95 protein-coding genes, 4 tRNA genes, 4 rRNA genes, 1 other RNA gene and 1 pseudogene (2 of these 105 running past the window's edge) are annotated in these 115,343 nt (G+C 57.7%); 42 read left to right on the forward strand and 63 right to left on the reverse strand.

The genetic code is table 11. The features are described 5' to 3' along the window. The 15 genes from BLU25_RS10790 to mrcB all read right to left on the reverse strand — a co-directional run. Window positions 1-725: ribosomal RNA gene (locus tag BLU25_RS10790) — 16S ribosomal RNA — on the reverse strand (it extends 812 nt beyond the left edge of the window). Window positions 726-1,215: 490 nt separating this feature from the next. Beyond that, window positions 1,216-1,331, reverse strand: a 5S ribosomal RNA gene (gene rrf, locus BLU25_RS10795). A gap of 148 nt (window positions 1,332-1,479) precedes the next feature. Continuing rightward, window positions 1,480-4,373: ribosomal RNA gene (locus BLU25_RS10800) — 23S ribosomal RNA — on the reverse strand. Between the two features lie 233 nt (window positions 4,374-4,606). Next, window positions 4,607-4,682 (reverse strand) — tRNA-Ala (locus tag BLU25_RS10805). 29 nt (window positions 4,683-4,711) lie between these two features. After that, window positions 4,712-4,788: transfer RNA gene (locus BLU25_RS10810), tRNA-Ile, on the reverse strand. A gap of 81 nt (window positions 4,789-4,869) precedes the next feature. After that, a 16S ribosomal RNA gene (locus tag BLU25_RS10815) occupies window positions 4,870-6,406 on the reverse strand. Together the 16S, 23S and 5S rRNA genes with 2 tRNA genes alongside form the textbook arrangement of a ribosomal RNA operon. Before the next feature lie 478 nt (window positions 6,407-6,884). Beyond that, window positions 6,885-7,499, reverse strand: a complete 615-nt coding sequence (msrQ, locus tag BLU25_RS10825) for a protein-methionine-sulfoxide reductase heme-binding subunit MsrQ (RefSeq protein ID WP_016783403.1) — start codon at window positions 7,497-7,499, stop codon at window positions 6,885-6,887. After that, the gene (gene msrP, locus BLU25_RS10830) at window positions 7,499-8,512 is read right to left on the reverse strand and encodes a protein-methionine-sulfoxide reductase catalytic subunit MsrP (RefSeq protein WP_016783404.1); all 1,014 of its coding nucleotides are present in this window, start codon (window positions 8,510-8,512) and stop codon (window positions 7,499-7,501) included. The genes msrQ and msrP overlap by 1 nt, the downstream gene beginning before the upstream one ends. A gap of 63 nt (window positions 8,513-8,575) precedes the next feature. After that, window positions 8,576-9,433: a CDP-diacylglycerol--serine O-phosphatidyltransferase gene (pssA, locus tag BLU25_RS10835; RefSeq protein ID WP_016783405.1), complete on the reverse strand. Its 858-nt coding sequence runs from the start codon at window positions 9,431-9,433 to the stop codon at window positions 8,576-8,578. A gap of 144 nt (window positions 9,434-9,577) precedes the next feature. Beyond that, on the reverse strand, window positions 9,578-10,594 hold the full coding sequence (gene ilvC / locus BLU25_RS10840) for a ketol-acid reductoisomerase (protein WP_016783406.1): 1,017 nt from the start codon (window positions 10,592-10,594) through the stop codon (window positions 9,578-9,580). Window positions 10,595-10,643: 49 nt separating this feature from the next. After that, window positions 10,644-11,135 carry an acetolactate synthase small subunit gene (ilvN, locus tag BLU25_RS10845; protein ID WP_016783407.1) on the reverse strand — a complete coding sequence of 164 codons (492 nt, stop codon included), beginning with the start codon at window positions 11,133-11,135 and terminating at the stop codon, window positions 10,644-10,646. 2 nt (window positions 11,136-11,137) lie between these two features. Next, window positions 11,138-12,862 carry an acetolactate synthase 3 large subunit gene (locus BLU25_RS10850; protein ID WP_029611717.1) on the reverse strand — a complete coding sequence of 575 codons (1,725 nt, stop codon included), beginning with the start codon at window positions 12,860-12,862 and terminating at the stop codon, window positions 11,138-11,140. Between the two features lie 409 nt (window positions 12,863-13,271). After that, window positions 13,272-13,601, reverse strand: a complete 330-nt coding sequence (locus tag BLU25_RS10855) for a YqcC family protein (protein ID WP_029611718.1) — start codon at window positions 13,599-13,601, stop codon at window positions 13,272-13,274. Between the two features lie 5 nt (window positions 13,602-13,606). Beyond that, window positions 13,607-14,344 carry a tetratricopeptide repeat protein gene (locus tag BLU25_RS10860; RefSeq protein WP_016783410.1) on the reverse strand — a complete coding sequence of 246 codons (738 nt, stop codon included), beginning with the start codon at window positions 14,342-14,344 and terminating at the stop codon, window positions 13,607-13,609. Between the two features lie 16 nt (window positions 14,345-14,360). Beyond that, complete coding sequence (mrcB, locus tag BLU25_RS10865; RefSeq protein ID WP_016783411.1) at window positions 14,361-16,685, reverse strand: penicillin-binding protein 1B; 2,325 nt, start codon at window positions 16,683-16,685, stop codon at window positions 14,361-14,363. 116 nt (window positions 16,686-16,801) lie between these two features. On the opposite strand from mrcB, the gene BLU25_RS10870 reads away from it, so the two are divergent. Then, the gene (locus tag BLU25_RS10870) at window positions 16,802-18,358 is read left to right on the forward strand and encodes a bifunctional aminoglycoside phosphotransferase/ATP-binding protein (protein WP_016783412.1); all 1,557 of its coding nucleotides are present in this window, start codon (window positions 16,802-16,804) and stop codon (window positions 18,356-18,358) included. 312 nt (window positions 18,359-18,670) lie between these two features. Beyond that, window positions 18,671-18,943, forward strand: coding sequence for a TfoX/Sxy family protein (locus BLU25_RS10875; protein ID WP_016783413.1), 273 nt, complete (start codon window positions 18,671-18,673; stop codon window positions 18,941-18,943). A 233-nt stretch (window positions 18,944-19,176) separates the two neighbouring features. On the opposite strand, the pseudogene BLU25_RS10880 reads toward BLU25_RS10875, so the two are convergent. From BLU25_RS10880 to BLU25_RS10890, 3 genes and pseudogenes are all read right to left on the reverse strand, one after another. Beyond that, window positions 19,177-19,896 (reverse strand): annotated as a pseudogene (locus BLU25_RS10880) (heme ABC transporter ATP-binding protein); the annotation flags it as partial. A gap of 47 nt (window positions 19,897-19,943) precedes the next feature. Beyond that, entirely contained in the window at window positions 19,944-20,927 is a 984-nt protein-coding gene (locus BLU25_RS10885; RefSeq protein ID WP_172832041.1) for a FecCD family ABC transporter permease, read from the reverse strand. A 50-nt stretch (window positions 20,928-20,977) separates the two neighbouring features. Then, a complete protein-coding gene (locus BLU25_RS10890) occupies window positions 20,978-21,853 on the reverse strand; it encodes a heme/hemin ABC transporter substrate-binding protein (RefSeq protein WP_016783415.1) in 876 nt (291 codons plus the stop codon). Window positions 21,854-22,030: 177 nt separating this feature from the next. Here BLU25_RS10890 and BLU25_RS10895 point away from each other — a divergent pair, with 177 nt between their 5' ends. Continuing rightward, complete coding sequence (locus BLU25_RS10895; protein WP_016783416.1) at window positions 22,031-22,369, forward strand: Rieske (2Fe-2S) protein; 339 nt, start codon at window positions 22,031-22,033, stop codon at window positions 22,367-22,369. Here BLU25_RS10895 and sfsA read toward each other — a convergent pair. Together sfsA and BLU25_RS10905 are read right to left on the reverse strand one after the other, a co-directional pair. Continuing rightward, window positions 22,352-23,059 carry a DNA/RNA nuclease SfsA gene (gene sfsA, locus BLU25_RS10900; RefSeq protein WP_016783417.1) on the reverse strand — a complete coding sequence of 236 codons (708 nt, stop codon included), beginning with the start codon at window positions 23,057-23,059 and terminating at the stop codon, window positions 22,352-22,354. The two genes, BLU25_RS10895 and sfsA, sit on opposite strands and share 18 nt — an antisense overlap. After that, window positions 23,059-24,231, reverse strand: coding sequence for a pyridoxal phosphate-dependent aminotransferase (locus BLU25_RS10905; RefSeq protein WP_016783418.1), 1,173 nt, complete (start codon window positions 24,229-24,231; stop codon window positions 23,059-23,061). Before BLU25_RS10905 ends, sfsA begins: the two co-directional genes overlap by 1 nt. Before the next feature lie 322 nt (window positions 24,232-24,553). Between BLU25_RS10905 and dksA the strand changes: the two genes are divergently transcribed. The 13 genes from dksA (at window position 24,554) to BLU25_RS10965 (ending at window position 42,127) form a co-directional block, all read left to right on the forward strand. Beyond that, the gene (gene dksA / locus BLU25_RS10910) at window positions 24,554-24,994 is read left to right on the forward strand and encodes an RNA polymerase-binding protein DksA (RefSeq protein WP_016783419.1); all 441 of its coding nucleotides are present in this window, start codon (window positions 24,554-24,556) and stop codon (window positions 24,992-24,994) included. 169 nt (window positions 24,995-25,163) lie between these two features. Beyond that, window positions 25,164-26,051: a tRNA glutamyl-Q(34) synthetase GluQRS gene (gene gluQRS / locus BLU25_RS10915; protein WP_016783420.1), complete on the forward strand. Its 888-nt coding sequence runs from the start codon at window positions 25,164-25,166 to the stop codon at window positions 26,049-26,051. 6 nt (window positions 26,052-26,057) lie between these two features. Next, on the forward strand, window positions 26,058-26,306 hold the full coding sequence (locus tag BLU25_RS23415; protein ID WP_169716037.1) for an Asp23/Gls24 family envelope stress response protein: 249 nt from the start codon (window positions 26,058-26,060) through the stop codon (window positions 26,304-26,306). Next, window positions 26,290-29,244 (forward strand): sensor histidine kinase, encoded by a 2,955-nt coding sequence (locus BLU25_RS10920; RefSeq protein ID WP_029611719.1) that lies wholly within the window; start codon window positions 26,290-26,292, stop codon window positions 29,242-29,244. Before BLU25_RS23415 ends, BLU25_RS10920 begins: the two co-directional genes overlap by 17 nt. 22 nt (window positions 29,245-29,266) lie before the next feature. Then, the gene (locus BLU25_RS10925; protein ID WP_016783422.1) at window positions 29,267-30,700 is read left to right on the forward strand and encodes a sigma-54-dependent transcriptional regulator; all 1,434 of its coding nucleotides are present in this window, start codon (window positions 29,267-29,269) and stop codon (window positions 30,698-30,700) included. Window positions 30,701-31,427: 727 nt separating this feature from the next. Continuing rightward, window positions 31,428-32,822, forward strand: coding sequence for a polynucleotide adenylyltransferase PcnB (locus tag BLU25_RS10930; RefSeq protein WP_016783423.1), 1,395 nt, complete (start codon window positions 31,428-31,430; stop codon window positions 32,820-32,822). Between the two features lie 3 nt (window positions 32,823-32,825). Continuing rightward, window positions 32,826-33,308, forward strand: coding sequence for a 2-amino-4-hydroxy-6-hydroxymethyldihydropteridine diphosphokinase (gene folK / locus BLU25_RS10935; protein ID WP_016783424.1), 483 nt, complete (start codon window positions 32,826-32,828; stop codon window positions 33,306-33,308). A 222-nt stretch (window positions 33,309-33,530) separates the two neighbouring features. Then, entirely contained in the window at window positions 33,531-34,331 is an 801-nt protein-coding gene (panB, locus tag BLU25_RS10940; RefSeq protein WP_016783425.1) for a 3-methyl-2-oxobutanoate hydroxymethyltransferase, read from the forward strand. After that, on the forward strand, window positions 34,328-35,188 hold the full coding sequence (panC, locus tag BLU25_RS10945; protein ID WP_016783426.1) for a pantoate--beta-alanine ligase: 861 nt from the start codon (window positions 34,328-34,330) through the stop codon (window positions 35,186-35,188). The genes panB and panC overlap by 4 nt, the downstream gene beginning before the upstream one ends. A 265-nt stretch (window positions 35,189-35,453) precedes the next feature. Continuing rightward, entirely contained in the window at window positions 35,454-37,118 is a 1,665-nt protein-coding gene (gene pgi, locus BLU25_RS10950) for a glucose-6-phosphate isomerase (RefSeq protein WP_016783427.1), read from the forward strand. A gap of 52 nt (window positions 37,119-37,170) precedes the next feature. Then, window positions 37,171-38,040, forward strand: coding sequence for an oxygenase MpaB family protein (locus BLU25_RS10955; protein ID WP_016783428.1), 870 nt, complete (start codon window positions 37,171-37,173; stop codon window positions 38,038-38,040). 73 nt (window positions 38,041-38,113) lie between these two features. Then, on the forward strand, window positions 38,114-39,127 hold the full coding sequence (locus tag BLU25_RS10960) for a class I SAM-dependent rRNA methyltransferase (RefSeq protein WP_016783429.1): 1,014 nt from the start codon (window positions 38,114-38,116) through the stop codon (window positions 39,125-39,127). 87 nt (window positions 39,128-39,214) lie between these two features. Continuing rightward, window positions 39,215-42,127, forward strand: a complete 2,913-nt coding sequence (locus BLU25_RS10965) for a DUF748 domain-containing protein (protein WP_016783430.1) — start codon at window positions 39,215-39,217, stop codon at window positions 42,125-42,127. Window positions 42,128-42,466: 339 nt separating this feature from the next. On the opposite strand, the gene BLU25_RS10970 is transcribed toward BLU25_RS10965, so the two are convergent. The 16 genes from BLU25_RS10970 to rlmE all read right to left on the reverse strand — a co-directional run bounded on the left by BLU25_RS10970 (window position 42,467) and on the right by rlmE (window position 58,465). Further along, a complete protein-coding gene (locus BLU25_RS10970; RefSeq protein ID WP_016783431.1) occupies window positions 42,467-42,820 on the reverse strand; it encodes a BON domain-containing protein in 354 nt (117 codons plus the stop codon). A 287-nt stretch (window positions 42,821-43,107) separates the two neighbouring features. Next, entirely contained in the window at window positions 43,108-45,213 is a 2,106-nt protein-coding gene (pnp, locus tag BLU25_RS10975; protein WP_016783432.1) for a polyribonucleotide nucleotidyltransferase, read from the reverse strand. A 222-nt stretch (window positions 45,214-45,435) separates the two neighbouring features. After that, on the reverse strand, window positions 45,436-45,705 hold the full coding sequence (gene rpsO, locus BLU25_RS10980) for a 30S ribosomal protein S15 (protein WP_016783433.1): 270 nt from the start codon (window positions 45,703-45,705) through the stop codon (window positions 45,436-45,438). 162 nt (window positions 45,706-45,867) lie between these two features. Then, entirely contained in the window at window positions 45,868-46,785 is a 918-nt protein-coding gene (truB, locus tag BLU25_RS10985) for a tRNA pseudouridine(55) synthase TruB (RefSeq protein WP_016783434.1), read from the reverse strand. A 3-nt stretch (window positions 46,786-46,788) separates the two neighbouring features. Then, window positions 46,789-47,190 carry a 30S ribosome-binding factor RbfA gene (gene rbfA, locus BLU25_RS10990; RefSeq protein ID WP_016783435.1) on the reverse strand — a complete coding sequence of 134 codons (402 nt, stop codon included), beginning with the start codon at window positions 47,188-47,190 and terminating at the stop codon, window positions 46,789-46,791. Window positions 47,191-47,348: 158 nt separating this feature from the next. Next, window positions 47,349-49,847, reverse strand: coding sequence for a translation initiation factor IF-2 (gene infB, locus BLU25_RS10995; protein WP_016783436.1), 2,499 nt, complete (start codon window positions 49,845-49,847; stop codon window positions 47,349-47,351). 27 nt (window positions 49,848-49,874) lie between these two features. Next, complete coding sequence (nusA, locus tag BLU25_RS11000; protein WP_016783437.1) at window positions 49,875-51,356, reverse strand: transcription termination factor NusA; 1,482 nt, start codon at window positions 51,354-51,356, stop codon at window positions 49,875-49,877. A gap of 47 nt (window positions 51,357-51,403) precedes the next feature. After that, window positions 51,404-51,862, reverse strand: a complete 459-nt coding sequence (gene rimP, locus BLU25_RS11005; RefSeq protein ID WP_016783438.1) for a ribosome maturation factor RimP — start codon at window positions 51,860-51,862, stop codon at window positions 51,404-51,406. A gap of 141 nt (window positions 51,863-52,003) precedes the next feature. Then, window positions 52,004-52,080, reverse strand: a tRNA-Met gene (locus tag BLU25_RS11010). 96 nt (window positions 52,081-52,176) lie between these two features. Continuing rightward, a tRNA-Leu gene (locus BLU25_RS11015) sits at window positions 52,177-52,262 on the reverse strand. A 29-nt stretch (window positions 52,263-52,291) separates the two neighbouring features. Beyond that, the gene (gene secG, locus BLU25_RS11020; protein ID WP_003439612.1) at window positions 52,292-52,675 is read right to left on the reverse strand and encodes a preprotein translocase subunit SecG; all 384 of its coding nucleotides are present in this window, start codon (window positions 52,673-52,675) and stop codon (window positions 52,292-52,294) included. 2 nt (window positions 52,676-52,677) lie between these two features. Next, window positions 52,678-53,433, reverse strand: coding sequence for a triose-phosphate isomerase (tpiA, locus tag BLU25_RS11025; RefSeq protein ID WP_029611720.1), 756 nt, complete (start codon window positions 53,431-53,433; stop codon window positions 52,678-52,680). 66 nt (window positions 53,434-53,499) lie between these two features. Then, a complete protein-coding gene (gene glmM / locus BLU25_RS11030) occupies window positions 53,500-54,837 on the reverse strand; it encodes a phosphoglucosamine mutase (RefSeq protein ID WP_016783440.1) in 1,338 nt (445 codons plus the stop codon). A 16-nt stretch (window positions 54,838-54,853) separates the two neighbouring features. Further along, entirely contained in the window at window positions 54,854-55,705 is an 852-nt protein-coding gene (folP, locus tag BLU25_RS11035) for a dihydropteroate synthase (RefSeq protein WP_029611721.1), read from the reverse strand. 8 nt (window positions 55,706-55,713) lie between these two features. Then, on the reverse strand, window positions 55,714-57,621 hold the full coding sequence (gene ftsH / locus BLU25_RS11040) for an ATP-dependent zinc metalloprotease FtsH (protein ID WP_016783442.1): 1,908 nt from the start codon (window positions 57,619-57,621) through the stop codon (window positions 55,714-55,716). A gap of 193 nt (window positions 57,622-57,814) precedes the next feature. Continuing rightward, complete coding sequence (gene rlmE / locus BLU25_RS11045) at window positions 57,815-58,465, reverse strand: 23S rRNA (uridine(2552)-2'-O)-methyltransferase RlmE (RefSeq protein WP_016783443.1); 651 nt, start codon at window positions 58,463-58,465, stop codon at window positions 57,815-57,817. Between the two features lie 107 nt (window positions 58,466-58,572). Between rlmE and yhbY the strand changes: the two genes are divergently transcribed. Beyond that, entirely contained in the window at window positions 58,573-58,881 is a 309-nt protein-coding gene (gene yhbY, locus BLU25_RS11050) for a ribosome assembly RNA-binding protein YhbY (protein WP_003439595.1), read from the forward strand. 281 nt (window positions 58,882-59,162) lie between these two features. Here yhbY and greA read toward each other — a convergent pair whose 3' ends face one another. From greA to grpE, 7 genes are all read right to left on the reverse strand, one after another. Continuing rightward, the gene (gene greA, locus BLU25_RS11055; RefSeq protein ID WP_016783444.1) at window positions 59,163-59,639 is read right to left on the reverse strand and encodes a transcription elongation factor GreA; all 477 of its coding nucleotides are present in this window, start codon (window positions 59,637-59,639) and stop codon (window positions 59,163-59,165) included. Further along, window positions 59,636-62,857, reverse strand: a complete 3,222-nt coding sequence (gene carB, locus BLU25_RS11060; RefSeq protein WP_016783445.1) for a carbamoyl-phosphate synthase large subunit — start codon at window positions 62,855-62,857, stop codon at window positions 59,636-59,638. The genes greA and carB overlap by 4 nt, the downstream gene beginning before the upstream one ends. 111 nt (window positions 62,858-62,968) lie before the next feature. Then, entirely contained in the window at window positions 62,969-64,105 is a 1,137-nt protein-coding gene (carA, locus tag BLU25_RS11065) for a glutamine-hydrolyzing carbamoyl-phosphate synthase small subunit (RefSeq protein WP_016783446.1), read from the reverse strand. A gap of 259 nt (window positions 64,106-64,364) precedes the next feature. After that, window positions 64,365-65,171 carry a 4-hydroxy-tetrahydrodipicolinate reductase gene (gene dapB, locus BLU25_RS11070; RefSeq protein WP_029611723.1) on the reverse strand — a complete coding sequence of 269 codons (807 nt, stop codon included), beginning with the start codon at window positions 65,169-65,171 and terminating at the stop codon, window positions 64,365-64,367. Window positions 65,172-65,181: 10 nt separating this feature from the next. Next, window positions 65,182-66,306, reverse strand: a complete 1,125-nt coding sequence (dnaJ, locus tag BLU25_RS11075) for a molecular chaperone DnaJ (protein WP_016783448.1) — start codon at window positions 66,304-66,306, stop codon at window positions 65,182-65,184. 319 nt (window positions 66,307-66,625) lie between these two features. Continuing rightward, on the reverse strand, window positions 66,626-68,542 hold the full coding sequence (gene dnaK, locus BLU25_RS11080) for a molecular chaperone DnaK (RefSeq protein ID WP_016783449.1): 1,917 nt from the start codon (window positions 68,540-68,542) through the stop codon (window positions 66,626-66,628). Between the two features lie 100 nt (window positions 68,543-68,642). Further along, complete coding sequence (grpE, locus tag BLU25_RS11085; protein WP_016783450.1) at window positions 68,643-69,197, reverse strand: nucleotide exchange factor GrpE; 555 nt, start codon at window positions 69,195-69,197, stop codon at window positions 68,643-68,645. Window positions 69,198-69,449: 252 nt separating this feature from the next. Between grpE and recN the strand changes: the two genes are divergently transcribed. Next, a complete protein-coding gene (gene recN / locus BLU25_RS11090; RefSeq protein WP_016783451.1) occupies window positions 69,450-71,132 on the forward strand; it encodes a DNA repair protein RecN in 1,683 nt (560 codons plus the stop codon). 98 nt (window positions 71,133-71,230) lie between these two features. Here the strand turns inward: recN and fur are convergent, their stop codons facing one another. Beyond that, window positions 71,231-71,644 carry a ferric iron uptake transcriptional regulator gene (gene fur / locus BLU25_RS11095; protein WP_029611724.1) on the reverse strand — a complete coding sequence of 138 codons (414 nt, stop codon included), beginning with the start codon at window positions 71,642-71,644 and terminating at the stop codon, window positions 71,231-71,233. 98 nt (window positions 71,645-71,742) lie between these two features. Between fur and BLU25_RS11100 the strand changes: the two genes are divergently transcribed. Further along, a complete protein-coding gene (locus BLU25_RS11100; RefSeq protein ID WP_016783453.1) occupies window positions 71,743-72,270 on the forward strand; it encodes an outer membrane protein assembly factor BamE in 528 nt (175 codons plus the stop codon). Window positions 72,271-72,327: 57 nt separating this feature from the next. Here BLU25_RS11100 and BLU25_RS11105 read toward each other — a convergent pair whose 3' ends face one another. Genes BLU25_RS11105 through BLU25_RS11115 form a run of 3 tightly spaced genes read right to left on the reverse strand, consistent with a single transcriptional unit; the run spans window position 72,328 to window position 74,483 of the window. Next, window positions 72,328-72,645, reverse strand: coding sequence for an RnfH family protein (locus BLU25_RS11105; RefSeq protein WP_016783454.1), 318 nt, complete (start codon window positions 72,643-72,645; stop codon window positions 72,328-72,330). After that, on the reverse strand, window positions 72,638-73,072 hold the full coding sequence (locus tag BLU25_RS11110; protein ID WP_016783455.1) for a type II toxin-antitoxin system RatA family toxin: 435 nt from the start codon (window positions 73,070-73,072) through the stop codon (window positions 72,638-72,640). Before BLU25_RS11110 ends, BLU25_RS11105 begins: the two co-directional genes overlap by 8 nt. Window positions 73,073-73,079: 7 nt before the next feature. Then, window positions 73,080-74,483, reverse strand: coding sequence for a sodium-dependent transporter (locus tag BLU25_RS11115; RefSeq protein ID WP_029611725.1), 1,404 nt, complete (start codon window positions 74,481-74,483; stop codon window positions 73,080-73,082). Between the two features lie 117 nt (window positions 74,484-74,600). Between BLU25_RS11115 and smpB the strand changes: the two genes are divergently transcribed. Continuing rightward, window positions 74,601-75,083: an SsrA-binding protein SmpB gene (gene smpB / locus BLU25_RS11120; protein ID WP_016783457.1), complete on the forward strand. Its 483-nt coding sequence runs from the start codon at window positions 74,601-74,603 to the stop codon at window positions 75,081-75,083. A gap of 156 nt (window positions 75,084-75,239) precedes the next feature. Here the strand turns inward: smpB and BLU25_RS11125 are convergent, their stop codons facing one another. Beyond that, the gene (locus BLU25_RS11125; RefSeq protein WP_016783458.1) at window positions 75,240-76,007 is read right to left on the reverse strand and encodes a GntR family transcriptional regulator; all 768 of its coding nucleotides are present in this window, start codon (window positions 76,005-76,007) and stop codon (window positions 75,240-75,242) included. A gap of 261 nt (window positions 76,008-76,268) precedes the next feature. Between BLU25_RS11125 and BLU25_RS11130 the strand changes: the two genes are divergently transcribed. From BLU25_RS11130 to BLU25_RS11170, 9 genes are all read left to right on the forward strand, one after another. Next, window positions 76,269-77,963 (forward strand): lactate permease LctP family transporter, encoded by a 1,695-nt coding sequence (locus tag BLU25_RS11130; RefSeq protein ID WP_083369640.1) that lies wholly within the window; start codon window positions 76,269-76,271, stop codon window positions 77,961-77,963. Between the two features lie 112 nt (window positions 77,964-78,075). Next, window positions 78,076-78,900 (forward strand): (Fe-S)-binding protein, encoded by an 825-nt coding sequence (locus BLU25_RS11135; RefSeq protein WP_016783459.1) that lies wholly within the window; start codon window positions 78,076-78,078, stop codon window positions 78,898-78,900. Continuing rightward, a complete protein-coding gene (locus BLU25_RS11140; protein ID WP_016783460.1) occupies window positions 78,897-80,357 on the forward strand; it encodes a LutB/LldF family L-lactate oxidation iron-sulfur protein in 1,461 nt (486 codons plus the stop codon). The genes BLU25_RS11135 and BLU25_RS11140 overlap by 4 nt, the downstream gene beginning before the upstream one ends. Then, a complete protein-coding gene (locus BLU25_RS11145) occupies window positions 80,354-81,025 on the forward strand; it encodes a LutC/YkgG family protein (protein WP_016783461.1) in 672 nt (223 codons plus the stop codon). The genes BLU25_RS11140 and BLU25_RS11145 overlap by 4 nt, the downstream gene beginning before the upstream one ends. Next, a complete protein-coding gene (locus tag BLU25_RS11150) occupies window positions 81,022-83,832 on the forward strand; it encodes an FAD-binding and (Fe-S)-binding domain-containing protein (RefSeq protein WP_016783462.1) in 2,811 nt (936 codons plus the stop codon). The genes BLU25_RS11145 and BLU25_RS11150 overlap by 4 nt, the downstream gene beginning before the upstream one ends. Window positions 83,833-84,040: 208 nt before the next feature. Beyond that, a complete protein-coding gene (locus BLU25_RS11155) occupies window positions 84,041-84,805 on the forward strand; it encodes an SDR family NAD(P)-dependent oxidoreductase (RefSeq protein ID WP_016783463.1) in 765 nt (254 codons plus the stop codon). Window positions 84,806-85,005: 200 nt separating this feature from the next. Further along, entirely contained in the window at window positions 85,006-85,287 is a 282-nt protein-coding gene (locus BLU25_RS11160; protein WP_016783464.1) for a hypothetical protein, read from the forward strand. A gap of 73 nt (window positions 85,288-85,360) precedes the next feature. Then, window positions 85,361-85,752, forward strand: a transfer-messenger RNA (tmRNA) gene (gene ssrA, locus BLU25_RS11165). Between the two features lie 183 nt (window positions 85,753-85,935). Next, window positions 85,936-87,171 (forward strand): integrase domain-containing protein, encoded by a 1,236-nt coding sequence (locus tag BLU25_RS11170; RefSeq protein ID WP_016783465.1) that lies wholly within the window; start codon window positions 85,936-85,938, stop codon window positions 87,169-87,171. 431 nt (window positions 87,172-87,602) lie between these two features. Here BLU25_RS11170 and BLU25_RS11175 read toward each other — a convergent pair whose 3' ends face one another. The 12 genes from BLU25_RS11175 to BLU25_RS11235 all read right to left on the reverse strand — a co-directional run bounded on the left by BLU25_RS11175 (window position 87,603) and on the right by BLU25_RS11235 (window position 99,079). Next, window positions 87,603-89,924, reverse strand: coding sequence for a tetratricopeptide repeat protein (locus tag BLU25_RS11175; RefSeq protein ID WP_016783466.1), 2,322 nt, complete (start codon window positions 89,922-89,924; stop codon window positions 87,603-87,605). A 643-nt stretch (window positions 89,925-90,567) separates the two neighbouring features. Continuing rightward, window positions 90,568-90,759: a hypothetical protein gene (locus tag BLU25_RS11180; protein ID WP_016783467.1), complete on the reverse strand. Its 192-nt coding sequence runs from the start codon at window positions 90,757-90,759 to the stop codon at window positions 90,568-90,570. Window positions 90,760-90,771: 12 nt separating this feature from the next. Beyond that, complete coding sequence (locus tag BLU25_RS11185; RefSeq protein WP_016783468.1) at window positions 90,772-92,055, reverse strand: hypothetical protein; 1,284 nt, start codon at window positions 92,053-92,055, stop codon at window positions 90,772-90,774. Between the two features lie 151 nt (window positions 92,056-92,206). Then, window positions 92,207-93,034, reverse strand: coding sequence for a hypothetical protein (locus BLU25_RS11190; RefSeq protein WP_016783469.1), 828 nt, complete (start codon window positions 93,032-93,034; stop codon window positions 92,207-92,209). A 116-nt stretch (window positions 93,035-93,150) separates the two neighbouring features. After that, window positions 93,151-93,798 carry a helix-turn-helix domain-containing protein gene (locus BLU25_RS11195; RefSeq protein ID WP_016783470.1) on the reverse strand — a complete coding sequence of 216 codons (648 nt, stop codon included), beginning with the start codon at window positions 93,796-93,798 and terminating at the stop codon, window positions 93,151-93,153. Window positions 93,799-93,800: 2 nt separating this feature from the next. Continuing rightward, window positions 93,801-94,151 (reverse strand): recombinase family protein, encoded by a 351-nt coding sequence (locus tag BLU25_RS11200; RefSeq protein ID WP_255311550.1) that lies wholly within the window; start codon window positions 94,149-94,151, stop codon window positions 93,801-93,803. Next, window positions 94,152-94,556, reverse strand: coding sequence for a recombinase family protein (locus tag BLU25_RS11205; protein WP_016783472.1), 405 nt, complete (start codon window positions 94,554-94,556; stop codon window positions 94,152-94,154). Further along, window positions 94,553-94,798 (reverse strand): helix-turn-helix transcriptional regulator, encoded by a 246-nt coding sequence (locus BLU25_RS11210; RefSeq protein ID WP_016783473.1) that lies wholly within the window; start codon window positions 94,796-94,798, stop codon window positions 94,553-94,555. Before BLU25_RS11210 ends, BLU25_RS11205 begins: the two co-directional genes overlap by 4 nt. 94 nt (window positions 94,799-94,892) lie before the next feature. Next, the gene (locus tag BLU25_RS11215) at window positions 94,893-95,459 is read right to left on the reverse strand and encodes a hypothetical protein (protein ID WP_139803936.1); all 567 of its coding nucleotides are present in this window, start codon (window positions 95,457-95,459) and stop codon (window positions 94,893-94,895) included. 523 nt (window positions 95,460-95,982) lie between these two features. Further along, a complete protein-coding gene (locus BLU25_RS11225; RefSeq protein WP_016783476.1) occupies window positions 95,983-96,624 on the reverse strand; it encodes a glycine zipper domain-containing protein in 642 nt (213 codons plus the stop codon). 32 nt (window positions 96,625-96,656) lie between these two features. Further along, a complete protein-coding gene (locus tag BLU25_RS11230) occupies window positions 96,657-98,306 on the reverse strand; it encodes a hypothetical protein (protein ID WP_016783477.1) in 1,650 nt (549 codons plus the stop codon). Next, a complete protein-coding gene (locus tag BLU25_RS11235; protein WP_016783478.1) occupies window positions 98,303-99,079 on the reverse strand; it encodes a hypothetical protein in 777 nt (258 codons plus the stop codon). Before BLU25_RS11235 ends, BLU25_RS11230 begins: the two co-directional genes overlap by 4 nt. Before the next feature lie 431 nt (window positions 99,080-99,510). On the opposite strand from BLU25_RS11235, the gene BLU25_RS11240 reads away from it, so the two are divergent. Further along, the gene (locus tag BLU25_RS11240) at window positions 99,511-100,719 is read left to right on the forward strand and encodes a pyridoxal phosphate-dependent aminotransferase (RefSeq protein WP_016783479.1); all 1,209 of its coding nucleotides are present in this window, start codon (window positions 99,511-99,513) and stop codon (window positions 100,717-100,719) included. A gap of 219 nt (window positions 100,720-100,938) precedes the next feature. Here BLU25_RS11240 and BLU25_RS11245 read toward each other — a convergent pair whose 3' ends face one another. After that, a complete protein-coding gene (locus tag BLU25_RS11245; protein ID WP_016783480.1) occupies window positions 100,939-101,844 on the reverse strand; it encodes a LysR family transcriptional regulator in 906 nt (301 codons plus the stop codon). A 183-nt stretch (window positions 101,845-102,027) separates the two neighbouring features. Here BLU25_RS11245 and BLU25_RS11250 point away from each other — a divergent pair, with 183 nt between their 5' ends. The 3 genes from BLU25_RS11250 (at window position 102,028) to BLU25_RS11260 (ending at window position 104,111) form a co-directional block, all read left to right on the forward strand. Further along, window positions 102,028-102,699, forward strand: a complete 672-nt coding sequence (locus BLU25_RS11250) for an RraA family protein (protein WP_196884572.1) — start codon at window positions 102,028-102,030, stop codon at window positions 102,697-102,699. Continuing rightward, entirely contained in the window at window positions 102,696-103,646 is a 951-nt protein-coding gene (locus BLU25_RS11255; RefSeq protein ID WP_016783482.1) for a D-2-hydroxyacid dehydrogenase, read from the forward strand. The genes BLU25_RS11250 and BLU25_RS11255 overlap by 4 nt, the downstream gene beginning before the upstream one ends. A gap of 81 nt (window positions 103,647-103,727) precedes the next feature. Further along, window positions 103,728-104,111 carry a VOC family protein gene (locus BLU25_RS11260; RefSeq protein ID WP_016783483.1) on the forward strand — a complete coding sequence of 128 codons (384 nt, stop codon included), beginning with the start codon at window positions 103,728-103,730 and terminating at the stop codon, window positions 104,109-104,111. A gap of 43 nt (window positions 104,112-104,154) precedes the next feature. Here the strand turns inward: BLU25_RS11260 and BLU25_RS11265 are convergent, their stop codons facing one another. Then, window positions 104,155-105,036, reverse strand: a complete 882-nt coding sequence (locus tag BLU25_RS11265; RefSeq protein WP_016783484.1) for an amino acid metabolite efflux pump — start codon at window positions 105,034-105,036, stop codon at window positions 104,155-104,157. Window positions 105,037-105,154: 118 nt separating this feature from the next. On the opposite strand from BLU25_RS11265, the gene BLU25_RS11270 reads away from it, so the two are divergent. After that, window positions 105,155-105,928 (forward strand): AraC family transcriptional regulator, encoded by a 774-nt coding sequence (locus BLU25_RS11270; protein WP_016783485.1) that lies wholly within the window; start codon window positions 105,155-105,157, stop codon window positions 105,926-105,928. A 215-nt stretch (window positions 105,929-106,143) separates the two neighbouring features. Beyond that, window positions 106,144-106,692: a cupin domain-containing protein gene (locus BLU25_RS11275; RefSeq protein WP_016783486.1), complete on the forward strand. Its 549-nt coding sequence runs from the start codon at window positions 106,144-106,146 to the stop codon at window positions 106,690-106,692. Between the two features lie 141 nt (window positions 106,693-106,833). Here BLU25_RS11275 and BLU25_RS11280 read toward each other — a convergent pair whose 3' ends face one another. Next, complete coding sequence (locus BLU25_RS11280) at window positions 106,834-107,856, reverse strand: aldo/keto reductase (RefSeq protein WP_016783487.1); 1,023 nt, start codon at window positions 107,854-107,856, stop codon at window positions 106,834-106,836. A 281-nt stretch (window positions 107,857-108,137) separates the two neighbouring features. On the opposite strand from BLU25_RS11280, the gene BLU25_RS11285 reads away from it, so the two are divergent. The 7 genes in view from BLU25_RS11285 to BLU25_RS11315 are tightly spaced (at most 36 nt apart) and all read left to right on the forward strand, a layout consistent with a single transcriptional unit that may run on beyond the window. Further along, window positions 108,138-108,725, forward strand: a complete 588-nt coding sequence (locus BLU25_RS11285) for a helix-turn-helix domain-containing protein (protein ID WP_016783488.1) — start codon at window positions 108,138-108,140, stop codon at window positions 108,723-108,725. A 36-nt stretch (window positions 108,726-108,761) separates the two neighbouring features. Then, on the forward strand, window positions 108,762-109,901 hold the full coding sequence (locus BLU25_RS11290; protein ID WP_016783489.1) for an LLM class flavin-dependent oxidoreductase: 1,140 nt from the start codon (window positions 108,762-108,764) through the stop codon (window positions 109,899-109,901). A gap of 21 nt (window positions 109,902-109,922) precedes the next feature. Further along, window positions 109,923-111,551, forward strand: coding sequence for an ABC transporter substrate-binding protein (locus BLU25_RS11295; protein WP_083369641.1), 1,629 nt, complete (start codon window positions 109,923-109,925; stop codon window positions 111,549-111,551). Beyond that, a complete protein-coding gene (locus BLU25_RS11300) occupies window positions 111,544-112,530 on the forward strand; it encodes an ABC transporter permease (RefSeq protein ID WP_029611729.1) in 987 nt (328 codons plus the stop codon). The genes BLU25_RS11295 and BLU25_RS11300 overlap by 8 nt, the downstream gene beginning before the upstream one ends. Before the next feature lie 14 nt (window positions 112,531-112,544). Beyond that, on the forward strand, window positions 112,545-113,423 hold the full coding sequence (locus BLU25_RS11305; RefSeq protein WP_016783492.1) for an ABC transporter permease: 879 nt from the start codon (window positions 112,545-112,547) through the stop codon (window positions 113,421-113,423). Further along, window positions 113,420-115,126, forward strand: a complete 1,707-nt coding sequence (locus BLU25_RS11310; RefSeq protein WP_016783493.1) for a dipeptide ABC transporter ATP-binding protein — start codon at window positions 113,420-113,422, stop codon at window positions 115,124-115,126. The genes BLU25_RS11305 and BLU25_RS11310 overlap by 4 nt, the downstream gene beginning before the upstream one ends. 25 nt (window positions 115,127-115,151) lie before the next feature. Continuing rightward, a protein-coding gene (locus BLU25_RS11315; RefSeq protein WP_016783494.1) for an acyl-CoA dehydrogenase family protein crosses the window boundary here: on the forward strand, window positions 115,152-115,343 show its 5' portion. Its footprint extends 1,035 nt past the window's final position; 192 of the gene's 1,227 nt are visible here — the first part of the coding sequence; its start codon is at window positions 115,152-115,154; its stop codon lies beyond the right edge, outside the window.

Consider the following 115,343-nt stretch of genomic DNA (forward strand, 5'->3'; position numbering starts at 1 on the left):
CCTTCGCCACTGGTGTTCCTTCCTATATCTACGCATTTCACCGCTACACAGGAAATTCCACTACCCTCTACCATACTCTAGCTTGCCAGTTTTGGATGCAGTTCCCAGGTTGAGCCCGGGGATTTCACATTCAACTTAACAAACCACCTACGCGCGCTTTACGCCCAGTAATTCCGATTAACGCTTGCACCCTCTGTATTACCGCGGCTGCTGGCACAGAGTTAGCCGGTGCTTATTCTGTCGGTAACGTCAAGACACTAACGTATTAGGTTAATGCCCTTCCTCCCAACTTAAAGTGCTTTACAATCCGAAGACCTTCTTCACACACGCGGCATGGCTGGATCAGGCTTTCGCCCATTGTCCAATATTCCCCACTGCTGCCTCCCGTAGGAGTCTGGACCGTGTCTCAGTTCCAGTGTGACTGATCATCCTCTCAGACCAGTTACGGATCGTAGCCTTGGTGAGCCATTACCTCACCAACTAGCTAATCCGACCTAGGCTCATCTGATAGCGCAAGGCCCGAAGGTCCCCTGCTTTCTCCCGTAGGACGTATGCGGTATTAGCGTCCGTTTCCGAACGTTATCCCCCACTATCAGGCAGATTCCTAGGTATTACTCACCCGTCCGCCGCTCTCAAGAGAAGCAAGCTTCTCTCTACCGCTCGACTTGCATGTGTTAGGCCTGCCGCCAGCGTTCAATCTGAGCCATGATCAAACTCTTCAGTTCAAACATCTTTGGGTTTTTAAGAAACCCTAAACTTGGCTCAGCAATCGTTGGTTACATCTTTGATTTCTCGCGGAGTAACTTGTGATGCTGATAATCTTGTTGACTATCAGTCTGACTCCACAAGCACCCACACGAATTGCTTGATTCAATTGTTAAAGAGCGGTTGGTTTAGCTTTCGCTGTACCGAGGCGCGCATTCTACAGCAGCCTCTGTTGCTGTCAAGCGGTTATTTTTGATGTTTTCAAAGTTTTGCTTAGAGAACTTCAACAACATCAACCACTTGCGCTTTCGATATCTCGTTAGCGGGAGGCGAATTCTACAGTGTTACACACTGCTGTCAACGCTTTATTTCCTGCTTCTTTCGATTGAGATAATCGAGTGGTTAGCCAGGCAAATGGCCTGATTAACCGTACGAGCTTTTTACAAAGCTTGTACTTATATAAAAACAAAAACCCTGTCTGCGTGAGCAGACAGGGTTTTTGGAATTTAATCTTGACGATGACCTACTCTCACATGGGGAAACCCCACACTACCATCGGCGATGCATCGTTTCACTACTGAGTTCGGGATGGGATCAGGTGGTTCCAATGCTCTATGGTCGTCAAGAAATTCGGTAGCCAGGTCGTTTGCCTTACGGCGCACGCTCCAGCGAATGGGTATGTAATAGATTTGGTGTTTTGTGAACCGCAAACTTTCGGTTTGTATCGTCTTCACACACCGCAATTCGCTTCTAAGCAAATTGCTTGGGTGTTATATGGTCAAGCCTCACGGGCAATTAGTATTGGTTAGCTCAACGCCTCACAGCGCTTACACACCCAACCTATCAACGTCGTAGTCTTCGACGGCCCTTTAGGGAACTCAAGGTTCCAGTGAGATCTCATCTTGAGGCAAGTTTCCCGCTTAGATGCTTTCAGCGGTTATCTTTCCCGAACATAGCTACCCGGCAATGCCACTGGCGTGACAACCGGAACACCAGAGGTTCGTCCACTCCGGTCCTCTCGTACTAGGAGCAGCCCCTCTCAAATCTCAAACGTCCACGGCAGATAGGGACCGAACTGTCTCACGACGTTCTAAACCCAGCTCGCGTACCACTTTAAATGGCGAACAGCCATACCCTTGGGACCGGCTTCAGCCCCAGGATGTGATGAGCCGACATCGAGGTGCCAAACACCGCCGTCGATATGAACTCTTGGGCGGTATCAGCCTGTTATCCCCGGAGTACCTTTTATCCGTTGAGCGATGGCCCTTCCATACAGAACCACCGGATCACTAAGACCTACTTTCGTACCTGCTCGACGTGTCTGTCTCGCAGTCAAGCGCGCTTTTGCCTTTATACTCTACGACCGATTTCCGACCGGTCTGAGCGCACCTTCGTACTCCTCCGTTACTCTTTAGGAGGAGACCGCCCCAGTCAAACTACCCACCATACACTGTCCTCGATCCGGATAACGGACCTGAGTTAGAACCTCAAAGTTGCCAGGGTGGTATTTCAAGGTTGGCTCCACGCAAACTGGCGTTCACGCTTCAAAGCCTCCCACCTATCCTACACAAGCAAATTCAAAGTCCAGTGCAAAGCTATAGTAAAGGTTCACGGGGTCTTTCCGTCTAGCCGCGGATACACTGCATCTTCACAGCGATTTCAATTTCACTGAGTCTCGGGTGGAGACAGCGCCGCCATCGTTACGCCATTCGTGCAGGTCGGAACTTACCCGACAAGGAATTTCGCTACCTTAGGACCGTTATAGTTACGGCCGCCGTTTACCGGGGCTTCGATCAAGAGCTTCGCGTTAGCTAACCCCATCAATTAACCTTCCGGCACCGGGCAGGCGTCACACCCTATACGTCCACTTTCGTGTTTGCAGAGTGCTGTGTTTTTAATAAACAGTCGCAGCGGCCTGGTATCTTCGACCGACAGGGGCTTACGCAGTAAATGCTTCACCTCCATCGGCGCACCTTCTCCCGAAGTTACGGTGCCATTTTGCCTAGTTCCTTCACCCGAGTTCTCTCAAGCGCCTTGGTATTCTCTACCCAACCACCTGTGTCGGTTTGGGGTACGGTTCCTGGTTACCTGAAGCTTAGAAGCTTTTCTTGGAAGCATGGCATCAACCACTTCGTGTTCTAAAAGAACACTCGTCATCAGCTCTCGGCCTTAGAATCCCGGATTTACCTAAGATTCCAGCCTACCACCTTAAACTTGGACAACCAACGCCAAGCTGGCCTAGCCTTCTCCGTCCCTCCATCGCAATAACCAGAAGTACAGGAATATTAACCTGTTTTCCATCGACTACGCTTTTCAGCCTCGCCTTAGGGACCGACTAACCCTGCGTCGATTAACGTTGCGCAGGAAACCTTGGTCTTTCGGCGTGGGTGTTTTTCACACCCATTATCGTTACTCATGTCAGCATTCGCACTTCTGATACCTCCAGCAAGCTTCTCAACTCACCTTCACAGGCTTACAGAACGCTCCTCTACCGCATCATCCTAAGATGATACCCGTAGCTTCGGTGTATGGTTTGAGCCCCGTTAAATCTTCCGCGCAGGCCGACTCGACTAGTGAGCTATTACGCTTTCTTTAAAGGGTGGCTGCTTCTAAGCCAACCTCCTAGCTGTCTAAGCCTTCCCACATCGTTTCCCACTTAACCATAACTTTGGGACCTTAGCTGACGGTCTGGGTTGTTTCCCTTTTCACGACGGACGTTAGCACCCGCCGTGTGTCTCCCATGCTCGGCACTTGTAGGTATTCGGAGTTTGCATCGGTTTGGTAAGCCGGGATGGCCCCCTAGCCGAAACAGTGCTCTACCCCCTACAGTGATACATGAGGCGCTACCTAAATAGCTTTCGAGGAGAACCAGCTATCTCCGAGCTTGATTAGCCTTTCACTCCGATCCACAGGTCATCCGCTAACTTTTCAACGGTAGTCGGTTCGGTCCTCCAGTTAGTGTTACCCAACCTTCAACCTGCCCATGGATAGATCGCCCGGTTTCGGGTCTATTCCCAGCGACTAGACGCCCTATTAAGACTCGCTTTCGCTACGCCTCCCCTATTCGGTTAAGCTTGCCACTGAAAATAAGTCGCTGACCCATTATACAAAAGGTACGCAGTCACCCAACAAAGTGGGCTCCCACTGCTTGTACGCATACGGTTTCAGGATCTATTTCACTCCCCTCTCCGGGGTTCTTTTCGCCTTTCCCTCACGGTACTAGTTCACTATCGGTCAGTCAGTAGTATTTAGCCTTGGAGGATGGTCCCCCCATATTCAGACAAAGTTTCTCGTGCTCCGTCCTACTCGATTTCACTGTAAAGATGTTTTCGCGTACAGGGCTATCACCCACTATGGCCGCACTTTCCAGAGCGTTCCGCTAACATCAATACAGCTTAAGGGCTGGTCCCCGTTCGCTCGCCACTACTAAGGGAATCTCGGTTGATTTCTTTTCCTCAGGGTACTTAGATGTTTCAGTTCCCCTGGTTCGCTTCTTAAGCCTATGTATTCAGCTTAAGATACCTAACTTATGTTAGGTGGGTTCCCCCATTCAGACATCTCCGGATCAAAGTCTGTTTGCCGACTCCCCGAAGCTTTTCGCAGGCTACCACGTCTTTCATCGCCTCTGACTGCCAAGGCATCCACCGTATGCGCTTCTTCACTTGACCATATAACCCCAAGCAATCTGGTTATACTATGAAGACGACATTCGCCGAAAATTTGCTTTCAATCACAAATTTTACCTTAGCCTGAATAAACACCAGTGAAAGTGCTATCCAGTCTAACTTTCTATTACATACCCAAATTTTTAAAGAACGATCTAATCAAAAGATCAGAAATCAACATTCACCACCATCTGATGGAATGCTCATTTCTAAGCTTTACGATAAAGAAGCAGTAATGGTGGAGCCAAACGGGATCGAACCGTTGACCTCCTGCGTGCAAGGCAGGCGCTCTCCCAGCTGAGCTATGGCCCCATATTTCTACAGGTGCTTCCAAACAAAATTGGTGGGTCTGGGCAGATTCGAACTGCCGACCTCACCCTTATCAGGGGTGCGCTCTAACCAACTGAGCTACAGACCCAATTTTGGTCTACTTCTATCGTCTTCTTCAATGAATCAAGCAATTCGTGTGGGAACTTATGGAGCAGCTGATGTCGTCGATTAAGGAGGTGATCCAGCCGCAGGTTCCCCTACGGCTACCTTGTTACGACTTCACCCCAGTCATGAATCACACCGTGGTAACCGTCCTCCCGAAGGTTAGACTAGCTACTTCTGGTGCAACCCACTCCCATGGTGTGACGGGCGGTGTGTACAAGGCCCGGGAACGTATTCACCGTGACATTCTGATTCACGATTACTAGCGATTCCGACTTCACGCAGTCGAGTTGCAGACTGCGATCCGGACTACGATCGGTTTTATGGGATTAGCTCCACCTCGCGGCTTGGCAACCCTTTGTACCGACCATTGTAGCACGTGTGTAGCCCAGGCCGTAAGGGCCATGATGACTTGACGTCATCCCCACCTTCCTCCGGTTTGTCACCGGCAGTCTCCTTAGAGTGCCCACCATTACGTGCTGGTAACTAAGGACAAGGGTTGCGCTCGTTACGGGACTTAACCCAACATCTCACGACACGAGCTGACGACAGCCATGCAGCACCTGTCTCAATGTTCCCGAAGGCACCAATCCATCTCTGGAAAGTTCATTGGATGTCAAGGCCTGGTAAGGTTCTTCGCGTTGCTTCGAATTAAACCACATGCTCCACCGCTTGTGCGGGCCCCCGTCAATTCATTTGAGTTTTAACCTTGCGGCCGTACTCCCCAGGCGGTCAACTTAATGCGTTAGCTGCGCCACTAAGAGTTCAAGACTCCCAACGGCTAGTTGACATCGTTTACGGCGTGGACTACCAGGGTATCTAATCCTGTTTGCTCCCCACGCTTTCGCACCTCAGTGTCAGTATCAGTCCAGGTAGTCGCCTTCGCCACTGGTGTTCCTTCCTATATCTACGCATTTCACCGCTACACAGGAAATTCCACTACCCTCTACCATACTCTAGCTTGCCAGTTTTGGATGCAGTTCCCAGGTTGAGCCCGGGGATTTCACATTCAACTTAACAAACCACCTACGCGCGCTTTACGCCCAGTAATTCCGATTAACGCTTGCACCCTCTGTATTACCGCGGCTGCTGGCACAGAGTTAGCCGGTGCTTATTCTGTCGGTAACGTCAAGACACCAACGTATTAGGTTAATGCCCTTCCTCCCAACTTAAAGTGCTTTACAATCCGAAGACCTTCTTCACACACGCGGCATGGCTGGATCAGGCTTTCGCCCATTGTCCAATATTCCCCACTGCTGCCTCCCGTAGGAGTCTGGACCGTGTCTCAGTTCCAGTGTGACTGATCATCCTCTCAGACCAGTTACGGATCGTAGCCTTGGTGAGCCATTACCTCACCAACTAGCTAATCCGACCTAGGCTCATCTGATAGCGCAAGGCCCGAAGGTCCCCTGCTTTCTCCCGTAGGACGTATGCGGTATTAGCGTCCGTTTCCGAACGTTATCCCCCACTATCAGGCAGATTCCTAGGTATTACTCACCCGTCCGCCGCTCTCAAGAGAAGCAAGCTTCTCTCTACCGCTCGACTTGCATGTGTTAGGCCTGCCGCCAGCGTTCAATCTGAGCCATGATCAAACTCTTCAGTTCAAACATCTTTGGGTTTTTAAGAAACCCTAAACTTGGCTCAGCAATCGTTGGTTACATCTTTGATTTCTCGCGGAGCAACTTGTGATGCTGATAATCTTGTTGACTATCAGTCTGACTCCACAAGCACCCACACGAATTGCTTGATTCAGTTGTTAAAGAGCGGTTGGTCAGCTTTCGCTGTACCGAGGCGCGCATTCTACAGCAGCCTCTGTTGCTGTCAAGCGGTTATTTTAAGATGTTTTCAAAGTTTCCTCTGCAACATCAACCACTTGCGCTTTCGATCTCTCGTTAGCGGGAGGCGAATTCTACAGCGTTACACGCTGCTGTCAACACCTCATTTCCTGCTTCGATGACTTGAAGCTGGCACCGCCGAAAACCATCCAACTCATTGAAACTCAAGGAGTTTTCCGTTTCGACTGCGCCGGAAGTGGGACGAATTATAGGCCGTTTGAATCTCGGGTCAAGCACTTATTTGAAGTTAAACCGCAGAAGCTGATTTCTTCTTATATAGACGCGGAATACGGCTCTTCACCAGCGGTATGCGCAAGGCGAGCAGGCCTACACCAATACAGGCATAAATTGCCCATTCCTTGAGGTCGGCGCGCACTATCCAGAGCATATGCAGCAACCCCAACCCGACCACCACATAAACCAGGCGATGGAGTTTCTTCCAGCGTGCGCCCAACCGTCGCTGACTGTATTGATTGGAAGTCACCGCCAGGGCCAGCAAACACAAGAACCCCAGGCTGCCAACAATGATATAGGGGCGCTTACGCAATTCGACCCCCAATTGGGACCAGTCGAACCCCAGCACAAATGTCAAATAGGCGCACAGGTGCAACACCACATAGGCAAAGCACCACAAGCCTATTTGCCGGCGCACGGCAATCCAGCCCGACCAGCCTGTCAGTTTGTGCATCGGTGTCATGCTCAAGGTAACCAACAACAGTATTAGCGTACCCAACCCCAAACGATCGACCAGGACCTTGCCCGGGTCTGGCCCCAAGGCAAAGATCCAGGCTTCATACAGCCAATACAAAGGCCAAATGGCTGCTGCCATAAAAACGCCAATGCGCCAGGGTAGAAATTTCATCAGTAGTTCTTCCGCAAATCGAGGCCGGTATACAGATATGCCACCTGGTCTGCGTAACCATTGAACATCTGGGTATCACGCACATTCGGGCCGAACAGACTGCTCGGCAAACGCCGCTCACGCGCCTGGGTCCAGCGTGGATGGTCAACTGTGGGATTCACGTTGGCATAAAAGCCATACTCATCCGCAGCAATGCTTTGCCAGGTGGTTTTGGGCTGCGTCTCCACCAGACTGATTCGCACAATGGATTTCACGCTTTTAAAGCCATACTTCCAGGGCACTACCAGCCGTAGCGGCGCTCCATTCTGATTCGGCAACTCGCGGCCATACATACCCACCGCCAAAATCGCCAATGGATTCATCGCTTCATCCAGTCGCAACCCTTCGACATAAGGCCAGTCGATCAGTGCAAAACCCGAACGCTGCCCGGGCATCACCTTCGGGTCCTGCAAGGTTTCAAAGCGTATGTATTTGGCCTTGGAGGTCGGTTCCACCTGCTTGAGCAACTGCGAAATGGGAAAACCCATCCACGGAATTACCATTGACCAGGCTTCGACACAACGCAGGCGATAGATCCGTTCTTCCAGTTGATAGGGTTTCATGAAGTCTTCCAGGGCATACCGCCCCGGCTTGCCCACCTCCCCGTCTACCACCACCGTCCAGGGTTCGGTTTTCAAGGCGCCAGCATTTTGCGCCGGATCGCCCTTGTCGGTGCCGAACTCATAGTAGTTGTTGTAGTGGGTTGCATCCTTGAATGGCGTGATGGCCTCCCCCTTGACCGTGACAGCCTGCCATTGGGTCTGCGCGAGCTTGTCGGTAAACCAGGCTGGCGCCTTGCCCGGTTCAACATCCGCATAGCGCGCCGCCTCTTCGGCACTGGCCCAGCGCGGAAGCGCGCCCACAGCCAATCCGGCAAGCGAACTGCCCAGCAATGCACGACGGGATAAATAGAAAGATTCAGGCGTAACGTCCGACTCTTTGCAGTCGGACGCTTCAGGCAGCTTGATGAGCATGACAACTCCGCAGTATTGGAGGACTGATGCACCAATAGACTACGGAGTATGGGAGAAATTACATCACTCGGCGTTTTTGTTACGACGCAAGCGCAGCAAGTACTGGATAGGCCCCGAGGCGGCATATGCCAGGAAGGCCAGCAACAGAATGCGCGGTGGATCACTGAATACAACAGCGAATACCAGCACCACAGCCAGGATGGCCACAAAAGGAACGCGCCCTTTCAGGTCCAACTCCTTGAAGCTGTTGTACTTGATGTTGCTCACCATCAGCATGCCGGCAGCCGCAACGAGCAAGGCAACCAGGAACGACATTTTCGAACCCTGAATACCGTAATCACTGAATGCCCAGACGATACCTGCCACCACACCCGCCGCAGCCGGACTGGCCAGACCGATAAAGTAGCGTTTGTCGGCCGTGCCGACCTGGGTATTGAAGCGCGCCAGACGCAACGCCGCGCCTGCAACATAGATAAAGGCCACCATCCAGCCGACCTTGCCCATGTCCCCCAGTGCCCAGCCAAAAGCCAGCAACGCAGGGGCAACGCCAAAGGCAACCATGTCCGACAGGGAATCGTACTCGGCACCAAAGGCACTTTCGGTATTGGTCATCCGGGCGACACGGCCATCAAGGCCATCGAGCACCATGGCGACAAAAATGGCGATGGCGGCAAATGCAAAGTACTTGCTTGCCCCAGCGGCATCACCCGCACTCATGGCACTTTGAGCACTCATGGAGCTGATGATGGAATAAAAACCGGCGAACAGGTTCGCAGTGGTGAAAAGGTTCGGCAGCAGATAGATACCACGATGCCGGACTTTTCGGCCTTCGGCGTCATGCCCTTCTTCGACATGCTCATCGACAGGCAGCAGGCTATCGGCGTCTGAAGCCGCTTTTGGCTCTTCGGGACGTTCGCTCATGGACATTACCTTGCAACGATATGGAAAGTTTCGATAGAAGCTTGGGGCCTACACGCACCCGCAAACGATCCTGCTTTATACCAGAAGCGGCCGCTTAAACGAAAAAACGCGGCCTGGGCCGCGTTTTCTCTTCACACCAGGAACTTAGTTCTTGGCTTGGTCAACGATTTTGTTCGCGCCGATCCAAGGCATCATCGAGCGCAGTTGCCCGCCGATGACTTCGATACCGTGAGCAGCGTTGTTACGACGCTTGGCGGTCATCGAAGGGTAGCCGGTAGCACCTTCGCTGATGAACATCTTCGCGTATTCACCATCTTGAATGCGCTTCAGAGCGTTACGCATTGCCTGACGGGACTCGGCGTTGATCACTTCAGGGCCAGTCACATACTCGCCGTACTCGGCGTTGTTGGAGATCGAGTAGTTCATGTTGGCGATACCGCCTTCGTACATGAGGTCAACGATCAACTTCAATTCGTGCAAGCACTCGAAGTAAGCCATTTCTGGCGCGTAACCGGCTTCAACCAGTGTTTCAAAGCCTGCCTTGACCAGTTCAACAGTACCGCCACACAGAACAGCCTGCTCGCCGAACAGGTCGGTTTCAGTTTCGTCCTTGAAGGTGGTTTCGATGATACCGGTACGACCGCCGCCTACGCCCGAAGCGTAAGACAGGGCCAGGTTCTTGGCATTGCCCGAGGCATCCTGATAGATAGCGATCAGGTCAGGGATACCGCCGCCGCGAACGAATTCGGAACGTACAGTGTGGCCTGGTGCCTTGGGCGCGATCATGATCACGTCGAGGTCGGCACGCGGCACAACCTGGTTGTAGTGAATAGCGAAACCGTGGGAGAAGGCCAGTGTGGCGCCCTTCTTGATGTTCGGCTCGATTTCGTTCTTGTACAGCGAGGACTGGAACTCGTCCGGGGTCAGAATCATGACCAGGTCAGCAGCGGCAACAGCGCTGGCAACGTCAGTAACTTTCAGGCCGTGAGCTTCTGCCTTGGCGACAGTGGCTGAACCCTTGCGCAGGCCAACGGTTACGTCAACGCCGGAATCTTTCAGGTTGCAGGCTTGAGCGTGACCCTGGGAGCCGTAACCGATAATGGCTACTTTTTTGCCCTGGATGATCGAAAGGTCGCAGTCTTTGTCGTAATAAACTTTCATGATTTTCCCTTATATCCAGGCCATTCAGGCCAATTAGCACTTGTTAGTTTTAGATGCTGAGTACTTTGTCGCCACGGGCAATCCCGGTGACGCCACTGCGAACTGTTTCCAGGATCGAGGCGGTTCCAATCGACTGAATGAAACTGTCGAGCTTCTCGCTGGTGCCTGTCAACTGCACGGTATAAACACTGGCGCTGACATCAACGATCTGCCCACGGAAGATATCCGTGGTGCGTTTGATTTCTGCGCGCTGCGCACCCGTTGCCTTGACCTTGACCAGCATCAGCTCGCGCTCGATGTGAGCGCTTTCCGACAGATCCACCAGCTTGACCACTTCGATCAGCTTGTTCAGGTTTTTAGTGATCTGCTCGATCACTTCATCATGCCCCACCGTGGTCAACGTCAGACGCGACAAGGTCGGGTCTTCGGTGGGTGCCACGGTCAGGCTTTCGATGTTGTAGTTACGTTGCGAAAAAAGCCCGACAACGCGAGACAAGGCGCCCGGTTCGTTTTCAAGAAGCAAGGAAATAATGTGCCGCATGATTAAGTACGCTCCGTCTTGCTCAGCCACATGTCGCGCATGGAGCCATCTTTGATCTGCATCGGATAAACGTGCTCACTGGTATCAACCTGGATATCCAGGAACACCAGGCGATCCTTCATGGCAAAGGCTTCTTCCATTTTCGGCTTGAGGTCTTTCAGATCGGTGATCCGGATACCTACATGGCCATAGGCTTCAGCCAGCTTGACGAAGTCAGGCAGCGATTCCATATACGAGTGCGAGTGACGACTGCCGTAGTTCATGTCCTGCCACTGACGCACCATCCCCAGCACACCATTGTTGAGGCTGACGATTTTTACGGGCAGGCCGTACTGCAAACAAGTCGACAATTCCTGAATGTTCATCTGAATACTGCCCTCGCCTGTCACGCAGGCAACGTCAGCATCAGGGAAGCTCAGTTTTACCCCCATCGCAGCCGGGAAACCAAAGCCCATCGTGCCCAGACCACCGGAGTTGATCCAGCGATTCGGCTTGTTGAAGCGATAGTACTGGGCCGCGAACATCTGGTGCTGACCCACATCGGACGTGACATAAGCATCGCCCTTGGTCACTTCGCAGAGCATCTCGATAACGGCCTGTGGCTTGATCTGGCTGCCGTCGCCCTTGTTGTACGGGAACAGACCGCCGTCACCGCGCCATTCGTCGATTTGCTTCCACCAGCTGGCAACGGCCTGCGGGTCTGGCTTCTCGCCGATTTCCTTGAGGATGGCGACCATTTCGGTCAGCACGCTCTCAACGGGGCCTACGATCGGCACGTCCGCCTTGATGGTTTTGGAGATGGACGCCGGGTCGATATCGATATGGATGATCTTGGCGTTCGGGCAGAACTTGGACGGGCCGTTGATAACACGGTCGTCGAAGCGCGCACCTACTGCCAGGATCACGTCGGCGTTGTGCATGGCCATATTGGCCGTGAAGCTGCCATGCATGCCGAGCATGCCGACAAACTGACGGTCGGTGCCAGGGTAGGCACCCAGGCCCATCAGCGTATTGGTCACCGGCACGTTGAGCATTTTTGCCAGTTCGGTCAACGGTGCCGAACCGCCGCCCAAAATAACCCCGCCGCCGGCATAAAGCACAGGGCGCTTGGCTGCCAGCAGCATCTCGGCCGCCTTGCGGATCTGGCCGGAGTGGCCACGCAAGGCCGGGCTGTAGGAGCGCAGCTTGGCTTTTTTCGGGAAAACGTATTCGAACTTTTCCGCCGGGTTGGTCATGTCTTTCGGGATATCGACCACGACCGGGCCTGGACGGCCGGATTGCGCGAGGTAGAACGCCTTTTTCATGACTTCCGGGATTTCCGAAGCATGCTTGATCATGAAGCTGTGCTTCACGATGGGCCGGGAGATACCGATCATGTCGGTTTCCTGGAAGGCATCGGTTCCGACCATGGTGCTGGGCACCTGACCTGAAATGATCACCATCGGAATGGAGTCCATATAGGCCGTGGCAATACCGGTGATGGCGTTGGTAGCACCCGGCCCGGAAGTCACCAGTACTACACCGGCTTTACCGGTAGCACGGGCGTAGCCGTCAGCCATATGGGTTGCAGCTTGTTCATGGCGAACCAGGATGTGGGTAACTTCCGGCTCTTTGAACAGTGCGTCGTAGACATGCAGGAGAGCACCACCTGGGTACCCGTAGATATATTTGACACCTTCGTCACGCAAAAAGCGGACGAGCATCTCACCACCAGACAAAAGCTCCACGTTGTTCACCTCTAAAACGCCAGAATACCGTCCACAAAAATACGAACGGGTCTTAATAGGTTTACTTTTCAGCAGAGCATGAGCGACGGTGGTCGCCGACTACGTCAGCACTGACTGAGCAAGTATTGGGAACTCCCCAAGTGTTGCGGGGGTTTCCCACCCAGCGCGAGGTAACGCGTTGCGGGTGTTACAGGTCGGCGCGGGTGTGCGCCTCATGATCTGCTGAGAGAGCCTGCTTCTGGCAGTCCCTCTACAGCGGGAGTTCGATTCTTGTCATTAGGCCAGTCCAAGTCAAGCCATCAATTCAATTTATTTGCATAAATCGACAGGAACGCACAAAAAAACGCGCAAAATGACTGAAGCCAACAAGAAAATGGATGGCTGCCAGTAAAAACTGGCAGCCATGACCTCAGGAGGAAGGGCTGATCAGGCGATCAAAGTCCTGAAAATGCTTGAGCAAGGGCTTCCAGTTGCCACGACGCTGGGCAAACACGTGCTCAGCCATGTGCCAGATACCCGAGACGCTGGGCAGAGGCTGACCCTGCTCGACGATGACTTTCATCTTCGGCAGGAAGATCCACTGCACCCACTGCTCAAAATCCAGGCGGTCGACGCTGAACGGCTCCAGGCTGGACAAGTCGTGCTCTGTCGGAGCCTTGTCACTCCACAAGCCCTGGGTGCGCATTTCCTGCTCGATCAGCAGCAAAAAGCCAGCAACTTCAGAGGTGCGTACATCCATGACCATCAGAGGCTCACCTTGGCTTTTTGACGGGCCAGTGCAGCGCCAGCCGCATCACCTTGTTTCTCACGGGCCTGGGCAATCAAGCCCCACAGGCTCGCCTGCAAATCCGGACGACCGTTGGCGAACGTCAAACCGCGGCGAGCAAACTGCTCTGCCTGTGCGGTGTCACCCTGCGCCATGCGCACTTGCGCCAGACGATAAAGCACTTGCGGTTCACGAGGGGCCACGCGCTGGGCACGCTCGAGGCTCGACGAAGCACCGTTCAAGTCACCGCTCGATTGCTGCTGCTGGGCAGTGGTCAGCAGCGCCAGTACCGGGCCGTCCAATTGCTCGTCGGCCGCCAGGCCGCCGCTGTTCGACGGAATGCCGCTGGGCGTAACCGGTGCCGGGGCACTGTAGGTCGCGCTCGGTGTATAGCTACCCGTGCTGATCGGCGCTGCCGCCGGGCCAGGGGTAATCGGCCCCGGCGTGAACGGCTGGGTGCTGATCGGCGTCGACACACTGGCAGCGCCGCCCGGAATCATTACCACAACCCCCGAGTCCTCGGTAATCGTGCGCGCCTGAGCGGCACGCGGCGCAGCGGCCTGTGGATAATTCCCCGCCGTACGCTGGGCCGAAACACGCTCGTTGTTCGACACCGCAACACCAGAGTCGACCACAGGAATTGAACCCTGCGGCACGCTGGCACAACCATTGAGCAAAGCCAGGGCTGAAACAGCCGCAATCCACAACTTATTCACGTCAAACCCTCTGTGCTTAATTCAACCAGCCCTTGACCCAATCCATCACGGCGTCACCGGTGGCAGGCTCCTGCCCACCACAGGTGGCACCGGCTGGCGGCTCACTGCCGCGAATATACGGCATCTGTACCGCACCAGGGCAGTTGGCATCCGAACCCTGCCCGGTATGCGGATCGATCCAGGCCTGCACAATGTTGTCCGGCTGAGGCATGTCCAGCGGCAGCGGATCGGCCTTCTTCATAAAGCTGGTCCATACCTGCAAGGCACCGGTTGCACCGGTAAACGGTGTTTTACCGTTGTCATCACGCCCAAGCCAGACCACGGCCAGCAAATCCTGGCTGAACCCTGCGAACCAACTGTCACGGGAATCGTTACTGGTCCCGGTCTTGCCTGCCAGCGCAAGGCTTTTGGGCAAGACGTTATAGACCGAACGCCCGGTACCTTCGCGCATCACATGCTGCATTGCGTTCTGGATCAGGAAAATCGAACCCGGATCGAAACGCTGCTGGATCTGGAACGGATAACGTTTGAGCGGCTCACCCTCTGCGGTCAACACGCTGCGGATACCGCGCATTGGCGTATTGAAGCCGCCATTGGCCAGGGTTTGATACATCGTCGCCACTTCCATCGGGCTCAATGCACCGGCCCCCAGCAACATGGACGGGAATGCCGGGAACTCGCGCTCCACTCCCAGCCGCGCCAGGGTCTTGAGCACATTCGGTACACCGACTTCCTGCCCCAGCCTTACCGTGCCCAAGTTGTAGGAGTTCATCATCGACTGATAGAGGAAAACCGTACCGTGGGAGCGACGGTCATAGTTCTGCGGCTTCCAGACCTGGCCATCAGCCCCTTTGATCGATAACGGTTCATCCGACAGCCAACTGGTTAACGTGTACTGGCTTGGTCGCTCCAGTGCCGTGAGATAGACCGCCGGCTTGATCAGCGAGCCAATCGGCCGCACTGCATCCAGCGCCCGGTTGAAACCTGCATAGCCCGGCGCACGACTGCCGATCAGCGCCTGAACCTCACCGGTTTCAGGGTTGGTCACCACCATCGCGGCCTCAACCTCATCCGAACCCTTGCGCCCGGCCAGGCGCTTGAAGGTCTCTCCCAGCGCCGCTTCGGACTTCATCTGCAGGATCGGGTCGAAGCTGGTGAAAATCCGTAGCCCTTCTTCGGTCAAGTCTTCGTCGCGATAGTCCTCGCGCAGTTGACGCTTGACCAGGTCGAGGAAGCCGGGGAACGAGCTGTCGGCCAGGCTGCCGCGCTTGGTCACACCCAGTGGCATTTTTTTCGCAGCCGCCACTTGCTCGGCAGTGGCAACGCCTTGTTGTTCGAGCAAGTCGAGCACCAGGTTACGCCGCACCAGCGCACGCTCAGGGTAGCGGCGCGGGTTATAGGCCGACGGACCTTTGACCATGCCCACCAGCAACGCCACTTGATGCAGCTTCAGCTCGGCCAGTGGCTGGCTGAAGAAGAACTGGCTGGCCAGACCAAAGCCGTGCACGGCGCGCTGGCCGTCCTGACCGACGAACACCTCATTGAGGTACGCCTCGAGAATCTCGCGCTTGTCGTAATGGAGCTCCAGCAACAGCGCCATCATGGCTTCGGTCAGCTTGCGGCTGAGGCTGCGCTCATTGGTCAGGTAGAAGTTCTTGACCAGTTGCTGGGTCAACGTACTGCCGCCCTGGCGCATTTGCCCGGCCGAGGTATTGACCCACATGGCCCGCGCAATCGACTTCGGCGACACGCCAAAGTGGTGGTAGAAGTCCCGGTCTTCGACGGTGACCAGCGTCTCAAGCAGAAACGGCGGCACCTGGTCGATATTGATCAGGATCCGGTCTTCAAGGTTTTTCGGGTACATGCCGCCGATCAGCAGCGGCTCAAGGCGCACCACAGGCAGCTTGGCACCGTTGGTCGAAGACAGCTCTGCCACATAGTCGCCAGAAAACCTGACCCGCACCGGCTGCGCCTGCTCGGCGCCTTCGTAAAACTGGAAGCCGCGGGTGTTGAGGTCAACGGTGTTGCCATTAACGGCGGCCGCGCCCGGGCCGTTGGCCACGCTTTCACGGCGGTAGCCCAGCGCATCGAGTTCAGTGAGGAAGTCGTTTTTGCTCAGCTTCTGGCCGACGAACAGCTCCAGCGGCCGGGCATACACCTTGGCCGGGATGGTCCAGCGCTTGCCGGAGAACTTCTCCTGAACGATGGCATCCAGATAGACGGCAAAACCTGCCAGCACCACCAGGCCGACCAGGCTGAGCTTGATTGCCCAGCCCAGCCAGGGCCGAAGGCCGCCAGAGGGACGTTTGGAACGGGAACGAGGAGATCGGGTACGAGTCATGGCGCGAGATTATACGCACTTTATTCATGTTCATCATGCGCAGCCCGGCGGTTTGCACTCCCGCTGTCAGCCGCCATAATGGCGCATCGAATATTCCAGACCTTGAAGGATCAACCGTGAGCCAGAACCTGATTGCCGCCCTGCAAAACCCGGACCTTTACCCCCATGAAGTCGAAGGATTTCAGGTTATCGAGACGCATATCTCCTGGGTCATCCTGACAGGGCCATATGCCTACAAATTGAAGAAACCGGTCAATTTCGGCTTTCTTGACTTCACCGAACTCAGTGGCCGCGAGCACTTCTGCAATGAAGAGCTGCGCCTTAACCAGCGCCTGACCGAAGGCCTGTACCTCGACGTGCTGCCGATCACCGGCACCGCCGACGCGCCAGCATTCGGTGGTGAAGGCCCGGCCATTGAATACGCGTTGAAAATGCGCCAGTTCCCGCAAAGCCAGCTGCTGAGCACACTGCAAGCCAATGGCGAGCTGAATGCCGCCCATATCGACGAAATGGCCCAGCAGATCGCGCGCTTTCACACCCAGGCCCCCCAGGTTCCTGCTGCGCACTACCAGGGCACGCCTGAAGCGGTGATGGATCCGGTCCGTCAGAACTTCGAGCAAATTCGCCCGTTCCTTTCGGACAAAGCCGACCTGCTGCAACTGGATGCCCTCCAGGCCTGGGCAGAAGCCAGCTTCACCCGCCTCAAGCCGCTGTTCGAGCAGCGCAAGGCCCAGGGCTTTATCCGCGAATGCCATGGTGACATTCACCTGGGCAATGCCACCATGATTGACGGCAAGGTGGTGATTTTCGATTGCATCGAATTCAACGAACCGTTCCGTTTCACCGACGTATACGCCGATACCGCCTTCCTGGCGATGGACCTCGAAGACCGTGGCCTGAAATGCCTGGCACGCCGTTTCGTCAGCCAGTACCTGGAACTGACCGGCGACTACCAGGGGCTTGAACTGCTGAACTTCTACAAGGCCTACCGCGCCCTGGTGCGTGCCAAGGTCAGCCTGTTCAGCATGCCGGCCGAAGCCAGCCCGGTTCAGCGGGCAGCCACCCTGCGCCAATACCGCAACTACGCCAACCTGGCGGAAAGCTACAGCACAATTCCTTCACGCTTCCTGACCATCACCCACGGCGTTTCTGCTGTCGGTAAAAGCTCGGTAGCCATGCGACTCGTGGAAGCTCTGGGAGCGATTCGCCTGCGCTCAGACGTCATCCGCAAACAGCTGTTCGGCCAGCAAACGGCTGAAAACGCCGTCGGCGATGGCATCTATAACGCTGACGCCAGCGCTGCCACCTACAGCAAGCTGCATGAACTGGCAGGCATCGTGCTGCGCGCGGGCTTCCCGGTAGTGATTGACGCCACTTACCTCAAGCGCGAGCAGCGCGATGCGGCCGCCCAAGTGGCAGAAGCCACTGGCGTGCCTTGCCTGATCCTCGACTGCACAGCCCCGGACGCCGTGATCGAAGGCTGGCTGGCCCATCGCAAATCCGTGGGCACCGACCCGTCTGACGCCACCCTGGAAGTGGTCAAGGCGCAGCAAGCCAGCCGCGAACCGCTGGGAGCCGATGAAATCCTGCGCAGCAAGCGTGTTGAAACCAACAACAGCAAAAGCCTCGACACCCTGATTGCCGACATTCGTCAGCGTTTGCCGGGCCTGTAAAGCCAATCCACGCCGTGAAACCGCAAGGGTTTCACGGCGCCTGTTTGCGCAAAGCCGCCCTCGATCACAAATACGACATCAGATCCGCCGCCCCCGTTTCGCGGTGGATGACGCCTGCTGAGTGGCCTGGGACGCTCTACCCCCTTGGCTCCAAGGGGCTGATTTGCACTTTGCGACAGCCCATTCGCTCAATTCCAGCCCCGCCTTGTTCCAAAACCGACTAACGGACTGCGACTTTCCTGCTGAGCGCTACACTCAATAGAGTCACCACACCCCGTAAACGCTGAGCTCACGCCGTCGCAAGGAGAGCTGATGAACGATGAACTCCAGCATTTGAAGAACCTTGGCAAGACCTCTGCGCAATGGCTGCACGCCGTTGGCATTCACAGTGCCGCGGACTTGAGGCGCCTGGGCGCAGTGGATGCTTACAGGGCGGTCAAGGCCCGCGGTTTCAGAGCCTCCAAAGTACTTTTATATGCGATTGAAGGGGCCCTGCTGGATGTTCACTGGAACGATATTCCTGCCGCGCGCAAAGAGGCGCTCAACCAGCAAGTCGAGCATCTGGCCGCATTGAAAAAAGCCTGACAGGGCGAATTGGCAACGAACACGATGAACGGTAAAAATCAGCTGTTGACATGGAAATGAGAATTGTTATGATTACGCCATCTGGTCGCGAGACCAGTCGATCTTCTGAAAGGCCCTTGGTTCGGACTCTCAGAAAATCTCCTCATCAGGCTAATCACGGTTATTTGACCCGGCTCTTGCCGGGTCTTTTTTTGCCTGTGGAAAAGTGCCAGCCGGGCGACCGGCACTGTTGCTCAGCGAGCAATCACCATCGGGCAGCCCAGCTCGGGGTGCGGCTGCACCAATACATCAAGACCAAACACGGCCTTGAGCTCATCCGGCTGCAGGACCGCCTGCGGGCAACCCAGGGCCCTTGGGCGACCCTGTTCCAGCAAAAGCAGGCGATCACAGTATCGCGCCGCCAGGTTCAGATCATGCAGGATGATCAGCACCGCGGCGCCGCGATCAGCAAACGCCCGAATGGCCTTGAGCGTGGTGTGCTGATGCAAGGGGTCAAGCATCGAAGTGGGTTCATCGAGCAGCAGGGTCTGGCCGTTTTGCCCCGGCCATAATTGCGCCAGCACCCGGGCCAGATGCACCCGCTGACGCTCGCCACCCGATAACGCCAGGTAGCTGCGCCCGGCAAGATGCTCAACATCGGCGGCCTGCAATGCCTCGTGGATGATTTCTGCGTCACGGGTACGACCGGTCTGATGAGGCAGTCGGCCCATGCCCACCACCTCTTCAACACGAAAGGCAAAATCCAGGGTCGAGGTTTGCGGCAGTACAGCCAGGCGCTGCGCCCGCTGCGCGCCCTTCCAGTGGCCCAAAGCCTGCTCATCCAGCCAGACCTGCCCGCCCGTTGGCGCCAGCTCCCCGCACAGTGCCGCCAGCAGGGTGCTTTTGCCCGCGCCATTGGGGCCGAGCACGCCCAGGACTTCCCCCGGCCGTACATCAAGGGTGACATCCGCCAGCACGATTTTCTGATCGCGACGGATCTGCAGGTTTTCCGTACGCAGCATCAGTGGCGGCCTCGCATCAGCAAATAAAGGAAGAAAGGCGCACCGAGAAACGCGGTAACAATCCCGATGGGCAGTTCGGCTGGCGCCAGCGCCAGGCGAGCGATCAAGTCGGCAAACAGCAGCAAGGTCGCCCCCGCCAGTACCGAGGCAGGCAACAGCACCCGGTGATCAGGCCCGGCCAGCAACCGCACCAGATGCGGCACCACCAACCCGATAAAACCGATCATGCCTGCCGCTGCCACCGCAGCCCCCACACCCAGGGCCGTGCAGAACACCAGTTCGCGCTTCAGGCCTTCAACATCGATACCCAGATGACTGGCTTCGGACTCGCCCAGCAACAACGCATTGAGCGCTTTCGCCCGCCGGGGTAGCCACAGGGCGACCCCCGCCGTCACAATCAACAGTGGCCACAAGCGTGCATAGCTGGCGCCATTGAGGCTGCCCAGGTTCCAGAACGTCAGGGTGCGCAAGGTCGCGTCATCGGCGAGATAGGTAAACAAACCCACAGCAGAACCAGCCAAGGCTGTCAGCGCGATGCCCGCAAGCAGCATGACGGCCACATTGGTCTGGCCGTTGCGCCGGCCCAGCCGATACACCAGCGCCGTGACCCCCAAGCCACCAAGAAACGCACACAGCGACAGCAGGTACGGACCAAAAAACTCCGGCAACCCGCCAAAAGCAGCCCCGCCAACAATCGCAATTGCCGCGCCCAGGGCCGCGCCACTGGAGACGCCGACCAACCCGGGGTCGGCCAGCGGGTTGCGAAACAAGCCCTGCATGGCCACACCCGACAGCGCCAGCCCCCCCCCCACCGCCAGGCCCAACAGGGTTCGCGGCAAGCGGATCTGCCCCAGGATCAACTCGGCCTGCTCAAGGCCTTCACCCGCAATCGGCACCCCAACCAGGCGCAGTGCTGCGCGCAAGGTATCAAACAACGGCAGGCTCACCGGCCCCAGCGCCAGCGACAGCCAGATCGACAACAGGCACAACGCGCTCAAGCCAATAAACAACGACCGCGGTTTAACCAGCGTTCTCATTGGCTGGCCGGGGCCGCGGGATAGAACTCAGCCGTCAGCTGCTTCAGGCGCTCGGGCAAACGCGGCCCCAGGCCACCCACCAGCAGCGTCGGGTCGACTTCGTATATACGCCCATTTTTAGCGGCGCGAATAGACGCCAGCACCGGGTTTTCTTTCAGCAGCGCCTTGCGCGCCGCCTCACCGGTCAGGCTACGATCGGCAAATACCAGCACTTCAGGATTGAGCCCCGCCAGTGCTTCCACCGAAAACGGCTTGTAACCGCTGTGGGTGGCCAGGTTGTGCCCACCCGCCTGGGTCAGCAGCCAGTCGGCCGCCGTGTCCTTGCCCGCAATCATCGGCTTACCACCGGCATGGCCCAGCAGCAGCAACACCCCGGGCGCCTGTTGCGTGGCTTGCGCGGCCTTGACCTGCTGTTGATGCTGGTCGAGTTGTTGCTGGTAGTTTTTGAACACCTGTGCGGCCTGGGCCTCGTCCCCGAGCAGGCGGCCCAAATGCTGCAAGTTGCCCTCAAGGCTGGCAAGGTCTGCCTGGGCCGAAAACATCTCTACCGGCACACCGGCACCGCGGATTTGCAACAAAACCGCAGCCGGACCCATTTCTTCAGTGCCGATCAGCACATCCGGTTTCAGGCTCAGCACACCTTCTGCCGAAAGCTGGCGCTGATAGCCGATGCTGGGCAGCGACTTGAGTGATTCAGGGTGCTGGCTGGTGGTATCGACCCCAACCAATTTAGACTCCGCACCCAATACGCTGACCCACTCCGAAAGCGCTCCTCCGGCGCTGACCCAGCGTTGCGGCAATTCGCCAGCCAGGCTGGCATGACTGATCATAAGGCCTGCACAGAACGTAATCAGGCGGGTACTCAGGCGCATACAGAGGCTTTCCTTGAAAAAGAGGGCTCAATGGGACCAAACAATTGTGCCGCGCTGAACACAGCACATCGCAGAGCAAGCTGCCATTTGATAATTGTTTGCATTTGCACGTCAACCTATTAACCCGCTCTACAACGCCACATCTCCATAACCGTTTGGCTGTTATTAAGGATCGCCATGAAGTTTTTATGCCCCTCCCAGGCGCTGGGCGAAGGCGCCAGTCGTGGCTTTGCACTCGATAAGCTGCGCTTGCTGGTGGTTCGCCGTGAGGGCCGGGTGTATGCCTACCAAAACCGCTGCCCCCATCGCGGGGTGGCTCTGGAATGGCAACCCGACCAGTTTCTCGACGCCAGCGCCAGCCTGATCCAGTGTTCGACCCACGCCGCACTGTTTCTGATCGAAAGCGGCGAATGCGTGGCCGGGCCTTGCGCCGGGCAATTTCTGACAGCCCTCGACTGTCATGAAGACAGCCAAGGGATATGGATTACACCACCAACGTCAGAGGATGACGTCTAAACGGCGATCAACCACTACCGCATCAGAGGTCAGGCTGACCCCATAAGCCAGCACCTGCACCCCGGCGGCCACGGCTTCGCGCAGTGCAGCAGCATAGCCCGGGTCGATTTCTTCAGCCGGGCGCACCGCCTCGATCCCCGTCAGGTTGACGCAATACAACTGCACGGCACGCACGCCTTGCCGCGCCAGGGTCGCCAGTTCCCGCAGATGCTTGGCGCCACGCTGGGTCACGGCATCCGGGAATGCGGCAACAGCCGAGCCGTCAAACCCCAGGGTGACACTTTTGACCTCGACATAGGCAAAGCCCTGCGGGTACTCCAGGCGAAAATCGATGCGGCTTTTTTCCTGCCCGTAAGGCACCTCGCGCTTGAGCGCGGTGAAGCCGCTCAGCTCGCTGATCACCCCGGCCAGCAGCGCCTCTTCGATCAAGTGATTGGCACGCCCGGTGTTCACGCACGCCAACCGCCCTTGCGGGGTCTGGCTGATTTCCCAAGTGCCCGGCAACTTGCGCTTGGGGTCATTGGAGCGACTGAACCAGACCTGACCGCCCTCGACCATACAATTGAGCATGGAGCCGGTGTTCGGGCAATGAATGGTGATCAACTCGCCGGTACTGGTTTCGATATCCGCCAAAAAACGCTTGTAGCGCTTGATCAGCCGCCCTTCTTCCAGCTCAGGTGAAAAACGCATCAGCCCTTCCAGCTCTTGAGGCCACGCGCAATCCGCTCAACAGCTTCCTGCAGGCGCGGCAGACTTTGGGTGTAGGCAAAGCGCACATGATGCCCGGACTGGTAACGGCCAAAATCCAGACCCGGCGTAAAGGCTATGTGCTCGGTTTCGAGAAAATGCTGGCAAAACGCAAAGGCATCACCGCCAAACGCGCTGATATCGGCATACAGGTAAAACGCACCTTCGGGCTCTACCGCAATGCCAAAACCAAGCTCGCGCAAAGCCGGTAACAAATAATCACGACGACGCCCGAACTCGGCCCGACGCTCTTCCAGGATGGCCAGGGTCTGCGGTTCGAAGCAGGCCAGTGCAGCGTACTGGGCCATGCTGGGCGCGCTGATATAGAGGTTCTGGGCGAGTTTCTCCAGGTCGGCCACGGCCTCAGGCGGCGCCACCAGCCAGCCCAGGCGCCAGCCGGTCATGCCGAAATACTTGGAAAAACTGTTAAGCACAAACGCGCTGTCATCCACTTCCAGCACACTCGCGGCATCGCAGCCGTAAGTCAGGCCGTGGTAGATCTCATCCACCACCAGGTGCCCGTTGCGGGCCTTGACTGCTGCCGACAACGCCGCCAGTTCGTCACGGCTCAGCGTGGTGCCGGTCGGGTTGGCCGGGGACGCAACCAGTGCCCCTACGCTGTCTTGATTCCAGCAACGCTCAACCAGTTCGGCCGTCAGTTGATAGCGCACATCCGGACCAACGGGCACCAACTGAGCGGCCCCCTCCACCAGACGTAAGAAATGTCGATTACATGGGTAGCCCGGATCCGCTAGTAACCAATGCTTACCCGGATCGACCAGTAGGCTGGAGGCCAGTAACAAGGCTCCAGAACCGCCGGGGGTGATAAGAATTCGCCCAGGATCAATATCCAAGCCATAACGCTGCTGATAAAAACCGGAGATCGCTTCGCGCAGTTCCGGCAGGCCGCGGGCAGCGGTATACCGGGTTTTGCCGGCGGCCAACGCAGCCTGGCCAGCAGCAATGATCGGCTCGGCCGTGGTGAAGTCCGGCTCGCCGATTTCCAGGTGAATCACATCGTGCCCCGCAGCCTGCAACTCGTTGGCTCGCGCCAACAACGCCATCACGTGGAACGGTTCGATTGCGCGGCTGCGCGCACTGTAAGACTGAGCCATGAGCCTGCCTTCCTGGGTAAGCAAAAGGCTGATTCTACCCAAGCAGTGCTATAAGGGAGAGCTAATTACGGTCTTAGCCCGCTTGCCAATAGAACCAAACAACCCGGCCTTTAGTCATAGCTCGACTAAAATTATTAATTAGCCACTAATCTCAAGCACCACAGGCTCTGCACACACACCCTGAGAACGGGCTAGACATGCGGGAGTAGCGCAGCCCGATTTGATCTGGTAAGTTCGCCCGCTTGCAGCCGCAGGGCCGGCAGGTGTCGGTGATGTTGCAATCCTGCGCAATGGATTAGAAGAATGAGAGGCGGTCCATTTCATGCCCACACAAGCAAAGCAACAGAATACTCAACTTAGCGGCTTCGAACCCTACGTTGAAAAGAAGGGTGAAGAGTACATGGGCGAGCCCATGCGCAAGCACTTCACCAAGATTCTGCAAAAGTGGAAACAGGACTTGATGCAGGAAGTCGACCGCACCGTTGATCATATGAAAGACGAAGCGGCAAACTTTCCTGACCCATCCGACCGCGCGAGCCAGGAAGAAGAATTCAGCCTGGAACTGCGCGCCCGCGATCGCGAGCGCAAGCTGATCAAGAAAATCGACAAGACCCTGCAACTGATCGAAGACGAAGAATACGGCTGGTGCGAATCCTGCGGCGTCGAAATCGGTATCCGTCGACTCGAAGCCCGTCCTACTGCCGACATGTGCGTAGACTGCAAGACCTTGGCTGAAATCAAGGAAAAACAAGTCGGCAAGTAATCGCCGGCTTGACCAGATGGGGCGTGCGAACGCCCCATTTTTGTTTCTGAAATTTCAGTGCCCTGCGTGGGAGCGGGCTTGCTCGCGATAGCATTACCGCGCCAATGGTTCAAAACCGGGTTGCCCCATCGCGAGCAAGCCCGCTCCCACAAAAAATCGGCCCACGTCCATGACTGCACCCTCCTACATCGGGCGCTTCGCCCCAACGCCCAGTGGCCACCTGCACTTTGGCTCGCTGGTCGCCGCCCTCGCGTCCTATCTCGATGCCCGATCCGTGGGTGGTCGCTGGCTGCTGCGCATGGAAGACCTCGACCCGCCGCGGGAAATGCCCGGTGCCCAGGCCGCGATCCTGGATGCCCTTGAACGCTATGGCTTTGAATGGGACGGCGAATTGGTCCGTCAAAGCGAACGCTACGAAGCCTACGCGGAAGTACTCAACCGCCTGTTCAGCATGGGCCTGGCGTACGCCTGCACCTGCTCGCGCAAACAGCTGGAAGGCTACAACGGCATTTACCCGGGCTTTTGCCGCAACGCCGGGCACTCGATGGATAACGCCGCCATCCGCATTCGCGTACCCGAACTGGAATATGCCTTCACCGACCGGGTGCAGGGCGAGTTCCGTCAGCACCTGGGGCGGGATGTCGGCGATTTCGTGATTCGCCGCCGTGACGGCCTGTATGCCTACCAACTGGCCGTGGTGCTCGACGATGCCGCCCAAGGGGTGACCGATATCGTGCGCGGCGCCGACCTGCTCGATTCCACGCCACGCCAGTTGTACCTGCAAGAGCTGCTGGGCTTGTCACAACCACGCTACCTGCATGTGCCGCTGATCGTGCAGCCTGATGGCCACAAACTGGGCAAATCCTATCGTTCACCCCCCCTGACCCCGGAGCAGGCCACCCCGCTGCTGCTGCGCGCCCTGCGCACCTTGGGTCAGCGCACTGACGAAAGCCTGAGCGACGCTACCCCGCGTGAGGTTCTGGATTGGGGCATTGCCCACTGGAACGCAGCCAATATCCCACGCACACTCACCCTTGCCGAGGCGCAATTACGCTGACAGCCCTTGCAGGTTGCCAGCCATCCGTTACCATCGCCGCACGTTTTTGGGCATGCGGCCTGTAAAAGTGAGGGCGGGATGTATATCTATCGATTGGTCCTGTTGCTGGTTGTCGGGATCTACCTGTTTTCTCCCGCCATCATGGATTGGTGGATCGATGCGACAGGCGCCTGGTACAGGCCCTATCTGCTCTGGCTGATTCTGATCGTCGTGACCTTTATTCTGCAGAGCCAAAAAGATGCCGATGAGCTTTAGCCTGACCCAGATGATCCTGATCAGCGCCGCCTACCTGCTGGTGCTGTTTGGTGTGGCCTGGATCAGTGAACGCGGCATGATCCCGCGCGCAATCATTCGCCACCCGCTGACTTACACCCTGTCGTTGGGCGTCTACGCCAGTGCCTGGGCGTTCTACGGCACCGTGGGCCTGGCCTACGAATACGGCTACGGTTTTTTATCCAGTTACCTGGGGGTTTCCGGGGCGTTTCTGCTGGCACCGGTGCTGCTCTATCCCATTCTGAAAATCACCCGTACTTATCAGCTGTCGTCACTGGCTGACCTGTTCGCCTTCCGCTTTCGCAGCACCTGGGCCGGTGCGCTGACCACGATTTTCATGCTGATCGGTGTGCTACCGCTGCTGGCCCTGCAAATCCAGGCCGTTGCGGACTCCATCAGCATCCTCACCCGCGAACCCGTGCAACACCGCGTGGCCCTGAGTTTCTGTGCACTGATCACCCTGTTCACGATCTTCTTCGGTTCGCGGCATATCGCCACCCGGGAGAAACATGAAGGGCTGGTGTTCGCCATTGCCTTTGAGTCGGTAATCAAGCTGATCGCCATTGGCGGCGTGGGCCTCTACGCGCTTTATGGTGTGTTCGATGGCCCGCAACAGCTGGAAGTCTGGCTGCTGCAAAACCAGACCGCCCTCGCCGCGCTGCATACGCCTTTGCAAGAAGGGCCGTGGCGCACCCTGCTGCTGGTGTTTTTTGCCTCGGCCATCGTGATGCCGCACATGTATCACATGACCTTTACCGAGAACCTCAACCCGCGCGGGCTGGTCAGCGCCAGCTGGGGCCTGCCGCTGTTCCTGCTGCTGATGAGCCTGGCCGTGCCGCTGATCCTGTGGGCCGGCCTCAAGCTGGGCGCCACCACCAACCCCGAGTACTTCACCCTCGGCATCGGCATTGCCGCCAACAGCAAACCCCTGGCGCTACTGGCCTATGTGGGCGGGCTATCGGCCTCCAGCGGGCTGATTATCGTCACCACCCTGGCGCTGTCGGGCATGGCCCTCAACCACCTGGTACTGCCGCTTTATCAGCCACCCGCCGAAGGCAATATCTACCGCTGGCTGAAGTGGACGCGCCGCGCCCTGATCGTTGCCATCATCATGGCCGGCTACGGCTTCTACCTGCTGCTGGGCGCCGAGCAGGATCTGGCCAACCTCGGTATCGTGGCCTTTGTTGCCACCTTGCAGTTTTTGCCGGGCGTGCTCTCGGTGCTGTACTGGCCGACTGCCAACCGCCGCGGCTTTATTGCCGGCTTGCTGGCAGGCATCACGGTATGGATGGCGAGCATGCTGTTCCCGCTGATCGGCAACTTCCAGGGGTTCTATATCCCGTGGCTGAACATGATCTATGTGCTGGACGATACCAGCTGGCACATGGCAGCCATCGCCTCGCTGGCGGCCAACGTGCTGATGTTCACCCTGATTTCCCTGTTCACCAACGCCAGCCCCGAAGAGGCCAGTGCCGCCGAAGCCTGCGCGGTGGACAACGTGCGCCGTCCGCAGCGGCGTGAGTTGCACGCGGCGTCCCCGCAGGAGTTCGCCACCCAGCTGGCCAAGCCCCTGGGGGCCAAGGCCGCGCAAAAAGAAGTCGAGCAAGCGCTGCGTGACCTGTTCCTGCCGTTCGATGAGCGTCGCCCTTACGCCTTGCGCCGTCTGCGAGACCGGATCGAAGCCAACCTTTCCGGCTTGATGGGCCCCAGCGTCGCACAGGACATGGTCGAAACGTTTTTGCCCTACAAGTCCGGCGGCGAAAACTATGTGACCGAAGACATTCACTTTATTGAAAGCCGGCTTGAGGACTACCACTCGCGCCTCACCGGGCTGGCAGCCGAACTGGATGCCTTGCGTCGTTATCACCGCCAGACCCTTCAAGAGTTGCCGATGGGCGTGTGTTCGCTGGCCAAGGATCAAGAGATCCTGATGTGGAACAAGGCCATGGAAGAGTTGACCGGCATCCCGGCCCAGCGCGTGGTGGGCTCACGCCTGAGCACCCTGGGCGATCCCTGGCGCGAACTGCTGCAAGGCTTTATCGACCTGCCCGACGAACATTTGCACAAGCAGCACCTGGCCCTCGACGGCCAGACCCGCTGGCTCAACCTGCACAAGGCGGCGATTGACGAGCCACTGGCGCCGGGCAACAGCGGCCTGGTACTGCTGGTTGAAGACCTGACCGAAACCCAGATGCTCGAAGACAAACTGGTGCACTCCGAGCGTCTGGCCAGCATCGGTCGACTGGCGGCAGGCGTGGCCCATGAAATCGGCAACCCGGTCACCGGGATTGCCTGCCTGGCGCAAAACCTGCGCGAAGAACGGGAAAACGACGGCGAACTGACAGAAATCAGCAGCCAGATCCTTGAACAGACCAAGCGCATCTCGCGCATCGTCCAGTCCTTGATGAGCTTCGCCCATGCCGGCAGCCACCAGCACAATGACGAGCCCGTGTGTCTGGCCGAAGTGGCCCAGGATGCCATTGGCCTGCTGGCCCTGAACCGGCGCAATTTCGAAGTGCAGTTCTACAACCTCTGCGACCCGGACCATTGGGTCGACGGCGACCCGCAGCGGCTCGCCCAGGTGCTCATCAACCTGCTGTCCAACGCGCGTGATGCGTCGCCTGCGGGCAGTGCCGTGCGGGTCAAGAGCGAGGCCAACGAGCACACCGTCGACCTTATTGTCGAAGACGAAGGCACAGGTATTCCAAAGAGCATCATGGACCGCTTGTTCGAACCGTTTTTCACCACCAAGGACCCTGGCGAAGGCACCGGTCTGGGCCTTGCACTGGTCTATTCCATCGTTGAAGAGCATTATGGACAAATCACCATCGACAGCCCGGCTGACATTCACAGCCAACGCGGAACCCGTATCCGGGTGACACTACCGCGTCATGTCGAAGCGACGTCCGCTGTGAACTGAGACCGTCGAGAGAACCGAATCAATGCCGCATATTTTGATCGTCGAAGATGAAACCATCATCCGCTCCGCACTACGCCGTTTACTGGAGCGCAATCAGTACCAGGTCAGCGAGGCTGGCTCGGTGCAAGAAGCACAGGAGCGTTTCAGCATCCCCTCGTTTGACCTGATCGTCAGTGACCTGCGCTTGCCGGGCGCACCGGGTACCGAGCTGATCAAGCTGGGCCAGGGCAAGCCGGTGCTGATCATGACCAGCTATGCCAGCCTGCGCTCGGCCGTGGACTCGATGAAAATGGGCGCGGTGGACTACATCGCCAAGCCCTTTGACCACGACGAGATGCTGCAAGCGGTGGCGCGCATCCTGCGCGATCGGCAAAACGCCCAGAGCGCCCCGGTCGAACGCCCGGTCAAGGCTGGCAGCGCCGACAAGAACACGGTGGACAACAGCAACGGTGAAATCGGCATCATCGGCTCCTGCCCACCGATGCTGGATATGTACAGCAAGATCCGCAAGGTGGCGCCTACCGACTCCAATGTGCTGATCCAGGGTGAGTCCGGCACCGGTAAAGAGCTGGTGGCCCGCGCCCTGCACAACCTGTCGCGACGGGCCAAGGCCCCCATGATTTCGGTCAACTGCGCGGCCATCCCCGAGTCCCTGATCGAGTCCGAACTGTTCGGCCACGAAAAAGGCGCGTTTACCGGCGCCAGCGCGGGCCGGGCCGGCCTGGTCGAGGCTGCCGATGGCGGCACGCTGTTCCTTGATGAAATCGGCGAACTGCCCCTTGAAGCCCAGGCCCGCCTGCTGCGCGTGCTGCAGGAAGGCGAGATTCGTCGCGTAGGCTCGGTGCAGTCGCAAAAGGTCGATGTACGCCTGATTGCCGCGACTCACCGTGACCTCAAGAGCCTGGCCAAAGTGGGCCAGTTCCGTGAGGACTTGTACTACCGCCTGCACGTTATTGCCCTCAAGCTGCCGGCCTTGCGCGAGCGTGGCGCCGACGTCAATGAAATCGCCAACGCCTTCCTTGCCCGCCAGAGTGCCCGCATCGGCCGTACCGACCTCAAGTTCGCCCCCGATGCCGAACGTGCGATCAGCCATTACTCATGGCCGGGTAACGTGCGCGAGCTGGAAAACGCGGTCGAGCGTGCGGTGATCCTGTGCGAAAGCCCGGAAATCTCGGCAGAACTGCTGGGTATCGACATTGAACTGAGCGACCTGCAAGACGATGACTTTATCGGCCTGGCCCCGCAGCAGGGTATCGGCAACGGTAACACCAGCCTGGACCCTACCGAGGACCTGTCACTGGAAGACTACTTCCAGCACTTCGTACTTGAGCATCAGGACCACATGACCGAGACCGAACTGGCCCGCAAACTGGGGGTCAGCCGCAAATGCCTGTGGGAACGGCGCCAGCGCCTGGGCATTCCGCGACGCAAAACCGGCGTGCCGAGCGAAGGCTAGGTAACACACAGTTTTGTGAAAAAACTGTTACCTGCGTTAAAAGACGTAACAAAAGCCGGGTCTTACGGTAACGATGACCCGGCTTTTTTTTGCCCCGGAAAAGGTAAAAACCCTGAAAACCCCATGTTTTGCGGGGCCGCGCAAAAGTTGGCACGCACCCTGCAATATGTATTCGTACAAGAACAATAAGAATCACAGCAGCACACAATAAAAATAAGACGTATCGGCTCACGCATAACAAGAACAACACGGCGGAGGCGCAGCTAACTGATTGTTTTGGAGAGGCGTTGTAAATGGGGCTAGCCCCACGACCAGGCAGAGAACAACAAAAACTGCACTTAAAGCAGAGCCTGAACTGGTTGGATCATTGATCACATCAACACAGCGACCAAAGCAATCCGTTTGCTCTTATCTCCCGATTGGGAGGGTTGTACAGGCAAGACCTATGCAACCAGGGCGATTAACAAAAACAAAAAGCCCGCAACCAATAATAAAAATAGAGCACGCAACTAATTCTGGGGGAGCTTCGGCTCCCCTTGTGGTTTCTGCGATTTAACAATTCCTGTCTAGCTCGCACCTCTTGGCGCTTTTTCAGCTTGCCGCTTGCAGCTTCGCTCGCAAGAGCGGCTCACTGTCCTACACCATCCCCTGACTAAATGCTAGAATCCCCGCCCATCATGCGGTCATTCTTCGTTTTGGCCGAACATTCCTTCAAACAGTGCATCCCATGCTGAAGAAGCTGTTCCAGTCATTCCGTTCTCCCAAGCGTCGTACGCAACAACTGCGCAGCACCCCTGAAGTGCTCAACAGCAGCCAACACTCGCTGCAACGTGCCCAGTTCAGCCGCTACGCGGTCAATATCGTCGAACGCCTGCAGAACGCCGGTTACCAGGCCTATCTGGTCGGCGGTTGCGTACGCGACATGCTGCTCAATATCACGCCAAAAGACTTTGACGTCGCCACCAGCGCCACGCCCGAGCAAGTGCGCGCCGAATTTCGCAATGCGCGAATCATCGGTCGTCGTTTCAAGTTGGTGCATATCCACTTTGGCCGCGAAATCATTGAAGTTGCGACCTTCCGTGCCAATCACCCGCAAAACGACGAAGAGGAAGACAGCAACCAGTCCTCGCGTAACGAAAGCGGGCGTATCCTGCGCGATAACGTCTACGGCACCCTTGAAGAAGACGCCCAGCGTCGTGACTTCACGATCAATGCCCTGTACTACGACCCGGTCAGCGAGCGCATCCTCGATTACGCCAATGGCGTACACGATATCCGCAACCGCTTGCTGCGCCTGATCGGCGACCCGCAACAGCGCTACCAGGAAGACCCGGTACGCATGCTGCGCGCCGTGCGCTTTGCCGCCAAACTCAACTTTGGCATCGAAAAGCACACCGCCGAGCCGATCCGCGAACTGGCGCCAATGCTGCGCGAAATCCCGTCAGCCCGGCTATTTGAAGAAGTCCTCAAGCTGTTCCTCTCGGGTAACGCTTCTGACACCTTCGAAATGCTGGTTGACCTCGAGTTGTTCGATCCGCTGTTCCCGGCCAGCGCCGAAGCACTGGAGCACAACCCGACCTACACCCACACCCTGATCAGCGAAGCCTTGCGCAACACTGATCTGCGCATCAAACAGGGCAAACCGGTAACCCCGGCCTTCCTGTTTGCCGCCCTGTTGTGGCCCGCGCTGCCTGCCCGTGTATTGCGCCTGCAAGATCAAGGCATGCCGCCGATTCCTGCCATGCAGGAAGCCGCCCATGAACTGATCGCCGAACAATGCCAGCGCATTGCTATTCCCAAGCGTTTCACCATGCCGATCCGCGAGATCTGGGACATGCAGGAACGCCTGCCGCGCCGCAGTGGCAAACGCGCCGACATGCTGCTCGACAACCCGCGCTTCCGTGCTGGCTACGACTTCCTGCTGTTGCGTGAAAGCGCCGGCGAGCAGACCAACGGCCTGGGCGAATGGTGGACCGACTATCAGGACGCCAATGACAGCGGTCGCCGCGAGATGATTCGCGACCTGAGCAACGCCAAGGATGACGGCAGCGGCCCGGCACCGCGCAAACGTCGCCGCACCGGCGGTGCCAAACGCAAGCGCAGTGCGGCAGCGGACGAGTAAGCGATGGAACGTGTCTACATTGGCATGGGCAGCAACCTGGCTGACCCGGCCGATCAGTTGCGCAGTGCAGTCCAGGCGCTTGCGCAATTGCCTGGCTGCCGATTCGTCGGGGTTTCAGCGTTCTACCAAAGCGACTCGCTGCTGCCAGGGCAACCGCGCTACACCAATGCCGTGGCAGCCATCGACAGCAGCCTCGCACCGCTGGACTTGCTCGACGCGCTGCAAGCCATCGAGCTGGATCAGGGCCGCGAACGCCACGAACGCTGGGGCCCGCGCACGCTGGACCTGGACATCCTGCTGTTCGGCGATCGCCTGATTGACGAACCCCGCCTCAAGGTCCCGCATTACCACATGCACGCTCGCCCTTTTGTGCTCTACCCGCTGGCCGAACTGGCGCCAGCATCGCTGGAACTCGCCGATGGCCGCACGCTCGCGCAATTGCTGAACGACTGCCCCTTCATCGGCCTTGAGCGCATCGCTTGCTGAGCTGAAACGAATCAATACCCGGGTAACACCTTCACGGTAACACCCGGAATTGACTTCCAGTGCCCTCGTCACGACTATAGGCATCCCGCTGCCATCCACAGGATGGTGCAAAGTGAAAAGCAGGCTTTATAAGCGCCCTCTATAAAGGTGTGCCTGCTCATAACGATGAATCACGCGCGTGACTCGCAGTGCCTACCACACTGCCTGACGAGGATCCTTTTCATGCCAGCTATTACCCTGACCACCCTGCAAAGCCTTAAGCAAAAAGGTGAAAAAATCACCATGCTGACGTGCTACGACGCCACCTTCGCCCACGCCTGCAATCAGGCCGGTGTTGAAGTGCTACTGGTGGGCGACTCCCTGGGCATGGTTCTACAAGGGCATGACAGCACACTGCCTGTGACGACCGCCGACATGGCCTACCATGTGGCCTGCGTCAAACGCGGTAACCAGGACGCCCTGATCCTCGCGGACATGGCCTTCATGGCCAACGCCACCCTGGAACAAAGCCTGAACAACAGCGCCGTGCTGATGAAGGCCGGTGCGCATATGGTCAAGGTCGAAGGCGCCGTGTGGCTGGCCGAGTCGATCCGGGCCATGACCGAACGCGGCATCCCCGTGTGTGCGCACATGGGCCTGACCCCGCAGACCGTGAATGTGCTGGGTGGTTACAAGGTACAAGGGCGCAACGAAAACCAGGCCCGCCAGATGCGCGCCGATGCCATTGCCCTGGAGCAGGCAGGCGCCGCCATGCTGCTGCTGGAATGCGTGCCGAGCGAACTGGCCAAAGAGATTACCCACGCGGTCAAGATCCCGGTCATCGGCATTGGCGCCGGCAGCGACACCGACGGCCAGGTCCTGGTACTGCACGATATGCTGGGCCTTTCGCTGACTGGCCGCGTGCCCAAGTTCGTGAAAAACTTCATGACCGGCCAGCCCGACATCCAGTCCGCCCTGCGCGCGTACGTCAGCGAAGTCAAAGCCGTCAGCTTTCCTGCTACCGAACACGGATTCTCTGCATGAACACAGTTAAAACCGTTCGCGAACTGCGCGCCGTCATCGCCCGCGCCCGCCGCGAAGGCAAACAGATCGCGCTGGTGCCAACCATGGGCAACCTGCACAGCGGTCACGCCGCACTGGTGACCACCGCCGCACAACAAGCCGATTTTGTGGTGGCGAGCATTTTCGTCAACCCGCTGCAGTTTGGCGCCAACGAAGACCTCGATACCTACCCGCGCACCCTCGCTGCCGATCAGGAAAGACTTCTGCAGGCAGGCTGCGACTTGCTGTTCGCCCCCACCGTTGAAGAGATGTACCCCAACGGCATGGATGGCCTGACCCGGGTGACCGCAGCCCAACTGAGCAATGAACTGTGCGGCAGCCGTCGCCCCGGGCATTTTGATGGCGTGACCACTGTGGTCAGCAAGCTGTTCAATATGGTTCAGCCGGATCTGGCGATCTTCGGGCAAAAAGACTACCAACAGCTGGCAGTCATTCGTGCAATGGTCAACGATCTCAACTTCCCGATCCAGATCATCAGCGAACCCACCGTGCGTGCTGAAGATGGCCTGGCCCTGTCCTCGCGCAATGGTTACCTGAGCGATGAGCAGCGTGCCCTGGCACCCGCCCTGTATCGCCACCTGAGCGAAATGGCCTGCGCCATCGAAGCCGGTGAGCGCGATTACCCGGCCCTGGTGCGCCAGCATCTGGCGCAAATCGAAGCCCTCGGCTTTCGCCCGGACTACCTGGAAGTACGCCAGGGGCAAACCCTGCTCCCGGCACAAGCCACCGATCGCGACATCGTGATTCTGGTGGCGGCCTTCCTGGGCGCCACCCGTTTGATCGACAACGTACATCTGAATCTCGACAGCGCGCTCTGACAGAGTCGCCTGTGCGGAACCGCGGAATGACCCGCACTCCATAAAGAAACACTGAAACGTTTCACCTATTGTGACTTAACTGTGACAAAAGTTACTTCTCGGTGTCAGACAAAGCCAAGACAGAAGCAGGCGCGAAGGTTACTGTAATCGCCCTGCTTCCAGTTAACGTGCAGAATCAGACCGACCGAACGCCTGAACAAGAAAAAACAGGCGTAGGTGTTTTCAGTGTCCAAAGGCAGTTCAAGCAAAAAGGATATCCGCAGCGATGGCGTACTACCGCACCCCTCACGACGTTACCGCCCTGCCCGCCTGGCAGGCGTTGAAACTTCACCGCGCCGGCATGCAGAACTTCAGCATGCGCGATGCGTTCAACAGCAACCCGAAACGTTTTGAAGAATTCACCCTGAGTAGCTGCGGGCTGTTTCTGGACTACTCGAAAAACCTGATCACCAACGAAACCCGCGACTTGCTGGTCAACCTCGCCAATGAGGTCGACCTCAAAGGCGCGATCAAGTCGCTGTTCGGCGGCGAAATCGTCAACGCCTCCGAGGGTCGCCCGGCCCTGCACACCGCGCTGCGTCGCCCGGTGGCCGACAAACTGTCGGTCAACGGCGTGAACATCATGCCCGAGGTGCATAAAGTCCTGAACCAGATGACCGAGCTGGTCGGCCGGATTCACGATGGCCTGTGGCGCGGTTACACCGAAAAACCGATCACCGACATCGTCAATATCGGCATCGGCGGCTCGTTCCTCGGCCCGGAGCTGGTTTCTGAAGCGTTGCTGTCCTACGCGCAAAAAGGCGTGCGCTGCCATTACCTGGCGAACATCGACGGCAGTGAGTTCCATGAACTGACCGCCAAGCTGCGTGCCGAAACCACGCTGTTTATCGTGTCGTCGAAATCCTTCAATACCCTCGAAACCCTGAAGAATGCCCAAGCGGCACGCGCCTGGTACCTAGCTCAGGGCGGCTCGGAAGCAGAGCTGCACCGCCACTTCATCGCCGTATCGAGCAACAACGCGGCAGCCGTGGCATTCGGCATTCGTGAAGAAAACATCTTCCCGATGTGGGACTGGGTTGGCGGGCGTTACTCGCTGTGGTCGGCCATTGGCTTGCCAATTGCCCTGGCCATCGGCATGTCCAACTTCAAGGAACTGTTGTCCGGTGCCTACAGCATGGACCAGCATTTCCAGACCGCGCCGTTCGAACAGAACATGCCGGTGCTGATGGCCGCGCTGGGCGTGTGGTATGGCAACTTCTGGGGCGCGCAAAGCCACGCGATCCTGCCGTACGACCACTACCTGCGCAACATCACCAAGCACTTGCAACAGCTGGACATGGAATCCAACGGCAAGAGCGTGCGCCAGGATGGCACTCCGGTATCAACCGATACTGGCCCGGTGATCTGGGGCGGCGTGGGCTGCAACGGTCAGCATGCGTATCACCAATTGCTGCACCAGGGCACCCAACTGATCCCGGCCGACTTTATCGTGCCGATTGTCAGCTTCAACCCGGTGTCCGACCACCATCAATGGCTGTATGCCAACTGTCTGTCGCAAAGCCAGGCGCTGATGCTGGGTAAAACCCGCGCAGAAGCCGAAGCTGAATTGCGTGACAAAGGCATGAGCGAAGAAGAGGTGCAAAAACTGGCACCGCACAAGGTGATCCCGGGTAACCGCCCGAGCAACACCCTGGTGGTTGAACGCATCAGCCCGCGCCGCCTGGGAGCACTGGTTGCGCTGTACGAGCACAAGGTCTTTGTACAAAGCGTGATCTGGGGCATCAACGCCTTCGACCAATGGGGTGTTGAGCTGGGCAAGGAGCTGGGCAAGGGCGTATACAACCGCCTGACCGGTATCCAGGAAGAGCCTGCCGACGATGCATCGACCCAAGGTCTGATCAACTACTTCCGCGGCCGTCATCGCGGTTGATTGATAGCCAGCCAGTCTTCACCGACTGGCTGGCACCATCGAGAAAGGCATCATGGAATTTATCCGCCGCCCCATCGAACGCCAGATCATGAGCCTGACCGGGCTTTCCCTTGGCAAGCTCGACCTCGAAAACCCCAAGGGCGACCCCGGCCTGTTCGGCCCCGATTCCATCAGTTGGCAGGTACACGGTGATTTCACCAGCATGCTGATTGGCGGCATCAGCGCCTTGATGTTGCAAGCCTTGCACCCGCTGGCCCTGGCCGGGGTGTGGGACCACTCCAATTTTCGCGAAGACATGCTGGGTCGGCTACGCCGCACCGGGCAGTTCATATCAGGTACCACCTTCGGCGCCACCGGCGATGCCAACTGGCTGATCGACAAGGTGCGCACCATCCATCTGCAAGTCACCGGCACCGGCCTCGATGGCCGCCCCTATGCCGCCAGCGACCCCGAGTTGCTGACCTGGGTGCATGTGGCCGAAGTCAGCAACTTCCTCGCCGCTCACCTGCGCTACCGTAACCCGCATTTGTCCGAAGCCGATCAGGATCGTTACTACGACGAAATCGCCCTGATCGCTGAGCGCCTGGGTGCGACCCATGTGCCGCGCTCGCGTCAGCAGATTGCCGATTACCTCGAAGGCATACGCCCGCAATTGTTGTGCGACGAGCGCAGCCATGAAGTGATCCGCCTGCTGCTCAACGCCCCCGCCCCCAGCCTGTTGGCCAAACCGTTTGGCGCGCTGATGATGCAGGCCGGGATTGACCTGCTCCCGGACTGGGCCAGCGATCAGCTGGGGCTGCATCAACGCCCGCAGATGCGCAAGCTGATACGTGCCGGGGTAAACAGTACCGCGCCGATATTGCGCTGGGCCGTGCGCAATGGCTCGGTGCAGCGGGCGCGGCGGCGTATGGGGCTTGGCTGAAACCGTGTCGCAGCCATCGCGCTCGCGCATCTGTTAAACTGCCGCGCCTTATCCATCCCCCAAGGCGCATCGCATGTCTTCCTTGAATCAGGCGCTGCGCGCCGCCCTCGATAACCGTCATGACCTGCTGGCCGAGCTGCACACCCAGGGCACCGACTGCTATCGCCTGTTCCACGGCAGCCAGGAAGGCGCCGGCGGCCTGACCATCGACCGTTACGGCCCGCAACTGCTGGTGCAGAGCTTTCATCAACGCCTTGAGCGCGATGACCTGTTGCAGCTGCACGCAGCCATCAATCGCCACCTGGGCCTCGACCTGCTGCTGGTCTACAACGACCGCTCCCAGGGCAACTCGCGTATCGACCGCGAAGACACCGTGTACCGTGCCGACGATGCCGCCCTGGCCGATACCGTGGGTCACGAGTGGGGCCTTAACTACCGGGTGCGCGGGCGCCATGCCGGGCAAGACCCGTTGCTGTTCCTGGATTTGCGCAACGCCCGTGGCTGGGTCAAGCAACACAGTGCCGGCAAAAGCGTGCTCAACCTGTTCTCCTACACCTGCGGCGTGGGCCTGAGTGCTGCTGCAGGCGGCGCGAGCGAGGTGTGCAACCTCGATTTCGCCGAAGGCAATCTGGCGGTTGGTCGTGAGAACGGTTTGCTCAACCCTGAACTGGCGAAGATGAAATTCGTACAGTCCGACTACTTCGCGGCCATCCGCCAGTTGGCCGGCTTGCCGATCATTCAGCGCCGCCACAAGCTGCCTGCCTACCCGCGGCTTGAACAGCGTGAATACGACCTGGTGCTGCTTGATCCGCCGGCCTGGGCCAAGAGCGCCTTCGGTACCGTCGACCTGCTGCGCGACTATCAAAGCCTGCTCAAACCCGCCGTGCTGGCCACCGCACCGGACGGTGTGCTGATCTGCTGCAACAACCTGGCGAAAGTCAGCATGGACGACTGGCGCGAACAGGTTTTGCGTTGCGCCGAGAAGGCCGGGCGCCCGGTCCGCGACTGGCAGGTCATGACCCCGGCCAGTGATTTTCCGTCACTGGATCAGCAGCCACCGCTGAAAACCCTGATCCTTCAATTTTAAATACGCCCTGAGTACGGCGAGCGTCTCGGAACCAGAATCGCGTGCCATACTCCAAGGCACTTCCGACTGCTATAGACGACGTCCCACATGCTCAAAGGATTGATCCGCGCCCTCGGCGCCGTGCTGATTGCTATCGCACTTTATAGCGTGCTTGGCTTCCTGATCTTGCCCGGCATTGGCCTGCGCATCATCAACCAGCAACTGGCCAACTACGCCACGGTGCCTGCCAAACTCGACCGGCTGGAGTTCAACCCCTTCAGCCTGGAGCTGACATTGTGGGGCTTGCGCGTGGGCGAGCCGGGCAAGGAGCAGGTCGGCTTCGAGCGGCTGTACACCAATCTGCAAGCCGACAGCCTGTGGACAAAAGCCCTGCACCTGGCCGCCGTAGAGCTGGACAAGCCCAAGACCGAACTGCTGTTCAACAAGGACGGTACCCTCAACCTGACCCAGCTGTTCAAGCTGCCCGCCAGTGAGCCCGTCCCGGCCGACCCCGAGAGCAAACCGTTCCCGCTGCGCATCGACAACATCAAGCTGGCGGGCGGTTACCTGCACTTCACCGATATGCGCCCCAGCGAACCTATCGAATTCCTCTATGACTCGATGGACCTGGAGCTGAAAAACCTCAGCACCCTGCCCGATGACAACGCCGACATGACCCTGGTGGCTGCAGGCCCCGCAGGCGGGCGGATTGACTGGACCGGCACCCTGAGCCTGGTGCCCATTACCTCGACCGGCAAACTGAAAGTCACCGATGGCAAGATGAAAGTCTGGTGGCCCTATGTGCGCGATGCGCTGCCACTGGCACTTGAAGACGGCGTACTGAATTTCAGCACCGACTACACCCTGAACCTGTCCAAAGAAACCGAGATGGTCCTGAGCAATGCCACGGCCAGCATCGCACCGCTCAAAATCAATGCCCCCGATGGCCGCCCGCTGGTCCGTCTGGAGCGCCTGGAGGTCAGCGACACCAGCGTCGACCTGGCCAAACAGGAAGTGGTAGTCGGCAAGATCAACAGCCAGAACCTCGAAACCTGGGCCGCCCGGGAAAAAGACGGCCAGCTTGACTGGCAAAAACTGTTTGCCAGCCAGCCCGAAAAAACACCTGCCAAGACCGCAGAAGTGGTGACCGTCGAAGCACCGAAACCCGCTCCCGTGGCGCCGAGCAAACCCTGGGCCGTGCTGCTCAAGGATGTCGACTTGCGCGACTATCGCGTCCACCTCGCCGACAAGGAGCCGAAAACCCCGGTGGCGCTGGATGTCGGCCCGCTCAACGTGAAGCTGAAAAACTTCGACAGCCTCAACCGCTCGCCTTTTACCCTCAACCTCGACACCGGCGTGGGCAAGCAGGGCAAACTCACCGCCAGCGGCGACGTCAACCTGAGCCCGGTCAGCGCCCGGCTCAAAGTCACCACCAAAGATATCGACCTGCGTATCGCCCAGGCCTATATCGACCCGTTTATCCGCCTTGAGCTGCGCAGCGGCATGCTCGGCAGCGATCTGGCGGTCGACCTCAAAAGCACCGAGCCCCTGGCCTTTAGCGTGGCAGGCCGCGCCCAGGTCGACCAACTGCACACACTGGACACCCTGAAAAACCGCGACTTCCTCAAATGGCAAAAACTTGTGCTGGAGGACGTCAAGTACCAGCACGGCGATAGCCTGTCGCTTGCCAGGGTCAATCTCGAAAAGCCTTATGTGCGTTTCATGATCAACGATGACCGCACCACCAATATCGATGACCTGCTGATCCCGCAACCCGCCGGCACCACCGCGGCCAAAAGCACGGCCAGCAAGGAAAAACCGCTGGGCATTCATATCGGCGCGATTGCGATCAACGATGGTTCGGCCAACTTTGCCGACTTCAGCCTGACACCCAACTTCCAGACGGCGGTTCAACAGCTCAACGGTCTGATCGGCACCATTGACAGCCGCAACCCCAAACCTGCCCCGGTGAATATCGCAGGCAAGGTCGACCGTTATGCACCGGTGACCATCAAGGGTAGCGTCAACCCGTTTGACCCGATGGCCAGCCTGGATATCGCCACCAGCTTCAAGCGCGTCGAACTGACCACCTTGACCCCCTACTCCGGCAAGTTCGCCGGCTACCGTATCCGCAAGGGCCGTCTCAATCTCGACCTGCACTACCTGATCACCAATGGCCAGCTCAAGGCCGAGAACAAACTGGTGGTCGAACAACTGCAACTGGGGGAAAAGGTCGACAGCCCGGACGCCGTGGACCTGCCGATAAAGCTGGCAATTGCCTTGCTCAAGGACACCGACGGCAAGATCTCCATCGAGCTGCCCATCAGCGGCGACCTCAACAACCCGCAATTCAGCGTCATGCCGATTATCTGGCAGACCGTGCGCAACCTGGTGTTGCGCGCCGCCCAGGCGCCCTTCAAGTTCATTGGCGGGCTGATCAACGGTGGTGGCGAAGACCTGGGCACCGTGTCATTCGCGCCAGGATCGAGCGAGCTGAGCCCTGAGGCGCAAAAAGCCCTGACCACCCTGGCCCAGGCCCTGAAAGAGCGCCCGGCCTTGCGTCTGGAGATTGAAGGCACAGCGGCGCAGAGCAGTGACGGCCCCCTTATCGCCAAGGATCGACTTGAGCGCGAGTTCCAGTACACCTACTACAAGATCCTTCAGCGTCGCGGTGAGAAGGTTCCGGCCAAGGCCGGCCTGCTTACCGTACCGGAGAGCGAAAAAGGCCCGCTGCTAGAGGGCATTTATCGCACGCGCCTCAAACAACAGCCGCCTGCTGAATGGAAAGACCTGAGCCGTGACGAGCGGGCTGCGAAAATGACCGCGGCACTGATCGACTTCTGGAGCAAAAGCGAAGTGCTGTTGCGTCAGCTGGGGCAAGACCGTGCCAGCAGCATCAAGGATTACCTGGTGGATAAAGGCGGGCTGGCGGATGACCGCGTGTACTTTATCGATGCCACGCTGGGTGAAGCCGAAAGTGATGGCCGGGTGATCTCGCCGTTGCATCTGGATAGCGAGTAATGCAGAACGTCGCTGTTTTGTAGCAGCTGTCGAAGGAACGAGGCTGCGTTCGGCGACGTAGTCGTCGTAAACCCGACAAACGCGGTTTGCCAGAAGCAACGGGGGTGTATGGTTTTGCGACGGCTCCGCCGCCGAACGCAGCCTCGTTCCTTCGGCAGCTGCTACGCGGACTTTCGTAACCCCCGATCCCAAATAGAACAGCCCCCGGCGCAGAACGCCGGGGGCTGTAATGGCCACATCCGTGTGGCCGTCGCATGAACCTTTTCAACAATGTCGGCAGGCGTACTGCTTGAATCACCTGCTGATCCTTGTTCCCCCGGTTCTACGAGAAAGGATGCCTTATTCGGCTTTCAGGCCATCAGCCGATACAGCTTTGACGCCTTTGATTTTCTTGGCGATGGACACTGCGATGTCTTTTTGAGCTGAAGTCACCGGCACCATCGAGGACAGGGAAACTACACCCTTGTTGGTTTCAACCTTGATGTCTGTACCTGGAATGCCTTTTTCAGTCACCAGGTCGGCTTTGACCTTGGTAGTGATCCAGGTATCAGAAGTAGCTTCCTTGGCTTTGGTTACTTCGCCTGCAGCCACCACCATAGGTGCCTGGGTGGTCGCCTGGGCAGCAAATGCAGCGTTGGCCATAGTCAGGGTCAGAGCGGTGGCAGTTGCGGCAGCGATAGCGAACTTCTTCATACGAGTAACTCCTGTCTTCTTTAGAGTCTGCGCTGTCTTGCAGCAGCAGGGTTATCAGTACTATTGCAGGGCGCGTGCCAACTTCAAAAAACAAATAAACCCTTACAAAACAACAACTTATAAATTCATCATTTTTAACCCGTCGTGCAAAATGCATGGCGTCGGTTAATTCTGCATGCAACTTGCGGCTTTCGACTCATGGCATATGGCCCTTTGGCGCCGACTTTACTGCAGCCATAAAAAAAGGACCCCGCAGGGTCCTTTTTCAACGCAGGTATCGGCGGCTATTAAGCTTCCGAAGCCTTCGCAGCAGCAACGTCCTTGATGGACAGCTTGATACGGCCGCGGTTGTCCACGTCCAGTACCAGTACTTCCACTTCCTGACCTTCTTTCAGAATGTCAGTCACTTTCTCTACGCGAGCGTCGCTCAGCATGGAGATGTGAACCAGGCCGTCTTTGCCCGGCAGGATGTTTACGAATGCGCCGAAGTCGACGATACGCTCAACCTTGCCCACATAGATCTTGCCGATCTCGGCTTCCGCGGTGATGCCCAGAACGCGCTGACGCGCTGCTTCTGCTGCTTCCTTGGATTCGCCGAAAATCTTGATCGAACCGTCGTCTTCGATATCGATCGAAGCCTTGGTTTCTTCACAGATTGCACGGATGGTCGCGCCGCCTTTACCGATAACATCACGGATTTTGTCGGTGTCGATCTTCATTGCGATCATGGTCGGCGCGTTGGCCGACAGCTCATTGCGCGAAACGGCAATGATCTGGTTCATCTGGCCCAAGATGTTCAGGCGAGCGTCCAGGGCCTGGCCCAGTGCGATCTCCATGATTTCTTCGGTGATGCCCTTGATCTTGATGTCCATCTGCAGCGCGGTAACACCTTTGGCGGTACCCGCTACTTTGAAGTCCATGTCGCCCAGGTGGTCTTCGTCACCCAGGATGTCGGTCAGAACTGCGAATTTCTCGCCTTCCTTAACCAGACCCATGGCGATACCGGCAACCGGTGCCTTCATCGGCACACCAGCGTCCATCAGTGCCAGGGAAGCACCGCAAACCGATGCCATCGAGCTGGAACCGTTGGATTCAGTGATTTCCGATACAACACGGATGGTGTACGGGAACACGTCAGCAGCAGGCAGCATGGCCTGAACCGAACGACGGGCCAGACGGCCGTGACCGATTTCGCGACGACCAGCGCCACCCATGCGACCACACTCACCTACCGAGAACGGAGGGAAGTTGTAGTGCAGCATGAACGGGTCTTTTTTCTCGCCTTCCAGGGTGTCCAGCAGTTGTGCGTCACGCGCAGTACCCAGAGTAGCAACAACCAGCGCCTGAGTTTCACCACGGGTGAACAGGGCCGAACCGTGGGTCTTTGGCAGAACGCCGACTTCGATGTTCAGAGGGCGAACAGTCTTGGTGTCACGGCCATCGATACGCGGCTTGCCGTTAACGATGTTTTCGCGAACGGTGCGGTATTCGATTTCGCCGAAAGCCGCTTTGACTTCGCTGGCAGAAGGCTGGCCTTCTTCACCGGACAGCTTGGCAACAACCTGATCCTTCAACTCGCCCAGGCGAGCGTAACGGTCGGCCTTGACGGTGATGGTGTAAGCCTGGGAGATCGCTTCGCCGAACTCGGCACGGATAGCGCCCAGCAGTGCGGTTGCTTCCGGGGCAGCAGCCCAGTCCCAGGTTGGTTTGGCAGCTTCGGCAGCCAGCTCTTTGACAGCCTGGATAACCACCTGGAATTCGTCGTGGGCGAACAGTACGGCGCCCAGCATCTGGTCTTCGGTCAGCTCTTTGGCTTCCGATTCAACCATCAATACAGCTTCCGAGGTACCGGCAACGACCATGTCCAGGCTGGAGGCAGCCAGTTGCTCGTAAGTCGGGTTCAGCAGGTAGCCGGTGCTTTCGTGGTAAGCAACGCGGGCTGCGCCGATCGGGCCATCGAAAGGAATGCCGGAGATGGCCAGGGCAGCCGAAGTACCGATCATCGCAGCGACGTCCGGATCGGTTTTCTTGCTGGTGGACAGAACGGTGCAGACAACCTGCACTTCGTTCATGAAGCCTTCTGGGAACAGCGGACGGATCGGACGGTCGATCAGTCGCGAAGTCAGGGTTTCTTTCTCGGAAGGGCGACCTTCACGCTTGAAGAAACCGCCAGGGATTTTACCTGCAGCGTAGGTTTTTTCCTGGTAGTGAACCGACAGAGGGAAGAAGCCCTTGCCTGGATCAGCTTGCTTGGCGCCGACCACAGTCACCAATACGCTGACGTCGTCGTCAACGGTGACCAATACTGCGCCGGAAGCTTGACGGGCGATACGGCCAGTCTCGAGAGTAACGGTCGACTGACCGAACTGAAATTTTTTGATAACCGGGTTCACGGTGTCCTACCTTCTTTGTGGCTCTTGGGGAACGGGTTTCTTGCGAAAGTCATGTGCAACATCGGGTATCAACCCGACTCAGGATGCTTACGAAAACAGCCCCGTGGCAGTTTTCGTAAGAATCCGGCTAGTCCAGATAAAACTTGAGGCTGGAAGCCGGCCCCACGCCTGCGGGAAACCCGCAAACGTGCGACAGACAACCAGCCTCTAGCAACATCGCTATTAGCGACGCAGACCCAGGCGAGCGATCAGCGCTTTGTAACGCTCAACGTTCTTGCCTTTGAGGTAGTCCAGCAGCTTGCGACGCTGGTTTACCATGCGGATCAGACCACGACGGGAGTGGTGATCTTTGCTGTTAGCTTTGAAGTGACCTTGCAGCGTGTTGATGTTAAAGGTCAGCAGTGCAACCTGCACTTCTGGAGAACCTGTATCACCTGGAGCTTGCTGGTAGTCTTTTACGATTTCTGCTTTGTGTTCAACTGTAAGTGCCATTTGGCTTTCCTTTCAATTAGGGCCTGCTTGCGAACAAGACAGATCCAATGGGCCGAGGACAAATCCTCGTATTTAAATGTGAGATGTGACCGTGCCCAATAACAGCCACCCTCGTTCCAGTCTGCGCCGGAAATATTACACCCCGATGCAGCCTGGCTCCGGTCATTCCGACCGAATCAATCGACGCGGCGCAATGCGCCCGTCTTCGCTCACTTCACCGATACCGATAAAGCGACCGTTGTGATCTTGTACCCGCACCATGCCGAACTTCGGAGCATCCGGAGCACGTACTGGCTGGCCGTTGAGCCAGTAGAACGCGCTGGCTTCGGAGAAGTGCAGCAACGGCCAGTCGAGCAGGCCACTGTCCGATGGCATCAGGAAGCGGTCGACCGCTTCATTGCCGCCTTCGGCATGCACCGCTTCCAGTTCTTCCAGCGTAACCGTCTGGGCCAGGCTGAAAGGTCCGGCGTGTGTACGACGCAGTTCTGCAACGTATGCCCCGCAGCCCAATTGCTCACCGATATCTTCCACAAGGGTACGGATATAGGTGCCTTTGGTGCAGTCGACGGCCAAGCGCGCAGTGTCGCCTTCGCTGGCCAGCAATTCGAGGCGGGTAATAGTAACAGAACGTGGTTCACGCTCCACCACTTCGCCTGCACGGGCCAGCTTGTAAAGCGGCTGTCCGTCACGCTTGAGCGCAGAGTACATCGGCGGTATCTGACTGATTTGCCCACGAAACTTGGGTAAAACAGCTTCAATATCGGCGCGACCAACGGTCACCGGACGCGTCTGCAAAACCTCGCCTTCAGCGTCTGCCGTGGTGGTGGTCTTGCCCAATTGCATCAGGGTTTCATAACCCTTGTCGGAATCGAGCAGGTATTGCGAAAACTTGGTGGCTTCGCCAAAGCACAGCGGCAATACACCGCTGGCCAATGGATCGAGGCTACCGGTGTGCCCTGCCTTCTCGGCATTGAGCAGCCAGCGGACTTTCTGCAGGGCCGCGTTGGAGGTGAACCCAAGTGGCTTGTCCAGCAGGATGATGCCGCTGACGTTACGACGGATACGCTTGACCTGAGCCACCGGTTACTCCTTGGTGTCTTCGGGAGCAGTGGTTTCAGGGTGCTGATTGTCTTCAGCCACTGCACGCTCGATCAAGGCGGACAGATGAGCACCACGCACGACGCTTTCATCGTAGTGGAAGTGCAACTGCGGAACGCTGCGCAGCTTCATTTCACGCGCCAGTTGCATGCGCAGGAAACCCGCTGCCGAGTTCAGCACCTTGATGCTCTGGGCGATATCTTCAGCGCTGTCCTGCCCCATTACGGTGATGAAGATCTTGGCGTGACCGACGTCACGGCTGACTTCAACAGCAGTAATGGTGACCAGACCCACGCGCGGGTCTTTGACTTCGCGACGGATCAGCTGTGCCAGCTCGCGCTGCATCTGATCGCCGATACGTTGGGTACGGCTATATTCTTTTGCCATGTCTTGTTACCTGTTACTCACCCATGGGAAACCCATGCGTTCTGAAAGCGGCAAACGCCCGGCCTGACAGAAGCCGGACCGGGCGTTGCGTTTAGAGTCCAGGCCGAGCGCTGCGCAAATGCATGCGCTGGCTCGTCCTCGCTCTTGAGGCTCGCGATTTAGAGGCTGCGAGCAACCTGGACCTTCTCGAACACTTCGATCTTGTCACCGACTTTAACGTCGTTGTAGCTCTTGACGCCGATACCGCATTCCATGCCGGCACGCACTTCGGACATGTCATCCTTGAAGCGACGCAGGGATTCCAGCTCGCCTTCGTAGATAACGATGTCTTCACGCAGTACGCGGATTGGACGGTTACGGTGAACAACACCTTCCAGCACCATGCAACCTGCAACCGCGCCAAACTTCGGCGAGCGGAACACGTCACGGACTTCAGCAATACCCAGGATGTTCTCCCGAACGTCGCTGCCAAGCATGCCGGTAAGGGCTTTCTTGACGTCTTCGATGATGTCGTAGATGACGTTGTAGTAACGCATGTCCAGGCCTTCCTGCTCGACAATCTTGCGAGCGCCGGCATCGGCACGCACGTTGAAGCCAAACAGTACAGCGTTGGAGGCCAGTGCCAGGTTAGCGTCGCTCTCGGTGATACCACCGACACCGCCGCCCACTACGCGCACTTGCACTTCGTCGTTACCCAGGCCGCTCAGAGCGCCCTGCAGAGCTTCCAACGAACCACGGACGTCAGATTTGAGGACGATGTTAAGCGTCTTCTTCTCTTCCTGGCCCATGTTCTCGAAGATGTTTTCCAGCTTGCCTGCGTGAGCACGCGCCAGTTTCACTTCGCGGAACTTGCCTTGACGGAACAGGGCAACTTCACGCGCCTTCTTCTCGTCGGTCATTACGCTCATCTCGTCGCCAGCATCTGGCGTACCGTCCAGGCCGAGGATCTCGACAGGGATGGATGGACCGGCTTCCTTGATAGGCTTGCCGTTCTCGTCGAGCATGGCGCGAATGCGGCCGTAGTTGGAACCGACCAGAACCATGTCGCCTTGGCGCAGGGTACCGTCTTGAACCAGAACGGTTGCAACAGGGCCACGGCCTTTGTCCAGACGGGACTCAACCACTACGCCACGGCCTGGAGCCGATGGAGTTGCCTTGAGTTCCAGAACTTCGGCTTGCAGCAATACGGCTTCGAGCAGTTCGTCAACGCCAGTACCCATTTTCGCCGAGACCGAAACAAACGGAGTGTCACCACCCCACTCTTCCGACGTCACGCCGTGAACGGACAGTTCGCTACGAATGCGATCGAGGTCAGCACCTGGCTTGTCGATCTTGTTCACTGCAACAACCAGCGGCACGCCAGCGGCTTTCGCATGCTGAACAGCTTCGATGGTCTGCGGCATTACGCCGTCGTCTGCAGCCACAACCAGAATCACGATGTCAGTTGCCTTGGCACCACGAGCACGCATTGCGGTAAACGCAGCGTGACCCGGGGTGTCGAGGAACGTGACCATGCCGCGTTCGGTTTCAACGTGGTATGCACCGATGTGCTGAGTAATACCACCGGCTTCGCCAGCAGCTACCTTGGCACGACGGATGTAGTCGAGCAGGGACGTTTTACCGTGGTCAACGTGGCCCATTACGGTCACAACCGGAGCACGGGAGAACGACTCGCCTTCGAACTTCAGGGACTCGGCCAGGGAATCTTCCAGGGCGTTGTCGCTGACCAGAGTCACTTTGTGGCCCAGTTCTTCAGCAACCAGTTGGGCAGTTTCCTGATCCAGTACCTGGTTGATGGTCGCTGGAGTACCCAGCTTGAACATGAACTTGATGACTTCGGCAGCCTTGACCGACATCTGTGCAGCCAAATCGCCGACAGTGATGGTCTCGCCAATCTGCACGTCACGAACTACAGGGCCGGTTGGGCTCTGGAAACCGTGAGCGTTGCGCTTCTTCAGCTTGCCCTTGCCACGACCACCGCGACGGAAGCTGTCGCTTTCTTCGTCGGAAGTACGCGGAGCAACACGTGGAGTCGGTGCTTTTTCTTTAACCGAGGCACGATGCGGAGCGTTTTTGCGATCGCCGTCACCACTGCCGCGACGATTGTTGTCGTCTGCGCGTGGTTTGTCCGGGCGACGCTGTTCGTCACGCTTGCGTGCATCAGCGGCTGGAGCCGGTGCTGGCGCTGCGGCTTGCACAGGTGCAGGCGCTGCAGCGGCCGGAGCTGCAACAGGAGCAGATGCAGGCTGGCGGCGCGCTTCTTCTTCGGCGCGACGCTTGGACTCTTCTTCAGCCTTTTGACGTGCGGCATTTTCTACTGCACGACGTTCATCCATCTCACGTTTGCGCTCGGCTTCGATTTCTTCCGGGCTTTGCTGTACGAAGACTTTCTTCTTGCGTACTTCAACGCTGATGCTTTTGCTGCCAGCTACACGCAGGGTACTGGTGGTTTTACGCTGCAAAGTGATCTTGCGCGGTTCTTCCACTTTAGCCTTGTGGCTGCTTTTCAGGTGAGTCAGCAGAGCCTGCTTCTCACTATCGGTTACATTCTGCTCGGCGGCGTTGTGCGGCAGACCTGCCTCACGCATCTGCTGCAACAGGCGCTCAACCGGTGTTTTGACCTCATCGGCCAGTTGTTTCACCGTGACTTGCGTCATGCATTTCTCTCCTCAGGCCGCGCCTAATTACTCGAACCAATGGGCTCGGGCGGCCATGATCAACTTGCCGGCACGATCATCGTCAATGCCGTCGATGTCGAGCAGGTCGTCAATAGACTGCTCGGCCAGGTCTTCGCGGGTAATTACGCCGCGCACCGCCAGTTCCATCGCCAAATCCTTGTCCATACCCTCAAGCGAGAGCAGGTCTTCGGCCGGATGGGCGTCTGCCAGCTTTTCCTCAGTAGCGATGGCTTTAGTCAACAGTCGATCCTTGGCGCGAGCGCGAAGCTCGTTGACGGTATCTTCGTCAAAGCCATCGATGTTGAGCATTTCCTCCACCGGTACGTAGGCAATCTCTTCCAGGCTAGTAAAGCCTTCATCAACCAGTACCTGCGCCAGGTCTTCATCAACTTCCAGCTCTTCGATGAAGTTGCGCAGGATATCGCCGGTTTCTGCTTGCTGCTTGGCCTGGATGTCCGATTCGGTCATCACGTTCAGGGTCCAGCCGGTCAACTGGCTGGCCAGACGTACGTTCTGACCGCCGCGACCAATCGCCTGGGCCAGATTGTCTGCGCCAACGGCGATGTCCATTGCATGGGCATCTTCGTCGACGATAATAGCCGCCACTTCTGCTGGCGACATTGCGTTGATCACGAACTGCGCCGGGTTGTCATCCCAAAGGACGATATCCACTCGCTCTCCGCCCAATTCGCCGGACACTGCCTGGACGCGCGAACCGCGCATACCGATGCAGGCACCTTGCGGATCAATGCGCTTGTCTTTCGAGCGAACGGCTATTTTAGCGCGTGATCCAGGATCGCGGGAGGCCGCCATCACTTCGATCAGGCCTTCGGAGATTTCTGGCACTTCAATGCGGAACAGTTCGATCAGCATCTCTGGCGCAGTACGCGACAGGATCAGCTGAGGACCGCGGTTTTCAGTGCGGATTTCCTTGAGCAATGCGCGAAGGCGTACACCAACACGGAAAGTCTCACGCGAAATGATGTCTTCACGGGCCAGCAACGCTTCAGCGTTGTTACCCAGGTCAACGATCACATTGTCGCGGGTCACCTTTTTAACGGTGCCGGAAATGATTTCGCCCAGACGCTCACGATAGGCATCGACTACTTGAGCACGCTCGGCTTCGCGAACTTTTTGCACGATGACCTGTTTGGCCGTCTGTGCAGCAATCCGACCGAATTCGATAGAATCGATTTTCTCTTCGATAATATCGCCGGCTTTCGCGCCTGGCTGTTTCGCCTGGGCCTGGTCTACAGCCAACTCGTATGCTGGATCATCCAGATCTTCGTCTTCGACCACAGTCCAGCGACGGAAAGTCTCATAGTTACCGGTGTGGCGATTGATTTCCACACGCAGTTCGACTTCGTCTTCAAAACGCTTTTTAGTAGCGGTGGCCAGAGCCAGCTCCAGCGCTTCAAAAATAACGTTTGCCGGTACGCCCTTTTCATTGGACACCGACTCAACAACCAGCAGTACTTCTTTGCTCATCGTACGCCTCGCCTTTCGCAAGCCATTGGATCCGCGGGATCCGCGTCTCAGTCAAAACTGGGAATAATGTTGGCCTTGTCGATCATATCGATCGGCAACAGGAACTCATGGTCTTCAACCTGCACCACGATGTCCTGCTCTTCTACGCCGCGCAGAAGGCCCTGAAAGTTACGTCGCCCTTCAAAAGGCGAGCGCAGCTTGATCTTCACTTGCTCACCGACAAATTGGGCAAACTGTTCAAGCGTGAACAGTGGGCGTTCCATGCCAGGAGAAGAAACTTCAAGGGTGTATTCAACAGCGATAGGATCTTCGACATCCAGAACGCCGCTGATCTGACGACTCACGATTGCGCAGTCATCCACCAGTACGCCGCCTTCCTTGTCGATATACACACGCAACATTGAATGGCGGCCTTGAGCCGAAAATTCAATACCCCAGCATTCATAGCCAAGGGCCACGACCACCGGGGCCAACAAGTCCTGCAACTGTTCTAGCTTGCTCGACACCTGAACCCCCTAGTGCATGTTTGTGCATGCTGTGCAAAATGAAAAAATGGGCGAAGCGCCCATCTCTGAAACGTCGTTGAATACCGACGCTATAAAGTGTCCAGCTAACAAAAAGCCCCTGAAAAGGGGCTCCGCTGAAACTGGTTGCGGGAGCCGGATTTGAACCGACGACCTTCGGGTTATGAGCCCGACGAGCTACCAGACTGCTCCATCCCGCGACAAAGCTGGAGCGGAAGTATACGGTTGATCCCTTGACGGGTCAATCTAACCTTCCACATACAAGAAAGCCCGCTACTGCGGGCATTCTTGATAATTGGTACCGAGAAGGGGACTCGAACCCCTACACCCTATGGGCACAACCACCTCAAGGTTGCGTGTCTACCAATTCCACCACCTCGGCAATACAACGTTTACATCATGAAACCCGTTTTACTTTTGCTCTTGAGCTGGAGGTACGTCAGTCGCAGGAGTTGCCGACTTTTGCTCTTGAAGCACCGGAACATCATCTGAAGCCGGTTTTTGCACTGGCACTTCCAACACCGCTGGGTTTGGCAAACCTACTTGAGTCAGCTGTTCAGCTTTCTCTTTAGCAAAGTAACCTAACCCTAAGCTGGTTATGAAAAAACCTGCGGCAAGTATAGCAGTAAACTTACTAAGAAAGGTAGAGGAACCTTGGCTTCCGAACACAGTATTTGATGCACCTGCGCCGAAAGATGCTCCAGCATCCGCTCCCTTGCCCTGTTGCAGCAAAACCAGGGCAATCACACCCAATGCTGTCAACAGATGAAACACAGTTACGACGTTATCCAGCATTTTCAGTTTCCTGCGGCACGAATGATCGCACCGAACTCATCTGCATTCAGGGAAGCCCCACCAATGAGTCCCCCATCGATATCCGGCATGCTGAACAGTTCGACCGCATTGGCCGCCTTCACGCTGCCGCCGTATAGAAGCCGCACACCTTGTGCCACTTCAGAATTCTTTTGCGCCAGCTGTGCGCGAATGGCCGCATGCACATCTTGCGCTTGCTGTGGCGATGCGGTCAGCCCGGTGCCAATGGCCCAGACCGGCTCGTATGCAATCACGGCATTTACAAAAGCATCGATGCCAAACTCGTCAATCACGGCATTCAGCTGACGCTCTACCACTTCAAGCGTTTGTCCCGCTTCGCGCTGCTCCAGGGTCTCCCCTATGCACAGCACTGGCGTCAAGCCAGAGGCTTGGGCCGCTGCAAACTTGCGGTTGAGTGTCTCATCCTGCTCACCCAGAATCAGGCGGCGTTCAGAGTGCCCCACAAGCACCAGCTTGCAACCTGCGTCTGCCAACTGGCTAGAGGAAACCTCACCAGTCAGCGCGCCCTGCCCCGACTCCACCGCAGCATCCTGAGCACCGACCGAAATCGCTGCGCCTTGCAAGCCATTGATAACACGATCAATAAACAGCTGAGGCGGAAATACTGCAACATCAACATCGTTTGGCAGGACCAGACCACGCAGACCGTCGATCAGCTCAGCGACGCTGGCGCGGGTACCGTGCATCTTCCAGTTACCAGCTACCATAGTGCGACGCATGCTTTACCTCGTCGGTCAAAGTGGGCGCAGATGTTACCCAACCAAATCAAAGCTGGCAAGCCGAATTCAGGAACAAACTTCACTTACCAGTTTTGCCAGCTCTTCGGCGTAGCCGCGAACCATGTTTTCGTCATCACCTTCGACCATGACACGCACCAGAGGCTCTGTTCCAGACTTGCGCAGCAACACGCGACCACGACCGTTCATGGCCGCCGTCACTCGCGCGCACGCCGCCTTGACCTCGGGATGCTCAACCGGATTGACACCGCCAGCAAAACGAACATTCAGCAACACTTGCGGGCACTTGCGTAGCGCCTGGCGCGACTGGGCCAGGCTTTCTTCGCGACGACGCAAGGACAGCAGCACCTGCAGCGCCGCAATGATCGCATCGCCCGTCGTGGTGTGCTGGAAGCACACGATATGCCCGGAGTTTTCACCCCCTACCAGCCAGTTACGCTCTTGCAGGGCCGCGATCACATAACGGTCGCCCACATTGGCGCGCACGAACTCAATACCCAGGTCAGCCAATGCCAGCTCAAGGCCAAGGTTGCTCATCAGGGTACCGACAACACCACCCTGCAATTTGCCACGCTCATGCAAGTCACGGGCAATGATAAACAACAGCTCATCGCCATCGACCACGGCACCGGCATGGTCAACCATCAATACCCGGTCGCCGTCGCCATCAAAGGCAATACCCAGGTCCGCACCTTCAGCCACCACGGCCGCCTGCAACTGACCCATATGGGTCGAACCGCAGTTTTCGTTGATGTTCAGGCCATCAGGCTGAGCCGACAGTACAACGACTTGAGCACCCAGCTCCTTGAAAACACTTGGCGCAACCTTGTAGGTCGCACCGTGGGCGCAATCGAGAACAATCTTCATGCCGCTGAATTTGGTGCTGCTTGGCACGCTGCTTTTGCAAAATTCGATATAACGACCCGGCGCATCATTGATCCGCGAGACCTTGCCGAGCTTGTCGGAGTCGACAACCGTCATCGGCGCATCCAGCAACTCTTCGATCATCAGTTCAACGTCGTCAGGCAGCTTGGTGCCCTCGCCGGAAAAGAACTTGATGCCATTATCGTCATGGGGGTTGTGCGAAGCGCTGATCACGATGCCCGCTTCCGCATGGAAGGTACGGGTCAGGTAGGCAATGGCCGGCGTGGGCATAGGCCCCAGCAGCATCACATCCGCCCCGGCAGCCGACAAACCGGCCTCAAGGGCCGATTCAAACATGTAGCCCGAAATACGCGTGTCCTTGCCTACCAGGATGCGGCAAGCACCCTTGCTGCGAAACGCCATGCCCGCTGCCCAGCCCAACTTGAGCATAAAGTCAGGGGTAATCGGATAAACGCCGACCCGACCACGAATACCGTCGGTGCCAAAATACTTCTTTGTCATAAGTGCTCCATCATTCTTAGTCGGCGGCATCTACCGCTGCGATCATCCGTACCACATCAACTGTTTCGGCAACATCATGGACACGCAAAATACGCGCGCCCTTGGTCATCGCCAATGCCGCAAGAGCCAGGCTGCCATAGAGCCGCTCCGCAACTGGCCGGTTCAGTGTCTGCCCGACCATGCTTTTACGTGACACGCCCACCAGCAAAGGCCGACCCAGTGCATGCAGGGCCTCCATATGCTTGAACAGGCTCAAATTGTGCTGCAAGGTTTTGGCAAAACCAAACCCCGGGTCCAGCACGATGCGCTCAGGCCCGATGCCTGCTGCTGCACAACGCACCATGCTGTCAGCCAGAAACGCCGACACCTCGCCGACCAGATCTTCGTAGCGGGGATTGTCCTGCATGTCACCGGGCTCGCCGAGCATATGCATCAGACACACCGGCAAGCCGGTGGCTGCTGCAGCCTGCAAGGCCCCTTCACGGCGCAGCGAGCGCACGTCATTGATCAACCCTGCGCCAAGGCGCGCAACCTCGGTCATGACCATTGGCGCGGATGTATCGACCGAAATAATCACATCCAGTTCCCGAGCGATACGCTCGACAACCGGCGCGACCCGGTCGAGTTCCGCCTGCGGGGAGACCACAGGCGCTCCAGGGCGGGTTGACTCGCCACCAACATCAATCAGGGTCGCACCGGCCAACACCATCGCCTCTGCATGGCGCAGAGCCGCGTCCAGCGGTGCGAAGCGGCCGCCATCGGAAAAGGAATCAGGGGTGACATTGAGGATACCCATAACATGCGTATGGGCCAAATCAAGAACCCGGTTGCCGCAAGGCAACCGGGTTGAGGACTGAACAGAAGTCATTTCAAGCCTTATTGATCAGCAGCAGGGCCGCCGATAGGTGTTTCCGGGCGCTCGGTTTTATCCAGCGTAGGGGCAGTCGGGGTACCCGAGTTGCCATCTTCCCAGTCACGAGGCTCGCGTGGCGGACGACCCGCCATGATGTCGTCGATCTGATCGGCATCGATCGTTTCGTACTTCATCAACGCGTCAGCCATTGCATCCAGCTTGTCGCGGTTTTCTGTGAGGATCTGCTTGGCCGTGTTGTAGCACTGGTCAATGATGCTGCGCACTTCGGAGTCGATCAGCTTGGCTGTCTCGCCCGATACGTTTGCAGACTGACCGCCACCACGACCCAGGTAGGACTCTTCGTCCTCGGCATACATCAGCGGGCCGAGCTTCTCGGACAAGCCCCACTTGGTCACCATGTTGCGGGCAATCTGGCTGGCTCGCATGATGTCGTTGGAAGCGCCGGTGGTCACACCGTCGAAACCCAGGGTCATCTCTTCAGCGATACGGCCACCGTACAGCGAGCAGATCTGGCTGATCAGCGCACGCTTGGACAGGCTGTAGCGATCTTCTTCCGGCAGGAACATGGTCACGCCCAGGGCGCGGCCACGAGGAATGATCGACACCTTGTAGACCGGATCATGCTCAGGCACTACGCGACCCACGATAGCGTGACCCGCTTCGTGATAGGCCGTGTTGCGCTTTTCTTTATCCGACATGACCATCGATTTGCGCTCGGCGCCCATCATGATCTTGTCCTTGGCCAGCTCGAACTCTTTCATTTCAACAACACGCTTGCCGGTTCGCGCTGCGAACAGGGAAGCCTCGTTGACCAGGTTGGCCAGGTCGGCACCCGAGAAGCCCGGCGTACCACGTGCAATAACGGCAGGCTGGACATCATCGCCCATTGGCACTTTACGCATGTGCACCTTGAGAATCTGCTCGCGGCCACGAATGTCCGGCAAGCCCACCACGACCTGACGGTCAAAACGACCTGGACGCAGCAGCGCCGGGTCAAGTACGTCAGGACGGTTGGTGGCGGCAATCACGATGATGCCGTCGTTCATCTCAAAGCCATCCATCTCAACCAGCAACTGGTTAAGGGTCTGCTCGCGCTCGTCATGACCGCCGCCCATACCGTTGCCACGGTGACGACCGACCGCATCGATCTCATCGATAAAGATGATGCAAGGAGCGTGTTTCTTGGCCTGCTCAAACATGTCACGCACGCGGCTGGCGCCAACGCCCACGAACATTTCAACAAAGTCGGAACCGGAGATGGTGAAGAACGGCACCTTGGCCTCACCCGCAATCGCCTTGGCGATCAGGGTTTTACCGGTACCCGGTGGCCCCACCATCAGCACACCACGCGGAATGCGACCACCCAGGCGCTGGAACTTGCCCGGATCACGCAGGAACTCAACCAGCTCGCCCACTTCTTCCTTGGCTTCATCGCAACCTGCCACGTCAGCCAGGGTCGTCTTGACCTGGTCTTCCGACAGCAGCCGCGCCTTGCTCTTGCCAAAGCTCATCGGGCCGCCTTTACCGCCGGCACCGCCCTGCATCTGGCGCATCATGAACATGAAGACCGCGATGATCACCAGGATCGGGAAGCTGGCAACCAGCAACTGGGTCCAGATGCTTTGTTGCTCAGGCAATTTGCCTTCAACGGTGACATGGTTATCCACCAGGTCGCCGATCAAACCGTTGTCCTGAATAGCCGGACGGATGGTCTTGAAGGTATCGCCATCGCTGCGTTTGCCGGTAATCACGTAGCCATCCACGGCAACGCGCTCGACCTTGCCATCCTTAACTTGCTGGATGAAGTCGGAATAGTTGAGGGTTTGTGGCTCGTTTGGACTGGAGAAGTTGTTCATCACTGTCACCAGGACAGCGGCGATGATCAACCACAGGATCAGATTCTTTGCCATATCGTTCAATTAGCTACCCTCTGAAGCACAAGCCCCGCTACTGAAGCGTGCTTCGCATGATATTCACCGGCATAACTTACTACATTGCCTACAACCCTTGCAGGCTCCGTCTGTAACCCTTTGTGAAACTTTGCCTACACAATATTCGTTATGCCAGATCTGTAAAGCGATTCAAAAAAATCTATCGCCCTTGTTACAGACGTTCATCACTGGCCGAACCTTCAACACCGCGGAAGCCGCGACCCAGCAAATACTGCTCGCGGGACCTGTCTCGCGACGAAGACGGCTTGCGCATCTGTACCTTGTCAAACAGCTTGCGAATGTCCTTGTGGTACTGGTCGAAGCCTTCACCCTGGAAAACCTTGATCAGAAAATCACCACCTGGACGTAGGACGCGACCGGCAAGGTCCAGTGCCAATTCGCACAGAAACATTGCCCGCGGCATATCGACAGCTGCCAATCCACTCATATTGGGGGCCATATCTGAAATCACAAGGTCTACTTGTGTATTTCCGACGGCCTCGAGGATCTGTGCAAGCACGGCGTCCTCGGTAAAGTCGCCCTTGATGAAGGTCACATCAGGGATGCTGTCCATGTCCAGGATGTCGGAAGCAATCAAACGCCCCTGACCACCGATCAGACGACTGGTCACCTGCGACCAGCCACCCGGGGCTGCGCCAAGGTCGATAACGGTCATGCCGGGACGAATCAGCTTGTCGCGCTCCTGGATCTCCAGCAATTTGTAGCTGGCGCGGGAGCGATACCCGTCTTTTTGCGCCATTTTGACGTACGGGTCGTTGAAATGTTCTTTCAGCCAGTTAAGGCTAGTCTTGGAACGGGCCACGGGCCACCTCAAAAATTTTAAACGGGTCGTGATTAACTGGGCGGTCTGGGACTCGCTCGGGTAAACTGGCCGCCGCTTTTTACAAGATCAGACACAGGGGTCAGATTATGCCGCTCACTCAAGAGCAGAAGAAACAGTACAAATCCATTGGCCACCATCTGAAACCAGTTTTGACTGTGGCTGACAATGGTTTGACTGAAGGTGTTTTAGCCGAACTCGAACGCGCATTGGGCGATCACGAGCTGATTAAAATCAAAGTCAACATCCTGGATCGCGAATCCCGCCTGGAGGCCATTGCAGAACTGTGCAAGGCAGGCAAAGCGGAACTGGTACAGGTTATCGGCAAAATGGCGCTTCTGTACCGCAAGAACGTCAATGTAAACAAGCAACTGTCGAACATCCATCGCTTCAAGTGATGTCGACAAGGGTCAAGGGTGCGCCTGGCGCGCCCTGAAACTCTTCCAGGGCCAAAGCCCGAGAGTCATGCAAGAACTGCCCGCGCAACGCATCAGGCAGCCAGAGACGCCCAACGCACCACTCCCCTCACCTGCTACTTGCCACTTCAACGTACTACGCTGCCAACCGCATTGCGGCCAGCACCGGCAAACAATTCTGTGTGCAACAACCACAGGCCACCAACCCGGAACAACCGGGCCGGCCGCCAAAGAAGTGCGCCCGCACACTGCGGGCGCCGTTCTTAGATGTGACTTACTTTAACAATTTCGTACTCAATGACGCCGCCCGGTGTTTTCACCGCCACCACATCACCCTCTTCCTTGGCAATCAAGGCACGGGCCAGTGGCGAACCCACGGAGATCTTGCCGAGCTTGAAGTCAGCCTCATCTTCACCGACGATCTGGTAGGTCACGCTTTCGTCAGTCTCAACGTTGGCGATCTCGACCGTGGTGCCGAAAATCACTTTGCCGGTATGAGGAATCGTCGTTACATCGATGATCACCGCGTTCTGCATGCGGCCTTCGATGTCACGGATACGCGCCTCAACCATACCCTGCTGCTCGCGGGCAGCATGGTATTCAGCGTTTTCTTTAAGGTCGCCCAGCTCACGCGCCGTGCCGATGTCCTGGCTCAGCTTGGGACGAACAACCTTGGTCAGATGTGCGTGCTCTTCTTCCAGGGCTTTGGCGCCCTGGACCGTCATTGGGTACTTGATCATGCCTTCAATCCTGCGTGTAGATCCTGCAAGCGACGTACGGTTTTTTCAGGACCGAATTTAAGCGCTTCGCAGATCGCTTCGCCAGCAGCAATAGTCGTGGTGCAGTAGATCTTGTGCTGCAGCGCGTTGCGGCGAATGGAATAGGAGTCAGCAATAGACTGACGACCTTCGGTGGTGTTGATGATCAAGGTTACTTCGTCGTTCTTGATCATGTCGACAACGTGCGGACGACCTTCGGTCACCTTGTTCACGCGGCGCACTTTAAGGCCAGCCGCTTCGATGAACTTGGCAGTGCCAACGGTCGAAACAATTTCAAAGCCCAGGTTGATCAGGTCGCGGGCAACACCGGCAACCAGTGGCTTGTCGTCGTCGCGTACGCTGATGAAAGCAGTACCGCCAGTCGGCAGCACTTCGCTTGCACCCATCTGGGCCTTGGCAAAGGCTTCGCCGAAGGTATCGCCCACGCCCATTACTTCACCGGTGGACTTCATCTCTGGGCCGAGAATCGGGTCAACGCCAGGGAATTTGGCGAACGGGAAGACCGCCTCTTTCACGCTGTAGAAGTTAGGAATGATTTCTTTAGTGAAACCGATTTCCTTCAGGGTTTTACCGGCCATCACGCGAGCCGCGATCATTGCCAGGGAAACACCGATGCACTTGGAGACGAAAGGAACGGTACGCGATGCACGCGGGTTCACTTCGATCACGTAGATATCTTCGCCCTGCAGAGCCAATTGCACGTTCATCAGGCCGACAACGCCCAACTCCAGAGCCATTTTCTTGACCTGCTCGCGCATCTCGTCCTGGATGTGCAGCGGCAGCGAGTACGGCGGCAGCGAGCACGCGGAGTCACCGGAGTGAACGCCAGCCTGTTCGATGTGCTGCATGATCGCGCCGATCACCACATCAGTACCGTCGCAGACAGCGTCCACGTCCATTTCGATGGCGCAGTTGAGGAAGTGGTCCAGCAGCACCGGGCTGTCGTTGGATACTTTCACTGCGTCACGCAGGTAGCGCTTGAGTTCGTCTTCTTCGTAAACGATTTCCATCGCACGGCCGCCCAACACGTAGGAAGGACGAACCACCAGCGGGTAACCGATCTTGCCAGCGGCACGAATGGCTTCGTCTTCGCTGCGCACAGTGGCGTTAGGCGGCTGACGCAGGTTCAGGCGCTCGACCATCTGCTGGAAGCGCTCACGGTCTTCGGCACGGTCGATGGCGTCAGGGCTGGTACCGATGATCGGCACGCCGGCCTCTTCCAGGGCACGCGCCAGTTTCAGCGGAGTCTGGCCGCCGTACTGGACGATCACGCCTTTTGGCTTCTCGACGCGGACGATTTCCAGCACGTCTTCCAGGGTTACGGATTCGAAGTACAGACGATCCGAGGTATCGAAGTCGGTGGACACGGTTTCCGGGTTGCAGTTGACCATGATGGTCTCGTAACCGTCGGCACGCAGTGCCAGAGCGGCGTGAACGCAGCAGTAGTCGAACTCGATGCCCTGACCGATACGGTTCGGGCCGCCACCCAGGATGATGATCTTGTCACGATCCGAAGGGTTGGCTTCGCACTCTTCCTCATAGGTGGAGTACATGTAGGCGGTGTCGGTGGCGAACTCGGCCGCGCAGGTGTCAACACGCTTGTAGACCGGGAACACTTCCAGCTTGTGACGGTGGCGACGCAGGTTCTTCTCGGTCACACCCAGCAACACGGCCAGGCGCGCGTCGGAGAAGCCCTTGCGCTTGAAGCGGTACATGGCATCGCGATCGATCGATGTCAGCGCCATGGTCTTGATCTTTGCTTCGTCCTTGATCAGATCTTCGATCTGTACCAGGAACCAAGGGTCGATCATGTTCATGCCGAAGATATCTTCAACGGTCATGCCGGCGCGGAACGCGTCAGCAACGTACCAGATACGCTCGGCGCCCGGCACGGTCAGCTCGCGCTTGAGCACGGCCATGCTTTCCGGGTTGCTCAGGTCCAGCTTTGGATCAAGACCGCTTACACCCACTTCCAGACCGCGAAGGGCCTTTTGCAGGGATTCCTGGAAAGTCCGGCCGATAGCCATGACTTCACCCACAGATTTCATCTGTGTGGTCAAACGGGCGTCAGCCTTGGCGAACTTCTCGAAAGCGAAGCGCGGCAGCTTGGTCACAACGTAGTCGATGGACGGCTCGAAGGACGCTGGTGTGGCGCCACCGGTGATTTCGTTTTGCAGCTCGTCCAGGGTGTAACCGATCGCCAGCTTGGCAGCGATACGCGCAATCGGGAAGCCGGTGGCTTTCGATGCCAGCGCCGACGAACGCGATACACGCGGGTTCATCTCGATCACGACCATACGGCCGGTGTCCGGGCAAATACCGAACTGAACGTTGGAACCGCCGGTTTCAACGCCGATCTCACGCAGTACCGCCAGGGAGGCGTTACGCATGATCTGGTATTCCTTGTCCGTCAGGGTCTGTGCCGGAGCAACGGTGATCGAGTCACCAGTGTGCACGCCCATCGGGTCGAAGTTTTCGATCGAGCAAACGATGATGCAGTTGTCCTTTTTGTCGCGGACAACCTCCATCTCGTACTCTTTCCAGCCGATCAGGGATTCGTCGATCAGCAGCTCTTTGGTTGGCGACAGGTCCAGACCACGCGTACAGATTTCTTCGAATTCTTCACGGTTGTAGGCAATACCGCCACCGGTGCCGCCCATGGTGAAGGACGGACGAATGATGCACGGGAAGCCCAGTTTTTCGAGGACCGCATTGGCCTCTTCCATGCTGTGGGCAATACCGGAGCGCGGGCAGTCCAGGCCGATGGACTTCATCGCCTTGTCGAAACGCGAACGGTCTTCAGCTTTGTCGATGGTGTCAGCGTTGGCGCCGATCATCTCTACGCCGAACTTCTCCAGAACGCCTTCGCGCTCCAGATCCAGTGCGCAGTTCAGAGCAGTCTGGCCGCCCATGGTTGGCAGCAGTGCATCCGGACGCTCTTTTTCGATGATCTTGGCAACGGTCTGCCATTTGATCGGCTCGATGTAGGTGGCGTCGGCCATGTCCGGGTCGGTCATGATGGTGGCCGGGTTGGAGTTCACCAGGATGACGCGGTAACCCTCTTCGCGCAGGGCTTTACAGGCCTGGGCGCCGGAGTAGTCGAATTCACAGGCCTGGCCGATAACGATCGGGCCAGCGCCGAGAATCAGGATGCTTTTTATGTCTGTACGTTTTGGCATGGGTTTGTCACTCAAATCCGCAGGTCAGTCGGCAAGCTGTCAATCAGTTTTGTGATGCCCCCGGGGGCCACCGAAGCTCGGGGCCGCCACAGGGCGCAAACAGAAGGCTGATTAACGGCGCTTGGCCATCTCATTGATGAAGCGATCGAACAGCGGTGCAACGTCGTTCGGGCCCGGGCTTGCTTCAGGGTGACCCTGGAAGCTGAAAGCACTCTTGTCGGTCAGCTCGATACCTTGCAGGGTGCCGTCGAACAGCGACTTGTGGATGGCGCGCACATTGGCTGGCAAGCTCGCTTCGTCTACCGCAAAACCGTGGTTCTGGCTGGTGATCATCACAACACCGGTGTCCAGATCCTGGACCGGGTGGTTAGCACCGTGATGGCCATGACCCATTTTCACGGTCTTGGCGCCGGAAGCCAGGGCCAGCAGCTGGTGGCCCAGGCAGATACCGAAAACCGGAATCTCGGTGGTCAGTACTTGCTTGATTGCAGTGATCGCGTAGTCGCATGGCTCAGGGTCACCCGGGCCGTTGGACAGGAACACGCCGTCCGGGTTGAGTGCCAGAACGTCGCTGGCCGGAGTTTGCGCAGGCACCACGGTCACGCGGCAGCCGCGCTCAACCAGCATGCGCAGGATGTTCCACTTTACGCCGTAGTCATAAGCGACCACATGGTAAGGCAGCTCGCTGGCTTCGATGGTCGGGTGACTGTCGGTAGCCAGGTTCCAGACGCTGGAGCGCCACTCGTAGGCTTTTTCGGTGCTGACGACTTTCGCCAGATCCATGCCTTTCAGGCCCGGGAAGCCGCGAGCAGCTGCGATGGCAGCTTCTTCAGAAATGTTGTCGCCCGCCATGATGCAACCGTTCTGCGCGCCTTTCTCACGCAGGATGCGCGTCAGGCGGCGAGTGTCGATACCGGCGATGGCCACAACATTGTTGGTTTTCAGGTAGTCGGCCAGCGACATGGTGTTGCGCCAGTTGCTAGCAACCAGCGGCAGATCACGGATTACCAGACCTGCGGACCAGACACGATCAGACTCGGCGTCTTCCGGGGTAGTACCGGTGTTGCCAACATGCGGGTAAGTCAGGGTCACGATTTGCTGAGCGTAGGAAGGATCCGTCAGGATCTCCTGGTAGCCAGTCATTGCGGTGTTAAACACCACCTCACCAACGGTTTGACCGTCGGCCCCAATGGCTTCGCCGCGAAAAATGCTGCCATCAGCGAGGGCGAGTATGGCTTGCTTAGTCAAGAAGACCTCCCGTAAATAAAGCCTGAAAGGGCGATCGCAGGTTGTAAAAAAGCGGAGTGACGTATGGACACGTCACCCCGCTTCTTCATCGAATTATCTGCGCGCTTTTAGTGGACACACTAAAGCTGTAGCTTACAGAAAAAGGCTTTTTTGGTCTACCGCTAAAGAGTCTAAAAGACAGGGGAATGCGACAGAACATCGCTTAGCGGTTAAAAATCGGGCTACTGGCGCGCCAACAGCCCGATTTTACAGAGTTAACTCAACGCAGGTCGAGCACATCCTGCATGTCATACAGGCCAGGCTCACGCCCTTGCAGCCACAAGGCAGCACGAACAGCGCCCTTGGCAAAGGTCATGCGGCTCGATGCCTTGTGGGTGATTTCCAGGCGCTCACCTTCAGTGGCGAACAACACGGTGTGGTCACCCACCACATCACCGCCGCGCACAGTGGCGAAACCGATAGTTTCACGCTCGCGGGCGCCGGTATGGCCTTCGCGGCCATAGACCGCAACCTTTTGCAGATCACGACCCAACGCATCGGCAATCACCTCGCCCATGCGCATCGCCGTGCCCGAAGGGGCGTCGACCTTGTGCCGGTGATGGGCCTCGATGATTTCGATATCGGCATCTTCACCCATCACCCGCGCCGCCATGTCCAGCAGCTTGAACGACAGATTGACGCCGACACTGAAGTTGGAAGCAAAGACAATCGCGATATCCTGGCCAGCTTCGACCAGCAACTGCTTTTGCTCGGCATTCAGCCCCGTGGTGCCGATCACCATCGCCTTGCCCAATTTGCGACACACCGCCAGGTTGGCGAGCATCACTTCAGGCAGGGTGAAGTCGATCAGCACGTCGAAATCAGCCGCGACCGCTTGCAGGCTTTCGGACAGCGGCACGCCGATGCGCCCGATAGAAGCCAGCTCACCGGCATCAGCCCCCACCAGGGAGCTGCCCGGACGCACGATGGCCGCTGTCAGCCCGCACACTGGCGAACGCTGCTGCACCGCATCGATCAAGGTCTTGCCCATGCGCCCGGCAGCGCCCATCACAGCTATACGTCGCATCTACCGCTCCTTAGAGGTCGCCGAAAAAACGCTTAACGCCTTCAAACCAGCCAGTGGCGTTTGGCGAATGGCTGCTATCGCCTTCCAGCGTGGTACGGAACTCTTCCATCAGCTCGCGCTGACGACGGCTCAGTTTAACCGGGGTTTCGATCACTACGCGGCACATCAAATCGCCTGCACCGCCACCGCGTACCGGGGCCACGCCTTTGCCACGCAAACGGAACTGCTTGCCGCTTTGCGTACCTTCCGGAATTTTCAGCTTGACCCGGCCATCCAGGGTCGGCACTTCAATTTCAGCGCCCAGCGCAGCGTCAGCAAAGTTGATCGGCACTTCACAGAACAGATGCTTGCCATCGCGCTGGAAAATCGCGTGCTCGCGTACATCGATCACCACATACAGGTCGCCAGTCGGCCCACCCTGCACGCCCGCCTCGCCTTCGCCCGACAGACGAATGCGATCACCGGTATCAACGCCCGCAGGCACTTTGACGGAAAGGGTCTTGTACTCTTCTACGCGACCTTCGCCGCGGCAGCTTTCGCACGGATCAGAAATGACCTTGCCTTGACCGTGACAGCGCGGGCAAGTCTGCTGAACCGCGAAGAAGCCCTGCTGCATGCGCACCTGGCCAATACCGCCACAGGTGGTACAGGTCACCGGCGAAGAGCCCTTCTTGGCGCCCGAACCGTCACACGGCTTGCAATTGACCAGCGTAGGAACGCGGATATTGACCGTGGTACCGCGCACAGCCTCTTCCAGATCCAGCTCCAGCGTATAGCGCAAATCGCTACCACGCTGCGCGCCGCCCCGGGAGCCGCCACGACCACCGCCAAAGAAATCGCTGAACACATCACCGAAAATATCGGAGAAGTTCTGACCGCCGAAGCCGGCACCGCCACCACCCATTTGCGGATCAACACCGGCATGGCCGTATTGATCGTAGGCAGCACGCTTGCTGGAATCCGACAGAACCTCGTAAGCCTCGTTGGCTTCTTTGAACAGCTCTTCCGAAGCCTTGTCATCCGGGTTACGGTCCGGGTGATGCTTCATCGCCAGGCGACGATAGGCCTTCTTCAGCTCTACCTCGGTGGAGGTGCGTTCAACACCCAATATTTCGTAATAGTCGCGCTTTGCCATAATTCTTTGCACTCTCAAGGACGTTCGACAAAACCCTCCCGAGCCTCGCCAAACCCGCCAAGCCCGAAAGGATCAGACCCGACTCACGTCTTTTCAACGATATAGGTTTGTGTTTAACAGCCAATGCTTTGGCCGCCAGGAGCGGTTACTTCAGGCCGGAAAACAGGAAAGATCCAGGCCAAACCGCCAGCATTCGACCTTGTCGCATGCTGTAAAAATTCTGGTACTCCAGACACGCCAACGCGGGAGCAAGCTCCCGCGCGGCGACATCCTACCAGTCACCGCACAAGCGCGGTCAACCGGGCGACAAACAAGCTGATTACTTGTTGTCTTTTACTTCTTCGAACTCAGCGTCGACAACGTCGTCCGCTTTTTCAGCCGAATCAGCTGGCTTGGCCGCTGCGTCTGCCGGGTTCGCCTGCTCGGCGTACATTTTCTGTGCAACCGGAGCAGACACCTTGGACAGCTCTTCAACCTTGGCTTCGATAGCAGCCTTGTCGTCGCCTTTAACAGCAGCTTCAAGTGCAACTACAGCAGCTTCGATTGCAGCTTTCTCTTCCTCGGTTACTTTGTCGCCAGCATCGACGATCATTTTGCGAGTCGAGTGAACCAGTGCGTCGCCCTGGTTACGTGCAGCTGCCAGCTCTTCGAACTTGCGGTCTTCCTCAGCGTTGATCTCGGCATCGCGAACCATCTGGGCGATTTCTTCCTCGGACAGACCCGAGTTAGCCTTGATCACGATCGACTGAGACTTGCCAGTCGCCTTGTCTTTTGCACTTACGTGCAGGATGCCGTTGGCATCGATGTCGAAGGTCACTTCGATCTGAGGCACGCCACGTGGAGCAGGTGGAATGTCAGCCAGGTCGAACTTGCCCAACGACTTGTTCTGTGCGGCTTGCTTACGCTCGCCTTGCAGCACGTGAATGGTCACTGCGCCCTGGTTATCGTCTGCAGTCGAGAACACTTGCGATTTCTTGGTAGGAATCGTGGTGTTTTTCTCGATCAGGGCAGTCATTACGCCGCCCATGGTTTCGATACCCAGAGTCAGCGGGCTCACGTCCAGCAACAGAACGTCTTTAACATCACCGGCCAATACCGCGCCCTGGATGGCAGCACCCATTGCAACAGCTTCGTCCGGGTTCACGTCTTTACGTGCTTCCTTGCCGAAGAACTCGGTTACCAGCTTCTGTACCAGCGGCATACGAGTCTGGCCACCGACCAGGATCACGTCGTTGATCGAACCAACGTCGATACCGGCGTCTTTCAGCGCGATGCGGCAAGGCTCGATGGTGCGTTGAACCAGGTCTTCAACCAGCGATTCCAGCTTGGCGCGCGAAATTTTCACGTTCAAGTGCTTAGGACCGGTGGCATCTGCAGTGATGTAAGGCAGATTCACGTCAGTCGACTGGCTCGAAGACAGTTCGATCTTGGCTTTTTCCGCAGCTTCTTTCAGACGCTGCATCGCCAGCGGGTCACCTTTGAGGTTCATGCCGCTTTCTTTCTTGAACTCATCAACCAGGTAGTCGATCAGACGGATGTCAAAGTCTTCACCACCCAGGAACGTGTCACCGTTGGTTGCCAGCACTTCAAACTGGTGCTCGCCATCCACTTCGGCAATTTCAATGACCGACACGTCGAAAGTACCGCCACCCAGGTCATAAACGATGACAGTGTGGTCGCCTTTCGCTTTATCCATACCGTAAGCCAGAGCAGCTGCGGTTGGTTCGTTGATGATGCGTTTTACGTCCAGGCCCGCGATACGGCCGGCGTCTTTGGTCGCCTGACGCTGGCTGTCGTTGAAGTAGGCCGGAACGGTAATCACCGCTTCAGTCACTGGCTCGCCGAGGTAGTCTTCGGCGGTTTTCTTCATTTTCTTCAGAATTTCAGCCGAGATTTGTGGCGGAGCCATTTTCTGGCCGTTCACTTCAACCCAAGCGTCGCCGTTGTCAGCCTTGGCGATTTTGTACGGAACCATCTGAATGTCTTTCTGTACAACTTCTTCGTCAAAACGACGACCGATCAGACGCTTCACCGCGTACAGGGTGTTATGCGGATTGGTCACTGCCTGACGCTTGGCCGACTGGCCAACCAGAATTTCACCATCATTGGCATACGCAACGATCGACGGCGTGGTACGCGCGCCTTCTGCGTTTTCAATAACTTTAGCTTTACCGTTTTCCAGAACCGACACACACGAGTTGGTGGTCCCGAGGTCAATACCGATAATTCTACCCATGTTTACTCTCCCTAAATTTGAATTTTGTTGCCGCAGCAGTAATGACCAACTGCGGCACTGCTTAACGCTTGACTTCTAAATGGGGGCCTTGCGGCCGATTTCAAGCCTGCTCGTCAATCGATGGCGAAACCGGCGCTGGCGCCTTGCTGACTACGACCATAGCCGGGCGCAGCAAGCGACCATTGAGCTGATAGCCTTTTTGAAACACCTTGAGCACACTGTTTGGCTCCACGTCAGCGCTTTCCTGCATGGCCATCGCCTGGTGATGCTCGGCATTGAAGGGTTCGCCGTGCGGATCAATCGCTTCCAACTGGTAACGCTTCAGGGTGTCCTGGAACATTTTCAGGGTCAGCTCGATCCCTTCACGCATCGGGCGAATGTTCTCGTCGTCCGCACTGGACAATTCAAGACCGCGCTCCAGGCTGTCGATCACCGGCAACAGGTCGCCAGCGAACTTTTCCAGCGCAAACTTGTGCGCCTTCTCAACATCCAGCTCGGCGCGACGGCGAACATTCTGCAGATCGGCAGCTACGCGCAGAGCCTGATCGTTAGCGGCTGCCAGCTGCTCTTCAAGCACCTGCACGCGGGTTGCCAGATCTTCGCCAGCTACTTCGGCTTCCTGGTTCTGCGTATCCATAGTCTGTTCGTCTGCCATAGATTTCTCCTTTCAAACATCGTCCGCGAGCTCGACTCGCGCTTGTGCCAAGGTATATGGGGTCGCAATTCTCAGGTTCAAGAGCCAAAAAACCATAAAAGGCATGTTTGCCCCCTCACCCTGCCCCAGCTGAAAAAACCAAACGAGCTAAGAACCCGATAAAAACAAGCAAATCGAACTAAGCGCAACCATTGTCAGCAGGAAACAAAACACTGTATAAATAACCAGACATTACGTTTTGGAGCAGCTCCCATGCTGGTGCACCTGTCCGTACACAACTACGCCATCGTTGAACATCTCGATCTGGAACTGGATCGCGGGATGAGTGTAATCACTGGCGAGACTGGCGCCGGCAAATCGATCATGCTCGATGCATTGGGCCTCACCCTTGGCGACCGCGCCGACAGCGGCGTCGTGCGCCCCGGAGCCGACAAGGCCGATATCCTGGCCACGTTCGACCTGCAGGACATCCCCGAAGCCCGGGCCTGGCTGGCCGAGCGCGACCTTGAAGGCGACGGCCCGTGCATCCTGCGCCGGGTCATCACCGCCGAAGGCCGCTCGCGCAGCTATATCAACGGCACGCCCTGCCCCCAGGGCGACCTCAAAGCACTGGGCGAGCTGCTGATCGACATCCACAGTCAGCATGAACACCAGTCGCTGCTCAAGCCCGACACCCACCGTCGCCTGCTCGACGAATTCGCCGGCGCCACCGACCTGGCCCGCCAGGTGCAACTGGCGGCACAACGCTGGCGCCAGACCAAACAAGAGCTTGAGCACCTGTCCAACTCTGGCGATGAACAGCGCGCACGCCATCAACTGTTGAGCTATCAGCTTGAAGAGCTGGAAACACTCTCTCTGGGTGAGAACGAACTGGAAGAGCTGGAGCAGGAACACAAAAACCTGACCAACGCCGAAACCCTGCTGACCATCTGCCGACAAGTGGTCGAGCAATGCAGCGAAAGCGATTCCGGCAATGTGCTCAATGCACTGACAGCCAGCCTCAACCGCCTCTCAAGCATCAACAGCAACTCGGGCTCGCTGGGCGAAGCCACTGACCTGCTGGCCAGCGCACAGATTCAGGTCGAAGAGGCGGTGGGGGAACTCAACCGCTTTATCGACCACTTCGACGCCGACCCGGGCCGCCTGCAGTACCTCGAAGAGCGGCTCGACACCATTTATACCCTGGCGCGCAAACATCGGGTCCAGCCCACCGAAGTGGCCGCCCTGCAGCAAAAACTGCTGGATGAGCTGGAGACCCTCAACGCCAACGATGAAAACATCGAGCGCCTGGCCAATGAGCTGACGTCCTTTACCCGCCACTATCAAGAGTGCGCACGGGAACTGAGCAATCTGCGCAGCCTGGCCGCAACACGCCTGAGCACTGCCGTAGAAGAAGAGATCCAGCGCCTGGGCATGCCCGGGGGCCGCTTTGTGATCGAACTGCGCCCACAAGCCAGCAGTGATCCCGCCCCCCACGGCCTGGAGCAGGTTGAACTGCTGGTCAGCGCCAACCCCGGCCAACCCCTCAAGGCCCTGGCCAAGGTTGCCTCGGGCGGCGAACTATCGCGTATCAGCCTGGCCATTCAGGTGATCACCGCACAAACTTCCCGCGTACCGACCCTGGTCTTCGACGAAGTAGACGTGGGCATTGGCGGGCCGACTGCAGAGATCGTCGGGCAACTGCTGCGCCGCCTGGGCGAGCGCGGTCAGGTGCTGACGGTCACTCACTTGCCGCAAGTGGCCGCGCAGTGCCATCAGCATCTGTTTGTCCACAAGGTGCGCGAAAGTGAGACCACCCGCACTGCCGTGGCCAAACTGAGCAAAAAAGAGCGCGTCGAAGAGGTCGCCCGCATGCTTGGCGGTATCGACCTGACCAAGGAATCCCTGGCCCACGCCAAAAAGATGGTGATCACGGCGAAGAATCTTGCGGCTTAACGACGAACGGTCATGAAATAACCGGTATCAGAAAGCACGAAGGCGGCCCTTGGGCCGCCTTCGATCGTTTCGCGAACCGTAATTCGCGTGACATGCTCTTACTTGGCCTTCTTGCGCACGTACAGCACCAAGTTGTGATCCACCAACTCGACACCGTGCTTGGCTGCAATGGCGTGCTGCAGTTTTTCGATGTCTTCGTCGAAAAACTCGATCACTTCACCGCTGTCCACGTTGACCATATGGTCGTGGTGGCCGCCGTCAGCATCAGCCAATTCAAAGACAGCATGACCGCCATCGAAATTATGGCGAATCACCAGCCCTGCTGACTCAAACTGGGTCAGTACACGGTAAACCGTGGCCAGACCGACGTCCTCGCCCGCTTGCATAAGTGCCTTGTAAACATCCTCGGCGCTCATGTGACGCTGCTCTGCAGAGTCAAGCATCTGTAGAATTTTGACTCGTGGCAGAGTCACCTTAAGTCCGGCCTTACGTAGTTCGCTATTTTCAACCATGGTTAGCTTTCTCGCGGAAGCCGCTTCGCAGCTTCTCTTAATACGGGTATGATCGGCGTTTACGTTGTCCCAGCCAAGATAGTGGAAGTCGCCCACCGATGCAAAACACCAAGCTCTTGCTAACCAGTTTCACCTTTGTGGGACTGCTCGCACTCGCCGGTTGTTCATTCCCCGGGGTTTACAAAATCGACATCCAACAGGGCAATGTCGTCACGCAGGACATGATAAACCAGTTACGCCCGGGAATGACCCGCCGGCAAGTGCGGTTTATCATGGGTAATGCCCTGCTGACCGATACATTCCACCCTGATCGCTGGGATTACCTGTATAGCCTGCAGCCCGGCGGCGGTGAACGCCAACAGGAACGCATCAGTGTGTTCTTCAACCAGAACGACCAGCTCGTGAGCCTGTCAGGTGACTTCAAGCCTGGCGTCAGCCGCGACGAAGCCATTCTCGGCAAAACCGGTGGCACAGACGTGACCGAACCGGCGACTCAAGCTCCAGCCGAGAAGAGCGAAGTTCCAGCCAAGCCTGGTTCGTTGCTTGATCAGATCCAGAAGGACGTGGACGGTGTTGAAACCGTACCGGTTCCTACGCCAGAACCTCTAGATACCACCGAGCAATAAACGCCCGGTACAAAAAAGCCCGGCATGCCGGGCTTTTTGTTGCCTGCCATAAAGCTGTCAGGACTGGCTAAGGCGCTTGGCCTCGGCAGCCTTGGCCGCACGCTGGCGGCGAATCTCCTTGGGGTCGGCCAACAGCGCACGATACAGTTCGATGCGCTCCCCGGCCTGTAGCACCCGGGTATCAGGGTCAGCCACCTGTTTGCCGAAAATCCCCACCGGGCAATTGGCCAGGTCAACCTCTGGAAACTCGCGCCCGATGCCCGACGCCAATACCGCAGCCCGCACCGTCGTGCCTTGGGCCACCATCACGGTCAGCAGGCACTGGCGATCAACAGCGGCGTAAACCACCTCAGCTTCGATCACGGGCTCAGCCATACAGCTGTTTGGCGCGCTGGCAGAAAGCATCCACCAGCGTATTGGCCGCCTGATTGAACAAAGGCCCCAGAGTCGCCTTGACGATGGCTCCGGCGTAATCAAAGGTCATGTCCAGGCTGATCTTGCACGCCTTGTCACCCAGGGGCTTGAACACCCACACGCCGTGCAGCTTGGTAAACGGGCCTTCTTCAAGGTTCATCTCGATGGACTGCCCGGGCACCAGGGTGTTGCGCGTGACAAAGTGCTGGCTCAAGCCGCCCTTGGCCACGCCCAGGCTGGCGCGCATCAGAACTTCAGTGCTTTCCAGGATTTCGGCAGACGAGCACCACGGCAAAAACTGCGGGTAGCTCGCAACATCGTTCACCAGGTCATACAGCGCCTGGGCTGGATAAGGCAACAAGGCAGAGCGTTGGATATGGGTAGTCATGTCAGCGTTACTTCCACAGCTGGGCGGCAAACACAATCAGAATGCCGAGTGGCGCCACATAGCGCATCAAAAAAAGAGTCAGGGCGAACATCACCGGGCTGCGCATCGACAACTCATCGCGAACCGCGCCGCGCCCCATGATCCAGCCTGCAAACACCACAAAACACAGGCCGCCCAATGGCAACATGATACGCGAGGTGAAGAAATCGACGACACCAAAGAAATCCAGGCCACTGGCCGCGCCCCATTGGTAGAGGTGAAAACCGGAATCTTCGTTCACAAAGAACTTGGCCTGTTTCCAGATATTGAACGAAAACACCGTACCCAGGCCAACAAACCAGCAACTGAATGCCAGCCAGAAGGTGACCCACAGGCGGCGCACCCTGGTGCGCTCCACCAGGTACGCCACCATCGGCTCCAGCAACGAAATCGCCGAACTCCAGGCGGCCACCGCCACCAGAACAAAAAACACTACGCCCATCAGTTGACCAAACGCCACATTGCCAAAGGCAAAAGGCAAGGTCACAAACATCAAGCCCGGGCCTTCGCTGGGGTTGAGCCCCGACGCAAACACAATTGGAAACAATGCCAGCCCGGCGAGCAATGAGACAAAGGTGTCGATCAATGCCACCCCCACCACAGTCCCGGAGATCGACGCATTCTTGGGCATATACGCGCCGTAGATCATGATCGATCCCACGCCCACGCTCAGCGAAAAGAACGCATGGCCCATTGCGGCCAGCAACCCGTCGAGTACGCGATCGGGGTTGAAGTCGAACATGAAATGCACACCCTGCATAAAGTGCCCGGTGGTCATGCTGTAGCCCAGCAATACCAGCAGCAGCACAAACAGCAACGGCATCATGATCCGCAAACTGCGCTCAAGCCCCGCAACCACGCCCTTGGCGATCACATACGCAGACAGCAGCATAAACCCGGTATGCCAGAACGTGAGGCGCCAGGGGTTGGAGATCACCTCTGCAAAGTACTGGCCGACCTGATCGGCCGTCGCGCCCTGAAAGTCGCCCTTGCCCATATTGATGATGTAATCCAGCGACCAGCCGCCCACCACACTATAGAAAGACAAAATCAGCAGCGCCGTAATCATCCCGGCAAACGCCCCCCACGACCAACGCCCCGAATGCCCCGCCTCGACCGCCAACACCTTCAAGGCATTTGCCGGACTAAGCCGTGCACGCCGCCCGATCAGGGTTTCAGCCAGCATCACCGGCACACCGATCAGCGCGATACAGGCCAGAAACACCAACACAAACGCGCCGCCACCATAGACGCCAACCATGTAAGGGAATTTCCAGATACTGCCCAAACCCACGGCAGAACCGGTCGCAGCGAGAATAAAGACCCAACGGCTTGCCCAACTGCCGTGGACAGAAACCTTGTCTGTCGACATCGTTACTACGCCCAACCACTAAAAAAAGAGGGCGCATTGTCCGGGAATCACCCTACACGCTCAAGCACGCAGGTGCCCGTAGCCGACAGGCTCGCAACTGCCTATAATGCCGCCCCTATGGCTAAACAGAAGAAACACCCTACAGGGACCATCGCGCAGAATAAAAAAGCGCGACACGATTACTTCATCGAACATCGGTTCGAGGCTGGTCTGGTCCTGGCCGGCTGGGAAGTAAAAAGTCTGCGTGCAGGCAAGGCACAGCTGGTCGACAGCTATGTGCTGCTCAAGGATGGTGAAGCATGGTTGCTCGGCAGCCATATTGCGCCTCTGACGACGGCCAGCACCCACGTTATTGCCGACCCGACGCGCAGCCGCAAACTGCTGCTCAACAAGCGCGAGCTTGAGAAGCTGTTTGCCTCGGTGCAGCAAAAGGGTTACGCCTGCGTCTGCCTCTCGCTTTACTGGAGCAAGCACTTGATCAAGTGCGAAATTGCCCTGGGTAAAGGCAAGAAGGAATACGACAAGCGTCATACCGAACGTGAGCGCGATTCCGATCGCGAGCTGCAACGTGCGGTGCGCAACAAGGGCAAGGAAGACTAGTTCTTCTGCCCTTGCACTCGTGGGAGCAACTGCCTTGATGCTGCCTCAGCTCTTGTGGGAGCGGGCTTGCTCGCGATGGAATCAACTTGGTATACCTGATACACCGAGTTGCCTGAATCGCGAGCAAGCTCGCTCCCACAGGGCTTGCATCAACAATTACAAGCCATTACGCCGCTCAGCCCGCGCCATGCGCTGAACTTCCTGACGCACCTCTTCCAACACTTCCTGCACATACACCAGGTGACGGCTCGCCACTTCCCGGGCGTCTTCCGCCCTGCCCTCGATAATTGCCAGATACAACTCGCGATGCTGACTGATCAGCATGTCGCGCGTTTCACTGCGCTGCTTGTACATGCCACCAATATTGGTCACCACGTTGCGCTTGAGCAGGTCGAATAACCCGCGAATTGTATGCAGCAACACCGCGTTATGACTTGCCTCGGCAATGGCCAGGTGGAAGTTGGCATCGGCCTCCCCCTCTTCTGCGCGACTGACTTCATCAACCCGTGCATAACAGTCCTGCAACCGCTCAAAGGCCAGCCGCAGACGCTCGCGATCCATCTCGGTCGCCCGCGAGGCCGCGTAAAAAGCGCACGAAGCCTCAAGCGTATGACGAAACTCAAGCAGATCGCGCTGGGCTTCAGGGTTGCTTTCCAGCAACTGCAACAAGGGATCACTAAAGGTCGAGCCCAATGATGTGGCCACATAATTGCCGCCACCCTGGCGACTGACCAGCAGCCCCTTGGCCGACAACTTCTGGATCGCCTCGCGCAACGACGGGCGCGATACCCCAAATTGCTCCGCCAGCGCACGTTCAGCGGGCAAGCGTTCACCCGACTTCAACGTGCCCTCGAGAATCATGCCCTCAAGCTGCTCGACAATATCGTCCGACAAACGGCGCTGCCGGATCTGATCAAACCCCATAACTGCTCTCCACCCTCCCGACCACGCGCCGGGGGCCGCTATTCTCGCCGATTGGCGCCACGCATACACCCATCAGAAACACCGCTCAAAACCCCATCAGATGCCCTGACAACGAATACCTCGACGAAAGATTTAGAGGCGGCAAATTGACACATGCCTCATAAGGCTTTTAACCTAGCCAACAGCGATTATAAATTGGTAATACCAATATACCAAAAGCAGTCGACAGCATCGACCAATAACAATTAGGGGCCACCCCATATGCAAACCTGGCAACAGCTCTACAGCCCGCTCGGCAGCCTCGGCCTGTCCGCTCTCGCGGCCGTCGTCCCGATCGTATTCTTCTTTCTCGCCCTGGCCGTGTTCCGCCTCAAAGGCCACGTCGCCGGCAGCATCACCCTTGTCCTGTCGATTCTGGTGGCCATCTTTGCCTTCCAGATGCCTGTCGACATGGCTTTCGCCGCAGCGGGCTATGGATTTGCCTATGGCCTTTGGCCAATTGCCTGGATCATCGTTGCCGCGGTGTTCCTCTATAAACTGACCGTCAAGAGCGGCCAGTTCGAAATCATCCGCAGCTCCGTGCTGTCGATCACTGACGACCAGCGCCTGCAAGTGCTGCTGATCGGCTTCTGCTTCGGTGCTTTCCTTGAAGGTGCAGCCGGTTTCGGTGCGCCGGTAGCGATTACAGCTGCACTGCTTGTAGGCCTGGGGTTTAACCCACTGTACGCCGCTGGCTTGTGCCTGATCGCCAACACCGCCCCAGTGGCCTTTGGTGCCCTGGGCATCCCGATCATCGTGGCCGGCCAGGTCACCGGTATCGACGCCTTCAAGATCGGCGCAATGGCCGGCCGCCAGTTGCCACTGCTGTCGCTGTTCGTGCCGTTCTGGCTGGTGTTCATGATGGACGGCCTGCGCGGCGTGCGTGAAACCTGGCCCGCAGCCCTGGTGGCCGGCTTGAGCTTCGCCATCACCCAGTACTACACCTCCAACTACATTGGCCCGGAACTGCCGGACATCACCTCGGCCCTGGCCAGCCTGGTAAGCCTGACCCTGTTCCTCAAAGTCTGGCAGCCAAAACGTAGCGCAGGCGCACGAATTGCTGGCGTTAGCTCTGACGTAATCGTTACCGCCAGCGCAGGTGGTTTCGGCAAGCCAACCAACCTGATGGCTTCGCCTTACAGCCTGATGCAGATTCTTAAAGCCTGGTCGCCGTTCCTGATCCTGACCGTACTGGTCACCATCTGGACCCTGAAGCCGTTCAAGGCGATGTTCTCAGCTGGCGGTTCGATGTACGGCTGGGTGTTTAACTTCGCGATCCCGCACCTGGATCAACTGGTGATCAAGACCGCACCGATCGTCAACGCGCCGACCGCCATTGCCGCCGTGTTCAAACTGGACCCGATTTCCGCCACCGGCACGGCGATTTTCTTCTCGGCGCTGATCTCGATGCTGATCCTGAAAATCGACATCAAGACTGGTCTGACCACTTTAAAAGAGACCTTCTACGAGCTGCGCTGGCCGATCCTGTCCATCGGCATGGTGCTGGCCTTTGCCTTTGTCACCAACTACTCGGGCATGTCTTCGACCATGGCCCTGGTACTGGCAGGTACAGGCGCTGCGTTCCCGTTCTTCTCGCCGTTCCTCGGCTGGCTGGGCGTGTTCCTGACCGGTTCCGACACTTCGTCCAACGCCCTGTTCAGCTCACTGCAGGCCACCACCGCGCACCAGATCGGCGTCAGCGACACCCTGATGGTGGCTGCCAATACCAGCGGCGGCGTAACCGGCAAAATGATTTCCCCGCAATCGATTGCCGTGGCCTGCGCCGCGACCGGTCTGGTGGGTAAGGAATCCGACCTGTTCCGCTTCACCCTCAAGCACAGCCTGTTTTTCGCCACCATCGTCGGCCTGATCACCCTGGCCCAGGCCTACTGGTTCACCGGCATGCTGGTTCACTGATAAGCGCTATGGTTACTGCACGTTAATGGCGCCGGGGCATGCCCCGGCGTCAGTAATTCACGACCCGGTCCACCTCGGTGGACACATAACCGGGACCACCCGGAGACGCCTGATGAGCGAGCTTTTTTACAACGCCGTGCCGAATGCGACCCGTGTCGCCCCGCCCTTGCCTGTACCCCGCCAATACCCCGCGCAAAAACCGCGCAAGGTTTACCTGTTCGGCACCTGCGTGGTCGATCTGTTCTTCCCCGAAGCCGGGATGGACGCCATCCACCTGATCGAACGCGAAGGTATCGAAGTTGACTACCCGCAAGGCCAAAGCTGCTGTGGCCAACCGGCCTACACCTCGGGTTACACCGAACAGGCCCGGGAAGTAGCCCGATCGCAACTGGCCCTGTTCGCCGAAGACTACCCGGTGGTCGTGCCGTCCGGCTCCTGCGCCGGCATGCTGCGCGAACACTATGAAGACCTGTTCAAGGACGAGCCCGAGACCCTGAAAAAGGTTCACGCCCTGGCCGAACGCACCTTTGAACTCACCGAATTTTTGCTGTTTGTGTGCAAGGTCCAGTTCAAGGACCACGGCGCCCCGGTCAAGGTCGCGCTGCACACCTCCTGCTCGGCACGCCGTGAAATGAACACCCACCTGCACGGTCGCGAAATGCTTGCGCAACTGGGCAATGTGGAGCGCATCGACCACAGCCATGAAAGTGAATGCTGCGGTTTTGGCGGGACCTTCAGCGTACGCATGCCGGATATTTCCGGCGCAATGGTCGCCGACAAGACCCGCTCCTTGATTGAAACCGGTGCACATCAAGTGCTCACCGCCGATTGCGGCTGCCTGATGAATATCAACGGCTCGCTGGAAAAACAGAAAGAGTCCCTGCGCGGCCAGCATCTGGCCAGTTTCCTGTGGCAGCGCACCGGAGGTGGCCAATGAACGCCAGCACCCTGATCCCCACCGTCGCGGTCGAAGAAGACTTCCGCGAGCGTGCTCACGAAGCCCTGGGTGACAAGCAACTGCGAAACAACTTTCGCAGTGCGATGGATTCTCTGATGACCAAGCGCGCTGTTGCCTTCAGCGACGCCCATGAACGCGAACACCTGCGCGCCCTGGGCAACGCCATCCGCGCCCGCGCCCTGTCCAAACTGCCTGACCTGCTGGAACGCCTGGAAGCCAACCTGACCCGTAATGGCGTGCAGGTTCATTGGGCTGAAACCGTCGACCAGGCCAATGAAATCGTCATGTCCATCGCCCGCCGGCGCGCCGCCAAACAGGTGATCAAAGGCAAGTCGATGGTCAGCGAAGAGATGGAGATGAACCATGTGCTCGGCGCCCAAGGCATTGAATGCCTTGAGTCCGATATGGGCGAATATATCGTTCAACTCGACAACGAAAAACCGTCCCACATCATCATGCCCGCGATCCATAAAAACGCCGGGCAAGTGGCCGACCTGTTTCACGAGAAACTCGGTGTGGAATACACCAAGGACGTGGATCAACTGATCCAGATCGGCCGCCGGGTACTGCGCCAGAAGTTCTTTGAAGCCGATATCGGCGTGTCCGGCGTCAACTTTGCCGTCGCTGAAACCGGCACCCTGCTGCTGGTGGAAAACGAAGGCAACGGGCGTATGTCGACCACCGTGCCGCCGGTGCATATTGCCGTCACCGGTATCGAGAAAGTGGTCGAAAACCTGCGCGACGTTGTACCGCTGGTGTCCTTGCTGACTCGTTCGGCCCTTGGCCAGCCGATCACCACCTACGTCAATATGATCTCCGGCCCGCGAAAGCCCGGCGAGCTGGACGGCCCTGAAGAAGTGCACCTGGTATTGCTGGACAACGGCCGCAGCCAGGCGTTTGCCGACAGCGAGTTGCGCCAGACGCTGAACTGCATTCGCTGCGGTGCCTGCATGAATCACTGCCCGGTTTACACCCGCATTGGCGGTCATGCCTACGGTGAGGTGTATCCCGGCCCGATTGGCGCGATCATCACGCCGCATATGGTGGGCCTGAAAAAAGTCCCGGATCACCCGAGCGCCTCGTCGCTGTGCGGTGCCTGTGGCGAAGTGTGCCCGGTAAAAATTCCGATCCCGGCATTGCTGCGACGCCTGCGCGAAGAGAACGTCAAAGCGCCCGATACCTCTCCCCGCATCATGCGCGGCCAGGGCAGCAAGTATTCGCGTAAAGAGCGTCTGATCTGGAATATGTGGGCCAAGCTCAACAGTTCCCCGGCCCTTTATCGCACCTTCCTCAAGGCCGCCACCCGCCTGCGTGCCCTGACGCCGAGCAAGGTAGGCCCGTGGACGCAAAACCACAGCGCGCCCAAACCTGCCGCCCGTTCGCTGCACGATATGGCCCGCGAGCATCTGGCGAAAAAGTCGGGAGAAACACGATGAGCGCCAAGCAAAACATCCTCAATAAACTGCGTAAAAGCCTGACTGGCACCACACCGGTGCCTGACAACTTCGACGAAGTGCTGGTCACAGAGCCCTGGACCTACACCCCGGAGCAACGCATCCCGCAACTGCGCAAGCTGATGGAAGCAGTACACACCGAAATTCACCTCAGTACCGAGCAAGGCTGGCCTGCATTGCTCGCGCAACTGGTCACCGACCGGCAATTGCCGAGCCTGCTGATCGCGCCGACTACACCTCACGGGCAAAAAGTGACGGCGCACTGGGCGCAAAACCCTGCGCTGCCGACACTTAAGGCCTACGACCGCCCGGTAGAAGCGTGGAAAGCCGAACTGTTCAACGACACCCCGGCCAGCTTGACCACCACCCTGGGTGCAATTGCCGCCACCGGTAGCCTGATCATGTGGCCAACCCCGGAAGAACCACGACTGATGAGCCTGGTGCCGCCGGTGCATTTTGCCCTGCTCAAGGCCAGCGAAATTCGTGACAACTTTTATCAGGTGCAGCGTGAAATGAACTGGACCGCCGGCATGCCGACCAATGCGCTATTAGTGTCCGGCCCGTCGAAAACCGCTGATATCGAGCAAGTACTGGCCTATGGCGCCCACGGCCCGAAAGACCTGATCGTGTTGATCCTGGAGGATGCATGAGCCTGCCCGCTGCCTTTGTGCGGGATGCCGAGCGGCTGATCCCCCAGGACCGTCGTTTTACCGATGCGCTGTCGACCCTGGCGTTCGGCACCGATGCGAGCTTTTATCGGTTGATCCCCAAGCTGGTGATTCGCGTTGAATCCGAAGACGAAGTGGTCGAGCTGCTGCGCCTGGCCCGTCGCGACCAGGTATCGGTGACCTTCCGCGCTGCTGGCACCAGCTTGTCCGGCCAGGCCATCAGCGACTCGGTGCTGATCGTGCTCGGCGACAACTGGAACGGCAAGGAAATCCGCGGCCAGGGCAGGCAGATCCGCCTGCAACCGGGGGTGATCGGCGCACAGGCCAATGCCTGGCTAGCCCCGTTCGGGCGCAAGATTGGCCCTGATCCGGCATCGATCAACGCCTGCAAAATTGGCGGTATTGTCGCCAACAATGCCAGCGGCATGTGCTGCGGTACCGCGCAAAACACCTACCACACCCTGGCCGGCCTGCGCGTAGTGCTGGCCGACGGCACCCGGGTCGACACTGAAGACGCGGCCAATGTCGCCGCCTTTCGCCAAAGCCACGCCCTCTTGCTCGAACAGCTTGGAACATTGGCCCGCGAAACCCGCGCCAATGCCGAACTGGCGGCCAAAATCCGCCACAAATACCGTCTGAAAAACACCACCGGCCTGTCGCTGAATGCCCTGGTGGATTTCGACGACCCCCTGGATATCCTCAGCCACCTGCTGGTGGGCAGCGAAGGCACCCTGGGCTTTATCAGCTCGGTGACCTACGACACCGTGATCGACCATCCGAACAAGGCTTCGGCGCTGATCGTGTTCCCGGATGTCGAGACCTGCTGCAACGCGGTAACCGTCCTTAAAAACCAGCCCGTGTCTGCCGTCGAGCTGCTCGACCGCCGCAGCCTGCGCTCAGTGCAGGACAAACCCGGCATGCCGGCTTTCGTACAACAACTGTCGGCCAATGCCTGCGCGCTATTGATCGAATCTCGCGCCGCATCGCAGAGCTTACTGCACGAGCAACTGGCACACATCATGGCCTCGCTGGCTGATTTCCCGGTTGAAAAACAGGTCGACTTCACCGAAGACCCGAAAGAAAACGCCAAGCTGTGGGCGATCCGCAAAGACACCTTCCCGGCCGTCGGGGCGGTGCGCAAAACCGGCACCACGGTGATCATCGAAGACGTGACCTTCCCGGTCGAGCAACTGGCCATCGGCGTCAACCGCCTGATCGAGCTGTTCGACAAGCACCACTACGACGAAGCGATCCTGTTTGGCCACGCGCTCGAAGGCAACCTGCACTTCGTCTTCACCCAGGGCTTCAACAACCCCGAGGAAGTGGCGCGCTACCAGGCCTTTATGGATGACGTCGCGCAGCTGGTGGCGGTGGAGTTCGGCGGCTCGCTCAAGGCCGAGCACGGCACCGGACGCAATATGGCGCCCTTTGTCGAGCTGGAATGGGGCAGCGACGCTTACCAATTGATGTGGGCACTCAAGCGTTTGCTCGACCCCCAGGGCATTCTCAACCCCGACGTGGTGCTCAGCGAAGACCCGCATATCCACCTCAAACACCTCAAGCCGATGCCTGCGGCTGACGAGATTGTGGATAAGTGCATCGAGTGCGGTTTTTGCGAACCGGTGTGCCCGTCCAAGGGGCTGACCCTCAGCCCGCGGCAGCGGATTGTGATCTGGCGCGATATCCAGGCCAGGAAGCGCGCGGGTATCGACACCACTGAGCTGGAAAAGGCCTACGCCTATCAAGGCATTGATACCTGCGCAGCCACCGGTTTATGCGCGCAACGCTGCCCGGTAGGCATCAATACCGGCGAACTGGTGAAAAAACTCCGCGCACGCAGCGCTGACAGTGTCAAAACGGCTGACTGGTTGGCCAGTCACTTCACCACCGCGCTGCAGGGCGCGCGCTTTACCCTGCATGTAGCCAACGGTGCGCGCATGCTGCTGGGCGCGCCGCGACTGGCAAAAATCTCCTCGGCCCTGAGCAAAGCCAGTAAAGGCCGCGTGCCCTTGTGGACCAACGCCATGCCCCAGCCGGAACGGGCGATCCGCTTTACCCCGCCGGTCAAGGATGCCCGCCCGCGCGTGGTGTACCTGGCGGCGTGCGTGTCACGGGTCATGGGCCCGGCGGCAGGTGACAAGGAACAAATGTCGCTGCTGGACAAAACCCGCGGCCTGCTGGAAAAAGCCGGTTACCAGGTGGTGTTCCCCGACAATATGGACAGCCTGTGTTGCGGCCAGCCGTTTGCGTCCAAAGGCTACAACGAACAGGCCGAGCACAAGCGCCAGGAACTGATCGGCGCCCTGCTGCATGCCAGCCGTGGCGGGCTTGACCCGATCTACTGCGACACCAGCCCCTGCACCCTGCGCCTGGTGCAGGACCTGGGCGAAAGCCGCCTCGACCTGTACGACCCGGTACGCTTTATTCGCACCCACCTTGTGGATAAGTTGAACTTCACCCCGCAAACCGCGCCGATTGCCGTGCATGTCACCTGCAGCACCCAGCACCTGGGCGAAAGCCAGGCCCTGATCGATATTGCGCGACTGTGCAGCACCGACGTGGTGATCCCGGAAGGTATCCATTGCTGCGGCTTTGCCGGCGACAAGGGCTTCACCACCCCCGAGCTGAACGCCCACTCGCTGCGCACCTTGAAAGACGCAGTGCAATATTGCAGCGAAGGCATCTCCACCAGCCGCACCTGTGAAATCGGCCTGAGCCAGCATGGTGGCATTGATTACCACGGCCTGGTTTACCTGGTGGACCGGGTAACGGGAGCCAAGGCGTTGTAACCCCCCGACAGGCTGGGCGCGCTTGCTCGAAAGCCCCGAGACAAGCGCGCCCCCGGCCAAAAACCACCTGCATTGCTCGCCCTGATGATCAGACCTCAGGCACTGCCTTCATCGTCCAAACAGAGGTAGCGAAACGGTAGTACCGGAACAAAAATCGCCATCACAGTCATGGCCGTCCCGGCCATTCGTTACCAATAAAAGGGTGCGCATGAACACTTCCAAAGATCGCTTGTTTGATTTATCGGGTCGAGTGGCGCTGGTCACAGGGTCGGGGCAAGGCATGGGGCTGGGCATCGTTCGCGCACTGGCCACACAAGGCGCGCGCGTGGTCATCAACGATTTTTATGCCGAGCGCGCCGAAAGCAGCGCCAAGGCCCTGCAAGCCGAAGGCCTTGAGGTATGCGCCGCTCCCGGTGACATCACCCAGGCCTCTGTGCGTGAACAGATCGTGGCCACCGCACGCGAGACCTTTGGCGAGATCGACATACTGGTCAACAACGCCGGTGTGCCACCAGGCATGCCCGGCTCACTGCGCCAGTTCAAGGACCTGGCGGACAGCGACTTCGAGCGCCAGCTGGACCTCAACCTGCGCGCCATTCTAGGCCTGACACGCCTGGTGGTGGATGGCATGTGCGAGCGCAAGCACGGGCGTATCGTCATCATCAGCTCTGAATCCTGGCGCCTTGGCCTGAGCTACGGCCTGAGCGACTATGCGGCGGCCAAAGCAGCGGCCCTGGGATTTATGCGTCAACTGTCCCACGAAGTCGGACGCAGTGGCGTCACCGCCAATGCGCTGTCGCTGGGCTGCATGAACAATTTTGGCTACGACGAGGTGGCCAAGGCCGGCACCGCGGTGGGACGCGCGGGCACCCCTGAAGACGTGGGCGCTGCGGTGGCCTTTTTGAGCTCTGACGAAGCATCCTGGCTAACCGGCCAGGTCATCGCGCTCAATGGCGGCTCGACCACTGCATAAGCGTTTGAATGCCTGCCAGGGCAAACGAATACGGGCCACAAAACGCAGCGTTTGCGGGTAAAAAAAAAGTCCTGCCGATGACCAAATCAAAGCAAAACTCCGGAGCACAGCTATAGTCATTTAGCTTTAGCCCCGAAAATCGGGGCATAAAACCGAGCCTGGAAGCACCGGGCCTACCATGTGCACAAGGAGTTTTCCCCATGAAGCGTACCGCTCTTGCTGGTCTGTTTATTTCCGCTGTGATGTTGGCCTCCCCGGTGTTTGCGGCAGAAGACCTTTGCCAGATCAACCTGCAAAAGATCAATGATGCAGTCGCCAGCTCTGGCGAAATCAGCTCTGACTTGCAAGACAACATCGACAGCACCGTAGCCCAGGCCAAGGAAGAACAATCCAAAGGCACCAAAGAAGGCACCCAGGCCTGCATTTCACTGACCACACAAGTGCTGCAGGACATCGCCAACAACAACAAAGGTGGTGAGTAAGCCCTTTGGGTTGGCCTTCTGCATCAGAAAGGCGTAGACTCCGCTAGCTTGCTGGTTACACACAGCAGGCATCGGGGCCGTTTAGGATTCGACGCCGGTTGCGAAACTCTAGGTGCATGCCGAGTTGGTAACAGAACTCGTAAATCCACTGTTGCAACTTTCTATAGTTGCCAATGACGAAACCTACGAGGGTCAAGCTCTCGCAGCGTAAGCTGCCTTAGCCATCCTCCTGGTACCTTCGGGTCCAGCAATCACTAGGGGATGCCTGTAAACCTGAAGTGATTGTCATATAGAACAGGATCGCCGTGCAGTACGTTGTGGACGAATCGGCTAAAACTTACACAACTCGCCCAAAGCACCCTGCCCTTCGGGTCGCTGAGGGTTAACTTAATAGAAACGGCTAAGCATGTAGTACCGACAGCGGAGTACTGGCGGACGGGGGTTCAAATCCCCCCGGCTCCACCAATTCAACATCTAAAGACGTCCACGGACGTCTTTTTTTGTGCCTGAAATCCAGTAAATACAGAGACTTAGACTCCGTTGACATCTTTGGGCGTCCAGGAACATCTGTTAGTTCGTGTATTCCAAGTGGTATTCCAAGCGCTCACCTGCTAAGTTTTGGAATACACAAACAGCTTGGAATACACCATGGGAGCTCAAGCGGCGCGCCTTTCGGACGTCAAAGTCAAGGCCGCTAAACCACGGGAGAAGGACTACACCCTCACTGATGGTGGCGGCCTTCAGATGAGGGTCAGAGCCAATGGGTCAAAGCTTTGGAACTTCAATTACATCCACCCGGTGACCAAGAAACGGGTCAACATGGGTTTGGGTACCTTCCCCGAGGTAGGCCTAGCTCAAGCACGGAAACGCACCGTTGGCGCCAGGGAGCTGGTTGCCCAGGGTCTCGACCCTAAGGAGAAGCGTGACACGGATCGGCAGACGCTAAAGGCGACCACAGAGCACACATTTAAAAACGTGGCCACAGCCTGGTTTGATCTCAAGAAAGACTCAGTCACCACCGCGTACGCCGAAGACATCTGGCGCTCTTTAACGCTCCACGTATTTCCCGACCTGGCGCTGACGCCGATTTCAGCAATCACTGCGCCAGCGGTGATTAAATTGCTGAGACCTCTTGAGGCAAAAGGCAGCCTAGAGACAGTTAAGCGGCTTAGCCAGCGTCTCAACGAGATCATGACTTACGGAGTGAATGCCGGACTGATTTTTTCAAATCCGCTCAGTGGCATCCGCTCCGTCTTTAAAAAACCGAAGAAGCAAAACATGGCGGCGCTGGCGCCGGATGAGCTGAAAGAACTGATGCTAGCTGTCGCCAATGCCAGTATCAAAAGAACCACACGCTGCTTGATCGAGTGGCAGCTCCACACAATGACCCGTCCAGCAGAGGCCGCTACTGCTCGGTGGGCAGACATCGACCTCGAAAAGCAGATATGGACGATCCCACCGGAGCGGATGAAAAAGCGTCGCACGCATATAATCCCGCTCACGCAGCAAGCGCTCGAGCTTCTGGAGGCTATCAAGCCCCTCAGTGGACACCGTGAATATGTGTTCCCCGCAGATCGAAATCCGCGCACACATTGCAACAGCCAGACCGCCAACATGGCGCTTAAGCGGATGGGATTTGCGGGGCGTCTGGTTAGCCACGGTATGCGTTCAATGGCGAGCACAATACTGAACGAGCACGGCTGGGACGCTGAGTTGATTGAGGTTGCACTCGCTCATGTCGATAAGGACGAAGTGCGTAGCGCCTATAATCGGGCTGACTATATCGAGCGCAGGCGTCCAATGATGAAGTGGTGGAGCGAACACATCCAAGGAGCTGCTACCGGGAATCTTTCAATGTCAGCAATCATTGACATGAGGAACTGAGAACTCCGACTCATCATGCCACTACATTCTCCCCTAAACCGAGGGATACGTGAAAGGACCTGCCTAAGCTTGAAGCCTTGGCAGATAGCCCTACTTTCCTGCGAGTTTGCACAGCTAACAGCCACTGCCGGTAAGTCTGCATTGTGACGCACTCGGGCCGCCCTGGAGACAAACACAACGGTACAAGCATCAGAAGCCGGCCACAAACCGGCTTTAAAATTCAAATAAACCTTTGATATTAAAAGTTTTTCTATTCGATGATGGACTCAGCCTATACCTCAGCCCATGCTCGGTTGTGATCTAACCTCGACCGGTAGCTCGATCTGGTTTTCGCCATACTGACCAGCTTGGCTTTGAGGAAACCGGGTCCTAGGCATCTGAGTTCTAACGAGCCCAAATGCCTAGACTAAACGACGATTCGATAACTATATTTATAGGGAAGACTCTACCTCTACCCACTGTTTCAGCGCCAGCGCATCTGCTACTGCTGCCGATCCTGACTTTATAATCTTGTTTAAGCTTACGCTACTTTTTGTTAGCTTCTTGCGAAGAAATGAATCCCTAAACTTATCTGGAACTTTAAGGAACGCCCCCTTCATCTCCTTGAATTTCTCTATTGCTGTTATGTAATCACCAGCAGCTGTAAGATCATCACCGGTGCGGTAATAGATCTGAATATCAGTATCCAAGTAAACTTTCTGATTATGCTCTTCTGCCTCTTCTATTTTACACTTCAAGGTTTCAAGGATCTCGCGAGACTCTTTAAATTTGTGCTGAAACATATATCCTCGCGCGAGAGAAAGGCATACTTCAGCCGCTTCCGGATCCTTGCTATGGGCAAGCTCAAATTGGATCACTGCATCGTCCGCGTTCTCTTCCTCTTGAAGCAAAAACTTCCCAAACCAATAGTTCAACTGAGGTGAATTTTCGTCCAGCACTATGGCTAGTTCGTACTGATCTCTAGCGTCATTAAAGCTACCACTTTTCTGGTAGAAATAAGCCAATACTCGCGCAACCTCTGAGTAATCGGGCGCTAGCCGCCGAGCTTCTTCAAGAGTTTCATAAGCTTTGTCGTGCTGACCTAAGTTTATGTTTTTCAGTGACTCCTGCAGCATTCTAGCTACTACCCTGTCACTCTTATCTCTAAACTTTATAGAACGTATCGAATACTTATTATTTTCTCTTTGCGACATTTGTAGCTCATATAATGAATTTAGCTTATTCCGCTTCTCTCGAATGGCCTTCTGAAACCCCTGGGTTGGCTTGTGGTGCTTACCTAAATATGCACGTGACAGCTCGGAGATTTGATACGTAGTCTTAACACTAGCCCCCTTCGTTTTTGAAGCTTCAGACAGCATGTTTGTGGCCATCAACTCTTGAATAGCTTTCTGTACTTTTAGCGCATCAAATTCGGTAAGGTAAGCTAACTCAGGAATATCTTTCAGTCCGGGAGCGCACTGAAGTGCTGCTGTTAACAATCTCGCATCTTTGGATAGATACTCGTAGACGTTTGACATACAAAACTCCAAAAACAAATTTGAATTTTGCAAGACAATTTCCGGTGTCAACCCAGTTTGTATGGAACTTACGAACCACTTGATGTAGCTTGGATTACAATGCATTCGATTGACATAGCTACGCAGGACGGCCTCATCGAGCTTAGCAAGACTAGAGACACCTCTCAGTTTTGCCAGAGTTCGTAGAAGTTGCGATGCGAAAGATTCATCAATACCTTTGAGCTTAATAGGATACTCGTAAGCACCTAAACCGATCCTTGACGTTATGACAATTTTACTTCCTTGAGGGAGCGACTCCACAAATCTTCTGATATTGTCATCAAGTATGGTTTCAAGGTTATCTATGAATAACGCAATTTTGAAAGTAGCTAGGTATTCTGTAATTTCTTGTAAATCAAAAGCTTTACTAGTCCCTGTAATCTGATCCGAAATACCCTGAATCGTTCCAAGGGAATCTGAAATAGCCCCTTTTATATCCTTGATTTCATTCACTGTTATTTGCGTGGTTTTTGAAGTAACCCACACAATCGCATCAAAAGGACACCTTTCCTCTTCTAGAAGTTCATAAGCCACCTTCAGTGCTAAGGCTGTCTTACCAATCCCTCCTTCCCCAACTATTGATATGACCGGAAAACCACCGAGGCAAAGCTCCTTTACCTTAAGCACAATCTGATCGCGACCTATTAATCCAGTCTCATCAAAATCAGGGAGTGGTAGATTATGGCTGACCCTAGTTTCAGATTCGAGCACCTTAAACTCTAAAGACAACACAAAGCTAGGATTTTCCTGCAACTTATCGAGAGTAATTGAAACATTACTCCAAGTTACCTCATCAGCCAGTGACAGCGACTCACACACTACCAATATTGTAGGGAGATCATCGATATTTAGAGGCCGTATATGCATAACTCTGTTTCTAATAGGAATCAGACTATCGAATTTTTTGGTATGCTTTTTTATCTGCTGCGTTATATGACCGGGAAACTGAACCGCATTAGAGTTTACAGTTTGATAGGTATCACCCAGATCAAAATAGTCAATTAAATCCTCTTTTTCCACTCCTTCCAGAATACCAATATCCTTTTCGATTCTGCTCTTAGCCCTAAATTCCAACTCTGGGTTAAGAAGGATATTATCCTTAGTCTCATTCAGATGATTTTTAATCAGGCTTCTGAAGTCCTCTTCCAAAGCACTAATCAGCGCGTAAGCTGTCATTCTAGTAAGGTTAAATGCCATTTAAACTTGCTCCGCTACTTAAATTAAGTCCGTCAAAATTACACAACCCGTGTGCATTAGTTATTTTTGAATCCTGGCTTAGGGTGTTTAATCGCGATGCGCACTAACACATTGGTCCCCAATTGCCATATGCGCAGCGCTTGGAAGACAGTGGTCTGCCGGCCGAATCCTACGCCGATGGTACTAGTTTCAGATTGATAGCACATCAATCTCCGCGCCGATGCATCTCTTGCCGGCCTACAGGCTCGCTTACGGGGTCTATGAGTCTGTCCAGTCGCCCTCGCAGCCTCCGCCTTGGCAGAGGTAAAGCCGGATTGCTTAAAGGAGATGAACGGGACTGCGCACTGCGAATTCAGCAAATTGAGTTGGGAAATGAGCATTCAAGAGGTGCGGCTCGCATCACGGCTCCTAGACCCCGGTGCCAAAAGGCATCTGAGAGAACCGAGATGCACTCTGAGATTCTCTGACATCGGCACGCGCAGCAAGGTATCTCGTTTCAGCATCAGAAGGTCTGTGAGCTGCACGAGCCTGCGATACTTAGCCTCATACGATATGGGACAAGCTCCAGGGCTGGACCTCTCCCCAAAAAGCAAAGCCCTCTCGTCTATTAAACGAGAGGGCTTGAGGACGTACGTCGGTACTGTTAGCCGTGCGAATAAGCCTGGATTATCTCTTTTACGCTTGGTTTATCGTTCAGCTTTTTGACCATTTGCGCGTAAAAATCTGATTCGGTGTTCTGACGTACAGGCTGCACACGCTGATTCGCCGAACTGAGTGCATCCTGCACCTGGGCGCTCTGGTTTCGCGCTTGAGGGTTAGCGAAAGGGAGATTCATTTCAACGCTCCATCACTCTGTCCGATTAAAAAAACGGTGGTTCAGTTCTGGTCGGAAGTAGTGCTTCCGGTCTATCCAGACGAATCCATCATGCTTGCTAATGACCGCTACGTCGATAGGTCCAGACACCGACTCCGACGGGCGAGTGACTCGCTCCTTGAGAGACTCCAACTCAATCAAGCTCTTAGCGAGAGCAGCCATCTCCGGAAGCGGCAGCAAATGTACAATGGTTGACAGCGGAAATATATGTTGATTACGTATCTGCTGATGCCATCTGTCAGAATGAGCAGCATAGACCTCGCTGATGATTTCAGTCCTCCTTGTAGGATCGAGCGTAGCGCTTGGCCCTAGCTCTGCAAGAATTTTATCGCTTAGTTCTTGGAATGCATTTGCTGTGGAGTCGTCAACGGTATTGAACACGTCCGGCGATATCCCCATCCGGAACGTGTTGATCATATGCGTTGTAGCGAATGGCTGGATGACCGCAGGGCAGGTAGCGTCCATAACGTTGGGATCGCGTCGGTCAAGAATCAACCGCTCTCCAAGAAACCCATAGCAGTCATATGTTTCCAGAACAGGGAAAAACTCTTCCTTACCATACCCAGCTACGACCACACCGGTTTTGTTGGCATACATAATAAATTCTTTAACAGCAAGCTTCGCAAGAGCCTCTAGAAATCGGGGTACGAGGAATTCTCGAGAGGCGGCTTGCTGGAACAGAAATATCGAGCTTGTAGCTATCGGCGCAAAAAGAGGGGCGGTGCTCGCATGGGCGTTCGCTATATCCGCCTCTCTTAGCAGCGGCGGTAGACTCAGTTGGTCTACGGCCGATTCAACGCGCTGTAGAGCCTCGTCTATCTCCTGATCTGTCTTTCCCGCAAGTGCGTCTATCTCCTCGACACCAACCTCTTGGGCTATCCGGATCTGGAGACGGTATAAAGCTGCGGCAACTACATCGAACAGTGCCTTTGACTTAGCCTCTTCCGAAAAAAGCTTTTCCTCTTTTTCAACAAATTCGAAAAACCGTTGGGGATACGTCTCGAGCTTATCGTATTGGTCTTGCCCCAGAGCTTCTCGGTAGGCTTTGATCGGCAGCTCCCAAGGCACGCCGTGAAGGTCCGCAGAACCATAGATCATAAGACCTACCGGGCCGACGCGGCTTAATTCGAAAAGCTTATTCGCGCCTTTAAAGTACCTTTTTTCCTGCTGACCATCCTTCCATGACGTAACGGTAGTGGCGCTATCGGCAGCGAGGACAACAGCGGTCCGACTCATTATCGCGATTTCTGCGGTCATTCGATTCCTCCCTGATTGATCATCGCAATATGCCCTACAGTAGGTTTAGACGCCATCTCGTTTAGCCGATATTGCGACCCCATTTGAAGGTGTTTTGCCTGGGTCTCCTAGCTGGAGATCGAGACGTCGAATTGACAGTACGGATGTACGGTTACTCTGTACTGAACCAATCTTCGATCCGATTGTAGAACGCCCTGGCGCGCTGGCTCTGTCGACGGCTGGCGTATGAAGCTAATTTATTCCGGACGCCTCGCCGGAATAGCATCTCAGAGGTTACAGCCGATTCCTTGATGCAGTAGCTTGCCCAAAAGCCACCGGGGTGAGGGGCTTCCAGCAGAACTGCGACATTGGTCCAACGTGCTCTGTAATCGCTCGCTAGCACCCGTGTGAGGGCTTCTGTGACGATATGGATTTGATCATCCGGCACATAGAGAGCGCCATGGATGTGCAGAGGGTGATTCTCTCGACAGATACCATGCACAAACTCAAGATTAAAGACCAGCTCGGTACTAATGCCTAACGCCTTGAGCGTTCTCATAATCATACCGGCCAGGTAATCTGCAGGCCCCCTGGGAGCGCTCAGGGCAGCTTCGGCGACCTTATGCCCTAAGCGAATACTGATCGTGCGAGAGTCGGGCTGAGAGAGTAGATGACGAAGCCGGAAGAACTGCTTGATATCCTTGTTGAGGCTCTTCGACCAATCCGGAAGATTACCCGTAGAGATGTAGCTTCTTGCAAAGCCTAAGACGTCGGAATCGATCTTTTGGATACGCTCGATAGCTTTCTTATCAAGCTGAGGATCTAATTGGCTAATAGCTGCTACACGTTTTTCTATGCCCGCAGCGAATCCTGCCAGAACCCTTGCCTGGCCAGTTGTTGAGAGCCTTCTGGGACTCAGGCGGCGCCGTATGGTTTTTGCATTTACTCCAATGTCGGGTTTTACAGGAGTACCGCAAAAATGTTGGTCGTATTCTTTCATGGCTCAACATCCCCGATGTCTGGGGTCCGATTTTCAAAATAACCATACCGGCAGAAGCGCCATGGGGTTCGATACTTACACTGTGTTCTAAGGGTTTGACGATTGATAGGTCATAGTCAGGTCATCTGTAAGTCAAAGCCTTCACAGATGATGTCGTTATCCTGTTGATTTAGCTTGGCCAATTGCTTGCCTTCGAACCACCGCAAAGTTTCTTGCTCGTCTTCAATGCCATTGATGTCCCCATTGCGCTCCGCTTCTTCTAGTCTCTGCTGTGCTCGCATCTCGGCGACATCGTTTTCAGTCATGATGTGAATCTTCAGCTCTGGAAGCTCTTCGAAAGCCAGAGATTGATTCAACTTATCTAGAGGCAACGCACGTCGCGTGACGTCCTGCGTTAGCTTGAGTGTCGTAGCTGCGGCAGCGAGTCCCCTGAAAACTGTCGGGTCAGTTGGTTCGAGGGTTTCAATCGCATTTGCGAGCTTTATCCTGATCTGTTGAGTTAGCGCCAGCTCGTCGGTCACCAGGGAAGCCACACTCTGCTGCACAGCGTCGAGAGAAAATGCCGTTGTGAGTAGTTCTTCTCTGGCTTTTTCTATCAGCGCCTGAGTTCCAGCGCCAGCTACTGCATTGTGCCTTTTAAGAAGGCGCTGAGCCGTGCTAACACTGATCGATAGTCGACCTGCAATTGCGGATATCGTCCACCCTGCCTCTCTCAGAACGACAGCCTGTACTGCTTGGTCCGGGGTTTTCTGCTTGCCTGCCATTATCACTCCCCCACTACAGTATTTAAGGCTTTGCTGGCACAGGCTCGTTTCACTGCGGCAACGGATATTCCGAACTGTGTTGCTGTTTCTTGAATGGTGGCTGAGTTGGCTTTACGCCATGCATGTACCGCGGCGTCGTCAATCTTCTTGGGTGCGCCCAGCTTCTGTCCCATCGCTCGAGCCCGAGTAATACCCGCTAGTTGCCGGGCTTTTATATTCGAACGCTCCAACTCAGCGACAGCAGCCAACATGGTGAGCATTGCTTTCCCGATTGGGCTGGATAGATCGAAGCCTTCACTCTCTGAGCCAGCAAATTTCAAGGAAGCGCCATTTTTTGCACCTGCTCCGACCACCTATATTTTTTTGCCCTTTCGCTTCTCGTTCCCTATAACGGCACGCTGAAGGTCCGAGATTGAGGCTATCGTCTTTAGGAGAGTCTTTCCTACGGGGCTTGAGAGATCAAAATTTTCTCTCACTGAAACCACGCCTACGCCCTTCGCTTTTAATGCCTTAAAGGTCTCGAATAATTCGAAACTGCATCCGCCTAAGCATTCGATTGAAGAAACGACTATGGTGTCGCCCTTTTGAGCAAACTTGTATAGCGCACTGAAACGAGGCCTGTTCATCACCTTGGTCGATTGGCTAGTCGCTTCATCAACAAACCAGTACTCGGCGTCGTGCGCTTCCTCAATAACGTCAAACTGAGCTTCGGTCTTTTTATCATCGGTGCTAGCAAGGACATAGACGTGAGTTGTCATTGAATTTCTCCACCTTTACCAGTGCGTCGAGACGGCTCGCCGGAGATGCGATCCTCGACCCACTGTTCGACCGCGTGGGAGTCCCAGCCGACTGCCCTCGCACCAAGCTGAACGGATTTCGGAAAACGACCTTGGCTGATGAGATTATAGATGTGTGCTCTTTTGAATCCTGTCCTGACCTGCACTTCGGGCAGACGGAGAATTCGACGTTCAGGCGTGGCGTTGCTAAAACTGATTTCCATTACATTGCTCCTTGGCGCTCGTTGGCGCGGTGTGGTGGCAAGCAATGTAATAAGAAGGCCTGAATCAGAGTCCCAACTGAGGTTGGGCAAAACCTCATTTGGTAGGTGAAGGTACGATTCGATCAGCCGCCAGATCGAAAAATTTCTTGATGGTGCCCGGTGAAGGTATCGCAACCCTCGCAAGGGTAGCCGCTGTTTTCATCGACTCGTAAGCAGAATAGGGCCTCGCGACATCCAAACGTGACATATGCGCGAGCACTGCGATTATGGCGCTTGCGCTAGCTTCCTCTTTAGCGTCCAAGTCGTAAGCTTCGGGAATTACGCCATTGATGGTTTCAGCGAGCGCAGCGATATCGGCTGGTTTAAATGACAGATCCGCGTTTTTCAAATCGACAACCGCCTCCCACACTCGGATTACCTCATCATAGCCATCATCTGCTCTGAACACAGGGCCGACTAGCCTGAGAGAAACCGGGGCACCGGATCGCGCTAATCGAATATTCTGAACGTAAAGAACCTGTTGGACCCCTGCTGCAAAAACGCACTCGGGTTCATCGCCTGGCTCGCCAGAGACGTGTGTCAATCCTTGCCCCCCTTTCAGCCTCAAATAGGCTGTGCAATGCCCTTCCTCGCATTGAGTTAGCAAATCCTCTTCAGTCATAGGCTGCTTCGTCATCGCCCTCAGATTCTCAAGGGCCTGGTTTACAGTGAGAAATGATAAGTGTGCATGATCTGGGCGCATGAAGGTCTCAAGTCGTTATAAAGGAGCTGGCGATCTTAAGGGGCTTCAAGCTCGCTATTCTACCGCTGATGAGGATCGGCCGATCAAGCGCATAATAGTGCTGTGACATTTGCCTGAAGAAATCTGTATGCAGCATTTCGTCGTTTCGCGGGTCCTCAGAACGGATGGCGAGACTGACCCAGCTACCTGAATTGTCGTAAGGATGGAAGGTGCCGAAATAGAGATCCACATCGACTAGGTATTCCAAAAGGTATTCCAAATATTTTTCATTACTAAAAAAAAATAAACAAAATCAGCATGTTATTAAATCAGTTCAGATTACCCCGGCCCAAACAGCTGTCCAGACCTGTCCCAGACAGTCTGAGCAACACCTCAAGAAGCCCGCCTCGTGCGGGCTTTCTTGTTTCTGGCTATCCGTCCTTGCCGCCCTTTGCCTGAAACCTTACGCCTGGGCGCTTGGCATCACCTGGATCGCCGATTGGGTGCCACGCGTCAATTCGCGGTACTCGTAGGTCACCTTGTCTGGCGAGACCTTGCCGGTATAACCCTTCTTGATGTTGGTGACGATGTAGTTGAAGTCGCTCTTGCTGCGGGTGGTGACGACAATGTTGGCCTTGCTGCTGGCACTGGACACGTAGTTGCCCACTTGTGACAGCGGCTGCTTGAGGCGCTGGTCTCGCTTTTTCACCAGGGTCTGCGGCACGTTGACCTGCATCGAGTCCACGCTTTCAACACTCGCAGCGCCCACGTCATTGCGCTTGTCTTCCGGCACCGCTTCCTGGCGGGTCTTCAGTTGGACCACAGCGACATCACCCGACTGGCGCTCGATGGCGGCTTTGGCCTGCCGGGCGCTTTCCAGATCTTTCTGACGGCCCACGTAGTAGCCCGTCGGCGCTCCCAGGGCCGCGCCAATGGCGCAACCGGTGCCCGGGTGGCCGCCGGTCCCGGCCGCAATCGCCGCACCGCCAATGCAACCGAGCACGCCGCCAACCGCCGTGCTGCCCAAGGGCGAGTTCTGGCATCCACTCAACAACAAACCGGTGCAGGCAAGCAATACGGTCGATACAGCACGTGCGCGCGACAAGGGCGACTCCTTTCGGGATTGAAGATAAACATTCATTGGGGCTGATAACCGTAGGTCAGGCCCCCGAGCAGTTGCTGGCGCACCCGTTCGTTGAGCGGGTAAAACACCGGCTGGACCTGCGCCGTCCACTGCACGCTATGGGCAATGATCCAGCCCATCGGCCCCAGCGCAGAGCCGTTCTGCTGTTTGAGGTCGAGAAACAGCGGCTGCTCGGTCACTTTGTTGGTCCAGTACATCGGCACCGTCAACACCACCAGCGCATAGCCAGCGAAGGCGAGCATATAAAGCCTCGGCGGGACATAGCACAGCGTGCGGGTGAAAAAACCCAGGCACTTGAAGATGTGGGTGAAGGCACCGAGCAGGGAAAACAACAGGGCGATCATCGGCACAATCAGCGCCCGGTAGCTGTCACGACCGATCTGCGCTTTTTCGCCTCTGTCGCGGTAGTTCTGCGGGTCGACCAGGCGGTCTTCGATCAATTGTTTGGCATCGTAGCTGATGGTCGGCCGGTACACGGTTTGCTCGAAACCGCCGGGCGACAGGTCGGGTTGCAAGGTGATCAAGTACGGCAAGTGCAAGGCGTCGCGCCACTTGTTCTGGATCGGCAATTGCGCAAAAAACTGTGCGCGCGCCAAGCCCGGGTCGATCCATCGGTCGACCGAGACCAGGCCGGCAGCATAGGTACTGCGGGCCTGCAGTTGCACACGCCGGGCCACGGCCTGATTGAAACCGGCGCGGTCATTGGGCCGCCAGTCGTCGGCCACGTTGATGCCCTTCTCGCGCAGCGACTGGCGTACCGTGTGGGCATGGCGCCGGGGCACGTTGTTGGGGGTCAGGCGGCGATTGCGTTGCTTGAGGTTCTGCACATAGTCGCTCCAGGCCTGTTGCTGGTGGCGGGCGATGGAGGCCGCGCTGATCGCTTCCAGGTAACGGCTGCTGCCCTGCTGGTACTGGCGATAGCTTTCATTCAGTTCGGCAAGGGAGTCCTGGTAGTGGCGATAGCTGACGTCGGCATCACCGCGCACGGTTTCGGCGAACAACTCGAAGAACGGCTGCGCCTGCTGCTTGATGCTCTCGGTCAGGTGATCTGCCGACAGCAGCATGATCGGAAACGTCGCCAGCAAGGTCTTGCCTTCGGGGCGCTGCAGATCCTCGGGCGTGAGGTTCAGGCCGGTCAGTTTGAAGTCGTGGTGCATCATCAAGTACGTCATCGGCACACCCAGGGCCGCGCGCGCCCGCTCATCGGGCGTCGAGCGATCCACCAGGTGATTGACCAGCGCCAATTGCGCAAAGTAGGTGGTACCGATGCAACCGACGATCACCAGGGCCGCCCAGATTGTCGTGCGCAGACGGCTCCAGCCCAGGCGCAAACTCTTCTTCAGCACCATGCCCAACCCCAGCAGGGCCACCGCCGTACCGGCAATCAAGCGCCCGTAGAATTCGATGGACTCCACCTGGTGGTGGCTGGCCAGACCACCGACCACGTCGAGCAAACGGGCGTTGAATCCCATTTCAACCATCAGGTACAGCAGCGTCAGGGTCAGCATCACCAGGGCCAGCAGCCGCTCCTGGCGCCGTGGCAGGGGCTGTTTGTCCTGGCGCAGCCAGTGCATCAACGCCCTGACCGGCGTGTGGCGCTGCGCACGGGAAGCCAATCGCTGAAACGGTGTCAGGCTGGTCACGACCGGGTCTCCACCCTGGAGATCAGGTTGATCTCCACTCGGCGCCTGGGCGCCGTAGTGGCCTGGGCATGTTCGACGACCGCATTGGCTACCGGCTGCGGCAACGCGGAAGGGATCGACGCCTTGACAGCAGGCTTGGGTGCCTGGGCTGGCTCGCGCGCCAGCGGTTTGGTCGGTGGCGGTGCAGACGGCGCGGTGCGCGGCGGGGCCGGTTTGGCCGCCGCTGTATCGGCAACCGCCGGCCGGGCCTTGGACAGGGCATGCAGCAACCCCGGCAGGTCGACTTTCATCGGCCCACGGAAATTCTTGTCCTTGGAGGAATAGGTCCAGGCTTCAGAGCTTCGGCCTTTCATTTGCATGGCGACGAAACTCTTGCCGTCTTCACTGCGCTGGAAAGCCAGCACGTCGCCACAGCCCCCCAGTCGGTAAGGGCCCCAGGCGGTGTTCCCGGAGATCACCACCAGAGCAGTCTGCGACTCGCACTGGGCGGTGCTGTAGCTCATGACCACCGCCGTGTCGCCGTCCAGTTCCATCGTGGTTTCAACGGTGCTTTCACGCCAGTCGTCGGGCAGTTGCACCTGCACCTTGCGCTCATGCAGGTTCAAGTAGGCTTTGCCTGCCGGGGTTTCCATGTGACTGAAAGGCCCCGCCACCGAGTTGAAGCGACCGATAACCTGGTCAGCCTGCACCCCGAACGCGCTACACAGCAGGACAAGCATCAAACCGCGAGCAAGCCGATTGGCCTGTGCTCGCAGCGCTTTGATGGGTTTCAACGTGTGTCTTCCTTAACCGGTTTCCTGGGCGAGCCGAGAGTCCGGCTACGCGCGGCGATGCTAGCATAAAGCCATTAATTCGCCATAACCCCGTTGCCTTACGAACCGTGCACAACTTGTTCACTGGCAGCCTGTTGCACCCCGACCGCGAATGCTCATGCGGGAACATGGCTAAAAAAACATCACTAAAAGCGATGGTTCATCATCATTAAATGTCGCTAAACGTATATTTCTGATCAGCCTAAGATCGGCCCCACGGTGAGCATGCTCCAGCGCTGAGGGCTTGGTATCGCGCCTCTCCTCCACGCGGCGAACTGAACCTCAGCGCCGACGGCTTGACCGTAAACCCAGGGTGCATCCCATGGATCTGCTGGTCTGTTGCGGAACAACAACGCCTTGGTTCAAACCCGTTTGCTGCGAGAAAAAACAAAATGAACAACGCGTTTTTGTCCAGGCGAGTGCTGAGTATTGCCCCATCCCCGAGTATCGCCGCCAACGCCCTGGTGGCGCAGCTTCGCGCAGAAGGCCGGGACATCGTCAACTTTACAGTGGGTGAGCCTGACCTCAACACACCGGCGCATATCGTTGAGGCCGCACGCCAAGCGATGGAGTCCGGCGATACTCACTACACCCACACGCTGGGCCCCCCTGCCCTGCGCAAGGCCATCGTCGCCAAACTCGCCCGTGACAATGGCCTGGAGTACAGCATTGAAGAGGTGGTGGCCGCATCGGGCGGCAAGCAGGTCATTTTTGAAGCGCTGGCGGCTACCCTCAATCCTGGGGACGAGGTTATCGTCCATGCGCCTTACTGGGTTTCCTACCCGGATATCACCCGCCTGAATGGCGGAACCCCGGTCGTTATCCAGGGCCATGAAGACAACGGTTTCAAGCTGACGGCCACCCAGCTTGAACAGGCGATAACGCCTCGTACCAAGTGGGTCATCCTCAACAGCCCCAACAACCCCAGCGGTGCTGTTTACACCCTTGCCGAGCTGCAAGCGCTGGCCCAGGTGCTGGGTGATCACCCGCAGGTGTTGATCATGGCTGACGAAATCTATGAGCACTTCATCTATGGCGATCAACCCTTTACCTCATTCCCGGCAGCTGCCCCGGACCTGAAGGAGCGCATGCTGATTGTCAACGGGGCTTCCAAAGGGTATGCCATGACTGGCTGGCGCCTGGGCTTCGGCGCAGGGCCGAAATGGCTGATCTCGGCGATGGGCAAGCTGCTCTCCCAGAGCACCACGTGCCCAAGCTCCATAAGCCAGGCGGCGGCTGTCGCGGCGTTTACCGGGGATCAGGCCCCGGTCAAGGCAATGGCCAGGCTCTACAAGGGCCGCAGGGACATCATGCAGGTTGCACTTGAGGGCGTCCCTGGCCTGACCCACACAGTGCCGGATGGGGCTTTCTACCTGTTCGTCAACGTCAAAGGGCTGCTGGGTAAAACCACGCCTGGCGGGCAAGTGCTCAGCACCGACGCCGATGTCGTCAAGTACTGGCTTGAGGATGGCGCCGTTGCCACGGTCGTGGGCGAGGCTTATGGCATCAGCCCTTATGTGCGCTTGTCTTTTGCCAGCAGCGAAGCAGTGATCCAGGAGGGCTGCGCGCGTATCCGTCGTGCCTGCGAGGTTTTACGCTGATCGCCACCTGATCGACGCAAGGCAGGGGGGCACTACTTCTGTTGATGGGTCACGCGCTCAAGCCGGGCACGGGCCCCATCTTCATGCCCTGCCCCCAGTCACAGCTGGCCTGTACACGACCACACTCAATGCCCTGGGTCGTGCTGGCGCCGCTCGTCATTGCTAAATGGCAAGAGGCGCAGCGCAGCGCAGCACGCCAGCCAGCGCTGAATGGCGGGCTCAAAGCATAAGAAACGGCGTGTCGTAATCCACAGCTTTCAGCGACATTTCCCGCAAGGCTGCAATCACCGGCCGGGAATCGTCCTGCCGCCAATAAAATCGGTACTCCAGCTTCTTGAGGGGGGTGTTGCTGGGCATGGGAATGACGGCCTTGTTTTGCAGCATGGGTTTGAGCCAGCCACGGGGCAAGTAACCAATGGCAATACCCGCCGAGATCAAACCGGCAATGGTTGCCATGCTGTTGGACTCGATGATGTCACAGGCTACCGCGCCGGACTCGCGGCACCAGTCGTCGAGCAAGCGGGTTGAACCGGCATGCGGTGCCATCGTGACCACCGGCAATTCCCCGACAATCTCTTCGACCAGGCACCCCGGCTTGATGACATCCGGGGCCGCTACCCATATGTATTCCGCCTGGGCCAGCAGAACGGATGCCAGCGCCGGGTGCGAGGAGGGTCGCGCGATAATGGCCGCGTCCAGTTTTCCGCTCAGGAGACTGGATTCCAGTTCCACGCCCAGGTTCACATAAGGCTCGAGTTTGAGTTGAGGATGCCGTGCGCGAAGCGCTGAAACCAGTTTCGGCAACCAGGATGAGGCGGCGATTTCCCCTACTCCGAACCTGCAACGGCCCTGGATGGCTTGCGCCGCGCCGACAGAAGCCACCACTTCATCCGCATGATTCAACAATGCCTTGGCGCGGGGCAGCAAGGCTCGACCATCTGCCGTCAGCACGGCTCTGCGCCCATCCCGATTAAACAGCGGCCGCTTTAGCGCTGTCTCCAGTTCGGCCAGACGTTTTGACAGCGACGATTGCGAGATATGCAGCTTCTCGGAAGCGATGGCGAAGCTCCCGCATGTAGCGGCCCAGTAGAACGCTTCCAGCTGTTTAAAAGTCATCTGATTCATCGCTTTTATCGAACTTTATAGTCTTGTTAAATTCGCTTTTTACATGCTGAGCCTTCTCCTAGAGTGACGTCAATCCACAGGTGACACCGATTCCAATCGCTCAGCTGTAAAGCGGTTCGCATCCACACCTGACCCCACCGGCTGTCACCTCGTCGGCCGCTCACCCCGTCAAGATGGGAAATAATAATGATCGGATTTCGAATCCTCCCGCGTACACGCCAACTGCCCGCAGCACTGATCGAAGGCTTCCGCTCTGTGCCGGTTGCCAACGTCAGCGACTGCATGGGCCGCATGATCGCTGGCGGCGCCCATCTGCGCCCGTATCACAAAGCCGGGGGGATGGTTGGGCCTGCATTTACCGTGAAAGCACGCCCGGGTGACAACCTGATGATCCACAAGGCTTTGCATCTGGCACAACCCGGTGACGTGATTGTGGTTGATGGTGGGGGCGACCTTACCAACGCACTGATGGGCGAGTTGATGGTGGCCACGGCGATCAAGCGAGGCCTGGGCGGCATCGTGCTCAACGGTGCCATTCGCGACCTCGATGCCATCCAGGCAGGCACCTTTGCGGTCTATGCCGCCGGGGTTACCCATCGGGGGCCGTACAAAGACGGGCCTGGCGAAATCAATGTGCCGATTGCAATCGGCGGCATGGTCATCAACCCGGGTGACCTGATGCTCGGAGATGCTGACGGTTTGCTTTGCGTACCCTTTGATTCTGCGCAATACATCCTGGACGCCGCGCTGACCAAGTGCGCGGCAGAAAAGGTGACCGTTCAAGAAATCGCAGAGGGGCGCCTGGATACCACCTGGATTGACGCCCAACTGGAACGCCAGGGTTACAAGGCATGAAGATCGTCATTCTTGACCGAGACACGCTGTCGCCGCAGACCGTGCTGCGCACGCCCTCATTCCGCCATGAAATCCAGTCCTGGGGGCGCACGGCAGCCGAAGAAGTGGCTGATCGTATCGCCGATGCCGATATCGTTGTACTCAACAAGGTCAAGCTGACGGCAGAGGCGATCGCAACCGCACACAAGCTTCGCCTGGTGGCGATTGCCGCGACGGGTACAGATAACGTCGATATTGCTGCGTGCCAGGCCCGTGGCATCGTTGTCAGCAACATTCGCAACTACGCCGTCAACACGGTGCCGGAGCACACCTTTGCCCTGATCTTTGCCTTGCGCAGAAGTATTTGCGCCTATCGTGAAGCGGTACGAAGGGGCCGCTGGCAAGAAGCGCAACAGTTCTGCTTCTTCGACTATCCGATCAAGGACCTGGCAGGCTCCACGATTGGCATCATCGGCGATGGCGTGCTGGGCCAGGCCGTCGCCAACATGGCACGCGGGCTGGGTATGCGGGTGATATTTGCCGGCTACAAAGGCCATAGCGGCCTCGGTTCGCTGTATGTTCCGTTTGAGCAGACACTCGCTGAAGCCGACATCCTGACCCTGCACTGCCCGCTGTTGCCTGAAACTCGCAACATGATCGGTGCCCCCGAGTTTGCGCTGATGCGCCGCAAGCCCTTGCTGATCAATACTGCGCGCGGGGGGCTGGTTGACGAAAGTGCTGTGGGGCCGGCGCTGGAGGCAGGGCACATTTCTGGAGCAGGCTTTGATGTGGTGATGACAGAACCGCCTGCCCCGGATCATCCATTGATGAAACTGGTTGATCGCAACGACTTTATTCTCACCCCGCATGTGGCGTGGGCAAGTGATGAAGCCGTGCAAGGCCTGGCTGACCAGTTGATCGATAACATCGAAGCGTTTGTGCGTGGCGAGCCGGCAAACCGGGTCTGAAACCCCTCGTCAGCACCCGGCTTTACGTTTAATCGCGCAACACCTGTCAACCTTGAACCCACTGTTTTCTGGAGCAAGCCCATGATTCACCATCTCGATCACCTGGTACTGACCACCGTTAATCTGGAGGCCTGCAAAGACTTCTATATCCGCGTCCTCGGCATGCACTTCGAAGCGTTTGGCGAGGGTCGGATGGCGCTCCATTTTGGCAACCAGAAGATCAACATTCATGTTCGCGGGCATGAGTTCGAACCCAAGGCGCACCTGCCCGTCTCCGGGGCGCTCGACCTGTGCTTTATTACCAGCAAAAGCCTGGACCAGGTTATTGCTCACCTGCAAACAGAGGACTGGCCGATCATTCTAGGACCAGTGCTGCGGACCGGTGCAACAGGCAAGATTCGTTCGGTTTACCTGCGCGACCCGGATTTGAACTTGATCGAACTTTCCGAACTGCACCCCAGCTGAATCACCCTCGGCAGGCCCGAGACTGCCACGCACAGGATCGGGCCTACTGCCGAGGCAGCAGGCGCAAACCCCGCGGCCACTTGAGCAACCCCACCACCAGCGCCGAAAGAATCAGCGCAATCGAAACGCCTTCAGAGGCCCCCACCCTGTGCCCCAGTATCAGCATTGAACCGGCGATGCCAAATACCGGAATCAGCAACGACAGCGGCGCGACCCTCGATACCGGGTACTCGCGCAGCAACAGATTCCAGCCCCAATAACAGAAGTGCGTCGCCGCGTAGACCTGAAACAACAGCGAAAACAACGCCACCCACTCAAAGTGCGTGACCAGCGCGGTAAACGGCGCAGAGCCATGTGCCAGCCAAGTGAGCAACAGCAAGGGAAGTGGCGGGAACACACTGGCCCAGACCACAAAGGCAAACATTTCCCGCACTTTTGACTGTTTGATGATGACGTTGCCGACACTCCAGCTCAATGCACTGACCAGCAGCAAGGCATAGCCCAGGGTCGTGCCCTGGCCGGGGCTGGCCAGGATGATGCTGATCAGCCCCAGCACTGCGAGCCCCATGCCCAGCATCTGCGCGTAGCTCAGTTGCTCGCGAAACAGCAGGACGCCCCAGCCCATCGTGAAAAAGGCACTGAACTGGATCAGCAGCGCGGCGGTTCCTGGCGGCACGCCCCATTCAATACCCAGATTGATCAGGGCCCACATGGCCACGCCAAAAATCAGGCCATAAGCGGCCAGCCACTTGATGGCAATCGGCGGGCGTTTGACAAAAAACACCCACGGCAAAGCCGCCAGGGTAAAACGCAATGCCGTAAGTAACAGCGGATCAATAGCTGCCAGACCCAGTTTGGTGACGGGAAAGTTAAGCCCCCAAACGGCCGTCACCAGCACGGCAAGGAACAGATGTTTCTTTTGCATAGGGTTGTACTTCCAGTGGCAAGGCGGGCGGCGTCATGCACCAACCAAAGTGCCACTATGCACACTTGCAGCATCGGCCCGCTTGCACTATCAGGTCATAGATCATTAAATTCGGGCCATGCGCAAAATTGAATCCGACACCTGCGAAAATATCCCCCGCGACGCTGTCGTCACGGCCATTGACTATGCCGACGGGCAGCACTTTGCCCTGCACAGGCATGACCGCGGGCAGTTTGCCTATGCAGCCTGCGGTGTGATCACGGTGTATACCGACCAGGGCAACTGGGTGGTACCGCCGCAACGAGCCATCTGGGTACCGGCAGGGGTACCCCACGAGATGAGCATGAACGGCCCGGTCACCATGCTGAACACCTATATTCGCGGGCCCGCTTCTGCCCGGCTTGGCCTGCCTGCACAGTGTCAGGTTTTCGGCATATCGCCCCTGCTGCACCAGTTGCTGATCCAGGCCACGGATATTCCGGCGCTCTATGACGAAACCCGTAGAGAGGGGCTGCTGATGAATTTGCTGCTCCATGAAATAGCCGCCATGCCAGCTCTTTCGCTCAATGCGCCGTTACCGGCTGAGCCAAGGCTGGCACGTTCCTGCCGCGCACTGCTGGAGCAGCCGTCACTGGATATCGGGATTGATGACATGGCCCGCCAGGTTGGCATGAGTCGTCGAACCTTCACCCGCCTGTTTCGCCAGCAAACCGGCATCAGTTTCGTCGAATGGCGCCAGCAAGCCTGCCTGTTGGCAGCGGTGGTGCGCCTGGGGCATGGCGAGGCCATCACACGGGTAGCGACGGACCTGGGCTACAGCAGCCCGAGTGCTTTCACCAGTGCTTTTCGCCGGGTACTGGGCGAAGCGCCCAGCCGGTATTTCCCAAAATAGTTGAATTGAAAGCAGGCCATCCCCACCCTCGCCCGGACTAAAAAAGCCGGGCCAGAGCGCTTGCCTTCACACGAGTACAGAGCGGTTTGCGAGCCTGCTGAGCAACACCCGCAAACGTGATTTAATAGCCGCCTTTCACGATTGCGGAACAGGGGTACGGTACGATTTTTCGGCATGCCCCCCATCACCTTAAGTAGTACTCATACAAGGCTGTCATGGACACGGGATCACGACTCAAACTCATACGCGAAAGCTATAAACTGTCCCAGCGCGAGCTGGCCCGGCGTACTGGTGTGACCAATTCCACCATCTCCCTTATCGAGCAGAATCGCGTCAGCCCTTCAGTCAGTTCCCTCAAAAAATTGCTGGAAGGCATCCCCATGTCCCTGGCGGATTTCTTCACGTTCAACCAGCCACCCCGCGAACACCAATACGTCTTCCGCGCCAATGAACAGCCGGATCTGGGGCGAGATGGCCTGCGGTTGCTGCTGATCGGCGCCTCGGTGCCGGGCCGTCAGATGCGCTTGCTGCGCGAGCAATACGCGCCAGGGGCCAGCTCGGGGGAAGAGCCTATCGTGCATACCGAAGGTGAAGAGTGCGGGCTGGTGGTCCGGGGTACGATTGAACTGACCGTGGACGGGCAGATCAGCATTTTGAATGCCGGGGACGGTTATTACTTCCCGACCACCCAGCCCCATCGCTTTCGCAATATTGGCGCGGATGAAGCCGAGATTATCAGCGCGAATACACCGGCCAACTTCTGATCCTGACGACGCGCACTGCCAGGTAACTCGCGGCGATGCCATCGCGAGCAAGCCCGCTCCCACAAACACACAAGCATTTGTGTTCAACACATGACCTGTGGGAGCTGGCTTGCCTGCGATGCAGACGACGCGGTCGCTCATTTACACCCGCGACTGGCGCCCAAAAAACGGATGACTCGGGTCGTTGTAGCCCGGCGTCGATGAGTGCCCGGTGACCACCAGATCATTGATAAAGGCTTCGTCCTGCGCGGTGAACCGGTAGTTCAACGCCGGTACATAGTCTTCCCACTGCTGCTCGGTGCGCGGCCCGGCAATCGCCGAGGTGATCAGTTGGTTGTTCAGCACCCAGGCCAAAGCAAACTGGCCTGCGGTAATGCCTTGCCCCTGGGCATAGTCACGAATGCGCTGGGCCAGGTTAAGGGACTCGGGGCGCCATTCCGTTTGCTGCAAGCGCGGGTCGTTGCGCCCGGCGCGGGTGTCCTGGCCAGGGGCCTGATCGGGGTCATATTTGCCGGTGAGCACGCCGCGCGCCAGCGGGCTGTAAGAGATCACGCCAATCCCGTAATGCTCCGCCGCCGGCAAGTGCTCGACTTCAATCTGACGGTTGGCCAGGTTGTACAGCGGCTGGCTCACACTCGGACGCTGGATGCCCAGCAGGTCGGCGCTGCGGCTGAATTCGGCAAGTTTCCAGCCACGGTGGTTGGACAGCCCGTAGCCACGAATCTTGCCCGCACGGATCACGTCGTCCAGCGCGCGCAGGGTTTCGTCCACCGGGGTGTCGTGGTCTTCGCGGTGCAGGTAGAACAGGTCGATATAGTCGGTGTTCAGGCGCTTGAGGCTGGCGTCCACCGAAGCAATCACGTTCTGGCGCGAGGCGCCGCTGTTGTTCGGCCCGCTGCCGCCCGGGTTGGGATTGACGAACTTGGTGGCCAGCACCCAGTGCTGACGACGATCACCGATCAAACGGCCCACCACTTCTTCCGAGGCTCCGCCGTTGTAGCCATTGGCAGTATCGACGGAGTTGATGCCCTGCTCGAACGCACGGTCGGTAATACGCCGGGCCACGTCGTCGGGGGTCTGCCCGCCGAACATCATGGTGCCCAGGGTAATGGGCGAAACCTTGACGCCGTTGCGGCCCAGGTTGCGGTATTGAATGTCGCTCATGCTGACTCCCTGCGTGGTGATCGTGAAATCAAGTGGCGCAAACAGTAGTCAGCCCTGTTCTGGCGGTCAACGCCCAACGGGGCATAACCATAGAGCGGTTTTATCAGGCTTTCGCTTATTCAAATCGGATCTTTAAACGTCGGAATTAATTATTTATGGATCTAAAAAACCCTCGGTAATCTCATGACTTTTCGGACCGCATGAAAAGGAATCATCATGAGCCGTCGACCCCATGGCCCTGACTATTCATCTGCAACCGCCTCCGTTGCAGGTTCACGCCCATGAATATCCCTACCGGTTTTCTCGACAGCAGCGGCAGCGTTCCCTTTAGCCTGCCCGAGCGTGACCAACAGGGCGACGACCCCATCGCCCAACGTATCAGCCACAACCTGCAGCGCTTGCGCGACAAACGCCAGTTGACCCTCGAAGCCCTGGCCCAGGCCAGCGGTGTGCGCCGGGCGATGATTGCGCAGATCGAAGCGGGCCGCAGCTTTCCCTCGGTCAAGGTGCTGAGCAAAGTCGCCACAGCCCTGAGCGTTTCCATCGCCGAATTTCTCGACCCCGACGGCGCCGGCATTGTTGTCCGCCGCGCCCTGCCCGCTGAACCCGCCGCTGGCGGGGTGACGTTCAACGAACTGCGCCTGGGGCCACAGGCCGAGGAACAGGTGCCCGGCAGCCCGCACGGCGTGCAAAAAAACCTGCTGGTTGCCGAGGGCACTCTGGAGCTGAACATCAATGACGAACGGGTTGTCTTGCACGCCGGTGACTCGATCCTGTTTCGCGCCGAACTGCCCCACCGCTACCGCAACCCGCACAACAGCGAAGCTGTCGCCTACCTGCTGACCAGCCCTGCGCAAGTGCAGGAATAGCCCGCGTTTCCCTATCCCCTGCCTGGAGCCTTCGCCTTGTCACGTCAGCCCTCCCCTCTGGATTTTCCTGAAAGCCCGCTGTCCCGTGCCTTTGAGCAACCGTTGTTTCTGGGCCTGTTCCTGCCGGTGCAGTCCGGGGGCTGGAGCCCTTCGGCATTGCCACGCAGCACCACCTGGACCTTCGACTACAACCGCCAGCTGACCCTGCGCGCCGAAGCGCTGGGCTTCGATCTGGTGTTTGCCCTCGCCGAATGGTTGGGCAAGGGAGGCTATGGGGGCGACATCCGTTACCACGACGAGTCGCTGGACGCGTTTATCACCCAGGCAGCGCTGGCGTCAGTGACTGAGCGAATCTTGCTGATCTCCACTCTGCATGTGCTCTACGGCCCCTGGCACCCGCTGCACCTGGCCAAATTCGGCGCCACCCTGGATCACATCAGCAAGGGCCGCTGGGGGTTGAACCTGGTGACCGGGCATCGCCATCGCGAACACCGGCGCTTCGGCCAGGCCCCCATCGAGCACGATCAGCGCTACCGCCAGGCCGATGAGTTTATCCGTGTGGTGCAGGAGCTGTGGCACAGCCCGGACAACCTTGATTTCAGCGGCGATCATTACAAGCTTGAAGAGGCCTATGTCAGTGTCAAACCGTCCTTTGGCCGCCCGGTGCTGGTCAACGCCACCGGCTCACCCGCAGGCATCGACTTCGCCGCCCGCCACTCCGACATCGTGTTTACCACCAGCCCTGGCAGTGCCGAGATCGAAAACGCGCTGGAGAAACTGCCCGAGCATTTGCAGAGGATCAAACACGCCGCCCGTGGCTATGGCCGCCAGGTGCGCACCCTGATCAACCCGCTGGTGATTTGCCGGGACAGCGATGCCGAAGCCTGGGAAGTCCACGCCGCGATCACCGCCGCAGGCGACCCCGGTGCGCTGGAGGGCCATGCCCGTGAAGCCAGCGATGCCCATGCCTGGCGCGGCCACCAGCCGGCCGAGCGCTATGTGGGCGGCAATATCCAGCTGGTCGGCAGCCCCGAGACCGTGGTGCGCGACATCATCCGTCTCAAGGAGGCCGGTATCGACGGCCTGCAACTGAGTTTCTTCGACTTTGCCCCCGACCTTGAACAGTTTGGCGAGCGCGTGTTGCCCCTGTTGCGCCAGGCCGGTCTGCGTCGCTAACCCACCCCCAGGAAGAACGCCATGCCCTTTACCCGTCGTCAATTCGTTGCTGGCTTGTCTGCCCTGTCCGCGCTCGGCGCCAGCATTCCGTTCCTGCCCACGGCCCTGGCCGACGCAACGGGTGAAGCCGTCAGCGGGCGCCGGGTGTTCAACCTGTTGATCAACCCCGAACCGCCGTCCCTGAGTTCATTCAACACCACCGCCGGTACCAGCGTCACCGCCAGCAGCAAGGTGCTGGAGGGGTTGCTCACTTATGACGAAGCCCTCAACGCCCGCCCCGCACTGGCCACCGCCTGGGAGGCCGCGCCCGATGGTCTGAGCTACCGCTTCACCTTGCGCGAAGGGGTCAAGTGGCATGACGGCGAGCCGTTCACCTCGGCGGATGTGGCGTTCTCCCTGGACCTGATCAAGCGTTTTCACCCCCGGGGTTCCAGCACCTTTGCCAACCTGGAGCGCGTCGACACCCCCGACGACCACACCGCCATCGTCTACCTGAGCAAACCGGCGCCCTACCTGATTCGCGGCTTTGCCGGCGGCGAAACACCGATCCTGCCCAAGCACCTGTACGCTGCGGGCGACCCGCTGAGCAACCTGCACAACAACGCCCCGGTGGGCACCGGGCCGTTTCGCTTCAAGCGCTGGGAACGCGGCAGCTTTATCGAATACGAACGCAACCCGCAGTACTGGGACCCGACGGCCACCGTGGTCGACACCCTGATCCTCAAAGTCATTCCCGATGGCGCGGCACGGCTGGCGGCCTTCGAAAACGGCACGCTGGACGCGGGCGGGCAAAGCCCGGTGCCCCTCAGCGAGCTTGAGCGCCTGACCAAATCCGGTCGGTTGAAGGCCACAACCCGTGGCTATCGCTACACCATTACCCCGACCATGCTCGAGTTCAACCTGGACCACCCGCTGCTGTCGCGCCTGGAAGTGCGCCAGGCGATTGCCCATGCCCTGGACCGCGAAGTGATCCGCAAAGTGGTGTACTACGGCTACGCCGAAACCAGCTACTCGCCGATCCCGAAAAGCTTCGCCAACTACGTCTACGAGGGCCCCAACCCGTACCCCTTCGATACCGACGCAGCCAATGCATTGCTGGACAAAGCCGGGCTGGTAAAGAACGGCAACTGGCGCTTCAGCCTGACCCTCGACCCGCTGCCCTACGGTGACAGCTACAGCCGCACCGCCACTTATGTGCGCAGCGCCCTGGCGCGCATCGGCATCGAGGTAAAACTGCGCGCCCAGGATTTCCCCACCTATATCAAACGTATCTACACCGACCGCGACTTTGATTTTGCCGTGGTCGGCATGGGCACCCTGTATGACCCCACAGTGGGCGTGCAGCGCCTATTCTGGTCGAAGAATTTTCGCAAGGGCGTGCCGTTTTCCAATGGCACCCACTACAACAACCCTGAAGTCGACCGCTTGCTGGAAAGCGCCGCCGTGGAGACCGACGAGCAAAAACGCGGCGAGCTGTTCAAGGCGTTCCAGAAGATCGTTATCGATGAAGTGCCCTCCATCACCCTGGTGATGCAGCAGCAAGTGTCGGTGTACAACGCCCGGGTCAGCGGCTTCGAAGACGACGCCAATGGCCTGGACAGCAGCCTGGCCAATATCCGCCTGGCCGACACCGGGGGTGCCCATGCTTGAACGGCGCAGAATGTGGCGCCTGTCCCGGCGCACCCTGTGGCAGGCCATCCCCACCGTGGTCGGCATCCTGCTGCTGAATTTTTTGCTGCTGCGGCTGATCCCCGGTGACGCCGTAGATGTGCTGGCCGGTGAGTCGGGCGGTGCCAGTGCCGAAACCCTGCTGCAGTGGCGCAGCCATTTCGGCCTGGACTTGAGCCTGATGGAGCAGTTGCAACGTTACCTTGGCCAACTGGCCCATCTTGACCTGGGCCTGTCGCCACGCTTCAACCTGCCGGTCAGCCAACTGGTGCTCGACCGCCTGCCCAACACCCTGCTGCTGATGGTCGGTGCACTGGGGCTGGCGCTGGCCATCGGCATCGCTGCCGGGACGATCATGGCCACCTGGGTCGGGCGCTGGCCCGATCGTGTGCTGTCATTGGCGGTGTTGTTACTGTATTCCACGCCGGGGTTCTGGATCGGCCTGATGGCGGTGCTGCTGTTCTCGGTAAAACTGGGCTGGTTGCCCAGCAACGGTTTCCAGACCCTGGGCCTGGACCTGCATGGCCCGGCCTGGTTGCTCGACCGCCTGCAACATGCCGTGCTGCCGGTGCTGGCCCTGGCCACGTTCTATATCGCCCTGTATGCCCGCCTGACCCGCGCCGCGATGCTCGAAGTGCAGCGCCAGGACTACGTGCGCACCGCCCGGGCCAAGGGTCTGGCGCCGTGGCGGGTGGTGTCGCGGCATGTGTTGCGCAATGCCCTGCTGCCGGTATCGACCCTGGCCGGCCTGCATTTCGCCGCCCTGCTCGGCGGCGCTGCCGTGACCGAAACCCTGTTCGGCTGGCCCGGCCTGGGCCGGCTTACGCTGGAGGCGGTGATGTCCCGGGATTACAACCTGCTGCTGGGCATCCTGTTGCTGTCATCCATGCTGGTGGTGGTGATCAACATCACCGTCGACCTGCTGCAAGCCTGGCTTGACCCGCGTATCCAGGCCGACTGAAAAGGAGCTGTCCCATGACCACTGCCGTACTGCCAAACGCCCCGACCGGCTACAGCGAAAGCGTCTGGACGGCCCTGTTGCGCAACCCCTCGGCCCTGATTGGCGCGACCATGCTGGCCCTGGTGCTGACCCTGGCACTACTGGCCGGCACGCTTTACCCCGGTGACCCGCTGGACATGGTTGCCATGCCGATGCTGTGGCCCGGCGACGATCCGGGCTACTTTCTGGGCAGCGACTCACTGGGCCGCGACGTGGCAGCCGGGATCGCCCACGGCGCCCGCGGGTCTTTACTGATTGCCGCCAGCGCCACCCTGATCAGCGTGTTGATCGGCACCGTGGTCGGCGCCCTGGCCGGCTACCACGGCGGCAAGCTGGGGGATGTGCTGATGCGCATCTGCGAAGTGTTCCAGACCGTGCCGTCGTTTTTGCTGGTCATCGTCATCGTCGCCATCGGCAACCCGACGCTGGGGGTCATCGCACTGGCGATCGGCATCTCCTCATGGCCCACGGTGGCACGGCTGGTGCGCGCCGAATTCCGTACCCTGCGCGAAGCCGACTTTGTGACTGCCGCGCGCAGCCTGGGCTTTGGCAACAGCTCGATCATCCTGCGCGAAATCCTGCCCAATGCCCTCGCGCCGCTGGTGGTCACCACTTCGATCCTGATTGCCCAGGCGATCCTGGTCGAAGCCGGGCTGGCCTTTCTCGGCATGAGCGACCCGAACCAGGCCAGTTGGGGCGCCATGCTCGGCAGTGGTCGAGAACAGATCGCCAGCGGCTGGTACCTCACCGCCCTGCCGGGGCTGGCCATCATCTTCGTGGTGCTGGCCCTCAACCTTCTGGGCGACGGTCTCAACGACGCCCTCAACCCTCGCCTGCGACGGTATATCCCATGAGCCTGCTGGACGTACGCGGTTTGCGCGTGAGCTACGACAATGCCGATGCGGTCAAAGACCTGAGTTTCACCCTGCAAGCCGGCGAGACACTGGCGCTGGTGGGTGAATCCGGATGCGGTAAATCCACTACGGCCCTGGCGTTGATGGGCCTGCTGCCGGACAACGCCCGGCTGGCCGGGCAGGTACTGTTCGAGGGCCGTGACCTGCTGAGCATGGCGCCACGGCAGATGCGCCAGTTGCAGGGCAATGCGCTGGGGATGATTTTCCAGGACCCGCTGTCGAGCCTCAACCCGGTGCTGACCCTGGGCGAGCAAGTCGCCGAAAACCTGCTCGCGCATACCGACCTCACCCGCCGTCAGGCCTGGAAGCGCGCCGAAGAACTGTTTGCCCTGGTACAGCTGCCGCGCCCCGCTGCGCACCTGCACGAGTACCCGCAGCACTTGTCCGGCGGCCAGCGCCAGCGGGTGGTGATCGCCATGGCGATTGCCTGCCAGCCCCGCCTGTTGATCGCCGACGAGCCGACCACGGCGCTGGATGTCAGCGTGCAGGCACAAATCCTCGAACTGTTGGCGCGCTTGCGCGGCGAGCTGGGCATGGGCCTGCTGTTGATCACCCATGACCTCGGGGTGGTTGGCCAGCACGCCGACCGGGTCATCGTGATGCACGACGGCCACGCGCTGGAAAGCCAGCCGACCCGTGCCCTCATCGAACGCCCGCAACACCCCTACACGCGCGGCCTGTTACAGGCCTCGCTGGGGGCCGAACATGACCAGCACTACCTGAGCAATCGCCTGGCTGAAATCAACGTCGAGCGCCAGCCCGGGCAGGCCACTCGGTACAGCGTCAACAGCAGCCACTATGGACCGGGGCGCAAGCCTCGGGCACCCGCCGGCAACCCGGCGTTGCTCAAGGTCAGCGAGCTGACCACGGGCTATGGCGACAACACCGTGCTCAACCGCATCAACCTTGAAGTGGGCGAGCGCGAGAGCGTGGGGCTGGTTGGCGAATCGGGCTGCGGCAAGTCGACCCTCAGCCGCACCCTGCTGCGCCTGCTGCCCGCCCGCAGCGGCAGTATCGAATTTGCCGGGCGTGATATCGCGACACTGGCAGGCCAGGAGTTGCTGAGCTGGCGGCGTCAGGTGCAAATGATCTTTCAAGACCCCTATGCCGCGCTCAATCCACGCCACAGCGTGGAGACCATTCTCGACCGCGTGCAGCGCCTGCACGGACAGAACGACCCGGGGCAGCGCCAACAGGCACGCCTGGCAATGCTGGATGCCGTCGGTCTTGCGCGCAGCAGTCTGGCGCGTCTGCCCCACCAGTTCTCCGGTGGTCAGCGCCAGCGTATCGGCATTGCCCGGGCGCTGATCCTCAAGCCCCGGCTGGTGATCTGCGACGAGCCGGTGTCGGCGCTGGATGTGTCGACCCAGGCGCAAATCCTTAACCTGCTGGTAGAGCTGCGCGAAGAGCTGGGCCTGTCCTATCTGTTTATCTCCCACGACCTGTCGGTGGTGCGCTATTTCGCCGATCGGATTCTGGTCATGGAACAAGGGCAGATCGTCGAGCAAGCCACCCCGCACACCCTCTGGCATTCACCCCGGCACCCCTACACCCGTCGCCTGCTGGCGGCGATACCCGGCGCCGCTGCGCCGCTCCCGGCCCTTCAACCTGTATCCGGCCTGCGCTTTGCCGTTGGCTGGTGAACCGCTCAATTCCAAGGAGCATGACATGTCGCAAATAGACTCAGCCTGGGGCGCCGTCCCGTCGGCGCGATACGAAGCATTGGCAGCCCGCTTTCGGCCGATCTTCGCGCAGATTCGTGAAGGGGCCGTGGAACGCGAACTGGAACGGCGCTTGCCGCTCCAGGAGTTGCAATGGCTCAAGGAGGCCGGCTTCACCACCCTGCGTGTACCCGTCGAA

Origin of the sequence: Pseudomonas fragi (assembly GCF_900105835.1) — a bacterium.
Taxonomy (GTDB): Bacteria; Pseudomonadota; Gammaproteobacteria; order Pseudomonadales; family Pseudomonadaceae; genus Aquipseudomonas; species Aquipseudomonas fragi.

Coding starts and splice junctions, on each gene's coding strand:
- msrQ (WP_016783403.1), bottom strand. CDS start 7,499: ATGAAATTTCTACCCTGGCGCATTGGCGTTTTTATGGCAGCAGCCATT.
- msrP (WP_016783404.1), bottom strand. CDS start 8,512: ATGCTCATCAAGCTGCCTGAAGCGTCCGACTGCAAAGAGTCGGACGTT.
- pssA (WP_016783405.1), bottom strand. CDS start 9,433: ATGAGCGAACGTCCCGAAGAGCCAAAAGCGGCTTCAGACGCCGATAGC.
- ilvC (WP_016783406.1), bottom strand. CDS start 10,594: ATGAAAGTTTATTACGACAAAGACTGCGACCTTTCGATCATCCAGGGC.
- ilvN (WP_016783407.1), bottom strand. CDS start 11,135: ATGCGGCACATTATTTCCTTGCTTCTTGAAAACGAACCGGGCGCCTTG.
- BLU25_RS10855 (WP_029611718.1), bottom strand. CDS start 13,601: ATGGATGTACGCACCTCTGAAGTTGCTGGCTTTTTGCTGCTGATCGAG.
- mrcB (WP_016783411.1), bottom strand. CDS start 16,685: ATGACTCGTACCCGATCTCCTCGTTCCCGTTCCAAACGTCCCTCTGGC.
- BLU25_RS10875 (WP_016783413.1), top strand. CDS start 18,671: ATGAACGATGAACTCCAGCATTTGAAGAACCTTGGCAAGACCTCTGCG.
- BLU25_RS10890 (WP_016783415.1), bottom strand. CDS start 21,853: ATGCGCCTGAGTACCCGCCTGATTACGTTCTGTGCAGGCCTTATGATC.
- BLU25_RS10895 (WP_016783416.1), top strand. CDS start 22,031: ATGAAGTTTTTATGCCCCTCCCAGGCGCTGGGCGAAGGCGCCAGTCGT.
- sfsA (WP_016783417.1), bottom strand. CDS start 23,059: ATGCGTTTTTCACCTGAGCTGGAAGAAGGGCGGCTGATCAAGCGCTAC.
- BLU25_RS10905 (WP_016783418.1), bottom strand. CDS start 24,231: ATGGCTCAGTCTTACAGTGCGCGCAGCCGCGCAATCGAACCGTTCCAC.
- dksA (WP_016783419.1), top strand. CDS start 24,554: ATGCCCACACAAGCAAAGCAACAGAATACTCAACTTAGCGGCTTCGAA.
- gluQRS (WP_016783420.1), top strand. CDS start 25,164: ATGACTGCACCCTCCTACATCGGGCGCTTCGCCCCAACGCCCAGTGGC.
- BLU25_RS10920 (WP_029611719.1), top strand. CDS start 26,290: ATGCCGATGAGCTTTAGCCTGACCCAGATGATCCTGATCAGCGCCGCC.
- BLU25_RS10925 (WP_016783422.1), top strand. CDS start 29,267: ATGCCGCATATTTTGATCGTCGAAGATGAAACCATCATCCGCTCCGCA.
- BLU25_RS10930 (WP_016783423.1), top strand. CDS start 31,428: ATGCTGAAGAAGCTGTTCCAGTCATTCCGTTCTCCCAAGCGTCGTACG.
- folK (WP_016783424.1), top strand. CDS start 32,826: ATGGAACGTGTCTACATTGGCATGGGCAGCAACCTGGCTGACCCGGCC.
- panB (WP_016783425.1), top strand. CDS start 33,531: ATGCCAGCTATTACCCTGACCACCCTGCAAAGCCTTAAGCAAAAAGGT.
- panC (WP_016783426.1), top strand. CDS start 34,328: ATGAACACAGTTAAAACCGTTCGCGAACTGCGCGCCGTCATCGCCCGC.
- pgi (WP_016783427.1), top strand. CDS start 35,454: ATGGCGTACTACCGCACCCCTCACGACGTTACCGCCCTGCCCGCCTGG.
- BLU25_RS10955 (WP_016783428.1), top strand. CDS start 37,171: ATGGAATTTATCCGCCGCCCCATCGAACGCCAGATCATGAGCCTGACC.
- BLU25_RS10960 (WP_016783429.1), top strand. CDS start 38,114: ATGTCTTCCTTGAATCAGGCGCTGCGCGCCGCCCTCGATAACCGTCAT.
- BLU25_RS10965 (WP_016783430.1), top strand. CDS start 39,215: ATGCTCAAAGGATTGATCCGCGCCCTCGGCGCCGTGCTGATTGCTATC.
- BLU25_RS10970 (WP_016783431.1), bottom strand. CDS start 42,820: ATGAAGAAGTTCGCTATCGCTGCCGCAACTGCCACCGCTCTGACCCTG.
- rpsO (WP_016783433.1), bottom strand. CDS start 45,705: ATGGCACTTACAGTTGAACACAAAGCAGAAATCGTAAAAGACTACCAG.
- rbfA (WP_016783435.1), bottom strand. CDS start 47,190: ATGGCAAAAGAATATAGCCGTACCCAACGTATCGGCGATCAGATGCAG.
- infB (WP_016783436.1), bottom strand. CDS start 49,847: ATGACGCAAGTCACGGTGAAACAACTGGCCGATGAGGTCAAAACACCG.
- nusA (WP_016783437.1), bottom strand. CDS start 51,356: ATGAGCAAAGAAGTACTGCTGGTTGTTGAGTCGGTGTCCAATGAAAAG.
- secG (WP_003439612.1), bottom strand. CDS start 52,675: ATGCTGGATAACGTCGTAACTGTGTTTCATCTGTTGACAGCATTGGGT.
- tpiA (WP_029611720.1), bottom strand. CDS start 53,433: ATGCGTCGCACTATGGTAGCTGGTAACTGGAAGATGCACGGTACCCGC.
- glmM (WP_016783440.1), bottom strand. CDS start 54,837: ATGACAAAGAAGTATTTTGGCACCGACGGTATTCGTGGTCGGGTCGGC.
- folP (WP_029611721.1), bottom strand. CDS start 55,705: ATGACTTCTGTTCAGTCCTCAACCCGGTTGCCTTGCGGCAACCGGGTT.
- ftsH (WP_016783442.1), bottom strand. CDS start 57,621: ATGGCAAAGAATCTGATCCTGTGGTTGATCATCGCCGCTGTCCTGGTG.
- yhbY (WP_003439595.1), top strand. CDS start 58,573: ATGCCGCTCACTCAAGAGCAGAAGAAACAGTACAAATCCATTGGCCAC.
- greA (WP_016783444.1), bottom strand. CDS start 59,639: ATGATCAAGTACCCAATGACGGTCCAGGGCGCCAAAGCCCTGGAAGAA.
- carB (WP_016783445.1), bottom strand. CDS start 62,857: ATGCCAAAACGTACAGACATAAAAAGCATCCTGATTCTCGGCGCTGGC.
- dapB (WP_029611723.1), bottom strand. CDS start 65,171: ATGCGACGTATAGCTGTGATGGGCGCTGCCGGGCGCATGGGCAAGACC.
- dnaJ (WP_016783448.1), bottom strand. CDS start 66,306: ATGGCAAAGCGCGACTATTACGAAATATTGGGTGTTGAACGCACCTCC.
- dnaK (WP_016783449.1), bottom strand. CDS start 68,542: ATGGGTAGAATTATCGGTATTGACCTCGGGACCACCAACTCGTGTGTG.
- grpE (WP_016783450.1), bottom strand. CDS start 69,197: ATGGCAGACGAACAGACTATGGATACGCAGAACCAGGAAGCCGAAGTA.
- recN (WP_016783451.1), top strand. CDS start 69,450: ATGCTGGTGCACCTGTCCGTACACAACTACGCCATCGTTGAACATCTC.
- fur (WP_029611724.1), bottom strand. CDS start 71,644: ATGGTTGAAAATAGCGAACTACGTAAGGCCGGACTTAAGGTGACTCTG.
- BLU25_RS11100 (WP_016783453.1), top strand. CDS start 71,743: ATGCAAAACACCAAGCTCTTGCTAACCAGTTTCACCTTTGTGGGACTG.
- BLU25_RS11105 (WP_016783454.1), bottom strand. CDS start 72,645: ATGGCTGAGCCCGTGATCGAAGCTGAGGTGGTTTACGCCGCTGTTGAT.
- BLU25_RS11110 (WP_016783455.1), bottom strand. CDS start 73,072: ATGACTACCCATATCCAACGCTCTGCCTTGTTGCCTTATCCAGCCCAG.
- BLU25_RS11115 (WP_029611725.1), bottom strand. CDS start 74,483: ATGTCGACAGACAAGGTTTCTGTCCACGGCAGTTGGGCAAGCCGTTGG.
- smpB (WP_016783457.1), top strand. CDS start 74,601: ATGGCTAAACAGAAGAAACACCCTACAGGGACCATCGCGCAGAATAAA.
- BLU25_RS11125 (WP_016783458.1), bottom strand. CDS start 76,007: ATGGGGTTTGATCAGATCCGGCAGCGCCGTTTGTCGGACGATATTGTC.
- BLU25_RS11130 (WP_083369640.1), top strand. CDS start 76,269: ATGCAAACCTGGCAACAGCTCTACAGCCCGCTCGGCAGCCTCGGCCTG.
- BLU25_RS11135 (WP_016783459.1), top strand. CDS start 78,076: ATGAGCGAGCTTTTTTACAACGCCGTGCCGAATGCGACCCGTGTCGCC.
- BLU25_RS11140 (WP_016783460.1), top strand. CDS start 78,897: ATGAACGCCAGCACCCTGATCCCCACCGTCGCGGTCGAAGAAGACTTC.
- BLU25_RS11145 (WP_016783461.1), top strand. CDS start 80,354: ATGAGCGCCAAGCAAAACATCCTCAATAAACTGCGTAAAAGCCTGACT.
- BLU25_RS11150 (WP_016783462.1), top strand. CDS start 81,022: ATGAGCCTGCCCGCTGCCTTTGTGCGGGATGCCGAGCGGCTGATCCCC.
- BLU25_RS11155 (WP_016783463.1), top strand. CDS start 84,041: ATGAACACTTCCAAAGATCGCTTGTTTGATTTATCGGGTCGAGTGGCG.
- BLU25_RS11160 (WP_016783464.1), top strand. CDS start 85,006: ATGAAGCGTACCGCTCTTGCTGGTCTGTTTATTTCCGCTGTGATGTTG.
- BLU25_RS11170 (WP_016783465.1), top strand. CDS start 85,936: ATGGGAGCTCAAGCGGCGCGCCTTTCGGACGTCAAAGTCAAGGCCGCT.
- BLU25_RS11175 (WP_016783466.1), bottom strand. CDS start 89,924: ATGGCATTTAACCTTACTAGAATGACAGCTTACGCGCTGATTAGTGCT.
- BLU25_RS11180 (WP_016783467.1), bottom strand. CDS start 90,759: ATGAATCTCCCTTTCGCTAACCCTCAAGCGCGAAACCAGAGCGCCCAG.
- BLU25_RS11185 (WP_016783468.1), bottom strand. CDS start 92,055: ATGACCGCAGAAATCGCGATAATGAGTCGGACCGCTGTTGTCCTCGCT.
- BLU25_RS11190 (WP_016783469.1), bottom strand. CDS start 93,034: ATGAAAGAATACGACCAACATTTTTGCGGTACTCCTGTAAAACCCGAC.
- BLU25_RS11195 (WP_016783470.1), bottom strand. CDS start 93,798: ATGGCAGGCAAGCAGAAAACCCCGGACCAAGCAGTACAGGCTGTCGTT.
- BLU25_RS11205 (WP_016783472.1), bottom strand. CDS start 94,556: ATGACAACTCACGTCTATGTCCTTGCTAGCACCGATGATAAAAAGACC.
- BLU25_RS11210 (WP_016783473.1), bottom strand. CDS start 94,798: ATGGAAATCAGTTTTAGCAACGCCACGCCTGAACGTCGAATTCTCCGT.
- BLU25_RS11215 (WP_139803936.1), bottom strand. CDS start 95,459: ATGACTGAAGAGGATTTGCTAACTCAATGCGAGGAAGGGCATTGCACA.
- BLU25_RS11240 (WP_016783479.1), top strand. CDS start 99,511: ATGAACAACGCGTTTTTGTCCAGGCGAGTGCTGAGTATTGCCCCATCC.
- BLU25_RS11245 (WP_016783480.1), bottom strand. CDS start 101,844: ATGAATCAGATGACTTTTAAACAGCTGGAAGCGTTCTACTGGGCCGCT.
- BLU25_RS11255 (WP_016783482.1), top strand. CDS start 102,696: ATGAAGATCGTCATTCTTGACCGAGACACGCTGTCGCCGCAGACCGTG.
- BLU25_RS11260 (WP_016783483.1), top strand. CDS start 103,728: ATGATTCACCATCTCGATCACCTGGTACTGACCACCGTTAATCTGGAG.
- BLU25_RS11265 (WP_016783484.1), bottom strand. CDS start 105,036: ATGCAAAAGAAACATCTGTTCCTTGCCGTGCTGGTGACGGCCGTTTGG.
- BLU25_RS11270 (WP_016783485.1), top strand. CDS start 105,155: ATGCGCAAAATTGAATCCGACACCTGCGAAAATATCCCCCGCGACGCT.
- BLU25_RS11275 (WP_016783486.1), top strand. CDS start 106,144: ATGGACACGGGATCACGACTCAAACTCATACGCGAAAGCTATAAACTG.
- BLU25_RS11280 (WP_016783487.1), bottom strand. CDS start 107,856: ATGAGCGACATTCAATACCGCAACCTGGGCCGCAACGGCGTCAAGGTT.
- BLU25_RS11285 (WP_016783488.1), top strand. CDS start 108,138: ATGAATATCCCTACCGGTTTTCTCGACAGCAGCGGCAGCGTTCCCTTT.
- BLU25_RS11295 (WP_083369641.1), top strand. CDS start 109,923: ATGCCCTTTACCCGTCGTCAATTCGTTGCTGGCTTGTCTGCCCTGTCC.
- BLU25_RS11300 (WP_029611729.1), top strand. CDS start 111,544: ATGCTTGAACGGCGCAGAATGTGGCGCCTGTCCCGGCGCACCCTGTGG.
- BLU25_RS11305 (WP_016783492.1), top strand. CDS start 112,545: ATGACCACTGCCGTACTGCCAAACGCCCCGACCGGCTACAGCGAAAGC.
- BLU25_RS11310 (WP_016783493.1), top strand. CDS start 113,420: ATGAGCCTGCTGGACGTACGCGGTTTGCGCGTGAGCTACGACAATGCC.